Below are 115,343 nucleotides of genomic sequence, written 5' to 3'. Positions count from 1 at the left end.
GGCAGTACGGCTTCTGGAGCACCGACAGTCCGCCGATCCACATCTTAGAGGGCGAAAACGTGTGCATCCAGACGATCACGCCCGCGCAGCGGCTGTCGGCGTTTGCCGCCCGCATTACCTCCGTGATTTCATCCGGAGTCTTTGCTACCGGCTTCAATACCAGCGAGCAGGGAAGCCTGCCCGACCGGTTCATTCCCTCCGTCATGATCTGCGCGTGTTCCTTTACCTGACGGAGCGTTTCTTCACCGTATAAATGCTGAGAGCCTACAATCAGCCAAAATTCATAATCCTTCAGTGCCATGCGGTATCTTCCTTTCTGTTTTCCCCTGCGTTTTTCATACCGCCTGTATTGCGGTTTCTTCAACAGCCAGAAGTCCCTGATATGCGTGCATATAAGCGGTAAATCCGGCAATGTCCGCGGGAGCCGGATCCTTTTCGATGATTGGCATATCCGTAAAGACGTTCTGTTCCATGTACTGCGCCAGTGTCATTCCCTCTCCGCTCAGCATATATTCCGCCAGCAGCGCGATACCCCACGCGCCTCCCTCGCCGGCGTTTTCCATAACCGATACAGGAACACCTATCGCAGCAGCCATGATTTTCTGCCCTGCCTCCGGTGTCTTGAACAGACCGCCGTGGCCCATCAGCCGATCCAGCTTGACGGATTCTCCTTCGGTCAGCAGCTCCATTCCTATTTTAAGGGTTGCCACAGCAGAATACAACTGTGCGCGCATAAAGTTTCCGAGCGTCAGGCGGCTTTCCGGACGGCGTACCAGAAGAGGCCGTCCCTCCTCCATGTCAACGACCGGCTCACCCGACAGATAGTTGCAGCACAGAAGGCCGCCGCCGTCTTTTTCTCCCTCCGCCGCTTTGGAATATAGCAGCGAATAAAGTCTGTCATCACTCAGATCGCTTCCGATGCAGTGTGCGAACTCCTGAAGCATGCCTGCCCATGCGTTGATCTCCGAGGTGCAGTTGTTGCAGTGCACCATGGCAACCGGCTTGCCATCCGGCGTCGTCACCATGTCGATCTCCGGATATACCTGACTGAGCGGGCGCTCCAGCACGACCATTGCGAAAATGGAGGTGCCTGCCGATACATTGCCGGTGCGCTCGGCGACCGAGTTTGTCGCGACCATGCCGGTTCCGGCGTCGCCTTCCGGCGGACAGAACGGCGTACCGGGCTGCAACTCGCCGGTCGGATCCAGCAGCTGTGCACCCTCCGGTGTCAGCCGGCCGGCCTGTACGCCCGCGGGCAGAACCCGTGGAAGAATGTCCAGCAGCTTCCATCTGAAATGATGCCCGGCAACCAGCCGGTCAAAGCGGTCCGCCATATCGGCGTCGTAGGTCATCGCGGCGCTGTCGATCGGGAACATACCAGACGCCTCGCCGACGCCAAGAACGCGTTCTCCGGTCAGCTGCCAATGTACGTATCCTGCCAGCGTTGTCAGGTAATCTATGGAGGAAACATGCGCTTCCTCGTTCAGAATCGCCTGATACAGGTGCGCGATGCTCCAGCGCTGCGGAATATTAAACGAAAACTGTTTGGTCAGCAGGTCGGCCGCCCGGTCGGTAATGGTGTTTCTCCATGTACGGAATGGAACCAACTGATTGCCGTCGCGGTCAAATGCCAGATAGCCGTGCATCATGCCGCTGAAGCCGATTGCATCCAGAACGGTGATCGAACTGCCGTACCGCATCCGGTACCGGTCCGCCATATCGCGGTAGCACGCCTGCAGGCCGTTCCATACCTGCTCCAGCGGATAGGTCCAGATGCCATTGACCAGCTGATTTTCCCATGTATGACTTCCTGTTGCAAGGACCGCACCATGTCCGTCGGTCAAGACGGCCTTGATTCGTGTAGAACCGAATTCAATGCCCAGCACCTTGCGCTGCGGCGCAGGCTGTACATTGAATTGTTCCGTCATGCTCATTTGTACGCACCTTCTTTTTGCTGCACTCACCTATATGTAAGTATCTTTTGTATTTTTATTGTAACAATTGTACGTACAAAAAGCAAGACGGGAAAATGCACTGAATTTTCCCGTCTTTTTTATTCATATTATCCAAAAAGGTATTATTTCAGGCAGCGTACAGAACCGCGTTCAACAATATTAGGCTTGATTTTAATATGTTCTCTATGCTCCGGATCTTCCAGACAGCGCATCAATACATTTGCGGCAGTTTCTCCGATATCCGCTGCCGGATAGGTCACAGTCGTCAGATTGTACAGCTGCGAGCCGGCGAACGGCGAATTATCGAAGCCGACAACCGACAGATCGTCCGGAACGCGCTTTCCGGCGCACCGCAGCACATCGATCAGCTTTGCGGCGATTTCGTCATTATAACATACCACCGCTGTGCTGTCCGCCAGACGCTTGAGGATCATTTCATCCATAGAGCCCTCGAACAGATAGCGGACATCCTCTGTCGTGTACCACAGAATGCAGTCATCCTTGATGTGCCCGTTATTCTTCTGCATTCCCTTTACAACGCCCTCGTAGCGTTTTACGCCCTGAATATCATCGGATTTGAAAATCCCGCCGATCTGCGTATGCCCCTGGTCAATCAGATGCTGCGTGAGCAGCTCGCCCGACTGTACATCATCCATCAGTACGTAGCTGTCGTTTGCGCCGTCATAGCAGCCGTTGATAAACACCATGGGGATGCCTGCATCGCGAAAACTTTGCAGAATACCTTCGTTCGGCGTAGGGAGAGCCGTTTTGGTGCCCTCGATGATCAGTCCGTCCACACCGTCCGCCAGCAGCTTCTGCAACGCCGTCGCTTCGTCCAGCGTTTTATTGTGCGTAAGTCCCAGCGTAAACAGATAGTCATGACGGCTCAGCACCCGCTCGATGCCGTTGATGATGCCGGGAAAAATATAATCGTCCAGATACGTGGTCAGCACACCGACTCTGCGGGTGCGGGATTCGCTGCGGTTCACCCGGCCGGCATTCTGCTGACATACGAACGTGCCGCGCCCCGGCGTCCGCTTCAGCAGCCCCTCCTGCTCCAGGCCGCTGATCGCCTGCCGTATCGTCTGCCGGCTGTATCCAAACTGCTCAGCAAGCTCCAGTTCCGTTGGAATCTGCTGATTCGCAGTGTATTCTCTGCTATTTATCTGGTCCCTCAGCCATTGCTGTAACAGCTGATATTTGGGCTGTGCCATATCTCATTCTCCTTGATTTGCCATGATCATTATTACATCTCCTATTATAACGTATGTTTTCATTTTTGTAAACAAAATGTACGTACAATTTTGCATATCTATTTTCTGTCAGGGTCGCCGCTCAGCCGGAGCCGGTTCTGCAGCCGCCACGTTCTGGGCGGCACCTGCATTCTGTTCTTAAACGCTTTATTGAATTGCAGCGCGCCTTCATAGCCAACCTGCTGCGCAATCTGATAAATCGGCAGATTGGTGTTGACCAGCAGCTCTTTGGCCTTATCCATTCGATAATTGATCAAATATTCCTGCAATGTGACATGTAGCGTGCTGCGAAACAGCCTTGCCAGATGGCTTCGGGTGACATTGCAGAAACCGGCAATTTCATCCAGCGAGCGAATATCCGCATAGCGCGATTCGATATAGCGCATCGCCTCCGCAATGTAGACATTGGCGATATTGATATCCGTCGTAACATTTTTTGACTGTACTGCGGTATTTTCCATCAGTCCGTCAAAGAAAAGATGCAGTTGCCCGATAATGAACGCTTTTGAGGCATCGGGGTGGCCGAGTATCTGACGAAGCGGCTCCCGGACGCGGGAAGATACCGCATGCGCATAGCTTTGGGGGTAAAAAACCGGATTATTCCGCGTCAGGCCGCACGCACGGAGATACGACGGTACGCTCAGGCCGGTGAATACGATCCAGATATAATGCCATGGGTCGTTCTCATCAGCACGGTACATATGCGCGGTATGCGGCTCTATCAGAAAACCTTCTCCCGCCTTGACTTCAATCGTTTCGGAGAGAATATTCTGTCCTTTTTCGCCGGAGGGCTGAAGCATAACCACACCTTTTCCCGATACAACGTAATGAAAAATGTATTCATTACGAATATTCGGGCCAAAGGCATACAGCGGCGAACACTGCTGATCGCCGATTTCCAGCAGCGCTAGATCCTGGCAGGTGTTGAAATTAAAAAGATATACTACCATGTCGGTCCGTCCCTTCCGAGCTGACTTTATCAAACATATCTAATAAAATTTTATAAATTTTATCGCAGAAAAATATTTTTTGCTTTTTTAAGTCATTTGATACTTTTTATAATAGTGCTATAATCCAATTTGTCAAGACAAACCAGTCGGATTTGATCATACAATTTCAGATTTACATGATTTATGAAAGAAGGGTAATTATGGACAAGAACTTGTTTGCTGTCAATCCGCCGATGGGCTGGAACAGCTGGGACTGCTACGGTGCCTCCGTTACGGAAGAGGACCTCATCCGTAACGCGGATTATATGGCAGAGCATCTGAAGCCCTATGGCTGGGAATACGTTGTATGCGATATTCAGTGGTCGGAGCCGACCGCAGATTCTACCGCCTATCACGCCTTTGCTGAGCTCTGCATGGACGAATACGGCCGTCTGATGCCCTCCCCAAATCGTTTTCCCTCCGCCGCAGACGGAAAAGGCTTCAAACCGATTGCTGACTACATTCACAGCAAGGGACTGAAATTTGGCATTCATATCATGCGCGGCATTCCGCGTCAGGCGGTTGCAAAGAACGTACCCATCAAGGGTACCGATGTTCATGCGCGTGATATTGCTCACACGGCTTCTATCTGCGCCTGGAACTCGGATATGTACGGTCTTAATCCCGTTGCCGTCGGCGCACAGGCCTATTACGACTCTCTGTTCGAGCTGTACGCTTCGTGGGGCGTCGATTTCGTCAAGGTAGATGACATCTGCGTGGTTTACCGCCGTATCAATCAGGATTACGACTATTCCGGCAGAGAAGAAATCGAAATGATCGCCGCAGCAATTCAGCATTGCGGCCGCGATATTGTGCTGAGTCTTTCTCCCGGACCGGCCATGGTGGAACAGGCGGACCACCTGCGCAAATACGCCAATATGTGGCGCATTACCAACGATTTCTGGGACCGCTGGGAAGATATTACTGAAATGTTCATGCGCTGCCGCAACTGGAGTCCTTACGTATCGAACGGCTGCTTCCCTGATTGCGATATGCTTCCGGTCGGCCATATCTCCATTCGCGGCTGCGAGCACGGCGTTTTCGAGCGCAACACGCTTCTGACCCGCCCTGAGCAGCGCACCATGCTGACGCTGTGGTCGATTTTCCGTTCGCCGCTTATGCTTGGCTGCGAGCTGACCGATCTGGATGAATGGACGCTCGGCCTGATTACCAACCCGGAAGTGCTGGCACTGCTGAAGGACAGCCGGAACGCCCGCGAAATTCTGAATGTCTGCGACACGATTGCATGGCAGGCTGAAGATGAGCAGGGTAACACCTACCTTGCCGTATTCAATCTCGGCAATCTTCCGGCAAAGCGCGAGATCACGCTGGACAAGCTCGGTCTGTCCGGTGAATACACGGTTCACGACCTCTGGGGCGACCAGCCCGATGCTGTCGTTTCCTCCGGCATTGTATGCTCGATCGATACGCACGGCGCTGTTCTGTTTAAGCTCACGACAAAATCCTAATTCTCCTTTTCTTCAAAAACACCACCCGCAAGGGTGGTGTTTTTTTGTTCTGATCAAAATCGTCTTATTCCAATTCGCTCAGCAGCATATTCAGTTCGGATATGACATCATCCGCCGCACGGTCTGCCAGTCGAAGAACGCACGGATTGCCTGTTTTCATCGCATAGGACAGTCCCGCCTGCCGAAGCAGCTCCACATCATTTTCGTTATCCCCGAAAGCCATCGTTTCTTCTCGATTTATATGAAGATGGCGCTGCAAAACCGCAAGCGCTGTGCCTTTATCGCAGTCCTGCGGCAGCAGGTCCACCCACGCCATACCGGAAACCACAGGCCGCATCGTCCCTCCCGCAGCCTGCGCGATACGCAGACGGTATTCTTCGGTGGCGCCGTCCGGGAAATACGCCGCAATTTTCAGAAACGGCTCCGGCACCGCTGTCAGATCCTCTACAACCGCTACATCATTCCCCACAAAATATCGCATATGGTCCGCGTAAGCCGGGTCCTTTGGCTGAACATAGCACTGCATGACTCCGCTCAGCAGCGGTTCGCAGCCCTCCATCTCCAGCATGCAGCGCAGAATCTTCGTGCCGAGCGCCCGGTCGATCACCTGCTTATACAGCACACTGCCGTCGCTGATGACCAGACTGCCGTTTTCGCAGATATAGTCGATTTTGTCCGCGACAGGGGCAAACAGCCGCCGCAGATTGGTATACTGTCTGCCGCTCGCCGCCGCAAAACGAATTCCGTGCTGTTCCAGCCGTTCAATAACGTCAAACAGCGCCGGGTCTAATCGGGTCTGTCCGCCTTGCAGCAGCGTCCCGTCAATATCACTTGCGATTAAATGAATCATATGACTAAATCCCCTTATATTATAAAAGAGCTCGAGATTGCGAACGCCATAGTAGTTTTAGACTTCCGCGTGACAGCGTACTTCCAACGCTCGTAATCAATTCACAATACAACCTATCTCAAATCAAAACGCCTAGACCATTACAGCTATGTGCATATCCAATTGATCCTCTATCCCATGCAGATACAGCATATCATAATAAGAAACAAAAGTCACTTATCTATATTCAAAATTCAAATTTTGACTGTAGATATTACTCTTGAACAGCAGAGCTTGTACTGTCCGTTTTTCCAATCAGATAAAATATATATTATATTCATGAGGGCCACAGGGTAATTCCCTGTGGCCTATTTTGTTTGAAAGGAGAAGAAACATGTTCGAAAATCAAAAATTCCTGACACGTGGCGTGGAGAATGAAATCCCATCGTGGCTGATCAACCTCATGTGGCACATGGTTTTGACGATGGAAGTGCCGAGAAAGGATTACCTGCAAGTGTTTATCCTTACCAAAACGCCAACCGGTCAGCACATCGTCCATAAGCAGGAGCAGCCGCCGTACCGCTACGAGCTTGATGTGCCGTGTGATGATGCCGTAAACGCGAAGGTGTTCGTCATCGACGATTTGACGCATTCTACTATGCTGCTTGCCGAAGAGTATTAAGTTTTACCAAACGAAATGGAGGAACAGACAATGAGCGAAACGAGAATTTGTGCAAACTGCGGTGCAGAATACCCAATTGAAGACATGTATCAAGCGGAAGGCGACTGGCTCTGCGAGGATTGTGCCGACCGCCTGACCGTAATCTGTGACCACTGTGCCGAGCGGGTCTACGAGGAAAACGCCGTCGAGGACGATACCCACACACTCTGCGACCACTGCTTTGATGAATACTACGTCCGCTGCGAAGACTGCAACCGCATTATTCATCGTGACCGCGCGTATTGGGATAATGACGACAACGCCTACTGCGCATCCTGCTGGGATGAGCATTGTAACATTATACACGAGTACAATTACACACCGGATCTTGTGTTTCATGGCAAGGGCCTGCGGCATTTCGGCGTGGAGCTCGAAATCGATGACGGCGGCACGGTAAACAGCAACGCGCAGAAGCTGCTTGATATTGCGAACAAGGATGCCGAGAACCTGTACATCAAGACAGACGGTAGTCTGGATGAAGGACTTGAGTTAGTCACTCACCCGATGACGCTCGAATATCAGCTGAACGAAATGCCGTGGGCGGAAGTCCTCCGTAAAGCGCAGAGCATGGGGTACCTCAGCCACGCGGCGGGCACCTGCGGACTGCACGTTCACATTTCCCGTCTGGCATTCGGCTGTACTTATGAGCAGCAGGAGGCCGCGATTGCCCGTTTACTGTATTTCGTCGAAAAATTCTGGGCGGAGCTGCTTCGCTTTAGCCGCCGCACCCAGTCCCAGATGAATCGCTGGGCGGCTCGGTACGGTATCCGGCTCACCCCGTCCGAACAAATGAGCCACGCAAAGAATTCCTGCGCCGGACGTTATACGGCGGTCAACCTCACAAACTCGGATACGGTTGAAATCCGGATGTTCCGCGGCACGCTCAAACTGAATACTCTCAAAGCCACCTTGCAGATGGTCAACCATCTTGTCGAGGTGGCTGTTTCTCTGTCCGACAGTCAGGTGCAGGACATGAGCTGGTTTGATTTTCTGGACAACATCACCGAGCCGGAACTTATTCAGTATTTGAAAGAGCGTCGCTTGTATGTCAACGAACCTGTAAACGCTTCGGAGGAGGAGTAATATGTGCAGTTTATTCGGTTTAATCGATTTTAAGGAGTGCCTGAGTGCCCATACGAAAAACAAAATTCTGAATACGCTGGCTCGCGAATGTCAGGTGCGCGGCACGGATGCGACCGGTATCGCGTACAATTTCAACGACCGCCTGCGTATCTACAAGCGTCCGCTTCCCGCTCGAAAAATGAAGATTCACATTCCACACGGTGTGAACGCGGTGATGGGGCACACCCGTATGACCACACAGGGCAATGCGCAGTTTAACCAGAACAATCATCCGTTTCTCGGTAAAATTGACGGAAACTGCTTTGCGCTCGCGCATAATGGCGTTCTCTGGAATGACAAAGAGTTACGCACAGAGGAAAATTTGCCGCTGACGAGTGTCGAGACCGACAGCTACGTCGCCGTTCAGCTTTTAGAGAAAAATAAAACCCTCGACTTCGACAGCCTGAAATTTATGGCCGAAGCAGTCGAGGGTTCATTTGTGTTTACCGTTCTGGATAGGGATGATTCCATCTGGTTCGTCGTTGGGGACAATCCGTTGTGCGTAATGCTCTATGATGGCTTTCTGATTTACGCCTCGACGCAGGAAATCCTCTGCAAGGCGCTGAAAAAGCTGCGGCTGAAAGCGCCCACCGACATTCTAGAACCGCAGGAGGGCGAGATATTGAAGATTGACCGCAATGGCCGTATCACTACCGGGGCATTTGCACCGAGAACCAGCTATGAGCATTGGTGGCGGCGTTATTCTCCATATTACCGCGACTTCTGCGTAGATACGCCTCCGAACTATGACGACTTGTTTAACGTGGCGAAGGCATTCGGCGTAACCGCCGATGAGGTGCAAGCACTTCTCGACTACGGCTGTTCGGAGGAGGAGATCGAAGAAATGCTCTACGATCCTACTCTGCTCCATGAGATGACCGGCGAATTGCTCTATGCGTACTAATAGAAAGGAGGCGATTCGCATGATTGCACTCGGCCCAATCTTTCAGGCCGTCGGCGCAGTGGTTGACCTCATCATCGAGGCCGTTGAAAATTTCTCGGACAGTTGAGAAGGTGAAAAAGTGAACGCAGGAAAAGTCATTCTCGGTGCGCTGACTATTATCGGTCTGCTGGCCGACATCATCGACGATGATTGAACACAAAAATACCGACTCATCAAGAGTCGGTATTTTTTGAGCGTGTCATTAGGCTATACCCATCTGAAACAACGGAAAACTATGTCAATAGGGTTGTTTTCGAAATTTTGAAATATGTCAAAACGTGCGGTGAACCTATTGCAATGAATGGAGGAACAGATTTGAAGATTGGATACATCCGCGTCAGCACCGAGGAGCAGAATACCGCTCGACAGGAAGCCCTGCTGCGCGAACTCGATGTTGACGAGGTTTTCATCGACAAGGCGAGCGGCAAAAACACGGACCGCCCGGAGCTCACTCGGATGATGGAATATGTCCGGCACGGCGATACGGTAATCGTGGAGTCGATCAGCCGCTTTGCGAGGAACACGCGCGACCTGCTCGATCTCGTGGAACAGCTGACCGAGAAACAAGTAGAATTTGTCAGCCGCAAGGAGGCCATCGACACAACCACGCCAACAGGAAAATTTATGCTCACCGTGTTTGCAGCAGTCGCAGAGTTGGAACGCGAGTATATTCTCCAGCGCCAGCGCGAAGGTATCGCCATCGCCAAAGAGCAGGGCAAGTACACCGGCCGTAAGCCGATGCCTCTGCCGGACAACTTCGAGCGGGTGGTAGCTCGTTGGCGGGCAGGAGAGATTACCGCCGCGGAAGCCATGCGGCAGACCGGACTAAGGGCAAACACATTTTACCGAAGATGCAATCAACACTCATAAAATATTGGTGGGAATGGTGGGAACTCCCACGGTTCCCACCAATTCAAGGATACTATAAGTGGTTTTGCAGCGTTTGGATGCGTGCGTCTGCCAACAGTGAAACTGTATAATGAGCGATAATATTTAGCGCTGCTTTTAGCATCAGCTGATATACGGCTATCATTTCATTAGTGTCCCGGAACAGCATACCGATATCTTTCGAAAGCGGATACTTCTTAAGATACTCATTAATACATTGCTGTAAAGCCGACTTATTCTTAGGCGGATGCTCAAGGTGTCTCATGAGAAAATGGACGGCACTGTAAGGCGTAAAAGTACGAATAAGCTCCGTTCGAATACTAGGTCGAAGTTCTTTGACTCCTATTAAATATGTATTGGTTCCTGCAAAGGGAAACAATTGAGGCTGAACGTCCGTGTCAGTAAAGTAACATTCGCTATACGTCTTAAAATCTCGGAATATACCTTTACAGCCTGGCGGAAGCATTTTCGACGAGCCGTACAACGGTCGGAATGGTGCGGAATAGTAAAGCACATATCTTGATAAAGAGACATATGTAAAGTACTTGCGGATAAATTGATACAGATTGAAAGGAAGGTTATTCGAATTATCATACGGATCAACAAAGAAAAATTTAGCAGAAGCCGACAGCTTGCCCCACACGCAGGTTTTGTAAATATTAATAAAAGAGTCTTGTTTATAATACGTTCCAGGATTAGCCAAAGTTCGGAACCCTTTAATTATCTCGGTTACTTGATCTCCGTATATCTCACGCAGATGCTTCTCATTATACGATTTATCCAGCAGATGTTCGGATATATGAGTATTCAATTCCAACGCCTGCTCCATTGTTAAGGAACAAGCCGTTGCAATATCAGTTGCTAAACACTGCGTTTTGCAGAGCGGAAAGGCAAAATTTATATGCTGATTAAAACAAACCTTTTCAGAGGGCGGTTGTTGATCGTCAAATTTCAATGCGCTTATACTTGGTGGACAGTTGATATGCTTGCTAGGAAAGACAACTGTGTTATATTTGTTTAAATTATCGATTAATGTATTCTCGATTTTATTGAGCAGCCGGTAAGCTAATTTGCTCAAAACCTTCGTTTTGTATGCATTGTCGGTGAAGCACGAATCTGTCAAAGAAGGTTGAATGATGAATTCCAACAGCGCTGCTTTACCAGGACTTTTATCAAGTGCAGCCTGATAAACTGCACTTAATGTAAAGAGAGCAGGCAGCACAGGATATATCCTGGAATCCATTATAACCATTTTACACAGAGTGTCGCTACAAGTTGGCAAGCGCTTAACTGGGAACTCCGTATCCCGTAAATCTGTATAAAATTTTAGATAAATTTTATCTACTTCGTCTCTTAGCTTGCTGATGAACTCCGGTTGATTATCAGGTTCATATCCCCACTCGCGACTAGGATCCGACCGCTCCAATAGCTGGCGAACAATATTCAATGCTCGATAAATATATTCATCGCTGCGATATGCTTTTAAGTTCTTTTTAAAAATCTTTATATCTTCTGCTGCGTTATCCTTTTTCGAATATACTATGCTGGGGAACTGATCGAACGGTGGCGAAAGCAGCTTCATGTACAGAAGCTGCTTTTTATCCGGTCCCAGTTCCTCCAGCCGTGTAGGATTATCCAGGATCGACAATAGCGTATATAAAAACTGGTGGGATGCGCGCGAGCTGTTACAAGAGTTTTCCACGAAATTCTCAAGGGATTGCATATGCCGTTTTGCATGCATTTTTATAATTTTATCTGACAAAAATGCATACGAAGGATCGAAAAAGTCGTCAGTAAACAACTTATTTGACATAACTGTCATTTTATCACCTGCTTCTTGAAATTAATAAACGTTGTGGAAAATCCGTGCTAATTACGTTATTTTCACGAGGATTTGCACAGGACTTTCCACAGAAAATGCCTTACAATAGTTCTTGTCAAGACAAAGACTTAACGAATGGCGTTAAATCTTTCGCTGAGATTCATGATGGCCACATGGATCTCCTGCATAGGAGGATCTTACCATGATTCAAGGTTCTAATTTCCCGACCGCATCCACCCCCGACACCGAAAGCACGGCGGAGTTCATCAGCTCCCCTGCCTCGTTCGGCCCCTCCTTCACGACCGGCTTCCCCTTCGAGGACGAGCCTCGCAAGGGCAAGAAAGGCAAGAAGGGCAAAAAGGCTCGCAAGAAGGCAGCAAAGCGTGCACGCAAGCGTGCGAAGGAGCGCCAGATTGCGCAGGCTAATTACAAGTGCGGCTACCTGGCCGCCGAGAATGACATGCTGCGTAAAATGATCGCGCTCTCCGTAGGTGTCAAGCGTGGCACCTTCAATGACAGACTGGCCGAGAATGGCCTCAAGCTGCTGCCGAGAGGTGATCACTGATGAATTTCGCTATTGCAGGTAATAGCTTGCTGAACGATGGCGAAGTCATCGCCAACTTTGTCCCGCGAATCCGCGGACTGTATTCTGCTAACCCCGAGGAGCCGCTCCAGCTGCTCCTCGAGGTGACGCGGGAAGGTGCACCGCCGCAGACTATTGTCTGGCCTGCGGAGCAGTTGGACCAGTTGAACTTCGAAAAGTTAATTGTCGGTTGCATTTCGCGCGATGCACGTGGTCGGAGCACTAGAAATCTCGTGGCAACCTACCTGCGGATGCAGCTGTCACAATGCGACCTTCCGCGCGGTCAATACTTTGACCAGACCGGCTGGCAGCAGATTGATGGGCAACACCGCTACTTCCCTGACCTGGCCCCAGAAAACCGACTGGCTGAACCGCCTTTAGACGGTTCACCGCCGTACCTGATTGCCAAGGAAACCTCAAGCTACCATCTGTCTGTCGATCCAACGATGTCGGCAGAAACCGCAGTCGAACAGCTGCTCGAGACGTTTTTGCCGCATCTCAATGTATACCTGCCGGTGTGGGCGTATGCGTTGTTCTCGGTTTGCCGTTCGTTCTTACAGGACAGCGGCTTACCGACAGCCTGCATTCTATACTTGATTGCAACGCAAGGTTTCGGCAAGACAGCAACAGCCAAAGCGCTTTGCCAGCTGTTCGACGATGCGGGCGGGTGCATGGCTGATGTCTACGACGCTGGCAGCACAATGTCTGCGATGGAGCGTGCGTTGATGACCACACGCGATCGTTCGGTGTTACTGGATGACATTTACATCGGCACCAATAAGGCAAAGCAGCGCGAGCGTCTTGCGAGCGCGGCCGCATTACTGCGGTTTGCAGCGAACGAAACCAAGCGCACCAAAACCCGAGGTTCTAAGAATATTTCGGTTAGTTGTGCTGCTGGACTGGTCGTCACGGGCGAAATCCCGATGGAGGCATCCTCGGACGTAACGCGGTGCATGATCGTGCGAATTCATGAGAAACTAGCCGATTCAAGTAATCCGGTCGATTTGGAGGCGCTTCGTCATACCGCGGCTACGGCAATGCAAGGATTTCTTTCATGGTTTGGAGAACGCTATGAGGAATTCCGTTCTCGCATTAAGTGCGAGATGGAGTCGCAGCTTGCCACTGTGAAAAACGCACCGAACGAGCGCGTGAAGATGTCGTTGTTCGAATTATACTGGCTGCTCTGCCGGTTCGCTGACTACGCGGAGGAAGTCAAAGCAATCTCGGCAGTCGCCAAAAGCAAATTTCTCCAAGCAACAGCGTACTCATTGACCCAAGTCTGGCACAACATCACCGAGGAGCTGCGCCGCATCGAAAACCTCCCGGAAACCCTTCGAGAGGCAATCGTAAGCGGAGTACAGCAACAGGAATTTTACGCATTCCGGCACAATGGCTGCCTTTGCGTTAGGCTTTCTGTGCTGACCGACTATCTGCAAAAGCTGTACCGCCGAAGTGATCTCAGCGAGCAATATGTTGCAGAGTGGCTCAATCAATGCAAGCTGCTGTCCATCGATGCCAGCAAGAAGTCCACCAAAAAAATCAAAGGCAAACGTTACCTGTGCATTCCGATTTCAAGCCTGAACCTGGGTTCACTTTAAGTGTAACGCTGCCGCGCAAATTATGCAAGAAAAAGGAGATTATTATCATGAAAACCCAAATCACTATTACCAATTCCACCACTCTTAACGATCTTCCCGACGTTCTGACCGTTGCAACGCTTGCAGCGTATCTGCATACGACCCGTCAGAATATCTGCAAGATGCTGATCGCCGGAGAAATCCGCTCCGTCAAGGTTGGCCGCTCGTACCGCGTACCCAAGGTATTCCTGCAGGAGTTTTTGAAGGGTTCCTCGCAGCAGCCGGCCTGATCGACCGGGGTCCCCACCATGATCGAACATATTTCCGCAACAATTCGTGCAAAGGGCAGGATGTGGCACACCGTCCTGTCCTATGTGGAGGACGGAAAACGGATTGAAAAGTGGAAGACTACCGGCCTTCCGCTGGCAAACACAAGCGTCGGGCACAGGAGATTGCAAATGAGCGTGCCTGCAAGTTCCGCAAGCTGGCTGAGGAGAAGAACCGCATGGAGAGCTGGGGCCTCGACACCTCAGTGCCGGACATGCTGTTCTCCGACCTGATGCAGCAATGGAAACTCCGCAAGGCACCGGCTATCTCCAAGTCTACGCTTGAGGGGTACGAACATATCCTGCGCTACGCAGACCCGTTCTTCCGCTCGCGAAATATCACCGTACAGCAGGTTACACCTGCGCTCATTCAGCGTTATCTCGATTCCCTGCAGGAGGGGCGCACTAAGCCCCTCTCCGGGAATACGATCAAAAAGCACATCGTGCTGCTGAAAAGTGTGTTCAACGAGTCCATCAAGGACGGCACTCTGGTGTATAATCCGGTACGCCGAATTGCTCCGCCTAAAATCGTTCCGTATCAGGCGCAAACCTATTCGGCAAGCGAGCTGAACGAGCTGTTTGAGGCACTCCAGGGTTCCTCTATCGAGGATATTGTTCGCGTAACGGCGTTTTACGGATTGCGCCGCAGCGAGGTATGCGGACTGCGCTGGCAAGACGTTGATTTTGAGCAGAACACGATCTATATTCGTCATAAAGTGCTCGAAACCCGTATCAACGGCCAAAGCGAAGTCATGCAGACAAACGAACTGAAAACCGAATCCAGCCGACGTGCATTCGCACTTGTGCCGACCATTCGAGAGCTGCTGCTCAAGCGTCGGCAATGGACGGAGGAAAACCGCAAGCTCTGGGGCGATTGCTACGACCATACCTACGATGAATACATCTTTACACTGGCAGACGGCAGTTTGCTCACTCCCGAACGGGTCAGCGATCGTTTTCGCGGCTTTATCGAGAGGCACGGTTTCAAGAAAATCCGTTTTCACGATCTGCGCCACTCCTGTGCAACGCTGCTGCTGCATGAGGGCTATACCCTGCAGGAAATTCAAGTGTATCTCGGTCACGCGACCTTTCAGACGACACTGCGTTATGCGCATCTGGATGCTGCCTCGAAAATCGCGGCATCGAACTGCATGGAGCATTTGCTTGGAAATGGTAAAAATAATGCGAACCTCCACGCTGCACTCCCAGACAGAAAACGCTCGAGTTCTTAATGGCTCGAGCGTTTATTCCATAAAATGTTATCGGTTGATGCTGCAAAATTTGACCGATTGTAATTGTAAAATATGACCGATTAGCATATAATAATAGCAAGATGTTGAGGTGAGTCAAATGAACCATTTAAACTATAAACCCCGCATTATCGATGCAAAAGTAGAGGAATATCTATCCGCTTTCGGTGCTGTCTGCATTGAGGGACCGAAATGGTGCGGCAAGACCTGGACTTCTGCGCAGCACAGCAAAAGCGAAATCTATATCGGCGATCCGGCTAACAACTTTCAAAACCGCCAGCTGGCAGAATTGTCTCCCGAACTGGTGCTAACCGGCGAGGCTCCGCGCTTGATCGACGAATGGCAGGAGGTTCCGCCGCTCTGGGACGCGGTGCGCTACAAGGTAGATCAGACCGCCGAAAAGGGCCAGTTTATTCTGACCGGCTCTGCCACCCCTAACCACAAGGGTGTCCTGCACAGCGGTGCAGGCCGCATTGCCAAGCTGCGTATGCGTCCAATGTCGCTCTACGAGTCGGGCGACTCCAGCGGACAGGTTTCGCTGGAAAAGCTGTGTCATGGCGAAGTTACTACAGCCATGACCGGCGAAGTAGATCTTACCAAGCTGATTGAACTGATTATCCGCGGTGGCTGGCCGGGCAGTCTGGGCTTGCCGCTCAAACAGGCTATGCTGCTGCCTGCCGAGTATCTGAATGCGGTCATTGACGATGATGTGTACCGTATCGACGGCATCAGACGCGATACACAGAAAATGCGCCTGCTGCTGCGTTCTCTGGCTCGAAATGAGAGCACAACCGTCACAAATCGAACGTTAATGCGCGATATCAAGGCGGTTGATGATGAGGATATTGACGGCGAAACGGTATCCGCCTATCTGGATATTTTCAAGCGGCTGTTCATCACGGATAATCAGCCACCGTTCGCTGCCGGTATCCGCTCCTCTGTTCGGATAAAGCAGGCGGAAAAGCGGCATTTCTCCGATCCGTCACTGGCGTGTGCCTTGCTCCGCGCAACGCCTGCCGGTTTGATTGGTGATCTGGAAACGCTTGGATTTCTATTTGAGGCACTGTGCGAGCGCGATCTGTGTATCTATGCGGAGTCGTTTGGTGCGAACCTGTATCACTATCAGGATTACCAAAATCAAGAGATCGATGCGGTAATTGAGCTGGCAGACGGTCAGTGGTGCGCTTTTGAGATCAAGCTCGGTGCAAATCAGATCGATACTGCCGCAGAAAATCTGCTTAAGATTAAGCGTCAGATTGAAGAAGATCCTCGCGGCAAGCCGCCTGCGGTGCTCTGCGTTCTGTGCGGTATGTCGAATGCCGCCTATCGGCGCGCCGATGGTGTTTTTGTTGTTCCAATCACGGCGCTGAAACCTTAACTAACCTCTCGAATAAGCACAAAATAAGCACCATTCTTGGTGCAAGCCTGCGAGAAATCTGCGAGAAGTCGGTCAAACCGACTGATTTCACAGTTATTCCCTATTTTCAAACATCTCTGAAAAGTTCAGAAAAATACCGATAATACAGCAAAAGCTCCTGTAATCCATCAACAGATTACAGGAGCTTTCTGGTGCCGCCAGCCGGAATCGAACCGGCACGGTTTTAAGGCCGGGGGATTTTAAGTCCCCTGCGTCTACCAGTTCCGCCATGGCGGCGTGTATTTATTATAACAGAATGGGCACGGTCTGTCAAACCGTGCCCACTGCAAAAAAACGATTTCACGCGGCGCCGCACGAACTCCGCAAAGTGCCGGAGCTTTTCCTGTGCGGTGCTGTCTCAGTTTTTATTGAATACAGATTTATCGAGCGCGCCGTCCTGATGTGCAACGATCGTGGTGCAGACCGCGTCGCCGGTAATGTTGACCGCAGTTCGCGCCATATCAAGAATACGGTCGATACCCATGATCAGGCCGATGCCGGCAACCGGCAGACCGACCGAATCGAATACCATCGCGAGCGTGATCAGGCCGACAGACGGAACGCCTGCGGTGCCGATGGATGCGAGAGTCGCCGTCGCGATAACGGTCAGATAATCCGCCGGAGTCAGCGTAATGCCGAACGCCTGCGCGACGAATACGACCGCAACGCCCTGCATGATGGACGTGCCGTCCATATTGATGGTCGCGCCGAGCGGAATGGTAAAGGACGAAATACGGCGGTTAACGCCGATCTTTTCCTCCAGCGTGTCGATATTCATCGGGATCGTCGCATTGGAGGTAGCCGTCGAGAAGGCGAAGCCCATAACCGGAGCAAACTTCTTGAGGAAGCGCAGCGGATTGAGGCGCGTAAACAGCGCAAGCAGGACCTGGTATACGCCGCAGCACTGGATGAACAGCGCGAGCAGAACCGCGCCCATATACTTGAACATCGGGACCATCGCAGAGAAACCGAGACCGGCGAACGTCTTTGCGATCAGGCAGAATACACCGATCGGCGCCAGACGCATGACCATCATGGTCATCTCCATCATGATGTCGTTGCCCTGCTGGAAGAAGTTCGTGACGAGCTGGGTCTTATCCTGCAGTTTCGCAAGGATGATGCCGATGATCAGCGCAAAAACGATGACCTGGAGCATTTCGCCGTTCGCGAGCGCACCGATCGGGTTCTTCGGGATTATATTGAGGATGGTCTCCGCGAAGCTGACCGACTGGCCGCCCTCAATGCCGGTCTCGACCTGCTGCACCTGCGACATATCCAGACCGATGCCCGGCCTGATGAGCAGGCCAATGCCGAGAGCGACTGCGACTGCCATCATGGTCGTCAGGATATAGAAGCCGATGATCTTGATGCCGACCTTGCCGAGGGTCTTGCTGTCACCGATCGCGGTCGCGCCGCAGATCAGCGAGCAGAAAACCAGCGGTACGACAAGCATCTGCATCAAACGGATGAAGCCCTGACCGATGACATAGAAAACACCGTTTATCAATACATTCTGCACAAATTCCACGTCAGACGCGGCGACATGCAGCACAATACCCAGAATGGCGCCCACAATCAGCGCAATAAAGATCTGCGTTGTCAGACCGATTTTCTTTTTCTCTTTCGCTCCGCTCACTTGTGCGCACCTCCCTTTTTCGTGCTGAAATAGTCCGCAAGCGCGGTCTTCCAGTCCGGCATCTGATACAGACCGGTGATGCGCAGCATCATGTTGTCGAGCAGCGTAAAGCGCGGACGCAGCTCGGTGTTCTCCGCCGCGGAGATGACCGGGATACTGTCCATGCCGTTCAGACGCAGGATTTCGCGCGCCCACTCCGCGCGCGAGCACGAGCCGTCGCAGGAGGCATGATACAGGCCGAACTCACGGGTGTGCATCAGGCACTCGATAAAGCCTGCCAGCGCGTCCGCAGAGGTCGGAGAGGAGATCTCGTCCTCCGGCAGCACGACCTTGCCGTCCTTTTTCGCGTTGTCGAGCACGCGGTCGACAAAATCATACGAACCGACGCCGTACAGCCACGAGGAGCGCACGATAACGTGCTTGTCGGTCAGCTCGCGAACGAGCTTCTCGCCGGCATACTTGCTCTTGCCGTACATAGTGGTCGGATGCGCGTCGTCGAACTCGCACAGCGCCGCGTCATCGTCGCCGTCGAATACGTCATCGGTCGAGATCTGGATGAGCTTCGCATCGATACGGCGCGCTGCGACCGCAAGGTTTCTCGCACCGATGGCGTTGATCTTGTACGCTTCCTCAGGCTTTTCCTCGCAGGCGCGCACATCGGTCAGACCGGCGCAGTTGATGATAACATCCGGGTGGTTGAGGTCGGCAAAGCGGCCGGCCTCGCGTGCGTCCTCGATCGGGACGTCGCGGTCGCTCGTGACGAGCTTATAGTCGGTGTTGCCGCTGAACCGGTGATAAAGCGCAGAACCGAGCCGTCCGCCCGCACCCGCGATCCATACTCGCGTGATACTCATAGTGCATCTCTCACTCTCATAGTTTTGTAAATACTGCTGCTTTCCGCACGCCGTATATTCGCATATATCAGCAATATTTTATTTATTATAGCATAATTTGAATGGAATTCCAACATCCACAATAAAAATACATTGCTCTGCCGATAAAGTTTTGTCTCACGAGGCAAACGCAGCCGCGCGGCAGCGCGCATGGAATAGCGTTTGCTGCGCAAACGCAAGAAAACCGAGGACATGCGCCTCGGTTTTCTTACTTTAAGAAGGAGAAAGTTTCCGCATGGGAACTTTCGGACGACTCGTGTTCTGCGAAGTCAGAACACAGCTTGTCGGCGAAACGTCAGTTTCGCGGCAGCTTCTTACATCATGTCGAGCAGCTTGTAGCAGCGCGCCTTGGTATAGCTCTGCTTGAAGCTGTACGACGCGAGCTGCTTCTGCGTGCTGTCCTCGGTCGCGCTCGCGGCATTTTCCGCGCCGCTGTCGCGCTCCGCGACCCACTGCTTGTAGTTTTCCTCTTCGGACGCATACTGGTCTGCGTTGAGCACGCCCGCCAGATAATCGTACATTTCGCTCAGCAGCTCATCCCACTGCTCGAACGAGCTTGCCGTCATGGCCAGCTCATCCTCTGCGTTCGCTGCCGAAGAGATCTTGAGATCGTCGCTCTCCAGCTCGTCCATCTCGCTCGAGAACTCCTGCCTGCGCTCGGATTTCTTCTGCTCGTTCTCCTGCTGCTGCTGTGCGCTGTCTTTTGCGGACTGGAGCTTGTTCTTCATGTCCTCGACCTGCTTCCTCTGCTCGTCGGTCAGCGAGGAGTCCTGCTCGAGCGAATCGAGCTTGCCGGAGGCCGCATCCAGCTTGTCATCCTCCAGATAGCCCTGCGCCTCCTCCAGATCGGAAGCAAAAGTGCTGTCCGACTGTGCGCTCTGCGCCTTGCTGAGCAGATCCTCGATGGACTTGGACATGGTGGAGTCCTTGTCGGTCACGCGGTCGCGCAGCTGCTTAAGCGCCGCGATGGCCTCGGTGTACTGCTCGTTATCTACATAATCCTCCGCATTCTGGTAGTCGCGGATAAGCTGCATCGCCGCATTGATCGCGGTCGGGTCCTTGGCCTCCTCCGCCGCCTTTTCATAGTACGAAAGCGCCTTGTCGAAGTCGCCGCGGTCCATATACTTCTCCGCAAGCGTCAGATTTTCGTCGTTTTTGTGATGGTTCATGAAGAACCACACGCCGCCGCCGATGAGTGCCGCGACGAGCAGCACGACGAGCGTCACGACCGCTGCGCGCCTGCCCCTGGACGGCTTGCGGTATACGCGGTCATCCGGGTCGGGACGGCCGCCGTAATAGGTCGTGCGCGGTGCGTCCTGCGTCGGACGGGCTTCCGGGCGCTGCTGCGGCACGCGGGGCGCTGCCGCCGGCTGTTCGGATGTATCTGCGAGCGGATCGATGGCCATGGTCTCCTCGGCATCCTCGAGCGCCTGCCGGCTCTGTCTGCGCGCCGCATCGAACGCCGAAAGGTCGATGCTGCCGTCCGCCGGGGCGCCGCCTGCGTTCCGCAGCTCCTCGGGCAGCGTGGTGAACACCTCGGTCTCGTCGCTCACGCCGGTCTGCTCAACGGGCGCGCCGCAGAACGGGCAGAACTTGCCCCCTGCATAGGGCAGCTCCCTGCCGCATTTCTTGCAAAGCATGGATATTTCCTCCTGTGAAATAAAAATTCGTGTGTATATTCTAATCCAATGATATAGTATAGCACAGCACGCGCCGGTTGTAAACCGGCAGGAGACGGCCGGAACGCCATTTATGCGAACATCAGTTTGCTTTGTCCCGGGAAATGTGGTAGAATAAGTTCATACTATGTATGAAGGAGCCTTTACATGCCGACCGCACAGGAAATTCTCAAACAGTACTTCGGCTACGACAGCTTCCGTCCGGGACAGGACGAGCTCGTGCAGGCCATTCTTTCCGGGCGCGACACGCTCGGCATCATGCCGACCGGCGCCGGCAAGTCCATCTGCTATCAGGTCCCGGCGCTCGCGCTGCCCGGACTGACGCTCGTCATCTCGCCGCTCATCTCGCTGATGAAGGATCAGGTCGGCGCGCTGAATGAGGCCGGCGTCCCGGCCGCCTGCATCAACAGCGCCCTGTCGTTCGAGGAGATGCGCGACGCGCTGTATTTCGCCGGACGCGGGGAATACAAGCTGCTCTATGTCGCGCCCGAGCGGCTGACCGCGCCGTTCTTCCTCGATTTCGCACGCCGCGTGCCGATTTCCATGGTGACGGTGGACGAGGCGCACTGCATCTCGCAGTGGGGACAGGATTTCCGCCCGAGCTATCTGAAGATCCTCGACTTTCTTGCCTCCCTGCCCCAGCGCCCGCTCGTTTCCGCCTTCACCGCGACCGCGACCGCCGAGGTCCGCGACGACATCATCCGTGCGCTCGGTCTCGAGGACCCGTTCGTCATCACGACCGGCTTCGACCGCCCCAATCTGTACTTCGCGGTCGAAAAACCGTCCTCCAAGCCCTCCGCCCTGCTTGCGCACCTGCTCCAGCGGCGCGACAAGAGCGGTATCGTCTACTGCTCGACGCGCAAGACAGTCGAGGAGGTGTGCGACATGCTGCTGAGCCGCGGTCTGCCCGCGACGCGCTACCACGCCGGTCTCGACCCCGAGGAGCGCCTCGCCAATCAGGACGACTTCCTGTACGACCGCAAGACCATCATGGTCGCGACCAACGCCTTCGGCATGGGCATCGACAAGTCCAACGTCTCGTTCGTCATTCACTATAATATGCCGAAGAACATGGAGAGCTATTATCAGGAGGCCGGACGCGCCGGACGCGACGGCGAAGCGGCGGACTGCATCCTGCTGTACAACGGGCAGGATGTGCGTACTGCGGAATTTCTCATCGAGCACAGCCACGAGAATGACGACGACTCCATCGACGAGAAAACGCGCCGTGCGCTCATTGAGCGCGATATGGAGCGCCTCCGTCAGATGACGTCCTACGCAACGACGACCGACTGTCTGCGCCGGTATATCCTGAACTATTTCGGTGAAAAGGCGCCCGTCTGCTGCGGTCACTGCGGAAACTGCGACACGAATTTTGAAGAAGTAGACGCGACGATGGACGCGCGCAAGATCCTGTCCTGCGTCTACCGTCTCGACGAGCGGCGGCTGCATTTCGGCAAAACCGTCGTCGCCGCCGTGCTCACAGGCAGCAAGATCGAGCAGATCGGCCGTTTCAGCCTCCACACGCTCTCGACCTACGGCATCATGAGCGAGCAGACCGCCGTGCGCGTGCGGCAGCTCATCGACGTCCTGCTCGAGCGCGGCCTGCTGACCGCCGACCCCGAGCGTTACAACGCGCTTTTCCTCACGAAGACCGGCAACGCCCTCATGCGCGGCCGGGGTGAGCTGCATATCCGCCTGCCGCGCGAGAAAAAGCCCGAGACCGTCCGCCGCACCGAGGAGCTGTCCGCCGATGTGGATGAAAAGCTGTTCGAAAAGCTGCGCGCACTGCGCACAAAGGTCGCACAGCGCGCCGGTGTGCCGCCGTATGTCGTGTTCTCGAACGCGACGCTCGCGGACATGGCCGCGCGGCAGCCGAAGAGCGAATACGAGCTGCTCGGCGTGCGCGGCGTAGGCGAGGCCAAGGCGCGCCGTTACGGCGCGGAATTCGTCGATTGCATCCGCGACTATCTGGAGGAAAACTGATTATTTTTCTGCTTTTCGCCGCTCGATCATGCCGTAAAGCTCCTCGAGCGCGTCCGACAGCGTGCCGACCCGGTCGATCAGGCCGATCTCCTGCGCCTCGCGGCCGGAAATGACCGTACCGACGTCGGCAGTCAGCTGTCCGGTCTCGCGCATCAGACCGGCCAGCCGTTCCGGCTGGATATGCGAATGCCCCGTGATGAAATCGCTGATGCGCTCCTGTATCTTCGCGAGATATTCAAACGCCTGCGGCACCGCGATGATCGTCCCGTTGATGCGCACGGGATGAATGGTCATGGCGGCGGAAGCCGCGATAAAGCTGCGCCGTGCCGCTACCGCGAGCGGCACGCCGATCGAATGCCCGCCGCCGAGCACGAGCGAAACGGTGGGCTTTGTCATACCCGCGATCAGCTCCGCGATGGCGAGTCCGGCCTCGACGTCGCCGCCTACCGTGTTCAGCAGCACGAGCAGACCATCAATGTCCTCTGCCTGCTCGACCGCCGCGATCTGCGGGATGAGATGCTCGTACTTGGTGGTCTTGTTCTGCGCCGGCAGCTCCATATGTCCCTCGATCTGGCCGACGATGGTGATGCAGTGCACGGTCCCCCGCGCGGTATGCGCGGTGATGGAGCCGGTCTCGGCGATGCTGCTGCGCTCGGGCGCCGGGACGGCGGTGATCTCTTCTGCCATGGATACGCTCCTCTCCGTCTGTGGATAATTCTCTCGTCTGTGTGAGTTTTCCACAGACGCGCCGGTTTTATGTACACCGCCCGCTCGACAAAATATTACAGACGGTAAATGCCAAATCGGCCACTGGTCAGAAGATTGACCGCCCTATACAAAAAGTTATCCACTTTATCCACAACGTTATCCCCAGCACACCTGTGGAAACCCCTGTGGATAAAGTGGATTACTCGCCGGGAACGCCGCCCCTCTCCCCTGTTTTTCCGCGCAGGCCGCTTATTCCCCAAACACCACTTGCCGTATATCGGGAAATTTGCTACAATACTAATACAGAATGCGACTACACGCAAAATTTTTATGGAGTTGATAAATAATGAGCAATCCTATCGTTACCATCGAAATGGAAAACGGCGGCATCATCCGCGCCGAGCTGTACCCCGAAGTTGCGCCGAACACCGTCCGCAACTTTGTCTCCCTGGCGAGCAAGGGCTTCTATGACGGCACCATCTTCCACCGCGTCATCCCGGGCTTCATGATCCAGGGCGGCGACCCGGACGGCACCGGCATGGGCGGCCCGGGCTACGAGATCCGCGGCGAGTTCACCCACAACGGCTTCCAGAACGACCTGCTGCACACCCGCGGCGTACTGTCCATGGCGCGCACCGCAGACCCGAACTCCGCAGGCAGCCAGTTCTTCATCATGACCGACGACGCGCCGCATCTGGACAACGAGTACGCTTCCTTCGGCATGGTCATCGAGGGCATGGACGTTGTTGACGCCATCGTGAACACCAAGCGCGACTGGCACGACCGTCCGCGCGAGACCCAGCGTATGAAGACCGTTACCGTCGACACGCAGGGCGTCGAGTACGACGAGCCGGAGAAGGTCTGATCCTTCGGACGATGACTGCGGACAGACTGTTTGAGAAAGAAGGAACCGGTATTGCCATATACCACAGCTGATATCTTTATCCTGTCCGCCGCAGGCTGCATGGGTACGGACCGCGACGGACTGGACTCCATCCTCGCCGGAAATGAGGAGGGCGCAAAGGGCTGCTGTCTCTCGGTCGACATGACCTCGGACGGCATCGCCGTGCTCTCGTCGGACGGATATGTTCTCGCGCCGAACGGCGGCGCGGTGGCCGTCTGCGACCACACTTATACCGAGCTGCGCAAGGTCGCGCCCCGTCTGCTCCCTGTGGGACAGGCGCTCGACCTCGCGCGCGCCTGCCGGTCGAAGATCGCCATCACGCTGCGCGACCCGAGCCTGCTGCCGCAGATGCGCATGACCCTGCGTCAGACCGATTATCTGGACGACGCGGTCTTTGTCGGTCTGGGACTGGTGGAGGCGGCACGCCTCGCGGCGGCCAACCCCGACCTGCACATCATGGGCGAAATGCCCGCGGTTCCCGACAACATCGCAGCGCTCGTGAACGCCTCACAGACGACCGGCCTGTTCGGCCTGCGCGCCGCGCCGGCTCATCTTACGCCGCCTCTGCTCCGCGCCTGCCGCGCCGCAGGGCTGTTTACCATGAGTCTGCCGACGAACGACCCGCGCACGCTCGACACGCTCATTCGCGGCGGCGTCAACTTCATCGAGACCTCCCGTCCCGACCTCGCCGCAGCGCTCCTGCCCGAAGGCAAAAAGGCCCGGCCGCAGCGCTTCCCGATGCGCGGCATTGACTGAATCGAGGAAAAGGCACCTTATGCACCAGCGTGCACGAGGTGCCTTTTTTCTGCCCTTATGCGTTTTTTCGTTATTTATATTGAATTTTTCGCAGTCATTGTTTTACATTTTCTCTTTTTCTCCGCCGTTTCCTGTGTTATACTATGATAAGGTGGCACAGCGAAAGCTGCGGCGGTATCGCCATAAAGGTCAAATTATCCCTTTCCTCGCTGTAATACCATTTCTTCGAAGGGTTGTTCACTATGGAAAAAATCAAGCGGCTTCTCCTCTACGCCGGAGCAACTCCGGAAGAATTCGCCCAGGTCCAGCAGGAGATGCATCTCTACAATTACAACCGGCTTGTCGCGTTTCTCGCGATCAGCATCGTCTTTCTTCTGATTTCCGCCGTCTATGCGGTTTTCAGCGCTGTGCTCGCGCCCAACCTCCCGGCCTATCTCATCGTGCTCGGCATTTCCTGCCTTCTGCTTCCGATCACGCTTTATGTCGGACGGCGCAGCAGAGCCGGTCTGCAGATCTGTCTTTCTCTGTTTCTGAGCTCGCTGTATTCGCTCAGCATCTATCTCAGCACCGTGACCAGTCCGGGCGGACCGGCAACCGCATTCATCGCCTTTCTGCTCACACTTCCCACGCTGTTCATCATGCCGCCGCTCGAAAACATGTGCAGCGTCGTCATCTGGGATATGCTGTTTTTTCTCTTTGTATCCGCCAGCAAGGACGCGAGGATCATCCAGATCGATATGCTCAACGGTATCATATACGGCTGCATCTCGATCATCGCTTCGACCTATGTCATGCACATGATGATGCAGAATTTCATCACCCGCGCCAGGCTCCGCTACGTTGCGGAAAACGACCAGACCACCGGTCTGCGCAATCGAAACGCCTTCGAACGCGAGCAGAACGATATTCCCGGCCGCTGTCGGCGCACGCTCAGCTGCGTTTACATGGACATCAACGGCCTGCACGAGCTGAACAACGCCATGGGGCATCAGGCCGGCGACATCATGCTGCGCGAGGTGGCGGACGAGCTGAAAAAGCAGTTCGGTGATGAGCTGACCTACCGCATGGGCGGCGACGAATATGTCGCGTTCGCGCCCGACCTGTCCGAGGACAGGCTGCACGAAAAGGTGCGCACCTTCTCCCTCGCCATCGAGCAGAAGGATTATCACGCCGCTCTCGGCTGGGCAACCTGCGAGACTGCGTCGCTGCGCATGGAAAATCTGCTCCGCATCGCGGAGACCCGTATGTATCAGGCAAAGAGCGCCTACTATCAGGATAAAAATATCCTGCCCCGCGGCCGCTGACCTGCCGCTTTTCCCCTGTTTTCTGCCTTCGTTTTTGTTATAATAAGGCTGAACGAAAGCAAAAGAAGGAGTTTTCATGAAAATATTCAAAAACCGGCGCGGCTTTACGCTCGTCGAGCTGATCGTTGTGCTCGTCATTCTCGCGATACTCGCCTCGCTCCTCATCCCCGCCCTCACCGGCTATATCGACAGGGCCAGACGCGACCAGGTCGTCGCGGAGACCCGTATGCTGCACGAGGCCGTCCAGACCGCCGCAGGCGAAGCGTATGCGTCGAATGAGTGGGGCACGATCGATGGTTCCGGCAATCCACTGACCTCTCTTTTCACCGTAGCGAATAAGGACGGCACCTATCATACGGGTAAATATAAAGGCCAACAGTCCTCTACTCTGAAAAGCCGCTATGATGAGATCGTCAAGCTTGCTGAGGTTCCGAGCCTGACCGACGGCAAGGGCAGCTTTTTCGCTATTACAGATACCAAAGGCGCTGTTCACTGCATTCTTTACAACACCGGCCGCGGCCTGCTCGGCGCGTATTTCCGGGAGACCGGAGAATACAAGGTCTATGATGAACAGAAGAATATCGACAACTATCTCAAGTCCTATGCATCCTGTATTGACTCTGTGATCTCCACCGTGATCGGCAGCGCTGAGGAGAGTCCCTGGTCTCAGCAGACAATTGACCGCACCCTGACCGAATAACTTCAAAAAACCGCCTGTTTTCCCATGAAACGAGCGGTTTTTTACTTATTCTTTACACAGTATTCGCACATATATCATATCCTTGCGGTATACTAACGTCAGTCAAAAATTATTATGCCGCTCTGCGGCCTTCTGAAAGGGGGATTCGACCATGACAGACGCGATCTGGAATCAGGGATATACACAGAACCGAGAGCTGTCCTGGCTTGAATTTAATGCGCGCGTACTGGCCGAGGCGGAGGATGAGACCGTTCCTCTGCTCGAACGATTCAAATTTCTTGCGATTTTCACCAGCAATCTGGATGAATTTTTCATGATCCGTGTCGGCAGCCTGACCGATATGGCGGCGCTCGAGCCGAACCGCCGCGACACCAAGTCCGGTCTCACCGCCGGAGAACAGCTCAGCCGCATCTATGCGGCGGTAGAGCCGCTGTACGCGCGGCGCGACGCAGCGTTCCGCGATGTTGACGCCCGCCTCGCGCAGGAGGATCTGTGCCGCACCTCCATGGACGAGCTCGACAGCAGCGAGCGGAAATATATCAAACAGTATTTCAACACCATGATCGCGCCGGTGCTGTCGCCGCAGGTCGTGGACTCGCACCACCCCTTCCCTCACCTCGAGGGCAAGGTGCTGCACATCGCCGTGCTGCTCAGCCACAAGAAGAACGAGCGGCTCGGCCTGATCCCCGTGCCGGCCTCCCTGCCGCCGATCACCTTCCTGCCGAACGACAAGCGCCGCTATCTTATGACCGAGGACATACTTCTCGCCTTCGCGGACAGTATTTTCGAAATGTACGATGTGCTCGAAAAGACGGTCTTCTGCGTCACGCGAAACGCAGATGTGCCGCTCGATGATGAGCCGTTCGGCTCGGAGCAGGTCGATCTGCGCAAGAAAATGGAGCGCATGCTGCGCCAGCGCCGCCGCATGGCGATCGTCCGCGTCGAGCTCAGCCGCCCGGTGTCCTCTCACTTCAAGGAGTGCCTCCACAAGCGTTTCGAAGTCACCGACGAGCAGATCTTCCTCTCCCGCAGTGCGCCGCTGCGCATGAGCTACGCCTTTTCTCTGGGCGATTATCTGAGCGACGGCCGACGCTCCCGCCTGAGTGATCCTCCGTTCATTCCGCAGCAGCCTGCCATGCTCCCGGCCGGACAGAGCCTGCTCAAGACCGCGCTTCAGCGCGATGTGCTGCTTTCCTATCCGTATGAGAGCATGGAGCCCTTTCTCCAGATGATCCGCGAGGCGGCAAACGACCCGTCCGTCCTCTCCGTCCGCATCACGATCTACCGTCTCGCGAGCAAGGCGAAGCTGGTCGAATATCTGTGCGCGGCGGCGGAAAACGGCAAAGATGTGACCGTTCTGATCGAGCTGCGCGCCCGTTTTGACGAGCAGAACAACATCGACTGGTCCGAGCGTCTGGAGGAAGCCGGATGCAAGATCATCTACGGCTTTGAGGACTATAAGGTGCATTCCAAGATCTGCCTCATCACGCGCCGGGAGCGCGGCGGCGTGCGCTATATCACGCAGGTCGGCACCGGCAACTACAACGAAAAAACCGCCCGTCAGTATACCGATGTTTCGCTCGTCACCTCGAGCGAGTCCATCGGCATAGATGCCGCGCAGTTCTTCAACAATATGGCCATGAGCAACCTCAACGGACGTTATAACCGGCTGCTCGTCGCGCCGACCAGCCTCAAAAACAATATCCTGTCGCTCATGGACAGCGAGATCGCCAAGGGCAGCGACGGCTACATCCTGCTCAAATTCAACTCGCTGACCGACATCGACATGATCGAGAAGCTGCACGAGGCATCCTGCGCCGGCGTTACCGTGGAAATGATCATCCGCGGCATCTGCTGCCTGCTTCCCGGCGTTCCCGGAAAGACCGAAAACATCACCGTTACCAGCATTGTCGGCCGTTTTCTCGAGCATTCGCGTATCTATGTGTTCGGCCGCGGCGAAAATGAGAAAATGTACATTTCCTCGGCCGATCTGATGACGCGAAACACCGAGCGCCGCGTTGAAATCGCCTGCCCGATCGACAGTCCGGCGGTCCGCGCACGGCTGCATGATATTCTGTTCGCCATGCAGCACGATACGGTCAAGGCGCGCGTGCTTCAGCCCGACGGCAGCTACCAGAAAAAGCCTGCCGTCCCCGAACCGATCTGTGCGCAGGATCTGCTGATGCAGCAGGCCGTCAGCATGGCGCGCGAGCAGGCGCAGCACGCCTCCGAGGAGGAGCGCGGCCTGCTGCACTGGCTGCGCCGGCTGTTTGTAAAAGACTGATCTTATCCCCCATATACGTCAAAACCGAGGACTCTGTCCTCGGTTCAGTCTGTCGATAAAGTCTGTTTTCACGCCAAAACAGCAGTCGCGCGGCAGCGCGCATTCAAAAGCGTTTGCTGCGCAAACGCATGAAAACCGGGGGCGTGTACCTCGGTTTTCATACTTTAAGAGGGAGAAAGTTTCCGTATGGGAACTTTCGGACGTCCGTGTTTTGCGAAGTCAAAACACAGATTGTCGGAAAAACGATAGTTTTTCGACAGTCTCAACCGAGGACTCTGTCCTCGGTTCTGCTTTTATATTCTCTTGCCGTTGAAATTCTGCGCGGCGGCGGCACAGCCGCTCTCGATAATGCACGCAGCGGCGCTTACCGCATCCTCGCAGGCCTTGTCGATCGCCTTCTGATCCTCTTCGGGGAACCTGCCGAGCACCCACGCGGCAAGATCATAGTCCGGGCGCGGCTTTTTGCCGACACCGATCTTCACGCGAGGGAAATCCTCGCTGCCAAGGTGGTAAATGATGTTCTTCAGACCGTTCTGGCCGCCGGCGGAGCCCTTCGGGCGCACGCGCAGCGTGCCGACATCGAGCGACACATCGTCCGACAGCACGATCACGCGCTCGGGCGGTATCTTGTAGAACGATGCCGCGTCGCGCACCGCCTCGCCGGACAGGTTCATGAACGTCTGCGGCTTGAGGAACAGCACGCGCTTGCCGCCGAGCATGCCCTCCCCTGCGAGCGCCTTGAACTTCATGCGGTCGATCTTCTGGCCGCTGCGCGCGCAGTAGCTCTCCAGCGCACGGAAACCGGCGTTGTGGCGCGTGTTGTCGTACTTGCTGCCCGGGTTTCCCAGACCGACAACGAGCCACTCGATCGGCTGCGCCGCTTTTGCGGTCTTTTCTTCCTCTAATTTCTTGAAAATATCGAATACTGACATGGTTTACTCCGAAAAAATTGACATTCTCTGTCGTTTCTGATATATTATTGACGGACATCGCTTCGCGGTTGGCACTCCTTGTGAAAGGAGTGATGCTTTATGAAAAAATTCGTGAGAATTTTAGTCTGTATCGCCCTTGTGCTTTACATTCTTGTCATAAAAGCGTACTAACCGCTCGGCTGGTCCCCAAGCGGTTAGTATCTAAATAATTCAACTGCAAAAGGCCAACCGCACAGCGGTGTCCTTCTATCTGTATTATACCCACTCGCCTCCCGTCTGTCAAGGCGCGGAAGCGGGTGTTTTTTACTCTACGGACAGGATATAATAGTACACCGGCTGACCGCCGTTGATGACCGAGATCTCCATATCCTTGTTTGCCTTGTGAAGCAGGTTTTCGACCTCTGCGGCCTGCTCCTCCGTCACGCCTTCGCCGAAGATCACGGTCGCAAAGGCGCTGTCATCGGAAACCATCTCGCGCACGAGCTTTTTCAGCACGCTCGTCTCGCGGCCGCTGGCGCACAGCCTGCCCTCGCTGAGCGAAAGATACTCGCCCTGCTTGATCTTTTTGCCGTCGAACTCGCTGTCGCGCGCCGCATACGTCACTTGACCGCTGCGAACATGAGACGCGGCCTCGGTCATCGCGGTCGCAAGCTCGGTATCCTGCTCGGCGTCCGGATCGACCGCGAGCATCGCGGAAATGCCCTGCGGAATGGTTTTGGTCGGAACGACGACCAGCTTTTTCTCCTCAGACAGATGAACCGCCTGCTCGGCCGCCATGATGATGTTTTTGTTGTTCGGCAGCACGAAAACGACCTCTGCCGGAACCGAATCGACCGCGCGGATGATATCATCAGTCGAGGGGTTCATGGTCTGACCGCCCTGAACGACGGCATCTGCGCCGAGATCGGTGAACAGGCTCTTGAGGCCCCCGCCTGCTGCGACGGCAACAAAGCCGTACTTTTTCTCTGCCGGCACGATCACGCGCTCCTTCGGCGTGTCCGCCGTGCCCTCGATGACCTTCGCGGTGTGCTGCTCGCGCATATTCTCGATCTTTACCGTGAGGAGCGGGCCGAATTTCAGACCCTCCTCCAGCGCCTTGTTCGGCTGGTCGGTGTGCACGTGCACCTTTACGATGTCATCATCCTCGACCACAACGAGCGAGTCGCCGATATCGTTCAAGATCGCACGCAGACGGCCGACATTGCGCGCCTTGTCCTTGCGTTCTGCGATAAATTCGGTGCAGTATGTGAACGTGATGTCCTCGTCGCGGATCGCCTCGAAGTTCGCCGCCGCCCTGGCCGGCTGCTCGACCGTGCGCTCCTTATGGATGCCGCGCATCGCATCGAGCATTCCCTCTAAGATCGTGATAAAGCCAAAGCCGCCGGCGTCCACGACGCCCGCCTTTTCGAGCACCGGGTTCTGATGCACGGTCTCCGCGAGCGCAGCTCTGCCGTGCTCGACGATCGCCGCGAGCACCTGCTCGGCGGAAAGCGAGTCATCTGCCTGACACTGCTCTACCGTTTTCTGCGCCGCAACGCGCGATACGGTCAGGATCGTACCCTCTGCCGGCTTCATGACCGCCTTGTACGCCGTATCTACGCCCTCGCGCAGCGCAAGCGCCAGATCGCGGCCGTTCGCCGCCTCGGTCTCGCGTAATTTTTTCGCCATGCCGCGGAACAGCAGCGACAGGATAACGCCGGAGTTGCCGCGCGCGCCGCGCAGCAGTGCCGAAGCCGTCGTATCCGCCGCCTTTGCAAGCGTCGGCTCGCTCAGCTTCGCCAGCTCGTTCATCGCCGCCGTCATGGTCATCGACATGTTCGTGCCCGTATCGCCGTCCGGCACCGGGAAAACGTTCAGCTCGTTGATCTGTTCCTTCTGTTCGGTAATGGCGAGTGCGCCCTCGGTCACCATGAACTGAAACAGCGCACCGTTGATTTTCGTATCTGCCATCTAAAAAACTCTCCTAAATTCCCCTTCCGGGTCTTTTACCGCGCCAGAGCGCGGTCATTCCGTACCGTTTTACTCTTTTCTGCCTGTCTCAGGCACGGATGCTCTCGACGTAAACGTCTACATTCTTTACGTCCACGCCGGTCAGGCGCTCGACATGGTAGCGAACCTCGCTGATGATCGAGCGGCAGACGGTCGCAATATTTACGCCGTGATCGACCGCAATATGCAGGTCGATATTGACCCCGCCGTCAGGCGCTTCGGTCACCTTTACGCCGCGCGACTGGTTTTCGCGTCCGAGCAGATGCGCCAGTCCGTCCGTCATCGAGCGGATGGTCATGCCCTTTACGCCGAAGCAGAGCGAAGCTGCGTAGCCTGCAATGCCGGCGAGAACCTCGGTCGTGATTTCGATATATCCGAGATCGGTCTTGATCGTCATAAAAAAACCTCCCTGCGTCTGCTTTCGCATCAAATGATCTTCCGCCTTTTCGGAACCCATTCGTAGTTTACTATATCATATACTAAATTCACAGAAAATACAAGTACATGCACTGATATTGAACATCCCGCCGGCGGAATGCAGGACAAAACCGTGCGGCAAACGTGCAGTTTTTCTGTTTTTCTTCAAACAAATGTTTGCATTCACTCGCGAAACACGATATAATAAGGTATAATTCCGAACACATGTTCCAACGGTATTGAGAGGGAGACCGCAGCATGAAAAAAATATCTGATAAACAGCAGAATATTCTTGATTTTATAAACTCATTTTCCATGGAGCACGGCTATCCGCCATCCGTGCGCGAGATCTGCGCAGAGGTCGGTCTGCGCTCGACCTCCACCGTGCATGCCCATCTGAAGAAATTACAGGAGGCCGGCTATCTTGAGGCGAGCGACCACAAATCCCGCGCGCTCGCGCCGGTCAGCGGCGCCTCCATGGTGCCGCGCGTGCCCATTCTCGGCCGCGTCACCGCCGGCATGCCGATCCTCGCGGTCGAGGAGCACATCGGCTATGTGCCGTTCGAGCCGGCGGCGAGCGGCGGCAAATACTACGCGCTGCGCATCCGCGGCGACTCGATGATCGGCGTCGGCATCATGAACGACGACCTCGTCATCATCCGTCAGGACGTCGAGGCGCGCGACGGCGACATCGTGATCGCGCTGCTCGAGGACGAGGCGACCTGCAAAACGCTCTGCCTGACGCCGGACGGCGTGTGGCTGCGCCCGGAGAACCCGGCGTACCCGCTCATCGACGGCACCGGCTGCCAAATCCTCGGCGTTGTCAAAGCAGTTTACAGAGAATACTAATTAGACTGTCGCGAAACTAACGTTTCGCCGACAATCTGTGTTCTGACTACGCAGAACACGAGTCGTCCGAAAGTTCCCATACGGAAACTTTCTCCCTCCAGGGGTATAAAAACCGAGGTACACGCCCCCGGTTTGCTCTCATTGCATAGCTTTCAAGGTTAGAGGCCTACGGGCTATGCGTTTGCCTTGCAAACGCTTTTTCATACGCGCTCTCGCGCGATTCGCGATTACTATTTTGCGTAAAGAATAGACTGTATCCGCAGATTTCAGCAGGGGAGACATCATGCCAGCCATCACAGACAGCGTACAGTTCGTCAAGGGCATCGGCCCGAAAAAGGTGAAGCTGTTCGAAAAACTGCATATTTCGACCTTGCAGGACGCGCTGGAGACCTATCCGCGCGACTATGAGGACCGCACGCAGATCACGCGCATCGCGGACATCGCAGATGAGGACCGATATGCCGTGCGCGCAATTCTCGGCACCGAGCCGAAGGTCAGCCGCATCCGCAAGGGCATGACGCTCGTCAAATGCACGATCTTTGACGAAAGCGGCTCTCTCGGCGTCACCTGGTTCAATCAGCCCTATATCACGGCGCAGCTGCGCGTCGGGCAGGAATACCTGTTTTACGGCAGGGTGCAGGGCTTCGGCCGGGCGCGGCAGATGATCTCTCCGCAGGCGGAAAAAGTCGCGGAAAACGACCAGAATCCCGGCCGTATCGTGCCGGTCTATCCGCTGACCGCCGGTCTGACGCAGCGCGACATGGCGCGCGTGACCGAAGCTGCGCTCGACGCAGTGCCGGGGGACTGGCCCGACCCGCTGCCCGAGGTCCTGCGCGTCAAATACCGCCTTCCGGACGCCGCCGACGCGCTCGCCGCCATCCATCGCCCGAAAAACAGGGAAGATGTGAACGAAGCGCGTCGCCGCATGGTGTTCGAGGAGCTTTTCCTGCTCTGCTGCGGCCTCCAGCAGCTCAGGGAGCGCCGCCGCGCAGACAGCGGCATTCTGTTCCGCGGCGACCGTCTGGAGGAATTTTTCGCAGCTCTGCCGTTCGCTCCGACGGGCGCACAGCGCCGCGCCATCATGGAAATTGCGGCAGACTGCGCCTCAGGCCGTCCGATGAACCGCCTCGTGCAGGGCGATGTCGGTTCGGGCAAGACCGTCGTTGCTGCCGCGCTTTGCGCGCTCGCGGCACAGAACGGCTGGCAAGCCGCCTTTATGGCGCCGACCGAGATCCTCGCCGCGCAGCATGCGGAAACCCTCTCGCCCATGCTCGGCAAACTCGGTCTGACCTGCACGCTGCTGACCGGCTCGATGACCGCCGCGCAGAAACGTGCGGCGCTCGCCGCCATCGAAAGCGGAGCCGCGAACGTCGTGGTCGGCACGCACGCCCTCATCCAGCAGAGCGTCGTTTTTCACCGTCTCGGTGCAGTAATTGCGGACGAGCAGCACCGTTTCGGCGTCGCACAGCGCGCAGCGCTGTCTGCCAAGGGCGAGATGCCGCACGTGCTCGTCATGTCCGCGACACCCATCCCGCGCACGCTCGCGCTGATCATGTACGGCGACCTCGACGTATCCATTCTGGACGAGACGCCGCCCGGCAGAAGTCCGGTCGAGACCTACGCGGTAGGGGAGAATATGCGCCGCCGCATCACCGCCTTCATCGAGAAGCAGCTCGCCGCAGGCGGACAGGTTTATGTAGTCTGTCCTCTCGTTGAGGACGGGGAAGGGGACAGCAGGCTCAAAAGCGCCGAGCAGCACGCGAAGGATCTTCAGGCGCAGCTGCCGCACCGCCGCGTAGCAGTGCTGCACGGACGTATGAAAAACGCCGAAAAAGACGCAGTAATGCGTGATTTTGCGGCGCAAAAGTATGATATTCTGGTTGCGACGACGGTGATCGAGGTCGGCGTGGACGTACCGAACGCGAATCTCATGGTCGTCGAGGATGCAGATCGTTTCGGTCTGTCGCAGCTGCATCAGCTGCGCGGCCGCGTCGGCCGCGGTACGCGGCAGTCCTACTGCGTCTTTTTCGGTGCAGACAAGGGCGCGACCGCCCGGGAACGGCTGAAAATCCTCTGTAAGACGAATGATGGCTTTGAAATCGCGCGCGCCGACCTCTCTCAGCGCGGCCCCGGCGACTTTTTCGGCCGCCGTCAGCACGGTCTCCCGGCGCTGCATGTGGCGGACCTCTCCGCAGACCTCGCGCTCATGCAGAACGCACGCGAAGAAGCAGAGGCGCTGCTCGCAGCCGACCCATCCCTCAGCGGCTGGCCTCTGCTGAAGGAGCGCGTTCACCGCATGTTTGCCGAGCGCGACGACGAAGCGTTTAACTGAAACAGGAGGAAGAAGTTTCCGCACGAGAATTTTCGGACAACTCGTGTTCTGCGAAGTCAGAATACAGCCTGTCGGAAAAACGGAGTTTTTCGACAGTAAAAAAAGCCCTCGTTTGCATTGCATCAAACGAGGGCTTTTACTGGATGATTTCCATAGATCCTCTTTTCTCAACGGGATACGCGCCGTTGTTTTGTATCAGAATTTCTATAGCATTATTATTTTTTTCGCATGGCCTTCAGTTTTTTCTTTCAACGTTCTGCGAAAGCTGTTGCCTTTGCCGGTGAGAGATCAAACTGCGGTTTTGGTTTTCTCCTGAAATAAGGGGAATAATCATCGTGACTTACGGCATTGGAGTTCGTCCTTTACATTTCATTTGACAGATGGTGCAATTATCCTGCTTTTTACGAGTCTCACCCGACTTGATGAATATCAATTCGAGTCTTACACTTTCAAACTTTATATAAATGGGAAAATGTGCGGCCGCATCAGTGTTGTTGTCTGCCTGCCGCCGAAAAAACGTATTGTTCTGCCGCTTTGATATCATCTCCGCGTGCTGCGTTCTTCCTGCTCCACCATGCTCATCAGCATGCCCATCGGCCATTGGGTGCGCAGTTATTCGGCATCTTGCAGGTATCAATCGGATACTGTTTTCTACCATTCGGCGCATCATTTGAGGTTTATGGCCTTTGTTCTTGTTTACGAACCTTACTTTCCCGCTGCCTCGATCCGTGTTCACCGTCAGTCGTCATTCCGGATATTTCATAAAGGGGATCGCTTCCCCAAAGCTGCCGTGCGAACTTTGGTCAGAAACCGATCGCGCTTTTCAGGCGGTTCGTCCGTGTAGTCTGGAACCCGCGTTCTTTTTTAATAGCTATCACCTTGATCGTTTCGGTCACAGCGTCCTGGCGAGCCTCGTAAGCTTGCAGGATATTTCTTCTGTTACCATTGGACTCACCTCTTTCAAAAGATTTGGCTTTCGCCATCTGTTCAGAAAAGTTTCTGGTGGGTGTCGCCCGGGCCTGTGAGATAGGACTTTCGGCTTTGGGTGTTTGCCCTTTCCTTTTCTGTGACCTAATAATATCATCAATTCTGCACAACGTCAAGCGTTTTTTGCATAGTTTTTCTTTGCACAATGCACTAAATATTCCGACCATTTTCGTTGTATTTTACTCTTTTCTTTGAAGCCGCAGTTTGCTATAATGATATTGTTGGGCGCTGTATAGACAGACGCCTGCATATCAAATATCCACGAAGTGCAGGGGAGCCGCTCGGCTCCCTTTTTTAAGGAGGCTGCAACATGAGTGTTTTCAGTTTTTACATGCCGACCCGGCTGTTTTTCGGCAGCGGCGCGGTGGGCAAGCTCTCGCGTGCGCGTCTGCCCGAGGGCCGCGGCCTGATCATCACGGGCGGCTCGTCCACGACAAAGCTCGGCTATGTGGCGAAGGTCGCCGGCATTCTCAAGGAAGCCGGTCATGAAACGCTCGTTTACGACAAGGTAAAGCCCAATCCGACCATCGAAGGCGTGCGCGAATGCGCGGCGCTCTGCCGCAGCGAGAAGATCGCGTTCATCGTCGGTCTGGGCGGCGGCTCGTCCATCGACACCGCGAAGGCCGTCGCGATCATGGCGACCAACGACGGCGACTGGTGGGACTACATCCACGGCGGCACGGGCGGCGGCAAACGCATGGCGAAGGACGGTCTGCCCCTTGTCGCGATCCCGACCACGGCCGGCACCGGCACCGAGGCCGACCCGTTCACCGTCATCACCAACGGCGAGGAAAAGATCGGCGGCGGCGGCGAAAAATGCTTCCCGGCGGTTTCGATCGTCGATCCGGACTTCATGATGACCGTTCCGCCGCATCTGACCGCATATCAGGGCTTCGACGCCTTTTTCCATGCCGCAGAGGGTTATCTCGCGTCGACTTCGACGCCCATGAGCGATATGTTCGCGCTCCAGGCCATCGAGCTGATCGGCAGGTCGCTCGCAGCCGCCGTCAGGGACGGCTCGAACGCCGAGGCGCGCGCGGACGTTGCGCTCGCCAACACGCTTGCCGGTTTTGTCGAAACGCTGTCCAGCTGCACGGGCGAGCACGCCATCGAGCACGCGCTCAGCGCGTTCCATCCCGACCTGCCGCACGGCGCGGGCCTTATCATGATCTCGAACGCCTACTGGAAGCGCTTTGCCGAGGTCGCGGGCGCACGCATGGCGGCCATCGCGCGCGCGATGGGCAAGGCTGACGCGACCCGTCCCGAGGACTTCCTTGCGGCGCTCACAGAGATGCAGCAGGCCTGCGGCGTTGATACGCTGCGTCTCGCAGACTACGGCGTCAGGGAAGAGGACTGCGGAAAGATCGCGGAAAACGCCGTCGTTACGATGGGCGGTCTGTTCCGCGCCGACCCGCGCAGGCTCGAATCCGGCGAGATTGAGGACATCATCCGCGAATCCATCTGATCGTTATCGAAACCGCAGAGGGAATTCTCGTCCTTCTGCGGTTTCCTTCTGTCCGCTCAGCGGTGCAGCGCACTTTTTCGCGTTAGAAACCGCTAATCCCGTTAGCTTTTGCTACTTTTTCGTTAGCATATGCTACTTTTCGCCGTTCTGACTTTCTTTGAGCGGACGGTTGTGCTAAAATTGGGAGAAATCCCGGAAACGGAGGTTCTGTCTCCATGCAGAACGTGTTATACTACTTCATCGCAGTCAGCGTGATCGGCGCTGTCGTCTGTATTTACGACAAGCTCGCCGCGGCGCGAGGCTGGAAGCGCGTGCCCGAGCGCACGCTGTTTTTCTGGGCGCTCGTCGGCGGCGGCCCGGGCGTCTTCGCCTGCATGCTGCTCATCCGCCACAAAACCCTGCACCGCATTTTCATGCTCGGCATTCCCGCCGTTATGGTGCTCCAGGCTGCGATCCTCCTCGGGATACACCATATTTTACTTGCGAGGGGATTTTTATGACAAAGGCACTCATTCGCCTTTTTATCAAAAACGCGGAGGACACCCGCTCGGCCGCCGTGCGTGAACAGTACGGCATTCTTTCCGGCGCGGTGGGGCTTGCGTGCAATCTGTTCCTGTTCGCGCTCAAGCTGACCATCGGTCTGGTGACGGGCGCGATTTCCATTGCGGCGGACGCCTTTAACAACCTGTCCGACGGACTTTCCTGCATGATCTCCATCGTCGGCTTCAAGGTCGCAAACCGCGAACCGGACGAAAAGCATCCGTTCGGCTACGGCCGCACGGAGTACATTGCCGGCCTGATCGTTTCGTTCATCATCCTGCTGGTCGGCTTCGAATTCTTCAAAACGTCGCTCGACCGCATCATTCATCCGTCCGCTGTCGCGTTTTCCGCGCTTTTGACCGGCATTCTGGCGGTCTCCATGCTCGTCAAGCTGTGGATGGGGCTGTTCAACACCACGCTCGGCCGCCGCATCGACTCGCCGGTTCTCATCGCGGCCGGTCAGGACAGCCGCAACGACGTAATCACGACCTCGGTCGTCGTACTCGGCATGGTCGCGGGCCGCTTCACCCCGCTGCCGGTTGACGGCTATGTGGGCATTCTGGTCGCGGCGTTCATCATCTGGTCGGGCATCGGCATCGCGCGCGATACGGTAGCACCTCTGCTCGGCGAGGCCGCCGATCCGGTCATGGCGAAGAATATCGAGCATATCGTGCTCGACTCCGAGCACATCGTCGGCGTTCACGACCTGATCGTTCACAACTACGGTGCAGGCCGCGCCCTTGCCTCTCTGCACGCCGAGGTACCGAGTGACAGCAATTTTGTCGCCGTACACGAGGAGATCGACGAGGCGGAGAAGCGCGTCTGGCAGCAGACCGGCGTTTATCTCGTCATCCATATGGACCCGATCGACGTCAACGACGAGCACATCAACGCGCTGCGCGAGCAGGTGGACGGCGTGCTGCGCGGCATCGACGAAAAGCTCTCCATGCACGATTTCCGCGTTGTGGACGGCGAGCGGCAGATCAATCTGATCTTTGATGTTGTCGTGCCGTTCAGCTACGACGATGAGGGTAAACGCAGGCTGCTCATGACGATTTACGACGATCTCAAGGCGATCGACCAGCGGTTTAACCCGGTGGTGACGCTCGATCACGCGATGTGAGTTTTTCCGCCCCCTCGGGGCAGGGAAGTGATGGCCGCCGTCTGGTGGCAGAGACTGCCGGTGCCCACCGGCAGGGGCAAAAGGGGAAAGGACACCAATGGTTTCGGCCGTAGCCCACTATCCTCTTTCCCGCGTCTTGCGCGGATTAGATGAGTACTTTCCCCTCTTGACTCCCCTGACCTTCCTTTGGCCGTCGCATCGGAGATGCTTGGCTAAAAACGAAGGAGAGCACGGATTTTTGTCTGTGCTCTCCTTTTGCTTTATGCCGGGGAATTTTGCTGCCGTGATTTCAGCGCTATCAGTGCGCGGCCAGCCGGTGCAGATTGGATAATTTAGCGCTGCGAGTAGTTTGGGCTAGCAGCTCAAATAGCACAATGCGCAGCGTCTTTTATCTTCTTTAGTCCTTATAGAATGCGCCGAAGCCCTTGTAGGCCATATAGAGGTCGAGCTTGGCGATGCACTCGAACGGAGCGTGCATGGACAGAACCGGAACGCCTGCGTCTACGGTATCGATGTTGCGGTTGGCGAGGTACATCGCGACCGTGCCGCCGCCGCCCTGATCGACGCGGCCGAGCTGGCCGGTCTGCCAGATGATGCCGGCCTTGTCGAAGATGCAGCGGATGCGCGCCATCAGCTCCGCCGTCGCGTCCGACGTGCCGGATTTGCCGCGTGCGCCGGTGTACTTGACGAGGGCAAAGCCGCAGTTTGCGCGCGCGTCGTTGCGCTTTTCGGAGACCTCCGGATAATTCGGGTCGAAGGCGTTGCACACATCGGCGGACAGGCAGACCGAGTTCTCAAAGCACTCGTCGAGCAGCACATCCTGTGCGCGGCACAGATCGCCCATAAAGGTCTCGAACGCGCGGGACTGCATGCCGGTCACGCCGTCCGAGCCGATCTCCTCCTTGTCCACGAGCAGGCAGACGCCGGTATGCGCGGGCGTTTCGGTCAGGTCGAACAGGGAAGTGGCCGCCGGATAGGAGCAGACGCGGTCATCATGGCCGTAGGCGCCGACAAACGAGCGGTCGAAACCGATGTCGCAAGCGCCAAACGCCGGCACGCAGCACAGCTCTGCGGACAGGAAATCCGCCTCGGTCATGCCGTATTCGCGATTGAGATGCTCCATTACGGCGAGCTTGATTTTTTCGCTGCACTTTTCGTCCACAGTCTCGCTCGGGACCGAGCCGACGAGGATATTGAGGCCCTCGCCCTTGACGATCTCGGTCGCCTTCCTGCTCATCTGATTTGCGGCGAGATGGGGGAGGAGGTCGGTGATGACGAATTTCGGGTCGCCCGGCTTGTCGCCCACGCGGACCGCGACGCGCTTGACCTCGCCCTTGTCGCAGACGCAGACAACACCGCGCAGCTCGAGCGGAATGGTAGTCCACTGATACTTTTTAATGCCGCCGTAGTAATGGGTCTTGAAAAAGGCCATGCCGTTGTCCTCGTAGAGCGGCACGGTGCGGATGTCGACGCGCGGCGCATCCAGATGCGCGGCGGTCAGGCGGACGCCCTCAGCGAGGCTCTTCTCGCCGATCACGGCGAGCATGATGCCCTTGTGACGGTTGATGCGGTAGATCTTGTCGCCAGTCTTGAGGGTATCGTCGCGCGTCCATGCGCGGAAGCCCTTTGCCTCCGCCATGCGTGCGATCTCCTTTACGGCGTCGCGCTCGGTCTTGGCCTCGTCGAGGAAGGTCTTGTAGCCCTCGGCGTAGGTCTGAATGCCCTGCCTGTCCGCCTCGGTCAGGCGGTCAAAGCCGGTCTTTTTGTCATAAAAAAGCTGTTCGGAAGTCATAGTTCATTCTCCTTTGCGAAAATCCGAATTACTTCATGAGAATTTGATATAAAGCATCGGTATCCCGGTACAGTGTATCGAGATCGCCGTTGTTTTCGATGATATAGCCGCATTTTGCGCGGTAGAAGCTGTCCGGCGGCTGCGCGTCGATGCGCGCGCGGGCGGCCTCCTCCGGGAGATGGTCGCGCTCGATGATGCGCGAAACGCGCGTGTCATGCGGCGCGAGCACAGCGATGACCGCATCGCAGAAATCGTCCGCGCCCGCCTCGAACAGCGTCGGCGCGTCGTACAGCACGACAGGGCAGGCGCTCTGCGCACGGATGGCCGCGAGCGACGCCGCACGGATATAAGGCGTAGTGATACGGTTGAGCTCCGCGAGCTTTTCCGGGTCGGAAAACACGATCTTCGCAAGCTTCGGCCGGTCGAGCGCACCGTTTTCGTCAGTCACGCCGCCGAACGCCGCGTCCAGTGCGTCCAGCATTGCGCGGTTTTCCGCGCAGAGTCCGCGATAGACGGCATCCGCGTCCACCCAGCCTGCACCGAGCGAGCGCATCCGCGCCGCAACCGTGCCCTTTCCCGTGCCGCTGCCGCCGGTCAAGCCGATGATTTTCATTTGTTTCACTTCCTATTCATCGCGAAAAAAATCAGAATCGAGCCGTTTAACAACGTACTGTGTTTCAACAGAAACGCCGACATTATGTTCGATCATCAGTTTTGCCAAACGAATACCATCTACCAAAACAATATTATTCCGGCTTTGCGCATATTCTATCGCATCGTCCGAAAAACGTGCCGTAGTAATGAACAGACCATGCACGGTTCCATTCGGTAATGCACCATAAAATTTCTGCAATTCCGGACGTCCAACGGCGGTATTTAAATCCCATCGTTTCGCCTGGATGTAAATTTTATCAAATCCCAATTTATCCTGACGAATGACACCGTCTATCCCGCCATCGCGTGATTGATGGTTCGTTTTACTTAATTCCAGCTCCGAAACGCCGTAGCCCATTTTTTCCAGAAGATGAGATACCAGCCATTCAAAAACTCGGCATACATCTCATCATACTTCGGAACGGCCATCGTTACACCTCAACAACCGAGAACCCCGCTGCTTTCTTAATCCGGTTTGCGACGGCGAGGCCGAGTCCTTCGTCCGAGGGGCACTGCGCCCAGATCTGCCGCACGTCGGTATCGTCGAACGCGCGCAGACGGTCGAACACCTCGCGCGCCTGTGTGCCGAGGTCGTTCTCCGAGCCGAAGCATTCGACCACGCAGCCAGGGAAGCAGTCCCGGTATTCGTCGAAGCACATCACGCCGGTCTTTTCGCCAATATGCTGCGCGATATACGCTGCGGTCTGTGCCGGGTCGCCGCGCACGACCGTTACCGGCGCTTTCGGCGCGTAATGGCGGTATTTCATGCCCGGAGCGGACACCTTTACGTCGTCTCCGATCTTCTCGTACAGTGCGCGGTCCACATCGACCTCGCCGAGCACCGAGCGCAGCTGTTCGAGCGTGATGCCGCCCGGACGCAGCAGGCGCGGCCGCTCGAGCGCGAGCGTGATGACCGTGCTCTCCACGCCGACGCCGCACGCGCCGCCGTCCAGCACCGCCGCGATCTTGCCGTCCATGTCGCGCATGACGTGCGCGGCCGTCGTGGTCGAGGGGCGGCCCGAGGTATTCGCGGAGGGCGCGGCGAGCGGTACGCCGCTCTCGCGGATGAGTGCGCGCGCCATCGGGTGCGACGGCAGGCGGATGCCGACCGTATCAAGGCCGCACGAGACCTCGTCCGGGATGCAGTCGCCCTTGGGTACGATCATGGTCATCGGGCCGGGCCAGAACGCCTCGGCGAGCTGTTTTGCCTGCGGCGGCACGCTCGGGCACAGGTCATAGATCTGGTCGAAATCCGCGATGTGCACGATGAGCGGATTGTCCTGCGGGCGGCCCTTGGCAAGGAATATCTTCTTCACCGCCTCGCCGTTCAGCGCGTTCGCCGCAAGGCCGTACACGGTCTCGGTCGGCATGCCGACCACCTCGCCCTGACGAATGAGCTCCGCCGCGGTCTTTATCGCGTTTTCGTCGGTTTCCGGGGTCAAAAGAGTTGTTTTCATGTATTTCCACTTCCATTTATGGTAGTATTTCAGTCTGTCGATAAAGTCCATTTGCCCGCGCCAAACAGCACTCGCGCGGCAGCGCGCATGAACACAGATCGTCGGCGAAACGTCAGTTTCGCAACAGTCTCACGCTTCGCTCTGCTGCCGCAGCTTTTCCGCCGTGTCCGCCGCGATGAGTGCGTCAAGGATCTCGTCCATGTCGCCGTTCAGGAACTGGTCGAGCTTGTAGATGGTCAGCTTGATGCGGTGGTCGGACACACGGTTTTCCGGGAAATTATAGGTGCGTATGCGCTCAGAACGGTCGCCCGTGCCGACCTGACTTTTGCGGTCGGCCGCGATGGCGGCGCGCTGCTTTTCTACCTCGGCCTCATACAGGCGGCTTCTCAGCACGGACAGCGCCTTTTCCTTGTTTTTGTGCTGGCTGCGCTCGTCCTGACACTCGACAACGGTATTGGTCGGGATGTGCGTGACGCGGATAGCGGACGAGGTCTTGTTGATGTGCTGGCCGCCGGCGCCGGACGCACGGAACGTGTCGATGCGCAGATCCTTCGGGTCGATATAGAAATCAAGCTCCTCCGCTTCGGGCAGCACGGCCACCGTTGTGGTCGAGGTATGCACGCGGCCCTGACTCTCGGTCTCCGGCACGCGCTGGACGCGGTGTACGCCGCTCTCGAACTTGAGCCGCGAATACACGCGGTCACCTGCGACGCGGAACACGATCTCTTTATAGCCGCCCAGCTCGGTCTCGGAACGGCTCATCACCTCGGTCTGCCAGCCGCGCCTGTCCGCGTACATCGTGTACATGCGGTACAGGTCGGCCGCAAACAGTGCGCTTTCCTCGCCGCCTGCGCCGCCGCGAATTTCGACATAGATGTTCTTCTCGTCGTTCGGGTCCTTGGGCAGAAGCAGGAGCTTGAGCTCTCCCTCAAGCCGCGCGATGTCGCTCTTGGCCTGCTGGAGCTCCTCCTGCGCAAGCTCCTTCATATCCGGGTCGGACAGCATTTCCGTCGCGTCAGCGAGCTGCTGCTGCGCCCGCTCGTATGCACGGTATGCTTCGACGATCGGCTCAAGCTCGTTCCTTTCACGCAGCAGCCGCGCCGCGCGGGCAGGATCATCGTACAGATCCGGCGCGGACAGGCGCATTTCCAGCTCGTCGAGCCGCGCGGACAGCATTTTCAGTTTCTCAAACATAATCTATCTCCAAATCGTGCAATTCACCAGCGCCCGGTGAGCATCAGTCCCATAATGGAGCAGTACTCCCGGCAGCGCACCGCCGCCCACTGACTGGGGTGCGGTGTTTTCGCCGGTACGCCTGCATCGCCCAGACCGGCGTGTGCGAGCAGACGGCGCGCCCGGGCGAGATGGTAGTCATTCGTGATGACCGCGACCGCCGCGCCTTCGGGCAGCAGCTTTTTCGCGTTCGCGATATTCTCGATGGTCGTACTCGATGTATCCTCCAGAATCAGCCGCGCCGGGTCGGCGCCGTGCGCCGTCATGTAGTCCCGCATAGCCTCCGCCTCGGTGCGCGGCTCGTCGCCGCCCTGTCCGCCGCACAGGATGGCGCGGCTCTCCTGATTGGCATTCAGCACGCTGATCGCCGCGTCACAGCGCGCGGCAAGCGCCGCTGACGGCTGTCCGTCCGGATTGACGAGTGCGCCGAGCGTCAGGTAATAGTCCGCCTTTGGCGCGGCTGCCGGGTCGTTTTCCTCGAAATGTACCCCGATGATGCAGATCTGCACGAGCGCAAATGAGAGCACGAACAGGCTGAAAAGCACCTGTCCCACGCGCGCCAGCACGCGGCAGACCCTGTATTTCTCGCGTCCGCGCACCATCAGCCACTCCCCCGTGCAGCCGGCCGCGAGCGCGATCAGAAAGATGCCGCCGAACCGCGACGGCTTCCAGAACAGCTGCGGCGCGCCGATGACGGCGAACAGCACCGCAAGCCCTATCCATCCCTTTGCGTTTTTCACTGCATAGCCTCCAGTTCTGCCGCGACCGCTTCCCACTCGTCCATCTTCGCGGCGAGCTTTTCGTCGCAGGTCTCCTTTTCGGTCATCAGCTCGAGCAGGCGCGACGAGTCGGACGCCGCGTCCACCATCTGCTGCTCCAGTTCGCCCGACTGGGTCTCGAGCTGCGAGATCTCGCGCTCGAGCGTGCTCAGCTGCTTCTGAAGGTTTTTCGTACCGCCCGTGCGCTTCGGCTTTTCAGGCGGCTTCGGCACATCATCCAGCGTCGGGACAGCTGCCTTTTTCTTCTTCGGGACGGGTGCAGCCTCCGCCGCAGGCAGAGCGCCGCCGCCCTTGGCGCGCCAGTCGAGGAACGCGCTGTACGAGCCGATAAAGTCGATGAGACGGCCGTTTTCGAGGTACAGCACGCGCGTTGCAAAGCGCTCGACAAAGTAGCGGTCATGCGAGACGAACAGCAGCGTGCCGTCGAACGCCTCGACGGCCTCCTCGATCCATTCGCGCGAGGCGAGATCAAGGTGGTTGGTCGGCTCGTCGAGGATGAGCAGGTTGAGCGGATCGTACATCAGCTCGCACAGGCGCAGGCGGCTTTTCTCACCGCCGGACAGCATATCCACTGTTTTCATCTGCGTTTCGCCGATAAACTGGAACGAACCGAGACGGTTACGCGCCACCTGCATGGAGACGTTCTTGTCGTAGATGAGCGTGTCGATGAGGTTGCGGTGCGGATTGGCGAAATGCACCTGCTGCGGCAGATAGGCCGGCTTGAGGCCGACGCCCTTGCGGATGACGCCGCTGTCCGGCGTCTCCTCGCCGAGCAGGATCTTGAGCATGGTGGTTTTGCCGGCGCCGTTCGCACCGAGCAGCGCGACGCGCTCGCGGTTGCGGATGTTGAACGATACGTCATGTAATATTTCTCGTCCATCATAACTTTTTGTAATATCCCGTACCTTGAGCACTTCCTCGGTCTCGTAGTTCGGATCACCGAAGGTAACGGTCATTTTCTTGTCGGTTTTCGGCCGGTCTGTGACCTTCATGCGCGCAATGCGCTTTTCGATAGACGCCGCGCGCTTGGCCAGATGCTCGGTGCCGTGCTCATGCATGGAACGCGCGGTCGCTTCCAGACGTTTTTTCTCGGCCAGCTCGTGCTCGTGGTGCTTGAGCTGCTCCTCGCGGCGGCGTTCCCGCTCGACCGCATAGTACGAGTAGTTGCCGTTGTAGAAATCGCAGGTGCAGTCGTGGATTTCGATGACGCGGTCGCAGCACTGGTCGATGAACCAGCGGTCATGCGAAATGATCATGACCGTGCCGCGGTAGCTCTCCAGATAGCTGCCGAGCCAGTCCACCGCATCCATGTCGAGGTGGTTGGTCGGCTCGTCGAGCAGCAGCACGTCGGTCTGCTCGAGAATGATGCGCGCGAGGTTGATGCGCGTTTTTTCGCCGCCGGAAAGCAGACTGAACTTCTGCGAGCGCATCTCCTGCGGAATTTCCAGACCGTTGCACACGCGGTTGATCTCGTAATCGCGATTGTAGCCGCCGAGGATCTCGAGGCGGGTCTCGAGCTGCGCGTAGCGCTTGAGCAGAGAGGCATCGTCCGGCTTGCGCGTCATTTCGTCGGTCAGCTCGTCCATTGCTGCCGCGACCTCGTCGGATTCCTTGAACGCGAGCCGGAGGATGTCCTCCACCGTGCATTCAGGCGGGAAATCCGGCATCTGGTCGATGACGCCCGCCGTGCGGCCCTGTCCGAAGCCGACGTGGCCGCCGTCATACGGCAGACGTCCGGTCAGGATGTTGAGGAGCGTGGTTTTTCCGGCGCCGTTCGCGCCCAGAATGGCGACCTTCTCGCCCGGCTGTATGTCAAAGGAAATATCCTTCAAAATCAGGCGGTCGCCGTAGTATTTGGTCAGGTTCTGTACGGTAATATCAGCCACAGAGGGAAACCCCTTTCATTGCATTCTTATTCAGAATATATTATAGCACAGGATGCACGCAAATAGGAGATAAAAAGCAGGCAAAAAGCAAAAAAGACAGCCGCAATCAAGCAGCTGTCTTTCTCTTTTCGGTTTCAGGCGGAACTCAGCCCTCGTAATCGGCCTCGTTCTCCCAGTTGTGCCAGACGGCCTGAACGTCGTCGTTATCCTCGAGACCATCGAGCAGCTTGCGCATCTGGGCCATATCCTCTTCCTTCTCGAGGGTGATGTAGTTCTGCGGAACCATCTCGACCTGCGCCTCAACGAACTCGTAGCCGAGTTTCTCGAGCGCCTCGCGGACAGCAGAGAAGTCATCCGGCGCGGTGTAGATCTCGAAGGTCTCCTCGTCAGCGAGGAAGTCCTCTGCGCCTGCATCGAGCGCCTGCATCATGACGGTGTCCTCGTCGAGGTCGCCCTTCTCCATGATGATAACGCCCTTCTTGTCGAACTGCCAGGATACGCAGCCGGAAGCGCCCAGACCTGCACCGTACTTGTCGAACAGGTGGCGAACGTCTGCTACCGTGCGGTTCTTGTTGTCGGTCAGCGTCTCGACAACGACTGCAACGCCGCCTACGCCGTAGCCCTCGTAGTTGTTTGCCTCGTAATCGACCTGACCGTTCGCACCGGAGTACTTGTCGAGCGTGCGCTTGATGTTGTCGTTCGGCATGTTGTTTGCCTTTGCCTTTGCGATGCAGTCGCGCAGACGGGAGTTGAAGTCCGGGTTGGCCGAGCCGCCCTCCTTGATCGCGATCGCCATCTCACGGCCGATCTTGGTGAAGATTTTAGCCTTCTTTGCATCGTTTGCGCCCTTGCGCTTGGCGATGTTGTTCCATTTCGAATGTCCCGACATGTTAAATGTCCCTCTTTCTATCAGCAAATAATATTAAACAATAGTGCTGCGTCATAACACGCACAACAATTTTATCAGCTTTTGCGCATTTTCGCAACCCCTTGCCGTATATTTTTCGTCTCTTCCGTGCAGACTATGAGCGAAAACTCAAAGAAGAGGTGAAACACCGCTATGAAACAGAACCGTTATCAGGATAAGCAGAACCAGTCCCAGCAGAATCAGCAGGACCAGTCTCAGCAGAATTCCCAGAACAGAAAGAACGGCCAGCAGCAGGGCTGACCGCTCCGGCGGGTGAACGCAGCAGGCTGCGTTCACCCGCCTACTTATTTTTTATCGTTTTACCGCATGATGAGGTAGGCCGTGTACGCGACATACATCGCAGCCATCACCGCGCCCGGCAGGCGGCCGAGCTTGCCCTTGCGCGCCGGGAGGTAGAACACGACGCTGATGGCGATGAGGAACAGGCAGTCGATGATCGACGTCGCCTGCACCGGGATAGGCGTAATAACCGCAGAAACGCCGAGAATAAGCAGAATATTGAACAGATTGGAGCCGATTACATTGCCCATGGCGATCTCGTTCTGTCCCTTGCGCGCCGCGACGATCGAGGTGACCAGCTCGGGCAGGCTCGTGCCGATGGCGACGATGGTCAGACCGATGAGCGTTTCGCTCAGACCGAACATGCGCGCGATGCCGGTCGCGCCGTTTACCGCGAGCTGACCGCCGAGCACGATGCAGGCGAGGCCGAGCACGATATTGACCCAGATCATGACGGGCGATTTGGTCATTTCCGCCGCCTCTTCCGCCGCTTCCGCCTCCGCCGCTGCGAGCTGAGCGCGGTCGTTCAGCGCCGCCTTGATCTGGCGGCTGAGAATGACGGCAAAGATGACCAGCAGCACCGCGCCTTCCCAGCGCGCGATGACATGATCCGGCGCGATGGCGACGAGCAGCAGCACCGCCGCAAAAATGGACAGCGGCCAGTCGCGGCGCAGCAGCATCTTATCCATCACGAGCGGACAGATGACGGCAGAAAGGCCGGCGACAACGAGCAGATTGAACATGTTCGAGCCGACGACGTTGCCGACCGCGATCTCGTTCGCGCCCCGGAGCGCCGCCGTGACGCTGACTGCAAGCTCCGGCATGGACGTACCGAAGGCAACGATGGTCAGACCGACGAGCAGGGGCGAGACGCCCATTTTACGCGCGAGTGCGCTCGCGCCCTCGACGAATTTGTCCGCGCCCCACACGAGAAGCACGAAACCGATGACAAGCATGACAAATGACAGCATAAACAGTTCCTCCTGCTGTTAGAATACTGCGGACAGGCCGCAGATCGGGTAGAAATCGCGCACCGCATAAAAAAAAGACCTTCATTGCACCCATGCGTGCAATAAAAGTCTCGCTGCTTGCGGTCCGGCACCGGGCGGTTTCCCGCCGGGGATGGCGTTGCCGACCACGCCGTGCGGCGTGAGCTACTCCCTCTTACCAGTCTATCATATGCGAAAAGCTGCAATTAGTCAAGCCGAACTTCTCAATATTTGCATATTCTTTACGGCGAGACCGGCGCGAAACCGCCGTTTTGCCGGCGATCTGTGTGCTGACGCGCGGAAGCCGACGCCGGTACAGAATCAATTTGACCGGCAGAGCGGGTTTTACCCCGTAATTTCAGAAAAATTCTTTACAAGGTCTCCGCAAAACGGTATACTATAAGATAGCTGAAAATACAGAAGAAGGAGCATTTATATGCTGCAGTTTGAAGAATACAAGGTGAAACTGAACAACCTCAAGCCAGAGATCGAAGGCCTCGACAAGGCGCTCGGCATCGAGCAGGCGAAGCGCGAGGTAGAGGAGCTCGAGATCAAGTCCTCCCAGCCCGGCTTCTGGGACAACCCGGAGGAGAGCCAGAAGATCGTCTCCCGCATGGGCTCGCTCAAGGGCAAGGTCGAGGCGTATGGCAGGATGTGTACGCTGTGCGACGACCTGCTGACCATCTGCGAGATGGCGATCGAGGAGGATGACGAGTCCATGCTCGAGGAGCTTGAGACCGGCTTCAAGGAGCTCGAGGATACCGTAGCGGAGCAGAAGCTCGGCACGCTGCTCACCGGTGAATACGACAGCCACAACGCCCTCGTGTCCTTCCATGCCGGCGCAGGCGGCACCGAGGCGCAGGACTGGTGCGCGATGCTGTACCGCATGTACACGCGCTGGGCAGAGCGCCACGGCTTTACCTACAAGATCATGGACTATCAGGACGGAGACACCGCCGGCATCAAGTCCGCCGACATCCTCATCGAGGGCGAGAACGCCTACGGCTTCCTCAAGGGCGAGAGCGGCGTGCATCGTCTGGTCCGCATCTCCCCGTTCGACGCATCCGGCCGCCGTCAGACTTCGTTCTCGGCTGTCGAGGTCGTGCCGGACATTCCGGATACCTCCGCGGACTTCGAAATCAAGCCGGACGACTACGAGATGCAGGTTTACCGTTCGTCCGGTGCAGGCGGTCAGCACATCAACAAGACCTCCTCTGCGGTCCGACTCATCCATAAGGCGACCGGCATTGTCGTTGCCTGCCAGACCGAGCGAAGCCAGCTCCAGAACAAGGAAAACTGTCTGCGCATGCTGCGCTCCAAGCTGGTCGAGATCAAGGAGCGCGAGCACCTCGAGAAGATCTCCGACATCAAGGGCGTTCAGCAGAAGATCGAATGGGGCAGCCAGATCCGCTCTTACGTTTTCATGCCGTACACCCTCGCGAAGGATACCCGTACCGGCTTCGAGAACGCGAACATCAACGCAGTCATGGACGGCGATCTTGACGGCTTCATCAACGCTTATCTGTCTGCTCTCGCCACCGGTGTGTGGGAAGGCAGCAAGGGCGGCAATATGTAAGAGACTGTCGCGAAACTGACGTTTCGCCGACAATCTGTGTTCTGGCTTCGCAGAACACGAGTCGTCCGAAAGTTCCCATGCGGAAACTTTCTCCCTCCAGAAGTAAAAAACCGAGGCGCATGTCCTCGGTTTTTTTCGCATTTGCACTGCAAACGCGTTTGAATACGCGCTGACGCGCGAAAAACCCCACCGCACAGCGGTGGGGTTTTGTTTTGCTTTTTAGAAGATTACGACGGTCGAGCCGATCGGAACGTTATCGTAGATCCAGTTGACGTCTTTCTTCTGCATGCGGACGCAGCCGTGCGATACGGGGTAGCCGCTGCTGAAGTCGTATTCCTTGTCCGTATTCGGCGTGCACAGACGGGAATGGAACGCATAGCCGGTATCCGGATAGAAGCCCACGACCGGACGAACGGTATACGTGCTCGTGGTCCAGCCTGCCTTGAGCTTGTAGGTGACTCTGGTGACGCCGACCGGGGTCTCGGTACCCGGTGCACCCGTGCCGACGACAAAGCTCTTTGTCAGCTTCCAGCTGCCCTTGGAGCCGGTAAAGACGTTAACGTGCTGATACGCACGGTTGATCCAGACCAGATAGTTCGAATTGCTCGAATAGCCCTTGGCGTTGACCCAGGTCTCCTTCTCGTAGGCCTTATAGTCGTTGTTGACCGCATACGAGGTCGTGTAGTTGCCGCGGTAGGTCGAGGAGACCAGATTGAGCACGCGTTTTACGTCGCGCTGCTGATACCACTCGTTCGAATAGTTCTCGATCGGAACGGTCTTTTCCGCATAGATCTCCTCCGTCTCGCCCGTGGACGGGTTGACGTAGGTCAGCTTGAGACCGGTGGTGACCGAGGTCTTCATGTTCTTCGTGAAGGTGAAGTAGGTGGTATGTTTGGAGACCTTGCCGTTCGACAGCTCAAACTTGTCGTTTGTGAGGCCGGAGAGCGGCTTGCCGTCCTGATACCACTGTGCCTTGCAGATCTTCGTGCCGTCAACGCCCGAGAAGGTCGCCTGAGAAACGAGCGAGCCGCCCGCCGTGACCTTGGTCGGCACGCCGATATTGATCGTTACGTTCTTGATGCCGGCGTCGATATTATCGACCTTGCTGTCGCAGGCAAGCGTAACGTCGCAGCCTGCCGCGCGCAGCTCGAGCGAATTTGCCTTGCCTGTGCCGCCGATGGTCGAGCCGTAGCCTGCCGCGAGCAGGGAATCTACCGTGCTGTTGACCGAAAGGCGGGTATTCTTCGCGCTGCCCTCGATGCTGACTGCACCGACCGAGCCGCCGAGGTTGATCGTATTGCCGCGGCCCGTCACGGTCAGCGAGGTCGCGTCCATGCCGGACAGGTCGATAACGCGGTTGCTCGCGGTGATCTCGATGTTGTCTGCCTTGCCGTTGAAGGAGACATAGCCGCCGTCGCCTGCGATGACGAGGTTGCTCGTGCTTACCGTGTCTCCGAAGGTGATGGACGCGCTGTCAGCCGGGTCTGCGGCGAGCGTGGACATGCCTGCCTGGCCGTCTGCGGTCAGGGTCACGTTGTCGCAGCCCTTGAGCACGATGCGGTTCGGCGTGGAAACATCGGACAGCTTGACGCTATGTACCGGAGCGGAGAAGATGACATCGCCCGTCAGATTGGAGACCGAAAGGTCGGTATCGCCCGAGACGATGCTGCCGCCGGCCGCGCCGGTGTATTCCGAGGAGATATTGCCTGCGATACGGGTGATCATGGTGACAAATTCCGCACGGGTCAGCTTTTTATTCGGTGCGAGCGTGGTCGCGGTATCGCCCTTGATGATGCCGCTCGCGACGAGAGCCGCCGCCGCCTGACGCTGTTCGTCGGTCATGGAGCCGGTATCAGTGAAAATGCTCAGCTCGTCTGCGCCCGACTCCGCGCGGTCATAGACGAAGGCGCGCGCGATGTACACGAACGCCTCGGCACGGGTAGCGGCATTGCCGAAATTGCGGCTGTCGTTCGCGTTGATGAGGTTGAGATGGATGGCCTTGCCGAGCTCAGCGGTATACCACTGGTCCTGCTGCGAAGCGGCGAGAGAGGCCGTGCTGTCCTGCTGGGACGCGCCGAGCGCACGGTTGAGGATGGTCAGCGCCTCCGAGCCGCGCACCGGGTCGTTTGGCAGCATTTTGCCGTTCGAACCCTTGAGCAGGCCAAGCTCGATGCCCTTGCGGAGCGCAGACTCCGCCCAGTGACCCTTCATGTCCGCAAATTCGGTGTCGGACGGAGCGGACGGGGTCTCGGCGCTGCCGTGATCGGTGTTGCCGGTATTGTCCGTATCTCCGTCGCCGTCAAGCGGCGTGTCGCTTGCCGCCGGAGCACTCGAAACGGTGAGCGTGACCGGAAGTGCGCCCGCGTTCAGCAGGAGCGCGTAGTTTTCCGCGACCTGCTCAGTAAAATTGTTCTCGATATTGACGCTGCTGCTGTCGATTTTGCTCGAAATGGTCGGAGAGGCGATGGTCTGTCCGTCCATTTTGATGTACAGCTTTTTGTCGCTGTCGCGGTCCGCGATCGCGGCGGTCGCCTCCTTGAGGCTCTGGCGGCCCCTTGTCGTCAGCGTCAGCACAACGCAGCCGGTGCCGTCCTTGCTGCCCTTGGTGCTCGTGACCTGCTTGAGATCCTCGTTCGTCAGCCATACCTTGCCGTCCGCGTCGGACGCGGAAAAGGCCGCCGGCTGCACGAGATAATCTGCGAGATGGGAGACCTGCACGGAGGCCGGGAACTCGACGGTGATGGTCGAGCCGTCATCCGCTACGGTCAGCGTGTAATCCTTGTAGCCGAGCGCGTCCAGACGGCTTTTGAATATCTCCTTGACCGTATCGCCGTTCGCGTCGGTGAGCGTCTTGTCGGAGGCGAACACGAGCTTGACGCTCTGCGCCTCGGCCGCCGTCGCGACGGCGGCATCCGCCGTACTGTCCGATGCGCCGCTTTCCGCCGCATAAGCAGGCGAAAGCAGCATTACAGCGGCTAAAACACCGCTTAGAATTTGCTTTTTCAATGGAACTATCCCCTTTTAATCTCCTGCCGCCGCTCTGACTCTTCCCTGACTTCGCGCCAGCATTCATACTGTTTTCTATTTTACGTTTCCGCCTTTGCATTGTCAAGCCATAGCAGGTTTCAATATCGAAACAAAAGGAGCACCTCTCAACCGAAAGGTGCTCTCGAATGCCGGAAAACAGATTTCCCGATATAATCTTATTCGCCGTCCGTCGTCTCTTCGGTGGTCTCAGCGGACTCCCCGGTGCTTTCCTCCGCCGTTTCGTCCTCTTCCTCCTTGTCCGTGCGGGCAATCGAGATGACCTTGACGTCCGCGCCGGTACGCATGACGATAACGCCCTGCGAGCCGCGTCCGCATTCACGGATCTCCTCGACGCCGGTGCGGATGATAACGCCGTCGTCGGTGATGATCATGACGTCGTTTTCGCTGTCAACGACCGCGATGCCTGCGACCAGACCGGTCTTTGCGGTCAGGCTGTGCAGCATGATGCCGCCGCCGCCGCGATGATGCACGGTGAATTCCTCGACCGGCGTGCGCTTGCCGTAGCCGTTTTCGGTGACGGAGAGCACATACGCGTCCTTGCGTGCACGCGCCGCGCCGATGACATAATCGCCGTCCGCGAGCTTGATGCCGCGCACGCCGGTTGCAGTACGGCCCATCGCGCGGACCTCGTTCTCGTCAAAGCAGATCGCCTTGCCGTTGTGGGTCGCGATGAGGATGTTTTGCTCGCCGTCGGTCAGTCGGACGTCGACCAGCGCGTCGTCCTCGTTGAGGCTCAGCGCGCGCAGACCTGCACGGCGGATATTCTGAAGATCGGAGAGCACGATGCGCTTCGCAATGCCCTGACGGGTGACGAAGAACAGGAACTTATCGTCCGCAAACTCCTGAATCGGGAACATAGCGGTGATCTTTTCGCCGTTTTCCAGCTCCAGAAGGTTGACGATGTTCATGCCCTTTGCCGAACGGCCGGTCTCCGGGATCTGATAGCCCTTGAGCTTGTAGACCTTGCCGCGGTCGGAGAAGAACAGGATGGTGTCATGCGTGGACGCGGTGAAGATGTCCTTCGCGAAGTCCTCCTCGCGGGTGCTCATCGCGGAAACGCCGCGGCCGCCGCGGCGTTGCGCACGGTAGACCGAGGTCGGCTGGCGCTTGATGTAGCCGAAGTGGGTGAGGGTGTACGCGCAGTCCTGCTGCTCGATGAGGTCCTCGATGTCGATCTCATCGGCCACATTTTCGATGCGCGTATGACGCTCGTCGCCGTACTTCTGCTTGATCTCCTGGAGCTCCTTCTTGACGACCGCGAGGATGTTCGCGTCGCACGAAAGGATGTCCTCAAAGCCTGCGATGCGGCTTTCGAGGTCCTTGTACTCGTCGTTGATCTTCTCCTGCTCCAGACCGGACAGGCGGCCCAGACGCATGTCAACGATCGCCTGCGCCTGCGGCTCGTCGAGATGGAACTCGAAGTGCTCCGAGCCGTCCACGATGCCGAGCAGCGCAATCTGGTCGATCCAGAACGGCTCCGCCATCAGGTTTTCCTTGGCCTCCGCCTCGTTCTTAGACGCGCGGATGATGGCGATGATGCGGTCGATATTGTCGGTCGCGACCTTGAGGCCCTCCAGAATGTGCGCACGGTCGCGCGCCTTCTTGAGGTCGAAGCGCGTGCGGCGCTCGACAACGTCCTTCTGGAAGCCGATATACTGGTCGAGGATCTGGCGCAGGGTCAGCACGCGCGGCTGCAATTTGCCGCCCGCACCCGGTACGAGCGCGATATGGATCATCGAAATGGTGTCTTCCAGCTGAGAATAGGTGAAAAGCTGGTTGAGGATGACCTGCGCGTTCGCATCGCGGCGAACGTCCACGACGATCTGCATGCCCTCGCGGGAGGAATGGTCCTGGATGTTGGTGATGCCTTCCACGCGCTTGTCCTTGACGAGATTTGCCATGGATTCGACCAGACGGGCCTTGTTGACCATGTACGGGATCTCGGTAATGACGATCTGGCTCTTGCCGTTCGGCAGATCTACGATCTCGGTCTTTGCGCGGACCTTGATCTTGCCGCGGCCGGTCGCATAGGCGGCGCGGATGCCGCTGCGGCCCATGATGACGCCGCCGGTCGGGAAGTCCGGGCCCTTGATGAACTGGCAGATCTCGTCCAGCTCAGCCTCGGGGTGGTCGATGACATAGCAGGTGCCGTCGATGACCTCGGAGAGGTTATGCGGCGGAATGTTGGTCGCCATGCCGACCGCGATGCCGGACGAGCCGTTTACCAGCAGGTTGGGGAAGCGGGACGGGAGCACGACCGGCTCCTGACGCTCCTCGTCAAAGTTCGGCTGGAAATCGACTGTGTTCTTCTTGATGTCCGCCAGCATGTAGTTCGCCAGTTTGGCCATGCGGGCCTCGGTGTAACGGTATGCTGCCGGAGGGTCGCCGTCCACAGAACCGAAGTTGCCGTGGCCGTCGATCAGCGGATAGTGCAGCGAGAACGGCTGCGCCATACGCACCATTGCGTCATAGACCGATGCGTCGCCGTGCGGATGATAGCGGCCGAGCACGTTACCGACGGTCGTTGCCGACTTGCGGTAGGGCTTGTCCGAGGTCAGACCGTCCTCGTACATAGCGTACAGGATGCGGCGGTGTACCGGCTTGAGGCCGTCGCGCACATCGGGCAGCGCGCGGCCGACAATAACGCTCATTGCATAGTCGATATAGCTTTTCTTCATCTCGCGTTCGAGATCGACCTGCATGATTTTCTGCTGTTCGTATTCTTGACTCATTCTTTGCCTCCAGAATTGTTGGCTTTCAGCCGGAAAACGGCTGTATTTTCACGCTTAGAGCAGACGGAGCAGCTCGTCTACCTGCTCCTCGGTCGTCGCCCAGCTCGTCGCCAGACGGATGACCGTATGCTCCGCGTCATATTTCTCTATAAAGCTGTATGCGACCTTGCCGCCGAGTTCGGGCAGCCTGCTGTTTTCGACGATGATAAACTGCTGATTGGTGGGGGAGTCGATCGCGAAGCGGTATCCCTTTGCCGCGAGACCGTCGCGCAGTTTGAGCGCGAGGCGCACCGCCGGTGCGCAGATCTTTTCATACAGGCCGTCGGTGAACAGGGCGTCGAACTGAACCGCGTTCAGGCGGCCCTTTGCGACCATCGCGCCGTGGCGCTTGACCATGGTCTCGAACTGGCGCGGCATATTGCCGTGCGTGAACACGACCGCTTCGCCGCACAGCGCGCCGCACTTGGTGCCGCCGATGTAGAACACATCGGTCAGCCGTGCGATGTCCGGGAGCGTCACGTCGGTATCTGCCGTCAGGCCGTAGCCGAGGCGCGCGCCGTCGAGGAAAAGCGGCAGATCGAATGCCTTGCACACGGCGGAAATGCGCTCCAGCTCGTTTTTCGTGTAAAGCGTGCCGTATTCGGACGGATGGGAGATATAGACCATGCCCGGGAATACCATGTGGTTATGGCTTTCGTCCGCGTAGAACGTCTCGATGTACTCGCGCAGATCGTCCGCGTCCAGCTTGCCGTTCCTGTGCGGAACGGTCAGCACCTTGTGTCCGGTGCTCTCGATGGCGCCGGCCTCATGGGTGTTCACATGGCCGCAGGAGGACGCGACAACGCCCTCATACGGACGCAGCAGCGCGTCGATGACGACCATGTTGGTCTGCGTGCCGCCGGTGAGGAAGTAAACCTGTCCCTCCGGGCAGGCGCAGGCCGCCTTGATCTTCTCCGCAGCGGACGCGGTGATCTCGTCATTTCCGTAGCCGGTGAGCGGCTGCATATTGGTTTCCGTCAGATGTTCCAGAACTTTGGGGTGTGCGCCGTAACCGTAATCGTTTACAAAAAACAGCATGACTTTTCTCCCTTAAACGTCAAGATTCATGACATATTTCGCATTTCTTTCAATAAATTCGCGACGCGGCTCTACCTTTTCGCCCATCAGGAGCGCAAAGGTCTCATCGGCCGCCGCCGCATCCTCCATCGTGACCTGAAGCAGCGTGCGGTGCTCAGGGTCCATGGTGGTCTCCCACAGCTGCTGCGGGTCCATCTCGCCGAGGCCCTTGTAGCGCTGTACGCGCACGCCGTCGCCCATTTCGGCGATGCAGTCGCGCTGCTGCTCATCGGTATAGGTGTAGCGGACGTCCTTGCCCTTCTCGTTCTTGAACAGCGGCGGCTGCGCGATGAACACATGACCGTGCTCGATCAGCGGACGCATGAAGCGGAAGAAGAACGTCAGAAGCAGGGTGCGGATATGGCTGCCGTCGACATCGGCATCGGCCATGAGGATGATCTTGCCGTAGCGCAGCTTTGCGAGATCGAAATCGTCGCCGAAGCCCGCGCCGAAGGCGGTGATCATCGGGGTAAGCTTGTCGTTGCCGTAGACGCGGTCGAGACGCGCCTTTTCGACGTTCAGCATCTTGCCCCAGAGCGGCAGGATCGCCTGATGACGGCGGTCGCGGCCCTCCTTGGCGGAGCCGCCTGCGGAATCACCCTCGACGATGTAGATTTCAGTGTAGGTCGGATCCTTTTCGATGCAGTCCGCCAGCTTGCCCGGCAGGGAAGCGGAATCGAGCGCAGACTTGCGGCGCGTCATTTCGCGCGCCTTCTTCGCAGCCTCGCGGGCGCGCGCGGCGGTCTGCGCCTTCTCGATAATAGTGCGGGCCACCTGCGGATTTTCCTCGAAGAAGGTCATCAGCTTTTCGGAGACCATCGCGTCGACCAGTGCACGCATATCGCTGTTGCCGAGCTTGGTCTTGGTCTGGCCCTCGAACTGTGCCTCCTGCAGCTTGACCGAGATGATAGCGGTCAGGCCCTCGCGGGCGTCCTCGCCCTTGAAGGACTCGTCGTCCTTGAGCAGCTTGTATTTCTTGCCGTAGTCGTTCAGAACACGGGTCAGCGCGGCCTTGAAGCCGGTCTCGTGCGTGCCGCCCTCGGTGGTATTGATATTGTTGGCGAAGGACAGCATCAGCTCGCTGTAGCTGTCGGTGTACTGCATGGCGACCTCGGCCATCGAGGTGTCGCGGCTGCCCTCCATGTAGATGACCTGCTCGTGCAGAGGGGTCTTGGTGCGGTTGAGATGCTCGACGAACTGACGGATGCCGCCCTCGTAGTGCATGACCTCCTCGACCGGCTCATCGTCGCGCTCGTCGCGCAGGGTGATCTTGAGGCCCGCGTTCAGGAACGCCTGCTCGCGCAGACGCTTTTCGAGCACATCGTACTCGTAGACCGTGGTCTCGAAGATCTCCGGGTCGGCGTGGAAGCGGATGGTCGTGCCGGTCTCGCTCTCGCACGGCGTGTCGCGCATCTTGACCGTCGTAACACCGCGCTCAAAGCGCATGTAGTGCTTGGTGTGACCGTCGCGGACCTCAGCCTCGAGCCAGTCGGACAGCGCGTTTACGACCGACGAGCCGACGCCGTGCAGACCGCCGGAGACCTTGTAGCCCGAGCCGTCGAACTTGCCGCCTGCGTGCAGCACAGTCAGAACGACCTCGAGCGTCGGAATGCCCATCTGCGGATGGATGCCGCAGGGAATGCCTCGGCCGTTATCCGTGACGCGGATGATGTCGCCCTTTTCGATCGTGACCTCGATGTGCGTGCAGTAGCCCGCGAGCGCCTCGTCGATCGAGTTGTCGACGATCTCATACACCAGATGATGCAGACCGCGCGCCGAGGTAGAGCCGATGTACATGCCCGGGCGCTTGCGGACGGCTTCCAGACCCTCGAGGACCTGGATCTGGTTCTCGTCGTAGGTCTCTGTGACCTTCAGATCGAGCACTTCGTCCTTGATTTCAATCTCTTCACTCATATAAAAAAATTTCCTTTCGAAAATTGCGATAACAGAAAAATCGCGCATCAGCGCGCCATTTCATCGAAAAACGAGGTTTTTCAATATTTTTATATCGCGTATGCCTTTTCCGCTCTGCGCTGGAGCGCCTGCGGCGACAGCTGCGTCAGATACAGCGTCTCGCCGAGCGCACTTTCACACAGCACGGCCGCGCGCGGCAGATCGTCGTACAGCTCAATGATGCGCCCCTCGTCCTGAAGCCGCGAGAGCAGACGCTGCGTGCGGCCGGACACGGTTGCCGTATCCATATCAAAAACCGCTACGACATTCTGCAGCGGCACAATGTAATCCTGTCCGAGGTGTAAATACATGATATTCCTCCGGAATGATTATTTATTTTATTATACCACATTTTCGCGCGTTTGTGTACCGGAGACTTATACAATTTTGCCGTTTTTGATGTGAAACGCCGCACCGGCGCGTAATTTTTCCGAAATGCCGTCCTCGCAGCAGGTGATCATGACCTGACCGGCGGAGATCCGGTTGAGAACGAAGTCCTGTCTGCGGCGGTCGAGCTCGCTCAGAACATCGTCGAGCAGCAGCACGGGATACTCTCCGTCCTCCTCAAAAAATAGCTCGCGCTCGGCCAGCTTGAGCGACAGCGTGCAGGTGCGCACCTGTCCCTGTGAGGCGAACGCCGACGCGCTCCGCCCGTCGAGCAGCAGCTCAAGATCGTCCTTGTGCGGTCCGGAAAGGCAGCTTTTCGCCGCGATCTCGGCGTTTTTGTGCCGGAATACATGGTCGATCAGCTCGCGCTCGAGCTGCTGCGCGGACGCGAACGGATCGCTGACGCTGCTGACCGTGCGGTAGACGCCGGACAGCGCCTCATGCGGCGCGATATCGGAATAGACCGCTGCCGCCGCCGCGAGCAGCCTGCGGCAGTAATACGCGCGGTAGCGGATGATCTGCGCGCCGATGCGCGCCATGCGCAGCGAAAAGTCCTCCCACATCGACAGCAGAGACGGTTTTTCTTCGCTGTCGCGCAGGATGCGCGTCTTGTGCTCGTGCAGACGGTTGTATTCCTCCAGATAGCGCGCGTAGTTCGGCCGCAGCTGACACAGCGCCGTGTCGAGAAAGCGCCGCCGCGCCGCCGCGCCTGCGCGCACGAGCATCAGATCCTCCGGACAGAACAGCACGGTCTTGAGCAGGCCCTGCACGTCGCTCTGCCGCTTCTGGCGCACGCCGTTTTTGTAGATCTCCATCGCCCTGAGGCGCGACAGGCGCAGCTCGAGTGTGTTCTCGCGGCCCTGCGCCTCGAATTCCGAGCAGATGAATGCCGCATCCTCACCGAACCGCAGTCCTTCCTTCTTCTGCGCCGTGCGGAACAGCCGCATGGTCGAGCAGGCCGCCGCCGCCTCGAGCAGGTTGGTCTTGCCCTGCCCGTTCTCGCCGCAGATCAGATTGACCGCCGGGTCGAGGACAAAGCGTGCATCCTCATAATTGCGGAAATTCTGTAATTTCAATGTCTTGATGTGCATTCTGCCCGGTCACTCCACGTTATCCGTATATCTGTACGTTTTCGTACACGCAAAATCGCGTTCGTTATTGTACATCGTGTGCGTTTATGCGATCACAACGGTCTCGCCGCCCAACTCGATCCTGTCGCCCGGACGCAGCTTCTTGCCGCGCATGGTGCATTTTTCGCCGTTGACCAGCACCTCGCCGTCCGCGATGCGGAGCTTGGCCTCGCCGCCCGAGGATACCAGATTTGCGAACTTCAGCAGGGCGTCAAGCTTGATAAATTCGGTTTCGATCTTGATTTCAGTCATTTGCACGCAACCTCACAGGCAGGACCAGATAGGTGAACTTGTCGCCCTCGGTCGGGGAAATAACGATCGGGTTGAGCGAGCCCTTGAGCTGGAGCCGCACCTTTTCCGTGCCGGATGCGCGCAGCGCGTCGAGCATATAGCGGTTATTGAAGCCGATCTCCAGATCCTCGATGCAGCCGTCGATCGGGCATTCATCGTAGCTCTTGCCGATCGCGGTCACGCACGAAAGCTGCACATAATTGCCGTCAAAATGAAAACGGACCGGGTTTTTCAGCTTTTCCGAGACGATCAGCGACACGCGCTCGATCGAGCTGATGAGCTCGTGCGAGTCGATGTCGACAACGTGCTCAAAGTCGTTTGGGATAGCGGCGCGGTAGTTGAGAAACTCGCCTTCGATCAGACGGGTGATCAGCATCGTACCGCCGATACGGAACAGGATGTTCTTCTGGTCGGGGAAAATCTCTACCGGCTCGTCATCCTCTCCGAGAATGTGCTCGATTTCGCGCAGGGAAGCGCCCGGAACCACGAATTTCATTTCCCCGGACATCCCTTCGATGGTCTCGCGGCGTACGGAAAGACGGTAGCCGTCGACCGCTGCCACATTGAGGCGCGAGCCATCCAGCTCGAACAGGCAGCCGGTATGGATCGGCTTGGATTCGTTGTCGGAAACCGAGAAAATCGTCTGGGAAATCATGCTTTTCAGGATATTCTGGGGCAGAGAAAACCCGGTAGCGCTGGAAACCTCAGCGAGCGCCGGGAATTCGTCCGCCTCGGTCGCGGCCAGATTAAACACCGCGCGGCCGCATTTGACGGTCGTCATCAGCTTGTCGTCCGTCTCGATATAGACGACGTCGTTCGGCAGCTTGCGGACAATGTCGAGCAGCAGCCTTGCATTGATAACGATGCTGCCCGGTTCGACCACATCGGTCTCGGTCGTGGTGCGGATGCCCATCGACATGTCATAACCGGTGACGGTCAGCGTCGAAGCATCAGCACAGATAAGCAGACCTTCGAGCAGCGGCATCGAGCTTTTGCCGGTAACGGCGCGCGAAGCTGTGCCGAGAAGACCAAGAAGGATCTCTTTTTCGCAGGAAAACTTCATTTTGATTCCTTTCTCTAAAAACAATGACATTTATAAGGGCTGCTGCCGGGTTTATTCGCGTCAGCAGAGCCCGGATCAGGAATTTCCTTTTTATTACTGGAAATTCGCGTGCATAATGTGTCCGCGGGAGACGGACAGAAAAAACCTCTCAGATAAAAGGAAAGGTTTTCGCAGTAGTAATAGAGGCTGTGGAGCCTGTGGATAACTCCGAAATTGTCAGCAGCGGCGCGGGAAATGTCGTCCACAGACGATTGTGGATGGAAAATGGACTGTCCACACACGAAAACACACCCTTGATTATCCACAGACTTATCCCTGTGGATTCCACAGAAAACTGGGGATAAATAAATGCATAAATATACAGCTTGTGTACAGCGGATATGCATATATGCAGTGCCGCAGAACTCAGTCGCCGCGTATGTTATTGTGCAGCTTTTTGATGACGTCCTCGGTCTGGCGCGATTTCTTGCGCTCCTCCTCGATCTTGTTGCAGGCGTGCATGACGGTGGTATGGTCGCGCTTGAAGATCTTTGCGATGTCGGGGAAGGAGTATTCGAGCTCCTGGCGGATCATGTACATCGCCATCTGGCGCGGATACGCGACGTCCTTGGAGCGGTCCTTGGAGATCATCTGCTCGACCGGGATATAGAAGTAGTTCGCGACCGCCTCCATGATGCGCTCGGGCGTCGGGTTGAGACCCGGATTTTCCGTGCGCAGCGCGTCGATCGCGTTTTCGGCGAGCGAGACCGTGATGCGTTCGCCCATCAGCTCGTGCATCGCCTTGATCTTTTTGACCGCGCCCTCGAGCTGACGGATGTTGGACTGGATGTTCTCCGCGATGTAGTTGGATACCTCGTCGGGCAGCTCGATGCTCATCTTTACTGCTTTGTCGCGGATGATGGCGATTCGGGTTTCAAAGTCCGGCGGCTGGATGTCCGCGAGCAGACCCCATTCAAAACGGGTCTTCATGCGCTCCTCGAGCGTGTTGATCTCCTTCGGCGGACGGTCGGAGGTGAGGACGATCTGTTTTTTCGCCTCGTACAGCGCATTAAAGGTATGGAAGAATTCCTCCTGCGTGCGCTCCTTGCCGGCGATGAACTGTACGTCGTCGAGCAGCAGCAGATCGACGACGCGATACTTGTTGCGGAAGGACTGCACATCCGCCTTCTGGATCGCGGTGATCAGCTCGTTGGTGAAATCCTCGCCCTTTACATAAATGATGCGGAATTCCGGGTGCGTGCGGCGCAGAACGTTCGCGATCGCGTACATCAGATGGGTCTTGCCCAGACCGGAGTTGCCGTAGATGAACAGCGGGTTGTTTTCCGCAGCCGGGCGCTGCGCGACCGCATAGGCCGCCGCGTGAGCGAATTTGTTGGACGAGCCGACGATGAACCGTTCAAAGGTATAGTCATCGTACGGAGACGCCGACTGGGCGGGGGTGCTGTATTCCCCGGTCACCACCACAACGGTCGCTGCCTCGCCGGTCAGCTGATACAGCGCGTTCTGAAGCGGTTCGATGAATTTGTCGGTAATGTACTTTTGCTTGAAGTCTGACGGGGAATGCAGAACAAGGCGGTTGTCGGTAAACGAAACCACCGTCGCATCCCCGAACCAGGCTGACAGGGTAGACGGCAGAAACTTCTGCTCGTGTTCAAGCAGTTCGAGCGCCATCTCCAGTATGTTGTTGGCCATGAGGAGAGCCTCCTTATAGAGTGTCGCCGGGACAGGGCGAAAAAGCTGTGGACAAAGGCGCCGTCCACAGACGCGGTGGAAACGCGAAAAAAGAGGGGCGGCCCCGTTTTTTCGCAAAGCAAACAAACCATACGAAAACGCACGGTTTTTCAGAAAAATATGGGATGCGGCGCGAAAAAATCCGAAGAAAAGTCCGGAATTCCGGCACAGCAGAACAGCGGAGAACGGCGGGAGCCGACTCCTATTCTATTTTATAATAGCACACAGTATCCACAATATCAAATGGAAACTGTGGATAACTTTTATTGTGCCGGCCGGCTGGAGGCGCGAAAAGCGGCCGCGACATACAAAGCGTGGTGGAGCGGGAAAATGCAGACACAAGATGTTGAAAAGATACGAAAAAAACGAATTTTTTGCAAAAAAAGCTTGACATTTCGCGTCCGCTATACGATAATATATATCGTATCATATTATGCGGACAGGCAGCGGCATATGCCCGCGTCTCGCGCCGGACCTATGCCGGTGCCCATCCGTAAAATTCAGAACAGGGAGGTGCACGAAGTTATGAAGAGAACGTTCCAGCCGAAGAAGCGTCAGCGCTCCAAGGAGCACGGCTTCCGCAAGCGCATGTCCACCGCGAACGGCCGCAAGGTACTGGCTCGCCGTCGCGCAAAGGGTCGCGCTAAGCTGTCTGCCTGATCGGCAGCAGGACCCTTCGCAAAGGGTCATATATATTCGCGCCGCGGCGCGGAGGAAACTGTTGCGGGCCGCAGAAATGCGGCTCGTTTTTTTCGGTCTGATGGGCAGGCCTTTTTCGTCGTGCGCAGAAAACGGCGGAAACCGTCCCCCAAACGGCCGGAAACCTGCAAAAAGGGCGATCGCCGCGCTTTGACCGCGCGGTGCGGCCCGCAGTCCACTGGGCGGCGCAGGCAGGGCAGAGAAAAGAGCGCCGTCAGCTTTGCAGTCATGAAAACAACCGCGCAAAGAAGAATTTGTCGATAATTTCGTTTTTTTCCGGGCATCGAAAGGAACGAGGAGACACAGACATGAAGAAAACCATAGCCTTAAAGGAAAACCATGAATTCCGGCGGCTGTATCATCGAGGCACCTCGTCGGCAGGCAGGCATCTTGTGCTTTACTGCCGGAAAAACCGTCTCGGACACAACCGTCTCGGACTGACGGTCAGCGCAAAACTGGCATGTGCGGTCAAGAGAAACCGCATCAAGCGTCTGTTTCGTGAGGCATACCGCCTGCACGAGGACGAATTTGCCACCGGCGTTGACCTTGTGCTCGTCGCGCGTGCGCGCGCGGTGGGTGCGACCTATCAGGACATCGAAAAATCGCTGCTGCGTGCGCTCCGCGAGAACAAAGCCGCAGCAGCTCAGCCGTGAAGCGGTTGCTTCTGGCGCTCGTGCGGTTTTACCGGAGAAATATCTCTCCGCTCAAGCCGCCCTGCTGCCGCTATACGCCGACCTGCTCGCAGTACGCCCTCGAGGCGATCGAGAAGTACGGCGCTCTGAAGGGAGGCTGGCTTGCGCTGAGGCGCATCTGCCGATGCCATCCCTTCTCTAAACGAGGCCCCTATGACCCGGTGCCGTGAGGCAGGGAAGGGCTCTCATTGCCGGGGAAATATTTTCCGGCCATAAACGCGCCCAGAGCGCGCATTTCTGGAGGTTCTTATGACCATCGATCAACTTTCCAACCTGATCAAAGACCCCAATATCTTTGGTTATCTCATCGTCAGACCGTTCGGTCTGATCCTGCTCAGCCTGTACAATTTCGTGCATAACTACGGCCTTGCCGTTATCCTGTTCGCGCTGATCGTCAAGCTGTGCTGCGTACCGCTCGCCATCAAGGGCAAGAAGAGCATGCTCGCCATGACCGCGCTCAACGCGGAGATGCAGCAGCTTCAGAAGAAGTACGCGAACAACCGAGCCAAGCTCAACGAGGAAATCCAGGCGCTCTATGAACGCCGCGGCGTCAGCCCGATGAGCGGCTGCCTGCCCCAGTTCATTCCGCTCCCCATCATGATGGGTCTGTACTATGCGGTACAGCAGCCGCTGCAGTATATCGTCGGCCTGAGCAGCGAGACGGTCATCAAGCTCGCGCAGCTGGTCGGTCTGGACAATCTGGCAGGCGCAAACTACACCGTACAGATCGTGATCGCGGAAAAGCTGAACGCATTCAAGGATGCAGCCGGCAATTTCGCGCCCGACGTTCTCAAGTGCCTCGCCGACGGCGAGAGCATCTTCCCGATGGACTTCAACTTTTTCGGCCTTAATCTGGCGGATACCCCGTCCATCAAGCACCCGGGCCTGATCTGGATCATCCCGATCCTGTCGTGCCTGACCGCATATCTCTCCAGCTACATCATGCAGAAGATGCAGAATATGCCCAAGGGCAACGATGCGGCTGCGAACCAGATGAAGATGATGACCATGCTGATGCCGCTGATGTCGCTGTACTTTGCGTTCATCCTTCCGGGCGCGATCGGCATTTACTGGATCTTCAACAACGTATTCACCTGCGTACAGGAGGTCATTCTGACCAAGCGCATCCGCGGCAGGCAGGAGGCAGAACAGGCTGCCGAAGCAGAGCGTGTGGCGGCGGAAAAAAAGGCGAAGCGTGAGGCAAACCGCGCTGCGCAGAAGTCCCATAGTGCGCAGAAGTCCCATAGTGAGAAAAAGAAGGGGGACAAGTAATCATGCAGAAGTTTTTAGAAGCAACCGGCGAGAACCGTGATGCAGCCATCGCAAACGCGCTGCGTCAGCTGGGTCTCGACCGCGATGATGTATCCGTAGAGGTACTCGACAACGGTAAAAAGGGCTTTCTCGGCATTGGTGCGACCCCGGCGCGCGTCCGCGTGACCTATGAGGCGCCCGAGATCATCGAGGAGAAGCAGCCGGCTCCGAAGGCGGAAAAGCCGGCTCCGAAGCCGGTAAAGACCGAGCCGAAGGCAGAAAAGCCGGCTGTCAAGCCGCAGAAGCTGTCCATCACCGACGAGGACGACACGCCGCGTCTGGTCAAGGCCGCTCCGGCGGATTTTGTTCCGGAAAAGCTCGAGGTCGAGCGTCCGCGCCGCGAGCGCAGCGACCGCCCGCGCCGTGAACGCAGCGACCGTCCGCGTCGTGAGCGCCGCCCGCGCGAGGAGCGCCCGATCACTCCGTCCGTTCCGAAGGAGCGCGAGCTCATCCCGGTTTCCGAGGACTGCATGAAGAAGGCAGAGGAGCTCGCGACCTCGTTCATCTCCGGTCTGATGGAGAAGATGGGCATCGAGGGTCAGGTCACGGTTCTGCCGCAGACCGAGTGCGACCAGCTGCGCCTCGAGCTGTCCGGTCCGGACATGGGTCCGATCATCGGCCGCCGCGGCGATACGCTCGACGCGATCCAGTATCTCGGCTCGCTCGTGCTGAACAACGCGCTCGACGAGCACGTTCGTCTGTCTGTTGATACCGAAAACTATCGCGAGAAGCGCGCGGAGAGCCTGGAGCGTCTGGCGCGCAAGATGGCGATGAAGGTCGTCAAGAGCCATCGCTCGATGACTCTCGAGCCGATGAATCCGTATGAGCGCCGCATCATCCATGCCGCTCTTCAGGACTTCAACGGCGTTACGACCTACTCCACCGGCACTGAGCCGAGCCGCCGCGTCGTTATCGCACCGGACAGCGGCCGCCAGCGTCATTAACGCAGAGGTATCATCTATGAATGATACGATTGCCGCTGTTGCCGCATCGGGCGGGCCGATCGGCATCATCCGTGTATCGGGTGCGCAGGCGATCGGTGCGGTCAGCGCGGTCTTTTCTCCGAAAAACGGCAGTCCGCTGGCGGAAGCAGCCTCGCAGAAGCTGGTTTACGGTACGCTTTCCGACAAGAACGGGCATCTGCTCGATGCCTGCTACGCGGTCGTGTTCCGCGCACCGCATACCTACACGGGCGAGGACATGGCGGAAATTCAGTGCCATGGCTCGACTGCGGTCCTGACCGCGGCGCTCGATGCGCTTTTCGCGCACGGCGTGCGGCAGGCCGAAGCCGGAGAGTTCACGCGCCGCGCGTTTCTGAACGATAAAATGGGACTTTCCGAGGCGGAAGCCGTACATGACCTGATCACGGCGCGCACGGTCGAAGCCGCGCAGAACGCCGCGGCGCAGATGATGGGTGCGGTCGGCTCGAGCGTGCAGCAGATGCGCGACAAGCTGCTCGGCATGGTCGCGCATTTCCACGCGATCGTCGATTTTCCGGACGAGGACATCGACCCGATCCTGTTCGATGATGCGGCGGCGCTGCTGCACCAGACAACAAGTCAGCTCTACCGCATGGCGGAGAGCTATGAACGGGGACGTATCCTGCGCGAGGGCGTGCCGTGCGTCATTCTCGGCCGGCCGAACGCCGGCAAGTCGACGCTGCTGAACACGCTGCTCGGCCGCGAACGCGCCATCGTCACGGACATTCCCGGCACGACGCGCGACCTCATCGAGGAAAACGTCAAGGTCGGCCAGATCCTGCTGCGTGTGACCGATACGGCCGGACTGCGCGATACGACCGACCCGGTCGAGCAGGCCGGTATCGACCGCGCGATGGCGGAAGCGTCTGCGTCCGCGCTCATTCTCGCCGTGTTCGACGGCTCCAAGGCGATCGGGGAAGAGGACATGCTCGTGCTCGCCCGTTCGGCCGGACACCGTGCGATCGCCGTGCTGAACAAGACCGATCTGCCGCAGCAGCTCGACGAGGAGCTGCTCAAAAAGCAGTTCGCGCACATCGTTCATCTGTCGGCAAAGACAGGGGAGGGAATGGACCGTCTGCTGTCGCTCATTCCGCGCACCATCGGCTTCGGAGAGACTGCGTTTGACGGCGCACTGATCACAAACGCCCGTCAGGCCGCCGCGCTCGCGCGCGCCGCAGAACGCTGCGAAGCGGCGCTGTACGCTGCACAGTGCGGCATGACGCCGGACGCTGTCGTGATGGATGCAGAGGGCGCGATCGCCGCGCTCGGCGAGATCACCGGCGAGACCGTGACCGAGTCGGTCGTTACCCGAATTTTCAGCGATTTCTGCGTCGGCAAGTGACGCGGAGACCGAATGTGGAAACAATGTGGATAGGGGGGCCGCCTGCCGCGCGCAGCGGCCCCTTTTTCAGGCAATAATACAACAAAACGTAATCATAATACAAAATATTACGTTCAGTAAAACGAAAATGACCACTCAAAGTAGAGTTATCCAGAGTTTCCACATAGTTATCAACAGTTTTACACAGAGAGGGACCGATGAACATTTTGCTATTTCGATATACAAAAGGAGGCGCCGCGCGATGACAGCATTTGATGCGGAAGCGTTCGATGTTGCGGTGATCGGCGCCGGTCATGCAGGCATTGAGGCCGCGCTCGCAAGTGCGCGTTTAGGTGCGAAAACCGCGTGTTTTTCGATCAATCTGGACGCTGTAGGCAATATGCCGTGCAATCCTGCCATCGGCGGCACGGCCAAGGGACACCTCGTTCGAGAGATCGATGCACTGGGCGGAGAGATGGCCCGGGCGGCGGATGCGGCCTGCATTCAGTACCGTATGCTCAACCGCGGCAAGGGCCCTGCGGTGCATTCTCTGCGTGCGCAGGCCGACCGAATTAAATACAGAGCGTATATGAAGCACGTTCTGGAGCAGCAGGAAAACCTGTTTCTCATGCAGGATGAGGTGGTCGCCATCGAGCAGAAGGACGGCGCGGTTTCGGCTATCGTGACCGCTGTCGGCGTGCGACATGCAGTCAAGGCGGTCGTTGTCGCCTCGGGCACCTTCCTCGGCGGCCGCGTCATCATCGGAGAATATACCCGTGAATCCGGCCCGGACGGTATGGCGGCGGCAAAGCCGCTCACCGAGTCGCTGCGCGGTCTGGGACTGCGTTTGCAGCGCTTCAAGACCGGCACGCCGCCGCGCATCAACCGCCGCTCGATTGACTTTGAAGGCCTTTCGGTGCAGGAGGGAGAGGATGAAATTATCCCGTTTTCCTTCGAGACCGACCATCCGCCTGATAACCGCGCGGTATGTCATCTGACCTATACGACCGCGGAAACGCATGAGATCATCCGCGCAAACCTCGACCGTTCGCCGCTCTACGGCGGCAAAATCGAGGGCGTCGGTCCGCGCTACTGCCCGTCCATCGAGGATAAGGTCGTGCGCTTCGCGGACAAGCCGCGCCATCAGTTGTTTCTTGAGCCGATGGGACTGGATACCGAGGAAATCTATGTACAGGGCTTTTCGTCCTCCATGCCGTTCGATGTACAGCGCAAAATGCTGCATTCGGTCAAGGGACTGGAGCACGCCGAGATCATGCGTCCGGCCTACGCCATCGAGTATGACTGCATCGATCCGCTCGAGCTGCGTCCGACGCTCGAAACCAAAAAGGTCTCCGGTCTGTACGGCGCAGGCCAGTTCTGCGGCTCGTCCGGCTACGAGGAGGCGGCCGCGCAGGGCCTTGTGGCAGGCATCAACGCCGCCCTCAGACTCAAGGGCGAGGAACCGCTCGTGCTCGACCGTGCAGACGGATACATCGGTACGCTGATCGACGATCTGGTGACGCGCGGAACGAACGAACCGTACCGCATGATGACCTCGCGCTCGGAATACCGCCTGCTGCTGCGGCAGGACAACGCGGACGAGCGCCTTGTTCCGATCGGTGTCCGTGTCGGACTGAATTCGCCCGAACGCGGCGAAAAAGTACGGAAAAAGTACGAAACCGTGCAGAAGGAGATCGACCGCATTGCATCGGTCGGCATCGCGCCGGGCGAGCAGCTGAACGCCTTTCTGGAGCAGCATCACTCGACGCCTCTCAAGGCCGGCTGCAAGCTGATCGACCTGCTGCGCCGTCCCGAGCTGAGCTACGCAGATCTTGCGCCGTTCGATGCAGAGCGCCCGGAGCTGCCTGCGGTCATCCGCGAGCAGGTCGAGATCCGCATCAAATATGCCGGTTATATCGAGCGCCAGGAGCGCGATGTCGAGCAGTACCGCAGGCTTCAGAGCCGTCCGCTGCCGCTTGATCTGGACTATAACGAGGTGGACTCGCTGCGTCTGGAGGCGCGGCAGAAGCTGAACGCAGTCAAGCCGCTGAATTTCGGTCAGGCGGCCCGCATTTCGGGCGTCTCGCCGGCGGATATTACTGCGCTGATGATCTATATCGAAACGCATCGAAAGGGGGAAAAGGCTTGACCGACCGCGAGCTGCTGTACACCGGGCTGAAGGAATTTCTGCCCGAGGTCAGCGAAAAAATGATTGATGATTTGTTGAAATTCTCCGCGCTGCTGCTGGAGAAGAACAAGGTGATGAACCTCACCGCAGTCACCGAACCGACCGAGGTCGTGACGCGCCATTTCCTCGACTGCGCCGCCCTCGCGCCGCATATGCCGCAGGGGGGAAGGGTGCTCGACGTGGGCACGGGCGCTGGTTTTCCGGGTATGCCCCTGGCAATACTGTGCCCGGAGACCGAATTTGTCCTGCTCGACGCGCTGCGCAAGCGCATCGACTTTCTGAATGAGGTCATCGAGACGCTGGGTCTGACCAACGTCACCGCCGTCCATGCCCGGGCGGAGGATTTCGCGAAGGACAGCCGCGCGTCGTTCGATATGGCGGTTTCGCGTGCAGTGGCAGACCTGCGCACGCTCAGCGAGCTGGCGGTGCCGATGGTCAAGGTCGGCGGCTGCTTCCTCGCCATGAAGGCGGCGGACTGCGCGGAGGAAGTGCAGGGCGCGGCGCATGCCTTCGAGGTGCTGGGCATCGGCGGGCCGGAAATGCTGAGCTATACTGTGCCGCATGACGGCATCGAGCGGGCGCTCGTTCGTCTGCCGAAGATCAGCGATACTCCCGAAAAATATCCGCGCCGTTTTAAGAAAATTCAGACTGCACCGCTCTGAGACTATACGGAAAGTTTACCCTCTGTACGGAAATTACAGAGGGTATTTTTTGTCCGAAAATAAGTATATCAGCCGCTTTTTCGTTGGAAATGACAGGAATTTGTCGTACAAGGCAGATTGCGCGGTCGATTTTGCTTGCCTGTCTGCAAAATTGTGGTAATCTATTACCAAAGGACGACCGTGCCACAGAAAACAGGGGTGCAGTACCCCTGTTCATCGGGCACAGCAGGAAAAGGAGGCTACTTATGATGAAATCGGTCCTGACGCTTGTGTCCGGGAGGGAGGATCGGGTGCTGCGGCGCATCCGTATTTCAGAGATCGTGCGCAATCCCAATCAGCCGCGGCGATATTTCGACCCGGAGGCGATCGCCACGCTCGCGGAGAGCATCCGTCAGTACGGCGTGCTCAATCCGCTGACTGTGCGGCGGACAGCGAACGGCGGCTATGAACTGGTCGCGGGGGAGAGGCGGCTGAGGGCGGCGCGCGTCGCCGGACTGACCGATGTGCCCTGCCTGCTCATCAACGCGGACGGGGAGGACTCGTCGGTAATTGCCCTCGTTGAGAATTTGCAGCGGCGCGATCTGGATTTCTTTGAGGAGGCGAACGGCTTCAAGCGGCTCATCGAGCAGTTCGGTCTGACGCAGGAGGAGGCCGCGCGCAAGGTAGGGAAGACCCAGTCGGCCGTTGCGAACAAGCTGCGGCTGCTGCGGCTGTCGCAGCAGAATATGGAGCTGATCCGATGCAACAATCTGACCGAGCGGCACGCCCGGGCACTGCTGCGCCTGAACGATGAGGCCGACCGCATCAACGTCACCAATTATATTATCGAGCATGAGCTGAATGTCAGCCGTACCGAGGAATATATTGACGAATTCCTCAAGGCAAAGGAAAATCCGCAGCCGGTCGTTGAACCGGAGAGCGGCAAGCACGTTGTGCGCCTGTTCAAGGATGTACGCTTTTTTCTGAACACACTCAACCGTGCGGTCGGGGTGATGGTCGATGCAGGGATCGGCGCGACTGTCAAGCAGCAGGAGAGCGATGACGGCCTGACGCTCACTATCTGCATTCCGCACGCGAAAGGGTAAATCGCAGCAATCACGATACTATATTATATAGGTGCCATCCGAAGGGATGGCACTTGAGACTGTCGAAAAACTATCGTTTTTCCGACAATCTGTGTTTTGACTTCGCAAAACACGGACGTCCGAAAGTTCCCATACGGAAACTTTCTCCCTCTTAAAGTATGAAAACCGAGGTACACGCCCCCGGTTTTCATGCGTTTGCGCAGCAAACGCTTTTGAATGCGCGCTGCCGCGCGACTGCTGTTTTGGCGTGAAAACAGACTTTATCGACAGACTGAGGTGCCATCCGAAGGGATGGCACCTTTGTTTCATGTGAAACAAAGGCATGGAACAAATGACGAAATTGTTCCACGTGAAACATCGGCGCGAAACAGAGAGGGACTGTTTCACGTGAAACCTTTCCCGGGCGGTCTATGTTCCACGTGAAACAACGTACACGCAGGCAAACTCATGTTTCACATGAAACATTTTCCGCAGAAGGAAACGTGCAGGCAAAAATTTTGGGATAGTGCCTTTGTTTTCTTTTAAGCATGTGCTATAATAAGGAGCATAGGAAAAAACACGAATAAAGAGGAAAGCACTATGGGTAAAATTATCGCGTTCGCTAACCAGAAGGGCGGCGTGGGAAAAACAACGACTGCGATCAACCTCGCAGCGGCACTGTCCGAGCGCGGAAAACGCGTTCTGCTGTGCGACTTTGACCCGCAGGGCAATGCGACCTCAGGCTTCGGCGTCGATCCGCGTTCTCTCGAAACATCGGTCTATGATCTGATTGTATCCGAGGACCCGGATACGAAATCGGGTATCGTCCAGACCAAATGGGTCGATATCATCGGCGCAAACGTCAATCTTGCGGGCGCAGAGCTCGATCTGATCGCAATGGATCACCGCGAGGCGCGGCTCAAGCTCGTGCTCGACAAGGTCAAGGACGAATACGATTATGTGTTCATCGACTGCCCGCCGTCGCTCGGCCTGCTGACGCTCAACTGCCTGTGCGCAGCGGACAGCTTTCTGGTTCCGCTCCAGTGTGAGTATTACGCGCTCGAGGGACTGAGCCAGCTGATGACGACCGTGCGCATGGTCAAGAAAAACATGAACCCGAAGCTGTCGCTCGAGGGCGTGCTGCTGACCATGTTCGACGGTCGAACCAACCTGTCCATTCAGGTGGTCGAGGAGGTCAAAAAGCACTTCCCGGGCGAGGTATTCTCGTCGGTCGTTCCGCGCAACGTTCGTCTGAGCGAGGCGCCGAGCCACGGCAAGCCGATCACCGAGTACGACCGCATGTGCCGCGGCGCAGAAGCGTATCTGTCGCTCGCGGATGAAATCCTTGCGAAAAACGGAAAGGGGAAGGGCTGATGGCATCCGGTAAAAAGGGACTGGGCGGCGGCCTGTCCAACCTGTTCGGAGATACGACGGTCGTTGATCTGAAAACGGAGACCTCGGCGGACAGCGTCAGCAAGATCGCGGTCAGCCGCATCGAACCGAACCCCGGCCAGCCGAGGAAGGTATTCGCGCAGGAGGCGCTCGACGAGCTTGCGGAAAGCATCCGTCTGCACGGCGTCATCACGCCGATCACGGTGCGCGCGGGCAAAAAGGAAGGCTATTATCAGATCATCGCAGGCGAGAGAAGATGGCGTGCCGCGCGGCAGGCCGGTCTGGATGAAATCCCGGCGATGGTCATCGAGGCGAGCGAGAGCGAGGTCATGGAGCTCGCCCTCATCGAAAATCTTCAGAGACAGGACCTCAACCCGATCGAGGAAGCGGAGGGCTATGAGCAGCTGATGCGCGACTATGGCCTGACGCAGGAGCAGGTCGCGCAGCGCGTCGTCAAGTCGCGCCCGGCGGTCGCCAATGCGCTGCGTCTGCTTCAGCTGCCCGGCGAGGTCCGGACCATGGTCAGCAGGGGAGAACTCTCCGGCGGCCATGCGCGTGCGGTGCTCGCCGTCGCGGAGGAGGACAAGCGCGTCGAGGCCGCAAAGCAGATGGCCGGCATGACCGTTCGTCAGGCAGAGGCGCTCGCCAAGCGCATGAACAAAAAGCCTGCGGAGCCAAAGCCGCAGGAAAGCGACTTTTCCGTGGATTATATCGCGGCGCTGGAGAAGGAGCTGGAAAGCGTCCTCGGCCGTAAGATCTGCATTCAGCAGGGCAAAAACAGCGGTCAGCTGACCCTTGAATATTACGGCGCGGACGATCTGGAACGCCTGACCGAAGCGCTGCGCGCCCTGCGCGTATAAGGAGGCAGCACATGAACGAACAGAAAAACAACGCCCCCGAACAGGCAAAACCGGAGAAAAAACTCAGCCGCACGACGCTGACGTTTTATATCGTCGGTCTGTTCTCGGTGGCGATCGCACTCATCCTCATCAGCTATGTTGCGCAGGCGCGTGCGGACAGACAGGTCGAAAACCTCAGCTCACAGCTGAACGAGCAGCAGACGGTTGCGCAGGGCGCGACTCAGAAGGTCGCAGATCTGCAGCAGCAGTTTGATTTGCAGAGCAGCGCGCTCGAGAGCGTGCGCAGCACGCTCGGCACCGAGCAGGCAAAGACCGATGTGGTCGGCGCGACGCAGAATCTGCGCGACCGCGAGCAGATGCTCGAAATGCTGGTAGCGGCGGAGCAGGCCGTCATTGACGATGACATGGAGCAGCTGAATTACCTGCTCGAGGGCATTAGAGACGCCTTTTCCGAGGATAAGCTCAAGCTCCGCGAGGACGGCGGCGTGCTTGAGGCGAACGACTACGCAGTCTATCAGAAGCTGCTCGCGCTCGCAGACAGCGCCGCGCAGAGCGAAGATAACAATGTCAATAATCAATAAGGAGAAATAAAAATGCTGGATATCAAATTTGTCCGAGCAAACCCGGACGCAGTCAAGGAAAACATCAAAAAGAAGTTCCAGGACGAGAAAATCCCGATGGTCGATGAGGTCATCGAGTTCGACGCGAAGTACCGCGCTGCAAAGACTCGCTGCGACGAGCTGCGCGCTCAGCGCAACAAGAAGTCCAAGGAGATCGGCGGTCTGATGGCCAAGGGCCAGAAGGACGAGGCCGAGAAGGTCAAGGCAGAGGTCAAGGCGATGGCCGACGAGATGACCAAGCTCGAAGAGGACGAGAAGGTCTTTGCTGAGGAAGTCAAGAACCGCATGATGGTCATCCCGAACATCATCGACCCGTCTGTCCCGATCGGCAAGGACGACTCCGAGAACGTCGAGAACGAGCGCTTCGGCGAGCCGGTCGTTCCGGATTTCGAGGTTCCGTATCATGTTGACATCATGGAGTCCTTCGACGGCATCGATCTCGACGCTGCTCGCCGCACCTCCGGCAACGGCTTCTACTACCTCAAGGGCGACATTGCCCGTCTGCACTCCTCCATCCTGTCCTACGCGCGCGACTTCATGATCGACCGCGGCTTCACCTACTACATTCCGCCGTTCATGATCCACGGTGATGTAGTAAAGGGCGTTATGTCCTTCAAGGAAATGGAGAACATGATGTACAAGATCGAGGGCGAGGATCTGTACCTGATCGGCACCTCCGAGCACTCCATGATCGGCAAGTTCATCGACACCATCAACGACGAGGAGACCCTCCCGCAGACCCTCACCAGCTACTCTCCGTGCTTCCGCAAGGAAGTCGGTGCGCACGGCATCGAGGAGCGCGGCGTTTACCGCATCCACCAGTTCGAGAAGCAGGAAATGGTCGTCGTCTGCAAGCCGGAGGACAGCAAGGCATGGTACGAGAAGCTGTGGCAGAACACGGTCGATTTCTTCCGTTCGCTCGATATTCCGGTACGCACGCTGGAGTGCTGCTCCGGCGACCTGGCTGACCTGAAGGTCAAGTCCTGCGACGTAGAGGCATGGTCTCCGCGCCAGAAGAAGTACTTCGAGGTCGGCTCCTGCTCTAACCTCGGCGACGCACAGGCGCGCCGTCTGGGCATCCGTATCCGCAGCAAGGAGAACCCGAAGGAGCTGTACTTCGCGCACACTCTGAACAACACGGTCGTAGCACCTCCGCGCATGCTGATCGCGTTCCTCGAGAACAATCTGCGTGAGGACGGCTCGGTCGCTATCCCGAAGCCGCTCCAGCCGTACATGGGCGGCATGACCGAGCTGCGCAAGAACAAGAAGTAATTTCCGTTTTTTGAAAGACAGGAGCAGAACAATGAACACTGGTATCAAGGGCGAGAAGAAGTTCACCGTAACCAAGGAGCAGCTGGCGTGCAATGTCGGCAGCGGTCTGGTATCCGTATTTGCCACCCCGATGATGATCGCAGCCATCGAGAACACCGCCGCAGGCAGTGTTGCCGGTGAGCTCGAGGAGGGCAAGACCACGGTCGGCACGCTGGTAAACGTAAGCCATGTTGCCGCAACGCCGGAGGGCATGGAGGTCCGTATCGAGACCGAGCTGACCGAGATCGCGCCGAACGGCAAAATTCTGACCTTCAAGGTCGCAGCCTACGACGAGGCAGGTCTGATCGGCGAGGGCACGCATCAGCGCGCTATTGTTGCCAAGGAGCGCTTCGAGCAGAAGGCACAGAGCAAGCTCGCAAAGTAAAAGCGAATATGCAGATATAAGGAAAGCACCGCAGTCTATGACTGCGGTGCTTTTTTGCAGGTGAAGTTCACAGAAACATCTGCGCGAAAACCGGCTCGAGCTGCTCGGCAAAGCGGCGGTGGCCCTGTTCGGAAAAGTGGACGCCGTCGAACACGACCGGAATGTCCCAGCCGGAGGCGTCACAGAACGACACGCCGCAGAGCGCGGCGAGATCGCGGTAGAGCGGGGCGAGCTGTCCGGAACTGCGGATGAGCGCGTCGCTCTCAACCCATGTTCCGCTCTGCATAAGCGGCGGCGCGACGAGCAGCAACGGCAGACCGCAGACCAGAAGATCGCTGATAAAGATGCGCATCCGTTCGGCAGCCTCGGCAGGGGAGGCGCCGCAGAGCAGGTCGTTCGTGCCGAGCATCAGACAGAGCCCGTCTGCCGGCAGCCGGGAGCGGACCTGGCTGAGCAGGACGCGCACGGCGAAGCTGCTCGACGGGATTTCCCGGCCGTTCTCGCCGAGATTCCGGATGTCCCACGCGCTTCCGAGCCGTGATGTCCACCGCACGCCCTCGGGATAGCGCGCGCCGCCAAAGGCGGCAGGGTCATAGCCATATGTGTTGGAGTCGCCGATGCAGATGATGCGCTTTGCCATTTAACCACCTCATTTGCGCTCATTATATCGCGTTCCCGAAATATTTGCAAGCTGTGCGCAGAAAAAAAGAAAAACACGCCTTTGGCGTGTTTTTCAGACGAATTTCAGCTTAGTTTGCAGCGCTTGCCGCGGCGGTCAGCAGGCGGCGCAGCTCGGTGCAGTCGCTCAGCAGGGAAGCGCCTGTGCGGACGTCAACATCGTCGGTCAGCGTCAGCAGCCGCAGCCAGTATTCGGTCTGCGCCGTTTCGCGCAGCGCCTCGTTCAGGCTCTCAGCAAGGACCCGTCGGCTGAGGGCGCAATCCGCGCATGATACTGCGGAGCCGATCGCCGCTGCGTGCTTCAGCAGCTCGGCGGACAGGTCGTCCTCGTGCCGGTGCAGCAGGCGGTGCAGCTTTACGATGCGGACGGAAAAATGCAGCGACTTTTCCAGAAGAATGCTGTTCTGAGACATAAGTAAAACCTCGTGTGTGTGTGATGATGGTGCGGGTAACAGGACTTGAACCTGCACGTCTGAGACACCAGAACCTAAATCTGGCGCGTCTGCCATTCCGCCATACCCGCAGAAAAAATCGAAGGCCGCGCAAAACGCGCTCCGGCGCTCGGCGGCATGGTCTCAGTATAACCGCTCCGTCCTCTTTTGTCAATTTGCAGAGCGCTTTTTCTGTACTGTAATCAAAAAATCGGGAAAAAGGAATACCGGATATGTGGAATTTGTGCTATACTTAATCTGTATAGGCATCCGCAAGGGGAGTGCCTGTGCGATCGACAGAACGCGCGCGTTTCCACGCGCGAATTTGGACTTCCGAACAAGGACTGGGAGCAAGCAATGAAATCTGTTCGTATACTGCCCGTGCTGATGAGCCTTCTGCTGCTTGCAGGCTGCACGATGCCGTCCGGCGACGAGCTGCTGGCGGCGCCCAAGCCGCCCGGCAATTATCAGACGCTGCAGACCAAGCTCGAAGAGCTTCTGGCATCGGGTGTTTCCTATACCACCCCGACCACAGGGGAGAACCGTTCGTCCGTACAGCTCGTCGATCTGGACGGTGACGGCGCGGAGGAGGCCATAGTGTTCTTCCGCGGCGCGACCTCGGCGACGAGCAACGACTTCAAGGTATATATCTACAAGAAAAACGGGGATGACTATCGGTGCACCGGCTCGATCGAGGCCAAGGGAGCCGCGATCCAGTCGGTCGAATATCCGACCATCACTCCGGACGGCGGCCGCGGCATCGTGGTCACATGGCAGCTGGCCGGCAACGGAACGGGCGCGCTGACGATGTGCGACTTTGACGACAGCTGCGCGCCGCGCGTGCTGCTCGAGACCGATTACAGTGCGCTTGAGCTGACCGACATGGACGGCGACGGCGCGAAGGATCTGCTGCTGCTGACCGGCGCCTCCGGAAAGCGCGCCGCGCGGCTGTACCGCTATAAGAACGGCCGCATGAACCTGGCCGGTGAGGCGGCGATGAGCGCCGGCATCGCATCGGTCGAGCGCATGGAGGCCGGACATATCACCGACGGCCTGCCGGCGGTGTTCGCGGAAGAGAAAATGGCCTCCGGCATCGGCCTGACGACCGATATCTTCGTCTACAGCGACGGAATGCTGGTCAATCTTGCGCTCGACGGCGAGGACATCGCGAGCCGCAGCACCTACCGTCCCGTGCAGGTCTATGCGGCCGACATCAACAGCGACGGCGTGATCGAGCTGCCGCGCGCGGTGCTCATGGCGGGCTACAAGGACGCGGCGGCGCACGACGCGCTGTATATGCTCGACTGGTACGCCTACGGTCTGGGCACAACGCCCGTACAGGTCAGCACGACTTATCAGTGCATCTCGGATGCGTGGAGTCTGCGCATCGACCGGAGCTGGCACGACCGCATCACGGCGGTCAAGTCCACGGACGGCGGCCTGAGTATGGTTTCGTTCTACGAATACCGCGGAGCGGGGCAGAACTCGATTCCGCTGTTCAATATCTACTGCGTCACGGGTTCCTCGCGCGAGTATTACGCGGGCCGGACCGACCTCATCCAGCTTGGCCAGACATCGCAGGCGGTCTATTTCGCGAAGATCCCGGAGGGCGCGCAGAGCGGCACGCTGAAGATCGGCGCGGAGGAGATCAGCTCGCGCTTCTCGATCGTCAAGCAGGCATGGAACAACTGAAGATAAAAGGAGGATGGCATCTATGAAACGTAAGGTACTGGTTCTGGAGGATGAAGAAAGCATCCGCTCCTTTCTGGTGCTGAATATGAAACGGGGCGGCTACGAGGTCATCGAGGCTGAAACCGGCGAGCAGGCGCTCGAAAAATATCATGAAAATCCGGATATCGCGGTCGCGATACTCGACGTTATGCTGCCGGGCATCGACGGCTACGAGGTCTGCCGCACGATGCGTGCAGAGGGCTATCAGGCCGGCGTGATCATGCTGACCGCGCGCACGCAGGAGGCGGACAAGGTAAACGGTCTGATGAACGGCGCGGACGACTATGTGACCAAGCCGTTTTCGAGCATCGAGCTGGTCGCGCGCGTGGACGCGCTGTACCGCCGCGTATCCGGCTCGCCGTTCTCGGAGGAGAACGTCATCAAGTCCGGCCCGTTCAAGCTCAACCTGCGCGCGCGCGAGGTGCTCAAGAACGGACGCAAGATCGAGCTGACGCAGATCGAGTACGGTCTGCTCAAGGCGTTCATGCAGAACATCGGCAAGGCGCTTTCGCGCGACGAGCTGCTGGAGATGGTGTGGGGCCATCACTATGTGGGCGAGCTGAAGATCGTAGACGTCAACATCCGCCGCCTGCGCATCAAGATCGAGGATGACCCGGCCGAGCCGAGCCATATCGTTACCGTGCGCGGATACGGGTATATGTGGGAAGGATAAAGCGCTGGCGCTTTCTAAGGGGGACGCTGTCCCCCTTAGATACGTTCCCGGTTCCGCAGAAACCGGGAACGATAACCCCCTCGCCCCTGCACGGCAGGGACGGCCGCGCCGCCACGGCGCGGGCAGCGGGAAAGAAGTCCGGCAGAGCCGGACTTCTTTGGGGATTTGCATCGGCGCACTGCGGTGCGCCGCGAAAAGGCGCTGACGCTGCCTTTTCGATTATTCCGCAGTTGTTTTCGGAGAAAACAGGAAAGGTCATTTTCTTTATGACAGATCGCAAAAAAAGTAAACAATCCGCACCGCGGCCGCAGTCGGAAACACCAAAAGTGCTGCACTCGCCGGGCGGTATCCGCGGACGCTGGATGATGAACTCGCTCTCATTCGTGCTTGTCATTCTGGCGGCCGTGATGATTTTGATCTCGGTCGGCGTGTCGGGCTATTACTACGCCACCGTGCGCGACAATCTGGTCTCGCGCGCGGTCACGGCCTCGGACACCTTCCGCAAATACTTCACCGATACCTATGATCAGTTCTACACGCAGGCGGAGTCCACTGTGACGACGTTCAGCGAGCAGGACAAGCTCGAGCAGCAGTTTCTCGACGCGAACGGGCGTATTCTGCTCTCGACATCCGGTCTGTCCGGCGGCGGTCTGGCGTCCACAGAGGACGCCACGCAGGCGCTCGCCACGCAGAAGACCTCGGTGTTCACCGGACGCGATCCGCTCTCTGACGAGCGCGTGATGAGCGTCACCGCGCCGCTGCTGTCCTCGCGCGGCGATTTGGTCGGCGGCGTGCGCTTCATCAGCTCGCTGCGTGTGGTCGAGCGCCAGATCTGGATCATCATCGGCGTGTCGCTGCTCGCGTGTCTGGTGTTCCTGATCTTCGTCGTCGCGTCCAACAGCTACTTTATCCGGTCGATCGTAGACCCGGTGCTCAAGATCAACAACATCGCCAAGGAGATCGCGGCAGGACGCTACGGCGTGCGCCTGCAAAAGACCTATGACGACGAGATCGGCGAGCTGTGCGACACGATCAACTATATGTCCGACGAGATCAACCGCGCCGAGCGCATGAAGAACGACTTCATTTCCTCGGTCTCGCACGAGCTGCGCACGCCGCTGACCGCCATCGGCGGCTGGAGCGAAACGCTGCTCGCGGGCGGCGGCGAGGACCCCGAGGAGGTCATGCAGGGCCTGACCATCATCCAGAAGGAGGCGGGCCGTCTGACGCGCATGGTCGAGGAGCTTTTGGACTTCGCGCGCATCGAATCGGGCCGCATGAAGCTCGAGGTCGAGAACTTCGACCTGTCGATCGAGCTGTATGAGGCGGTATACATGTATGAAAACCTACTCCAGAAGAGCGGCATCCGGCTGAACTACGATGAGGATGTCGAGGCGAACTACTTCGTCAACGGCGACCGCCACCGCATGAAGCAGGTATTCCTCAACATTCTGGACAACGCCGCGAAGTACGGCGGCGACGGCAAGCGCATCGACATCCGTCTGGTGCGCGACGGGGGAAATCTCGTCGCGACCGTGCGCGACTACGGTCAGGGCATTCCCGAAGCCGAGCTGCCGTTCGTCAAGGAGAAATTCTATAAAGGCTCGTCCAAACAGCGCGGCAGCGGCATCGGCCTTGCCGTGACCGAGGAGATCGTCGTGCTGCACGGCGGCACGCTCGACATCGCGTCCGCTGTCGGCGAGGGAACGACCGTGACGGTCACGCTGCCGTCAGCGAAGGCGGAGGAGGCGCTCGGCATCACCGGCGCACCGTCCAGGACCGAGGAAGAGCCGTAACCGCACTTAAGAAGGAGAACCATATGTCAACCAAGAAAACAACCATCGGCGGTCAGGCCATCATCGAGGGCATCGTCATGAAGGGGCCGAAAAAGACCTGCACCGTCGTGCGCAAGCCGGGCGGCGAGCTGGTCACCAAGACCGAGCCCGCGCATCATCAGCCGGCGTTCTGGCGCCTGCCCATCCTGCGCGGCGCGTACACGCTGTTCACCGCCATGAAGGACGGCATCGTGGCCATCAACTATTCGGCGGAGTTTTTCGACGATGAGAGCATCGATGAGGAGCCGTCTAAATTCGAAAAGTGGCTCGAGGCAAAGTTTGGCTCGGAAAAGCTGAACAGGATGATCCTCGGCCTGTCCACGGTCATCGGCATCGCGCTGCCGGTCGGCCTGTTCCTGCTGCTGCCGAGCTTTCTCGGCGGCTTTGTTCCGAAGGACTGGGGCGTGCTGGCGCGAAACGTGCTCGAGGGCATCGTGCGCATCGCGATCTTTCTGATGTTCATGTGGTCGGTGTCGCATATGAAGGACATCCGCCGCACGTTCGAATACCACGGCGCGGAGCACAAGACCATCTTCTGCTATGAGGCAGGGGAGGAGCTGACCGTGGAGAACGTCCGGAAGCAGGGCAGGTTCCATCCGCGCTGCGGTACGAGCTTCATGTTCGTACTCATCATCATCGCGACGATCGTTTCGTCCATCGTCTTTTCGATCATCGACATCACCAATCCGTTCCTGCGCATGCTCGCGCATCTCATCCTGCTGCCGCTCGTCGTCGGCATCAGCTACGAGTTCAACCGCTATGCCGGACGCTCGGAGAGCGTCATTTCGCGTGCGCTGCGCTGGCCGGGCCTCATGATCCAGCATCTGACCGTATTCGAGCCGGATGACTCGATGATCGAGGTCGCGATCACGGCCATGAAGGAAGTCATTCCGGACGACGGTTCGGACGAATGGTAAGGAGGAAAACCATGCACCCGTCTATGCACCGCAACGAGCGCGGCTCGTTCGTTTACTATACCTGTGACCGGCTGCCGGTCCGCCATGCCTTTACCACCAAGTTCGGCGGCGTGAGCCGCGGCGACTGCGAGAGCCTCAACCTCGGCTTCAACCGGGGCGACGAGCGGGAGAACGTGCTGGAAAACTACCGCATTCTGGCGGAGCAGCTCGGCATGGACGAGGGCCGCATCACCATGACAAAGCAGATCCACGACACGCAGATCTCGGTCGTGACCGAGGGCGAGGCCGGCATGGGTCTGCATCAGCCGATGGCGTGGGAGTCGGACGCGATCGTGACCGCCCTGCCCGAAACGCCGCTGTGCGGCTTTTATGCGGACTGCGTGGTGACGCTGTTCTACGATCCTGCGACCCGGACCGCAGGCGTGGCGCACGCCGGCTGGCGCGGCATGGCGGCAGGCATCCTGCCGAAGACCGTGGAGGTCATGGCGGAAAAGCTCGGCGCAAAGCGCGAGAGCCTGATCGCCGTGCTCGGCCCGTCCATCCGTCAGGAGTGCTTCGAGACCGACGCGGACGTTCCCGAGGCGATGGAGCGCCTGATGGGCGAGCGCGTGCATCCGTTTATCGCGGAAAAGGGCGTCAAGTTTCATGTAGACCTGCAGGGCATCGGCGTCAGACTGCTGACCGACGCCGGACTTTCGCCGGAAAACGTCATCGACAGCGGCATCTGCACGAAATGCTGTGCGGATGAATTCTGGTCGCACCGCGCGACCCACGGCCATCGCGGCGTGCAGGGCGGCATCATATGCCTGTGAGGGAACGCTGTATGAGCTGGAAAAAACGTGCGCTCGCGGCGGCGCTCGCCGGGCTGTGCCTGCTGTCGGGCTGTTCGCTGCCCGGCAGACAGCAGGACGAGGGGCCGAAGGATACGGTCGACGTATCGGACGCCTATTTCGGCCTTGCGTGGTACAAAAACGGCACGCTCAACCCGGTCACGGATACGGACAGCATCAACGCCATGCTGCGCGAGGCGCTGTACGAGGGTCTGTTCGAGCTGACGGACGACTTTACGCCGCAGAATGTGCTGTGCGAGGGCTACAGCGGCGACGGCACGACCTTCACCTTCACCCTCAGGCAGGGCGTGAAGTTCTGGTCGGGGCAGACGCTGACCGCAGACGATGTGGTCGCGAGCTACCGCGCGGCGATGGACAACGCCTCCTCGCCCTATCACAGTCGCCTTGCCGACGTGACGACGCTGGAATCGGCGGGCACCTATAAGGTGCGCATCGTGCTCTCCTCGCCCAATGCGGACTTTCCGCGCCTGCTGAACATTCCGGTTTACCGCAGGGGGAGCGCGGACAGCGGCAGCTTCGCCGACGGCACCGGCCCGTATGTGCCGGTCGAGAACGGCAGTGCGTACACGCTCGAAAAAAATGAAAACTGGCACGGCGGCTTTCTCGGCACCATCCGCCATATCGAGCTGGTCGGCATCACCCGGGCGGACGCGGCGGAGTCCAGCTTCCGGACGGGCGACGTGTCGGTCATGCGCAGCTCGCGCATCGCAGCCGACGACGAAACGACGGTCATCGGCGGTGCGGTCGACACGCTGCAAACACCGAGCACGGCGCTGCACTATATCGGCATCAACTACGCAAACGAACAGCTGAAGGACGCGAAGGTGCGCCGGGCGCTCTCCGCAGCCATCGGCCGCCGGGCGCTGTGCGAAACGCAGCTTCAAACGTTCGCGGACCCGGCCGTTCTGCCGGTCAATCCGCAGCAGCAGGTCTCGGGCGTGACGCTCTCGACCGAGGCGGACACCGCAGGCGCGTATGAGCTGCTGCACAGCGAAACGGACGACAAAAAAGCGGACGATACGGCCTCTCAGGACAGTGCCGCGCAGACCGCGGCAGACGGGGACGTCACCATCTATTACGCGGAGGACGGCACGCCGCTGACCGACGATGAGGGCTATTACATCGACGAGGAAGGCGACCGCGTGCTGAACGCCGAGGGCGAGCCGGTGAAAGACCCGTCTGCGCCGGCGCAGAGCGGCGAGGACACGCCCGCGACCGACGCGGCCGGGGAGCAGATCGTGCTGTCGCTGCATCTGCTCGTCAACGCGGACAACGCCTTCAAAGTTGCCGCCGCCGAGCAGCTCGCCGCCTCGTGGAACGCCGTCGAGGGCGTGAGCGTCACGGTGGACGCGGTAGACTACGAAACCTTTACCGCGCGCATCAGAGAAGGCTCGTTCGACCTGTATTACGGCGAAACGCGCCTTACGCCGGACTTTGATCTGCGGCCGCTGCTGACGCAGGGCGGCAGCCTGAATTTCGGCGGCTATCATGACCCGGACATGGAGAGTACGCTCGCCGCGGCGCGGAAAAGCGGCGACCGGAGCGCGCTCTGCAAGCAGTTTGCGGAGCAGATGCCGTTTATCCCGATCGCGTTCGAGCGGGAGCAGGTCATCATCCGCAAAAATCTCATCAACGGCTTCTCGCCTGTGCCGTACAGCGTATTCTTCGGCCAGGAAAACTGGACGCGCGTCTATGCTGCCGAGAGCGGCAGTGATGCGCAGACGGACGAGGCCGCGCAGTAACCCGAAAGAAAAAGGAAATTCGAAATGCAGGATACACAGAACAATCATCGCCTGCAGGGACACCTGCTCGGTGCATTCAGCGTGCTCGTCTGGGGCACGACGTTCGTCGCGACCAAGGTGTTGCTGCGCACCTTTTCGCCCATCGAGATCATGATCGCGCGGTTTGCGCTCGGCTTTCTCGCGCTGCTCATCGTCGGACGCGGTCTGATGCGTCCGCAGAAAAAATGGCATGAAGCGCTGTTCGCGGCGGCCGGACTGACCGGTGTAACGCTGTATTTTCTCATGGAAAATATCGCGCTGACCTATATCTCCGCCTCGCTCGTGGGCGTGATCGTGGCGGCGGCGCCGCTGTTCACGGCGCTCATCGCAGCCGTCTTTCTCAAGGAAAAGCTGTCGATCTGGTTTTTCTGCGGCTTTGTCTGCGCGATGACCGGCATCACGCTCGTGTCGCTCGCCGGTGTGAGCGAGCTGCACTTCAGTCCGGTCGGCGCGCTACTGACCGTGGGCGCGGCCCTTGTCTGGGGCGTTTACTCGGTGCTCATCCGTGTGCTTGGTCACATGGGCTACCAGACCGTGCCGCTGACCTGCCGCATTTTCGGCTACGGCTTTCTGTTCCTGCTCATCCCGACGGCTTTCGAGGGTCTCCCGGCCGGCATCGCGGCATGGGGCACGCCGGTGCATCTGGCGAACCTGCTGTTTCTCGGCCTGCTCGCGTCCGCGACCTGCTTTGTGACATGGAACCGCGCGGTCTTTCTGCTCGGTCCGGTGCGCACGAGCGTGTACATTTACGCTTCGCCCGTCATCACCATCATCGCCTCCGCGCTCATCCTGCACGAGACCATGACGCCGGTGATGTGGGTCGGCACGGCGCTCGCCCTCGGCGGGCTGATGCTGAGCGAGAAGAAAACAAAGAAATCATGATTTCTTACTCCGGTTGCGCGATAGTTGGTGGCGCAACCGGGGTTTTTCTATTATACTGAGCGCAGAAAAGGAGGAATTGCCATGGTAATGACGCTGTATACGATCGTTCCGGTGCTCGCCGTCATGGGCGTATCCGTCTATGTGCTCGTGCTGCTGATCCGGGCGCTGCGGAAATATCTGCGCACCGCGCCCGTCCGGGCGGAAAAGGCCGAGACCGCGAAAACGCTCGGCGCTGTGCTGAAGCAGCACCGCACGGCGTGCAAAATGACGCAGGAGTTCGTCGCGGAGTCGATCGGCGTGAGCCGGCAGGCGGTATCCAAGTGGGAAAGCGGCGCGTCCGACCCGAGCACATCCAATCTGCTCGCGCTGGCGAAGCTGTTCGGCATCGACGCGAAGGAGCTGCTCGACGAGACGAAAAACGCAGAACAATAAAACGAAGGCACCGGTAAAAACCGGTGCCTTCATTTTTCTCACTTATTTCTTCTCGTCCTTTTCGGGCGGAACGAGGGGCTGTGCGGCCTGCGCCGCCCACTCGGCCTCGCGCTTTTTCCGGCGCTTTTTCGTAATCACGACGGCTGCGCCGCCGCCTGCCGCGAGCAGCAGAACGACCGGCCAGAACATGACGATGCCGAGAATGAGCGCGCGGACCGAGTCGACCAGACCGCGCGTGCCCGTCTTTGCCGCCTGCGTCAGCTGCGCGCCGAAGCCGCTGCCCTCGGGGGTGGCGGTCAGAGTCTGCACCTCATCGAGCGTGACGGAAAAGGTCGAGAAGCCGACCAGATCGTCATAATGGCGCTTGGAGCCGGTCAGCGAGTCGATCTCATATTCGCAGTCCGCGAGCGCGTTTTCGAGCGAAATGATGTCCTCCATTTTGCCCGCCTGATCGAGCAGGGCGAGCAGACGCTCGTGCTTGGTCTGGAGCGTGGCGAGCCGGGTCTCGATGTCGGTATACTGCTCGGTGATGTCCTCGCTCGAACGGGAGGAGTAGACCACGTGTGCGCGGTCGCCGAGCTGCGCGTAAAACGTCTCGAATTTTTCCTGCGGAATGCGCAGGGTGTAGTAGGCCGAGCGGCTGCCCTTGTCGCCGGAAAGGCTGCTCGACTCGATGTAGCCGCCGGTCTCGGCGGTCAGCTTTTCCAGATCGGCGGAGGCCGCGTCGAAATCCTGCGTCTCAAGCGTCAGATCGGCGCGCAGGATGAGCTTGGCGTTCTGCCGCACGGCGGAAAAATCCGCAGAGCCGCCGTCGGCGGTATCGGCGCTCTCCGCCCAGCCGTTCGTATCCATGGACATATCTCCGGCCGCCGCCGAGGCAGACGAAGCATCGCCGGAGCCTGCGCCGCCGCAGGCGGAAAGCGTGAACAGCAGAGCGAGAAGCAGGGGAAACAGTCGTTTTTTCATAACAGACACCTCGTTTCACGGGTTGCGCGGCGGAGAGCCGCCATGGTTTTCTCTTGTTACCCGGTTAGACGAGGAAGGCTTCGGGTCGGTTCCCGGATTTTTCCGTTTTGTAAACAATTCTTTTGCGCCGATATAGAGCAGCAGCACGCCGAACAGCCGCCGGAGCAGGGAGGTGTCCGTCCCGGCGGCGGCAAACGAGGCGAGGAGCGAGGTCATCGCGCCGAACGGCACGCAGAATTTGACCGCGCCGCGGTCGATGAGATGGTTTTTCAGGTGAGAGACGAGCGCGGCCGGGGCGCAGGCGAGGAAATACAGCAGATTGATGCCCCCGGCGGTAAACTGCGGCATATCCTGCACGAGCGTCAGCCAGAGCAGCAGCAGCGAGCCGCCGCCGATGCCGCAGCCGCTCAGCACGCCGGTCAGCAGACCGATTACGAACGCGCTCACAGCAGCAGCACAGCCCGGATGCCGCCGTACAGGATGAGCAGAGCGAAGGCACGGCGCAGCCACAGCGTGCGCAGCCGCCCGAAGATGCGTCCGGCGAGCACGCCGCCTGCCGCGCCGCCCAGAAGATAGCCGAGCGAGGACGAAACCGGCAGGCCGCCCCGGACATAATACACCGCCGCCGACAGGGCGCACAGCGGAAAAATCACCGCGACCGAGGTCGCGAAGGCCTGCTTTTCCTCCATGCCGCACCATTTCGTGAAGAGCGGCACGAGAAACAGGCCGCCGCCTGCCCCGAAAAAGCCGTTCGCCGCTCCGGCGAGCGCTCCTGTCACAGCAAGTCTTGCATTTCTGCGCAAAAAATCACCCCTTCCGCACAAAAGTGTGCGCGGAGGGGGTGAAGATTATTCGTCGATGTCGAGAGATGCGCCGTATTCCTCGAGAGCGTTTTTGATGTCGCTCCACGAAAAGCCGCGCCGCTGCAGGGCGGCGACCGCCTTGTCGACCTCCTTCCGGTCGGAAAGGTCGCCGTGCAGCCGCTTTTCGAGCAAGGAAAGCATCTGCGGCAGGGCAGGGGAGAAAAGCTCCATCGCGGCGTCCGCGTCCTCGCGTGAAATGCCGCGCCGGGAAAGCTCCTGACGGATGCGCACCGCGCCGTAGCCGCGCCGGGCGTAGCTGCGCACGACGCTCTCCGCGAACTGCCCGTCCGAGAGCAGGCTGCGCTCGGTCAGCCACGCGAGCGCGTAATCCGTGGCCTCCTCGTCGTGACCCTTGGCGAGCAGCTTGCCGCGCAGCATTTTCGTGCTCAGCGCACGGCAGGAGAGCTGCTTTGCGGCGGCGTCCAGCGCCGCGCGGTATTTATCCTCGCTCATTCTTCGTCGTCGAGGTCGTCAAAATCGTCTGCGTCGATCGAAACCGCCTTGGCGGACGACGGCTTGGGTGCGGCAGGCTTCTCTGCCGGTGCGGTCGCGACGCTCTCGGACAGCTTGACAGCCGCGCCTGCGGAATTTTTGGAGCGCTCCTCCTCGACCTTGAGCATGATCTCGCGCTGTACCTCGTCCGCGATGTCCGGATGCTCCTTGAAGTACTGCTTGGCGGCGTCGCGGCCCTGACCCAGACGGGTATCGCCCATCGAGAACCAGGCGCCCGACTTGTTGACCAGACCGTACTTGACGCCGAGATCGACCAGCTCGCTCGTGCGCGAGATGCCCTCGCCGTACATAATGTCGAACTCGGCCTCCTTGAAGGGGGGCGCGACCTTGTTCTTGACGACCTTGACACGGGTATGGCTGCCGATCAGCTCGGTGCCGTTTTTGAGGTGCTCCATGCGGCGGACCTCCATGCGGACCGAGGCGTAGAACTTGAGGGCGCGGCCGCCGGTCGTGACCTCCGGGTTGCCGTAGATGACGCCGACCTTTTCGCGCAGCTGGTTGATGAAGATCGCGACGCACTGGCTCTTTGCGATCGAACCGGCGAGCTTGCGCATCGCCTGGCTCATCATGCGGGCGTGCAGGCCGACGAAGGAGTCGCCCATTTCGCCCTCGATCTCGGCACGGGGGGTCAGCGCCGCGACCGAGTCGATAACGACGATGTCGACTGCGCCCGAGCGCACGAGCGCCTCCGCGATGTCGAGGCCCTGCTCGCCGGTGTCCGGCTGCGAAACCAGAAGGCTGTCGATGTCAACGCCGAGCGCCTTGGCGTAGACCGGGTCGAGCGCGTGCTCTGCGTCGATGAACGCCGCCGTGCCGCCGAGTTTCTGCGCCTCTGCCACGCTGTGCAGAGCGACCGTGGTCTTGCCGGAGGACTCGGGTCCGTAGATCTCGATGATACGGCCGCGCGGCAGGCCGCCGATGCCGAGCGCGAGATCGAGGCCGATCGAGCCGGTCGGGATATGCTCGACCGTCATGCCGGTGTTTTCGCCCAGACACATGACCGAGCCCTTGCCGAACTGCTTTTCGATCTGGCTGAGCGCTGCGGCGAGCGCCTTCTTTTTGTCCGCTGCCGGTGCGACCGGCTCAAGCTGCTTTTTCGTAGCCATAAATTAGCCTCCTCTATGGTTAAACAGGGGCGCGCACCCCTCTCGGTTTTCGATAAGACCATTATAGCAGGATGCCGAACGGAACGCAAGAAAAAATCGAACATTTGTCCGATAAAATAAAATGGTAAAAATTACACTCCCTCTGGTGAGGGAGTGTTAAGAGGTTATTTTGTCAGATCGTCGTCCTCGCGCGGTGAGCGGCCGATGACGATACGCGGCACGCCGGCGTCATCTTTTTCGATGCAGACGTCGGAGAAACCGTACTTTTGCAGGATCTCAGCGACCGCATCAGCCTGCTTCCAGCCGCATTCGAACAGAAGGATGCCGCCGTGGGCGAGGGTATCGCCCCAGTTTTCGCAGATGGCGCGGTAGAAGTCCAGACCGTCCACGCCGCCGTACAGCGCTTCGTGCGGCTCGAAATCCGCGACGCTGTGGTCGAGCTGCGCCATTTCGCTGCGCGTGATGTAGGGCGGATTGGAAACGATGATGTCGAACGGGCCGACGCCGCCCGGGGGCGGCATGGTCGCGTCCGCCTTCATGGCGAGCAGACGGCCGCTCACGCCGAGCCGGTGTGCGTTCTCGCGCGTCAGGCGCAGCGCGCCGTCCGACAGGTCGACCGCGAGCACGCGCGCGTCCTCGACCTCGTGCGCCGCCGCGATGCCGATGCAGCCGGAGCCGCAGCACAGGTCGAGGATACGCGGGGAAATGCGCGGCTTCGCCTGCTGGATGGTCAGCTCGCACAGCTTTTCCGTATCCGCGCGCGGGATGAGCACGGACTTGTCCACGCGGAAGGTCAGTCCGTAAAAGTCCCATTCGCCGAGGATGTAGGCGAGCGGCTCGCCGCCGAGCACACGGTCGCACAGGATGTTCGCGTAGTCCACCGTCGCGTTGTCCAGATAGGAATGCGCCCAGGCGGCGGTATGGGCGCGGTCGGCATGACACGCCACGGCCGTCAGCTCGCGCGCGGTCATCGAAGGCTGCGGGTCGCCGCCGTCGCGCAGCCGATGAAACAGCTGAAGATATACGTCATTGATCGTCTTTGCCACAGGAGCACCCCCGAAAACCAGTTTTTCTTTCCGCAGGAGCAGGAGCCGATGACTTTTACTGCTCTTTGAGCCATTATTATAGCAGACTTCACAGCTATTCTCAAGGCAGGAAGAGCCGTGTTTTCAAAAAACGACAAAATCCGCAGGGGGAAGGCCGTGTTTTTCTTGACAGTTTGACGAACAGGCTTTACAATTAGATGTATAATAATACTCATATGATATGGCACTGCGCCGGAGGCGTCCGGTGCGGCGCCTACGGGCTGCACAGTGCCAGCGTGCAGCTTTTTTCAGGGGGCATTATTGCAGCGTGTCCGCATAGGTTGATACTGCGGTGCACGCTCGTTTCGGTGTCCGGAGACACCACACGCATTTTCTCGACAGCACCGGTCCGCTGTGGTCGGCATTTTTGCTGAACAATATAAGCTTGCGCTTCCCGTTCCCCCCGGTACAGCCGATACCGTGTGGAAGAGAGCGTATTTTATATAAATTTATCAAAAACGTCGCTGCGACAGGCAGGAGCTGTCCTATCTTATCAACAGGAGGACACACCTTAACATGACCGAAATCATCATACCGATCATCACCGGTATCGTATGTCTCGCTGTGGGCGTTGTCATTGGTTTTCTTTATCGCAAGAGCGTTGCCGAAAAAGCGATCGGCGATGCTGAAACCGAGGCGACCCGCATCATCAACGAGGCGATCAAGGCCGGTGAGACCAAAAAGCGCGAGTCCGTGCTCGAGGCGAAGGACGAGATCCATCGTCAGCGCGTCGAGGCAGACCGCGAGCTGAAGGAGCGCCGCAACGAGACGCAGCAGCTCGAGCGCCGTCTCATTCAGCGCGAGGAAGCGCTCGACAAGAAGAGCGACACCCTCGACCGCAAGAACGAAGAGCTGAGCCGTCATCTGGAATCCGTACAGAAGAAGGAGAACGAGCTCCAGCGCATCAAGGACGAGCAGGTAGAAAAGCTCGAACAGATCGCGAGCATGACGCGCGATGAAGCACGCGAAATGCTCGTCAACTCGATCGAGGCCGAGGCGCAGCATGACGCTGCCGTCAAGGTCCGCGAGATCAACCAGCGGCTCAAGGATGAGAGCGAGCAGACCGCCCGCGAGATCATCTCCACTGCCATCCAGCGCTGCGCGGCAGACCACGTTTCCGAGGCGACCGTCTCGGTCGTTCCGCTGCCCAATGATGAGATGAAGGGCCGCATCATCGGCCGCGAGGGCCGCAATATCCGCACGCTCGAGACGCTGACCGGCGTAGACCTCATCATCGACGACACACCTGAGGCGATCACCCTGTCCTCGTTCGACCCGGTACGCCGCGAGATTGCGCGTCTGGCGCTCGAAAAGCTGATCGTGGACGGACGCATCCATCCGGCACGCATCGAGGAAATGGTCGAAAAGTCCCGCCGCGAGGTCGAGCAGATCATCAAGAGCGAGGGCGAACGCGCTACCTTCGAGACCGGCATCCACGGCATCCACCCCGAGCTGATCAAGATCCTCGGCCGCCTGCGCTACCGCACGAGCTACGGCCAGAATGTCCTTCAGCACTCCATCGAGGTCGCGCACATCGCCGGCATGATGGCGAGCGAGCTGGGTCTCGACCCGGTTCAGGCGCGCCGCGCAGGCCTGCTGCATGACATCGGCAAGGCGATCGACCACGAGGTCGAGGGCAGCCATGTCCAGATCGGCGTAGACCTTGCCAAGAAGTACAAGGAATCCCCGGCGATCGTTCACGCCATCGAGGCGCATCACGGCGACGTCGAGGCAAAGACCGTTGTTGCCTGCCTGGTTCAGGCGGCTGACGCGATCTCCGCCGCCCGTCCGGGCGCACGCCGCGAGAACGTCGAGAACTACATCAAGCGTCTGGAAAAGCTGGAAAGCATCGCAAACGAAACGCCGGGCGTTTCGAGCTCGTATGCGATCCAGGCAGGCCGCGAGATCCGCATCATCGTCAACCCGGACAAGGTATCCGACGATGCAATGGTTCTGCTCGCGCGCGACATCGCCAAGAAGATCGAGAACGAGCTGGATTACCCCGGCCAGATCAAGGTCAACATGGTCCGCGAGACCCGCGCCATCGACTACGCAAAGTAAGATCTTATCCCCTCGTCCATGACGAGGGGATTTTAGACTGTCGAAAAACTTCGTTTTTCCGACAATCTGTGTTCTGACTGCGCAGAACACGAGTCGTCCGAAAGTTCCCATACGGAAACTTTCTCCCTCCAGAAGTATAAAAACCGAGGTACACGCCCCCGGTTTTTATGCGTTTTCACGGCAAACGCTGTTTTATGCGCGCTGCCGCGCGGCTGCGGCCGCGTGAAAACAAGTTCTATCGGCGAACTGTTATCCCTTCGTCCATGACGAGGGGATTTTTTCGGTCGAAAAGAGGGGATTTCGAGGAGATTTCAACCGTTCACAAAAAATTTATTTGTTTATCCTTTATAATGTGGTATAATAAACCCGTATGAACGAATGGGGCAGCTATGCCCTTTTGAAAGGCTGAATACAAGTAATGGCAAACTTTTTTACCAAGATCTTCGGCACGCATTCCTCGCATGAGCTGAAGAAGATCTACCCCATTGCGGATAAGGTCGAGGCGCTGGAGGAGCAGTTCAAGAAGCTCTCCGATGAGGAGCTGCGCGCAAAGACCGATGAATTTAAGAAACGCTATCAGGACGGCGAGACGCTCGACCAGCTGCTGCCCGAGGCTTTTGCGACCTGCCGCGAGGCTTCGTGGCGCGTGCTCGGCATGCGTCACTACCGCGTCCAGATCATCGGCGGCATCGTCCTGCATCAGGGCCGTATCGCGGAGATGAAGACCGGCGAGGGCAAGACCCTCATGGCGACGCTGCCGGCCTATCTGAACGCGCTGACCGGCAAGGGCGTCCATATCGTAACCGTCAACGACTACCTCGCAAAGCGCGACAGCGAGTGGATGGGCAAGGTCTACCGCTTCCTCGGTCTGAACGTCGGTCTGGTCATCCATGAGGTTCCGCCGCAGGCGCGCAAGGCGATGTACGCTGCGGACATCACCTACGGCACGAACAACGAGTTCGGCTTCGACTACCTGCGCGACAACATGGCGATCTACAAGCAGGCGATGGTGCAGCGCGGCCATGCGTTCGCGATCGTCGACGAGGTCGACTCCATTCTGATCGACGAGGCGCGCACGCCGCTGATCATTTCCGGTCAGGGCGAGAAGTCCTCGCAGATGTACGAGATCGCGGACCGCTTCGCCGTCGGCCTCAAGTGCCTGCGTGTCAAGGAGGTTGACGCGAAGGAGGAGCAGGACGACATCGAGGCGGATTACATCGTCGACGAGAAGGCAAAGACCGCGACCCTTACGCCGCACGGTCAGAAGCGCGCCGAGGCGTACTTCAAGGTCGAGAACCTGTCCGACCCGGAGAACACCACGCTCCAGCACTATATCAATCAGGCCATCAAGGCGCGCGGCGTCATGCAGCGCGATGTGGACTATGTTGTCCGTGACGGCCAGATCATCATTGTCGATGAGTTCACCGGCCGTCTGATGTTCGGCCGCCGCTACAACGAGGGTCTGCATCAGGCCATCGAGGCGAAGGAGGGCGTCAAAGTCCAGCACGAGAGCAAGACCCTCGCGACCATCACCTTCCAGAACTACTTCCGCCTGTACGGCAAGCTGTCCGGCATGACCGGTACCGCGCTGACCGAGGAGGAGGAGTTCCGCCACACCTATCAGCTCGATGTCATCGAGATCCCGACCAACAAGCCGGTCATCCGCAAGGACAACCCGGATGCCGTATACAAGAACGAGCGCGGCAAGATCAACGCGATCATTTCGCGCATCGAGGAATGCCACGCCAAGGGCCAGCCGATCCTGGTCGGTACGATCTCGATCGAGAAGTCCGAGGAGCTGTCCAAGATCCTCAAGGCAAAGGGCATCAAGCACACCGTGCTGAACGCGAAGCATCATGAGCGCGAGGCGGATATCGTCGCGCAGGCCGGCAAGTACGGCGCCGTCACCATCGCCACCAACATGGCAGGCCGTGGTACCGATATCATGCTCGGCGGCAACGCCGAGACGCTGGCGCTCGACGACCTCAAGCGCGGCCTCATCAAGCTGGCCGAGAGCAAGGTGCAGGAGGGCGAGCTGGACGAGCGTACGGCGAAGATGTTCGTAGACAAGATGGTCTACGAGGCAAACGGCCATGCGGAGACCGACAACCCGGGCATTCTTGCGGTACGCAAGAAGTTCGACGAGCTGTACAAGCTGCACAAGGCGCAGACCGACGCAGACGCGGAAAAGGTGCGCGCGGCCGGCGGTCTGTATATCCTCGGCACGGAACGCCATGAATCCCGCCGTATCGACAACCAGCTGCGCGGCCGTGCCGGCCGTCAGGGCGACCCCGGCGAGTCCAGCTTCTATATTTCGCTCGAGGACGATCTGATGCGTCTGTTCGGCTCGGAGCGCATTCAGAACATGATGGATACGCTCGGCATCGACGAGAATGAGCCGATCGACCAGAAGATCCTGTCCGGCGCGATCGAGAGCGCCCAGAAAAAGATCGAGTCCCGCAACTTTGCGGCGCGCAAGCACGTTCTGGAATACGACGACGTTCTCAATACGCAGCGCAAGATCATCTATGCGCAGCGTCTTCAGGTTCTCGAGGGCAAGGACGTCAAGGACAGCATCATGAAGATGATCGATGACACCATCGCGCACGCAGTACACGCCGCGATCGGCGAAAATCATCTGATCTCGCTCGAAATGGTCGAGCAGGCGCGCCGTCCGTTCATCGGCATCTTCCTGCGCCCGGATGACTGCACGTTTACCGCCGAGGAGTGCGACGATCTGACCGCCGAGCAGCTCACCGCCGAGCTTGCCGAGCAGGCGCACAAGGTCTACGACGCCAAGGAGCAGGCGCTCACCTCTCCGATCATGCGCGAGCTTGAGCGCGTCATTCTGCTCAAGAACGTAGACAGCAAGTGGATGGATCACATCGACGCCATGACCGAGCTGCGAAACGGCATCGGCCTGCGCGCCTACGGCCAGCATGACCCGGTCGTCGAGTACAAGCGTGAGGGCTTCGATATGTTCGATGCGATGATCGATTCCATCCGCGAGGACACCGTCCGCATGATCTTCCTTGCGCAGGTGCGCACCCGTGAGGAGCCCAAGCGCGAGCAGGTCGCAAAGGAGACCGGCGCCGCAGGCGCGTCCGACGGTTCGGTCGCACCGGCCCCGAAGCGTGCCGGCAACAGGCCCGGCCCGAACGATCCGTGCCCGTGCGGCAGCGGCAAGAAGTACAAAAAGTGCTGCTACCTCAAGCCGGATGACCCGTACAAGTAAAAAAATCACCGCCGCACAGCGAAAAAACTGTGCGGCGGTTTTTTGTGCTCCTGCGCCGGGTTATCCCGAAAGTTTTACACAGGTCTGGGGATAAAACTGTGCGAGAACAGATTGCAATACGGCAAAAGAAAAGCACTCACAAAAGTGAGTGCTTTCTGGTGGGGTAGCACACTCCATATCCGAACCGGCCAAATCCGAAAAATTAATAGTTTTTTCACCATCTTTGTAATTGAATACGATCAATATTCTATCCTCGTATAAGATTACAGAATTAACAAAGCTGTTAATCAAAAGACGGCGTGCTTTCATACTCCGCATATTCAACTCTCGGAATTTGTAAATCCAGTGCGTTATATCTTCGCGCGGAATAACCGGATTTTGAAGCTGCTCCTGCAAAATACGCAGTTCTGTTTGCTTTTTTGCATCTTCTAATTCCTGCAAGCGTCGTTGCGTGGACTCCGTAATAATACCTTGCTGAATTGCGTTCAGCATATTGTCAATGCCGCGTTCTGTTTCAGCAAGCTGTTGACGCAAAACCGGCAGTATCGCACTTTCCTCGGTTTGAACCAGCATGATACGATCTGTGACGTGCTGCACAAAGCTGTCATTTGTGATATGCGCCATTACGGCTTGAACGACGAAATCTTCTATTGGCTGCTTACGGATAGTTTTTCGCGTACTCGTGCAGGTTTTCCGCTTCTTACTGTTTGAACAACGATAATAATGATATGCTTGTTTATTATGTCCGCCCGTTCCGGTTTCGCCTACCATCATGCCGCCGCATGAGCCGCAAAACAGCTTGGTTGAGAGCAGATATTCCTCAGTAGCTTTATAACGCGCGGTAGCTTTGCGATTTTTAGCAAGCATAGTCTGTACGCGATTGAACAATTCCTCTGACACGATAGCAGGTATGCCGCCCGGAATGGCAACATCACAATAGCGGTACTCACCAATATAACGACGGTTATGCAGCAGATTGGGAATAAAGTTCGGGTCAATCGGCTTGCCGCGTGCGTTAGTGAAGCCGCGCCGGATAAGATCGTCACGGATGGCCCGCATGGTTTCCCCATTAGCATATCGACCGAAAATCTCCTGCACGACAGCAGCAGTAACCGGCTCAATCTGATAATGACGGTCTGCATCTATGGTATATCCATATGTCAGCGTACCGCCGTTATATTTGCATTTCAGCGCATTTTCAGTTAAACCTCTCCGTACTTTTACCGCCAGTTCGGCACTATAATATTCTGCCATGCCCTCCAGCAGCGACTCAAGAATAATACCCTCTGGACTATTGGATATTTGTTCGGTCGCTGAAACAACCTTAATGCCATTCTTGGACAAGATATGTTTATATCTCGCACTGTCATAGCGATTACGCGAAAAACGATCAAGTTTCCAGACGACAACCAGTTCAAACGCGCCCTTTGCGCTATCTTTTATCATCCGCTGAAATTCCGGTCGGTTGTCCGTCTTGGCAGATAACGCACGATCAATGTAGCTGCTGACGATTGCTATATCGTTCTTTTCGCAATACGCTTTGCATTCTCGAAGTTGTCCCTCGATACTTTCTTCGCGCTGGTTGTCGCTCGAATATCGGGCATAGATCACCGCGTTCATTCAGATTGCTCCTTCCAAAGTTTGAGCAAGGTTTCTTTCATACGCTTGCTGACCGGTGATTTCGGGTCGAAGCACATTTCTACAAACTCACGCATATCTCTGTTCTTGATGGACTGTTCCGCTGTGATACGCGGCTGAAAGTCGTACAGTTTGCCCTGCGGCTTGTCCGTTCGGCAATACAGGTAGTCCATTGATACGTCAAATAAATCCGCGTATTTGACGAAAACCTCCGGGGACGGCGTGGATTTTCCTGTTTCGTACCGGTTGATGCGCGATTGCTGCACGCCGACGATTTCGGCTACTTGGGTCTGTGTCAAGCGCGAACCCTCGCGCAGTTCTCTCAGGCGTTTTCCGATTTGTTCCATATAAAGACCTCCTTGTTGATACGATCATATCACAAACAGGTATCGTTGTAAATATATCAAATAAATATTTGCAGATATTCATTTTTTGAAAGTGCACTTTCAAAAACATATACATAGCATCGTATATGATCGTTGAAAAATATCAGAAATTCTGATATAATTTATTGGTTATAACCATCGTAATATGGGATATATTATATTTTTGCAAGAAATGAAGAATAGCAAAGGTGTTTGAATGTATAAAACAATAGAGTTATTTGCAGGAGCTGGAGGTCTGGCATTAGGTGTCGAACAAGCAGGTTTTGATACGATCGGCCTAATAGAATTAGACAAAGATGCTTGCGCCACCTTAAAACAGAACCGACCATATTGGAATGTTATATGTGATGATATTTCACATATATCGTGTATGAATTTAGAGGATTTGTTCTCGCTGAAAAAGGGTGAACTGGATTTGTTATCTGGTGGTGCTCCATGTCAGGCATTTTCCTATGCCGGAAAAAGATTGGGATTAGAGGATGCGCGTGGCACTCTGTTTTACCATTACGCGATTTTCCTTGAAAAATTGCAGCCGAAAATGTTCCTCTTTGAAAATGTGCGTGGACTGTTGACGCATGATAAGGGAAAAACATATCAAACAATGCTGAAAATCTTTGCTGACGCTGGATATACTATTCAAAAAGCTGTATTGAACGCATGGAACTATGGTGTGCCTCAGAAGCGTGAACGCCTGATTACAGTCGGTATTAGAAATGATTTACTCGGCAAAACCGTTTTCGAGTTTCCCAAACCCCATGACTATAAGCCTGTCTTGCGCGATATTCTCTTAGATTGCCCTAAAGGCCCAGGGGTTCCCTACGGTGAAAACAAACGCAAGATTTTTGAGTTAGTGCCTCCCGGCGGTTACTGGCGAGATATTGACCCAGATATTGCGAAGGCTTACATGAAGAGCTGCTGGCATATGGAAGGTGGACGAACCGGTATATTGCGACGCATGAGCTTAGACGAGCCATCCTTGACCGTTTTAACATCTCCGTCCCAGAAGCAGACAGAACGCTGCCATCCCTTAGAGGCGCGGCCATTCACTGTGCGCGAAAATGCACGCTGCCAGACTTTCCCGGATGATTGGGAATTCTGTGGCAAGATTTCTTCCCAGTACAAACAAGTAGGCAATGCCGTGCCGGTCAATCTGGCGTATGAGATTGCAAAAAAGATCAAGGAGGCATTGGACTTATTATGAGTTGGACTCTATCGTTTATAAGTGAGGATGATTTTACCAATCATGTACGAGCCACTATTCAGAAATATGGTGATAAACTGAAATCGTTTGACTTGAAGCGTTTCAATAAGAATATCGTTGACCCGGTTAAACTGATATTTGATAAGTCAGTGTATCGGGCATCATGGGACGAGATTATCAGCAATGAAATTTTCCGTCAGCGCGATAAATCGAACAATAACGATATTGGCTATTTTCATCAACGAATTTTTCAGTATATGCCTTTCTGCCATGTCCCGCCGAATGGGGAAGAAGGCGGTTGGGATGTCATTTATAAAAACCCTAACGGCATTGTGTTACCCGATAACAGCATCGTACATACTGTTTATGTGGAAATGAAAAATAAGCATAACACAATGAACTCAGCATCGGCAGGAAAAACATTTATCAAAATGCAAAATCAACTGCTCAAAGATGACGATTGTGCGTGTTTCTTAGTTGAAGCAATCGCAAAGCAATCACAGAACATTAAATGGGAAACTACTGTTGATGGTCAGCGCGTAGGACATAGGTTGATTAGGCGCGTTAGCATGGATCAGTTTTATGCGTTAGTCACCGGGCAGAACGATGCCTTTTATCAGATGTGCATGGTTCTACCACAAAAGATACAAGAAGTGGTTGCCACAGCAGATAGCACGCTGATCCCCGAAGACTCTGTTATGCGCGAGTTGAAAGCGATTGCTGCGAAAAATAGCCTTGCAAACGAGGATTTGTCTATTGCGATGGCAATTTATATGTTGGGCTTTCCCTCGTATAATGGTTTTGCACGATAACCAAGAGAGGGGTATCTATGCAAATTCCAAAGTTATATAAATATCGGTATTTCGACGAACCATCAGACAATCAGCCTGCCCGATGGGAAACTGTATTATTTGAAGGCAAGGTCTTTCCTGCGCCCCCCACAACTTTCAATGATCCTTTCGACTGTGATTTATTGATTGATGACTCATTTCTTAAAAGCAATTATTTCAAAGATATGCTACAAGATAGTCTGATTGAAAAGTATCCTTCCGGTCGAATAGGAGATAATGCAATGGGATTTGATGAATGGCAGTCAAACTTCTTAGAATCTGATACTTTATCGCCGTTCAGAGAAAAGATGCTCGATATTTTCCGAGATTTTTTACCTACTATCAAGGAAGAAATGCTAATAGCTTGTTTTTCCGAGCTGAATAACTCTGTTTTAATGTGGAGTCACTACGCTCAGTACCATACCGGGTTTTGTATCGAATATGATCTGAATGATTGGCCGGGGTGTGACAACTTATACCAAGTACAGTATTCAATCAATGCACCTGTATACGGGCAGACTTATTTGGACAGAAATACTCCAGCTTTTGGTAGTGCTGTCGTAGATGCAGCTTTGCATAAATCTAACGAATGGTGTTATGAAAAAGAGTGGCGTATAGTCATTCCAAAACAAAATTATGCTCCTATATATGCAGCCGGCCTCAGACCCGCATTTGATTTTAGCAGGTTTATCACGGCTATCTATATTGGAGCCAAAGCTAAAGAGGAGCACATACAAAAAATATGCCAACACTTCCATCTGCAACCTATTAAAATATATCAAATGTCATTACAACCCATGACTTATAAGTTAAATGCTAATAGACTACAATAGTAGATGTAAAAGTGCACCTTCGTTTGAAAGTGCACTTTCAATTTTATACACGAACCATTTTCAATCCGCAGTCGCCGCAGATGATGTTTACCTCGCGGGTTGCCCGGACGGACATTTTGCAACCGGGGCAAATATACTTTCTGGTGCTGGACTTTTTCGGTGTTGTGGGCGTGGTAGGCGTTCGGTCAGGCGAACCGCGTCCCGGGGTGCGCGAGATGCAGCCGTCCTCACGGCTCATGCGGATGTCCTCCCACCCATTGGAGATAATGAAGTCGATTAAGGCTTCGGTGGGCGAGGTGACCGACCAGCCGATGCGTGGGTCATACTCGATGCGAAGGTCGCACGCCTCGGCGGTGGTCTTGAAGCGTTTGTTGTGATAAGTGCCGCTTCGGCTGCAATCCCGCACGCCTGCCTGTAAGTTTGCGAGATGTACCATTTCATGTAGCACCGTGGCAACGATCTCCTCTATCGGCCTGTCGAGCGTTCCGGCTGCAATGTTGAGTTCGTGGCGGAGATCGCCGTTTCCTTTGCGCCACGCCTTTGCAACAGTTATATGGCCGTATGCGCGTGGTGTGGACTGAATTGTTATGATCGGTTCTTCGATCGAGTTGTCAAAATAGCGTTCGTTGAGCGTGCGGAACAGCTTTTCAAGGTAGCCCGCCGTGCGGCTCGTTTTTATGGTCTGCTTCATCTTCGTTCCCTCCATCGTTGTTTTGTCGGCGTTCGCCGGACTCGTTCGAGTTCGGCATAATCACACCTTTTGCGCGACGGGAGCTGTGTCAAGGCTGACCGTAGGTCACTCGCGGAAAATACGGAGTATTTTACTGGTCTTGACTCAGGTCGCGGTGGGCGGCACGCGCGGAGGCAGAAGTTGAGAAAAAAGTGTTGACTTTGGTGTGAGAAGTGCTATACTTAAGGTAAGCTATAAGAGGATTTTCGAGGGGCGAAGTATGCCTTTTATTAAATAAGTAAACCAACGACTGAATGACTGACGTTATTCAGTCGTTTTTGTTTTTAAGTTAAAAAATTTAAGTTTTTGAAACGAAATCTAAGGCGGTGTTTCAAAAATCGGAAAGGAAGTGATGGTTTGACTTGCAAATCCCTGCCAGAGGAGGTGAAATTGTGAAAATTACCCTCGTTGTACAAAAAATGCAAGTTATCAACCCGATAATCAACCCCTCGAAATTAACCGCCGTCCAGAGTCAGCCTGGCAACTGACTTTAATAAAATTGACTGACGCCGAAATTAAACGTCAAGTCAATCGAATCAAGGAGAACAAGGCTAAAGCCGATGCCAACCAGCAGAGTTGGCGTGACATTCTGCGCGGCTACATCTATCGCGCTGAGTGGGGTCAAAAAGATTTCATTGAACAAACTTCTTTATCGAAAACCGTATATCGTAGGTTGATGGGCAAAGAAGAAAAAAAGATAGACTTAAAAAGTCTGGTTGCGATTAGTTTGGCGCTAAAAATTCCGTCAGACAAAGCACAGGAAATTATTTATGGTTGCGGCTATTCATTCGACAATTCCATGATTCACTTTTATTATCACACCTTTATTGAGGAATGTTGGGATTTCGATGACGCCAATGTTGTTTTATACGCCGGAACCGGTGAGAGTTTTGGCAAAAAATAAGATTAGTCAAAAGAGAGGGTGCACTGCCCTCTCTTTTTTTGCACACAACTTTTGCATCAAAAGCTAATTTTTCATTGTACACCTCCAGCAGAAATTTGTAGGGACACATGGTGTCCCCACTTTTGATAACTGGCATGGTAAACTTGTTCCAAGAAATCCGGATTTCCCCTAAAAATATTCAGACGCTGCGCAGCGTCAAAACCTATCCAAATCACAAAAGGAGAGAACGAAAATGGCACTCTTGCGTAATCTCAAGATCGACCCGAAGTCGCTCGGCAAGCACCTGTGGCTCGTGGATGCGACGCCGGTGGTCGAGTACACTAAGAGCGGTGAGCGCACCGACAAGATCGTCGGCTACCGTTATGTAGTCACGCTCCCGGCGCACGGCTTCGAGAAGCTCGGCATCAAGATTGCTGGCGACCAGCAGATCGAGATTCCCGACGGCGAGGAGTATATTCCGGTTGTGTTCGACGGCCTCGACATTCGCGTCTATGAGGCGGGTGGTCATGCACAGTTGACTGCATCTGCGACCGGTATCCACGCCGTCAAGGAGGCTCAGCAGCCGCCGGGTTCAGGTAGCCGTTAAAGCATCCGACAGGGCGATGCTTGCCAACAAGGTGAGCATTCCCTGTCGGTGTGTTGGCTGACTGCTGCGTCTCGCCCTAAGGTAAGTATTACCTTAGGGCGAGACATGTAGCAGTAGCAAAAAAATTGAATAAGGAGTAAACTGCAATGGCAAAAAAAGATCCTCAAAGCCGCAAGTTTCTGCTGACGATCAATAATCCAGACAAACATGGTCTTGACCGTGAAAGGGTATTGGAGTTGTGCAAGCAGCTCCAGCCGGACTATTGCTGCATCAGCGAAGAAGTTGGCGAGTCTGGCACACCGCACATTCATGTGTTCCTGTATCGTCGGTCTCCCATGCGTTTCAGCTCGTTGAAGAAAAAGTTTGAAACGGCACACATTGACCAAGCCTATGGTCTGTGTTCGGAAAACCGCGATTATGTCGCCAAAAGCGGTAAATGGGAAACATCCGAAAAGGCTGAAACCTCTGTTCCGGGCAGTTTTGCCGAGTTTGGCGACTTGCCGGAGGAAACAAAGGCTTCCGCAAAGACCAAAGCAACGATGGAAGACCTGCTGGAAGAAGTCAAGGACGGCAAGAGCACGGCACGCATCATCACGCAAAACCCCGCGTATGCGTTCCGCATCAAAGACATCGACGCAGTTCGTCAAACATTACTGTCGGAAAAATTCATGGTAGAGAACCGTGAAATCGAGGTCGCCTACATCTACGGTGCTCCCGGCACAGGCAAGACACGCAGCATTTTTGAAGCACATGGTGCAGAAAACATTTGCCGAGTGACGAATTACCGCATGGGCAAAGGCGTTTCGTTTGATGCTTACCACGGCCAGAATGTCCTCGTGTTCGAGGAGTTCAACAGTCAAATCCCAATCGAGGAAATGCTCAATTACCTCGATGTATATCCGATAATGTTACCGGCACGTTATAGTGACCGCGTCGCTTGCTTCACTAAGGTATATCTCACCAGCAATGTCCCACTCGAAGATCAGTACGAAGATATTCAAATCGTTCATCCTGCGACATGGAAAGCCTTCCTGCGTCGTATTCACAGGGTTGTTTACTTCGACGGTGAACAAGTGCAGGAAATGAGCATGGATGAATGGAAGGAGGAACGGAAGAACTATGTTGACCTGTAAGAAAAATGAGCTGTATAGCGAAACCGCGCATCATGGTGCTATGCTGCGCTTTGGCAACGGTGTAAACAAGATTATCTGCACTCCGGCGGAGTGGGTAGGCATTATCGCCTACCTGCTCAGTATTGCCGTTGTCGGCCACGTAGTGCTGCGGCGCATGAATAATACGGGCGCATTTGCAACGCCCCTCGTGACAACAATGACGGCTCTCTACATTGCTGCGGCGATCCTCGGTTTGGTAGCGTTTATCATTAGCCGTGGAACACCGCATCATGCGCGGAAGATCGAAAACAACCTTGCTCGCATTGGTTTTACCAATGCTGCGGGTGAAGTGCCTATCCTGTTGCAAAGCTATTGGCATCGAACGGAAAGCGGACGAACAGTACAAGTTCTGGAATTTCTGGCGTGTGGTCTTGCGAAATCAGTCTGGGAGAACAAGCAAGTCGAGATTGCCGCTGCGCTGAATGTTCAGGTCGCAAGGATAGAGGAGTGCGACGGCAAACGCCGTATACGCCTTTATGTGGTCCCGGCGGACAACGGTCTGCCAGACAGATTAGACTGGCATGATGATCTGATGAACCATGAATATCCTGTTTGCAAGGTGATTTTGGGCGAAAGCCTGTTAGAGCCGGTTGTGGTTGATTTCAATGTCATTCCGCATATGCTGGTGGGCGGAGGAACAGGCTCAGGCAAAACTGTTCTGCTCCGGTGCATCCTCATGCAGTTGCTGCGGAAGTCTGGCGTTGAGGTTGTAATCGCCGACTTGAAAGGTGGGGCAGATTTTTCTTCGGTCTGGCGCAATCATCCGCATTGCAAGATGATTTTCGACCGCGCAGAGTTGGCTGAATATCTGGACAAGCTGGTCGAAGAACTGAACCGTCGCAAGGAAATTATCGCGCAGACGGATGGCTGCTGTAATATTTATGACTACAATAATCGCTGCGCACTGTATCTTGACCGAATTTTCTTCGCAGTCGATGAAGTGGCAGAAATTCTTGATAAAACCGGTCTGGATAAAGCAGAAAAGGAACAGGTCGCACGGATTGAACGCAGTCTGTCCACCATTGCTCGTTTAGGACGCGCGTTCGGCATCCACCTGCTTCTGGCAACGCAGCGGCCGGATGCAAATATTTTGAGCGGTCAGATAAAAAATAACATCGCGTATCGCGTGTGCGGCCGTGCTGACAATGTTTTATCCATGATTATTCTTGACAACACTGATGCGGCCAATCAAATCCCCTCGGATGCGCGGGGGCGCTTCATCAACGGTGACGGTACGGTGTTTCAAGGCTACTGGTTTAACGAAAGCATTTTAGAGGACTAACCATGCAGCAGACGAACAATGACTGGTCAGAAGTCCCCAACGATGTCTGGGATGCTCTGGCGCGTGCTATCTTAGAGGAAATTCAGGCGCTTGCGGCAACCGACGAGGGGCAGGGTGAATTTGCGGAATGGAAGAAAAACCGCGTTCACAAAACCGACACATAAATAACAAAAGTGCAGGATGCAAAATCCTGCACTTTTTTCATGCCTTAAAGGATATTTTCGATAGAAACAAAAAATCCGAACGCTTTACCAACTCGGATAATGCGGTTCGGATTTATTTGTTCTGGTGGGGTTGGCGGGGCTCGAACCCACGACCTCTCGCGTGTGAGGCGAACGCTCTGACCAGCTGAGCTACAACCCCGTCCGGCTTACCTATATAGTATACCAAAACCGGACGGGAGTAGCAAGCCCTTTTTGTTCCTGTTTGTTTACTGTGCGGCCAGATGCTGCGCCCAGAGCGACTGCGCCGTGCTGTCCGCGACGCGCAGCGCCTGCTCGAACGCGGTTTTATCCTCGCGATAGCGCGCATCGAGCGTCGCCAGGATACCCTCGGTGTAGGCGCCGTCCGAGATCGGCAGATAGAACAGCAGCTCCGCCGTCGTGCGGTCGCCGTAATGTTCGGTATCCTCCATATTGCGCCGCTCATAGACCGAGGTGTCATGCGGGTCGGCATCCAGCGCCAGATCCTCGGGGGAAATGCGCTGCGCGGCCTCGAACAGCGTTTGATACTGCGCGGCGGCCTGCTCATCCGCCGGGTCGTACTGCACATCGGACGGGTAGATCAGGAAGTACGCCAGTCCGTCCCGCTCTGCGAGCGGCCGGACCGGAACCGGATAGTTTTCCGCCCAGTTTTCGCCGAAATCACGCTTGAGAACAGAGAGCAGCTGCGCGGTCAGCGTCATGAGTACACTGTCCGTATCCTTTACGAAGAAGGTCATGGTCCCGTCCGTATTGATATTGGCGGAAACCGCGTTCCGGAACTCCTGCGGCAGCTTGAGGGTGCAGCCGAGTGCGTCGCTGTAATAGCCGCCGGAAGGGAGCGGCGGGTTCTCGAGCTGCGTCATGGCGTTTGTCATGTAGGCCGCGACCGCCGTGTGGCGGATGTGCTGCGCATCTGTGTATTCGAGCGTCAGCGCATGGTAGAACGGTACGCTGAGGTCGGAGGCCAGCAGCTCGCTCACGCTCTGCGGTATGGTGTAGACGTAGCCGCTGTTCGTTCGCGTGAGCGTGGTCTCGTCGTCGGTCATGTTCTGATAACGGATGCGACCGGCCGCATCTACCAGATGGTTAACAAGGTGTACGCCGCCGACAGGCTTGCTGCCGAAGTTGAAGATGATAATGTCGCCCGTATTCAGCGTCGGCAGATTGGCGAAGGAAATGGCACCGAAGGCGTCCGCGCTGACCGGGAGCACATTTGCGCCGCTCATGGCGGAAACATCCTCCTGAATGCCGGTCGGCTTCCAGTAACCCGAACCGGTTTTCTCCATCTGGACATTGATCGGGTCGCTGCCGTCGGTGAAGGTCAGCTGAACGATATCAATATACGCGCCGCCGCGGATGTCGGAGCGCACGATGCTCTGAATCTGGGTCACATCCGCGATCCAGCTGGCTTTCGAGCCGTCGACCGGATTGCCGAAGTAGTAGAAGGCATCCTGCGCGGCGGTCAGGGAGTCGGTGCGCGGCAGACCGCTGAAGTTGCCGACCTCGTCGGGCAGGCTGGGCAGAGCCAGACCGGTGCTGTAATACAGACGGAACAGCTCACTCTGCGTCATGTCCGCGTCGGACAGCTCGGTGACGTCGGAGATCATGCGGCGGCCGCCGTCCTCACAGGTGGTCTGCACGAGATAGCCGGTGCGCACATCACTGATGCCGCCGCCGTCCATGCGGCAGATGATGCGGTATGCGCTGTCGTCGTCAGTCGGGACGAGCACATAGTCGCGCACAGAGGGGGAGGAGGAGCCGAATTTCCAGGTCCACTGCGTGCCGCCGGTCATATCGTACTGCTGCGAGATGAATTCCTGCTGCTTTTCGGGGGTGAGGATGGGGTAGATATACTGTCCGCTCTTGTGGAGCAGGCCGCGCGCGTACTGCTGCGCGAGGTCGGCCGCGGTGCGGCTGGCCTTGCCATTGCCGTCCGTCCAGTCCTGCGGCAGCCAGCCCTGACCGAACTGGTCCACCATGGTCAGGATGACCTTGCTGTTGTCGCGGAAGGTGAACGTTACCTTGGTGATGTCGGGGGCGGCGCTGTCGGTGCCGCTCAGCTGGCTGGCCGCCGGAGAGAGGCCGAGCAGGGTTTCCGCCGCCTGCGTCGGGTCGCCGCTGCCGATGGTCAGTCCGTCGGAAGCCGCGACGAAATCCGGCAGACCGAGGTCATTTGCGTACAGCAGCTTGAAGTCGTCGAGCGAGGAGACAAGATAGTTGTTGTCCGGGTCGGAGGTGAACGTATCCGAGCTGACCTCAAAGGTCATGCTGGAGATCAGCATATCGCTTCCCTCGCCGGTGAAGTGCAGCCGTATCGCTTCGCGGAACGGAACGCCGGGCGACGGCGCATGGACGTCCATTGCGGCCACGCGGTCCGCGTCCCACACGTACTCGAAAACGATGAGCGCGGTCCCGGTTTCGGGGTCATACCGGGTCACATAGCGCCTGTAGACCGCGGCGCCGGTCGAGAAATAATCATCGTATTTCGCAAGGTCGCTGTCCGGGGCGAGGTATTTCATATATGCCGCCGCATCCTCGTCCACATAGGCCTGCGCGAAGGTGTTCGCCATGAGGAGCGCGCGCGCCTCAGCTGCCGCAGGGTCTTTTTTCGTGCCGACGGCGATCGTGCCGCCGAGGGTGGCGGTGAGCAGGGCGACGAGCACGATGAGCGCTGCGCCGCGCTTTTTGACCGACTTGTCGAACAGACCCTCAAACCGCCGCATGAGCGTCTTTTTGTCGTCTCCGAAGCAGGAAACGAGCGACTGCCGCCGTCTGGACTGCGCGACAGCGGAGCGGAGGATGGTCTCGCCGTAGGCGCGGCGGTAGGCTGCGTTCTGTCCGCGAACGACCGCATCGTCGCACGCAAGCTCAATATCCTCCTGCGCGAAGCGCACGATCAGATATACGAGCGGGTTGAACCAGTGTACGCACTGCGCCGCTGTCAGCAGCAGCTTGAGCCACAGGTCGCCGTGACGGCAGTGCGTCAGCTCGTGGCGGAAGATGAAGGCGGCATCTGCGGCCGAAATGTTCTCGTCCGGCAGATAGAGCGCCGGGCGGATAAAGCCCGCGAGCATCGGGCAGTCTGCGGCAGGGGAGATCAGAAGCGGAATTTTCCGGGAAATACCGAGACCGCTGCGCTGAGAGGCCAGAACATCGAGCAGGTCGGCGCGTTTCGCCGATACTGCCGTGCGGTCCAGCCGCCTTTTCAGTATTCCGTAGCTGACAGCCTGCCGGATGGCGGAAATGACGACGCCGGCGAGCCACAGACCGAGCAGGACTGCGGTCAGGTTGAAGGTTGTCGTCCGACTTGTGCCTGCATGGCTGAGAGCGGCCGCCTGTTCGTCCGTTACCCATCGGGCCGGCGTCTGCTCGACCGGCAGACCGGCCTGCTCGAACAGCATCCGGTCGTCCTGCATCACATAATTCGTGCGCGGCGTGACCTGCACCGGCGCTTCCGGCAGCGTCAGCTGCACCGGAACGAGCAGCCGCAGCGCGAGCAGCGCCCAGACCAGACAGACCGCGCGCGCCGGATAGCGCTTTTTGAGCACGCGGCGCAGCAGCAGCGGCACGAGCGCCGCAAGCGAAACGGTCAGTCCGGTCTGCATCAGATTGTTCATAATCTGCATATACGAAATCCGCATAAGATCCCCTCCTCACTGCTCCTGCGCGTCCAGAAAGGCACGCAGCTCGTCGATGTCCTGTTCGCTCAGCGCACCGGCGTCCGACAGGCTCGCCACGAGATTTTTCACCGAGCCGCCGCACAGACGCCGGATAAAGCCGACGCTTTCGCGCTGGCGGTAGTCCTCCTCCGAGACGAGTGGTGTATATAGGTTCTGCCGTCCCTCCTTGGTACAGGACAGAAAGCCCTTGTCGGTGAGACGCGACAGGAACGTGAGCACGCTCGTCATTTTCCAGTCGCTGCTCGCGTGCTGCTGTACCTCTGCTGCCGTGACGGGCGGCGTGAGCGTCCAGATGGTCTGCATGACCTCAAGCTCCGCATCGGGAAGCCGTTTTGTCTGTGCCATAGTCAACCCTCCTTGTTCTACAAATGTAAAATACCTTTTATTGATTATATTCTACAATAGTAGAATAGGGATGTCAAGCCTGTTTTTCAATTTTCAGAAGGGGAGAAGGGCGGCGTTTTCGTTGCGGTTTTTGCGGATCTATGATAGACTATAATTAGAAAAATCCGGGCAGATGAGCTGCCGCAGGAAAAACGGAGGGCTTTTCTATGTTACTTATCCAGAATGGCCGCGTGCTCGATCCATGGACGGGAACGGACGCGCAGCTTGATGTGCTGATCGGGAACGACGGCGTGATCGCGAAGATCGCGGAAAAAATCGACGCCCCGGCGGACTGCAAGATCTTTGATGCGGCAGGACTGACCGTTTCGCCCGGTTTTGTGGACGGACATGTTCATTTCCGCGACCCCGGCCAGACGCAGAAGGAGGATGTGCTAACCGGCGCGGCTGCGGCTGCGGCAGGCGGCTACGCGACGGTGATCTGCATGGCGAACACCGTTCCGACCTGCGACACGCCCGAGATCATCCATTATGTCACGGACAAGGCGAAGGACTGTCCGGTTCAGGTTTTGCAGGCTGGCGCGGTCACGAAGGGCCTGAAGGGCGAGGAAATGACCGATTTTGACGCGCTGCTCGCGGCCGGAGCGCCCTGTCTGACCGATGACGGCATCAATCTGACGAGCGCGGGACTGTGCCGCCGCGCGATGGTCGAGGCAGCGAAGCGCGACGTTATCCTGTCGTTCCATGAGGAAGAGCCCTCGCTCGTGCCCTCTCCGGGTGTAAACTATGGCTCGGAAGCCGCGAAAAAATTCGGCGTGCCGGGTGCGATGGCGGCGGCGGAGACCTCCATGATCGCGCGCGATATTGCGCTGGCTCTCGATACCGGCGCGCGCGTGCTGTTTCAGCATGTTTCGAGCGGTCAGTCCGCCGCGCTCATTCGAGCGGGCAAGGCGCTCGGCGCGAAAATCTATGCCGAAGTCACGCCGCATCACCTCAGTCTGACCGAGGATGATGTTCCGGCGCACGGCACCTGCGCGCGTATGAATCCGCCGCTGCGCAGAGAGGCGGACCGTCAGGCGCTCATTGAAGCGCTCGCGGACGGAACGATTGATATGATCGCGACCGACCACGCGCCGCACACCGCAGAGGAAAAGGCGCGCGACTTCGCCAAGGCGCCCTCGGGCATCACGGGTCTGGAGACCGCGTTTTCCGTGTGCAACACGTATCTGGTCAAGACCGGCCGCCTGACTCGGATGCAGTTGCTCGAAAAAATGAGCAAAAATCCGGCAGAGGTGTATGGCCTGACCGGCCGCGCCGTCCGAGAGGGAAATTATGCCCGTCTGGTGCTGCTCGACTGGGACAGCGAGAAGATATACAACGAGTATAAATCAAAAGGAATTAACACGCCGTATACAGGCGAAAAGCTGACCGGTTCGCCCCGTGCGATCGTGACCGGCGAAAAAATCACCGAATAAAGTCGAAAAAGCTCCGTTTCCGCAGCAGTGCGCCGGGAAACGGAGCTTTTTATTACAGTTTTTCCAGTTGGAAGGGAGTGGTCTGGTAGACGTAGTAGTTGATCCAGTTGGTATAGAAAAGGTGGGCATGCGCTTTCCAGGTGACGAGAACGTCCGCAGACGGGTCATCGTTGCGGAAATAGTGCTTAGGCACATCAGGATTCAGGCCCTTCGCGAGGTCGCGCTCGTACTCTTTTTTCAGCGTGTCCGAGTCGTATTCGCCGTGACCGAGCACAAAAATCTGCCGGCCGTTGACGGCCTCTACGATATAAACGCCAGCCTCGTGGGACTCTGCGAGCAGGCGCAGCTCGGAATGCTTGCGGATGTCGTCGGCGTGGACTTCGGTGTGGCGCGAGTGCGGCGCACAGAACAGATCATCAAAGCCGCGCATCAGCGGTTCGTGCGGGAACAGCACATGATGCTTGAAAATACCACTCATTTTATGCGAAAGCTCATACTTTGGGATACCATAATGGTAATAAAGACCGGCCTGCGCGCCCCAGCAGATGTGCAGGGTGGAATGAACGTGCGTTTTCGTCCATTCCATGATTTCAACCAGCTCGTCCCAGTACTCGACCTCCTCAAACGGCATCAGCTCGATCGGTGCGCCGGTGATGATAAAGCCGTCGTATTTCTGGTCGCGAATGTCGTCAAAGGTCTTGTAGAACGTCAGAAGATGATCCTCGGGCGTGTTTTTGGAGTGATAGGTCTTGGTCTGGATGAGGTCGACCTCGATCTGAATGGGCGTGTTGGACAGACAGCGCAGGATCTGCGTCTCGGTCACGATCTTGAGCGGCATCAGATTGAGAATGGCGATGCGGAGCGGACGAATGCGCTGGGTCGTCGCGCGGTGTTCGGTCATAAC

Annotated in this window: 101 protein-coding genes and 3 tRNA genes (1 of these 104 running past the window's edge); 55 read left to right on the top strand and 49 right to left on the bottom strand. The window is 57.2% G+C overall.

Translation table 11 applies throughout. From position 1 onward, the window contains the following. The 4 genes from araA to H8S02_RS09570 form a co-directional block, all read right to left on the bottom strand. Window positions 1-301 carry the start of an L-arabinose isomerase gene (gene araA / locus H8S02_RS09585; protein ID WP_186970336.1) on the bottom strand. It extends 1,175 nt beyond the left edge of the window, so the window shows 301 of its 1,476 coding nt (coding positions 1-301); it begins with the start codon at window positions 299-301; its stop codon lies off the left edge, out of view. Between the two features lie 34 nt (window positions 302-335). After that, window positions 336-1,928 (bottom strand): xylulokinase, encoded by a 1,593-nt coding sequence (locus H8S02_RS09580; RefSeq protein WP_407926402.1) that lies wholly within the window; start codon window positions 1,926-1,928, stop codon window positions 336-338. 149 nt (window positions 1,929-2,077) lie between these two features. Next, on the bottom strand, window positions 2,078-3,169 hold the full coding sequence (locus H8S02_RS09575) for a GntR family transcriptional regulator (protein WP_186970334.1): 1,092 nt from the start codon (window positions 3,167-3,169) through the stop codon (window positions 2,078-2,080). 98 nt (window positions 3,170-3,267) lie between these two features. Continuing rightward, window positions 3,268-4,158: an AraC family transcriptional regulator gene (locus tag H8S02_RS09570; RefSeq protein WP_117489223.1), complete on the bottom strand. Its 891-nt coding sequence runs from the start codon at window positions 4,156-4,158 to the stop codon at window positions 3,268-3,270. 200 nt (window positions 4,159-4,358) lie between these two features. On the opposite strand from H8S02_RS09570, the gene H8S02_RS09565 reads away from it, so the two are divergent. Continuing rightward, window positions 4,359-5,666, top strand: coding sequence for a glycoside hydrolase family 27 protein (locus H8S02_RS09565; protein ID WP_117489225.1), 1,308 nt, complete (start codon window positions 4,359-4,361; stop codon window positions 5,664-5,666). Between the two features lie 64 nt (window positions 5,667-5,730). On the opposite strand, the gene H8S02_RS09560 is transcribed toward H8S02_RS09565, so the two are convergent. After that, complete coding sequence (locus tag H8S02_RS09560) at window positions 5,731-6,516, bottom strand: Cof-type HAD-IIB family hydrolase (protein WP_117489227.1); 786 nt, start codon at window positions 6,514-6,516, stop codon at window positions 5,731-5,733. A gap of 373 nt (window positions 6,517-6,889) precedes the next feature. On the opposite strand from H8S02_RS09560, the gene H8S02_RS09555 reads away from it, so the two are divergent. From H8S02_RS09555 to H8S02_RS09540, 4 genes are all read left to right on the top strand, one after another. After that, window positions 6,890-7,177, top strand: coding sequence for a DUF960 family protein (locus H8S02_RS09555; RefSeq protein WP_117489229.1), 288 nt, complete (start codon window positions 6,890-6,892; stop codon window positions 7,175-7,177). Between the two features lie 84 nt (window positions 7,178-7,261). Continuing rightward, window positions 7,262-8,299, top strand: a complete 1,038-nt coding sequence (locus H8S02_RS09550; protein WP_243166484.1) for an amidoligase family protein — start codon at window positions 7,262-7,264, stop codon at window positions 8,297-8,299. Window position 8,300: 1 nt separating this feature from the next. After that, complete coding sequence (locus tag H8S02_RS09545; RefSeq protein WP_186970332.1) at window positions 8,301-9,242, top strand: class II glutamine amidotransferase; 942 nt, start codon at window positions 8,301-8,303, stop codon at window positions 9,240-9,242. Between the two features lie 354 nt (window positions 9,243-9,596). Then, on the top strand, window positions 9,597-10,151 hold the full coding sequence (locus H8S02_RS09540) for a recombinase family protein (protein ID WP_186970331.1): 555 nt from the start codon (window positions 9,597-9,599) through the stop codon (window positions 10,149-10,151). 52 nt (window positions 10,152-10,203) lie between these two features. Here the strand turns inward: H8S02_RS09540 and H8S02_RS09535 are convergent, their stop codons facing one another. Continuing rightward, a complete protein-coding gene (locus H8S02_RS09535; protein ID WP_186970330.1) occupies window positions 10,204-11,991 on the bottom strand; it encodes a hypothetical protein in 1,788 nt (595 codons plus the stop codon). A 202-nt stretch (window positions 11,992-12,193) separates the two neighbouring features. Here H8S02_RS09535 and H8S02_RS09530 point away from each other — a divergent pair, with 202 nt between their 5' ends. The 5 genes from H8S02_RS09530 to H8S02_RS09510 all read left to right on the top strand — a co-directional run bounded on the left by H8S02_RS09530 (window position 12,194) and on the right by H8S02_RS09510 (window position 17,105). After that, entirely contained in the window at window positions 12,194-12,556 is a 363-nt protein-coding gene (locus H8S02_RS09530; protein WP_186970329.1) for a hypothetical protein, read from the top strand. Beyond that, on the top strand, window positions 12,556-14,172 hold the full coding sequence (locus tag H8S02_RS09525) for a hypothetical protein (RefSeq protein ID WP_186970328.1): 1,617 nt from the start codon (window positions 12,556-12,558) through the stop codon (window positions 14,170-14,172). The genes H8S02_RS09530 and H8S02_RS09525 overlap by 1 nt, the downstream gene beginning before the upstream one ends. Before the next feature lie 47 nt (window positions 14,173-14,219). Further along, window positions 14,220-14,441, top strand: coding sequence for an excisionase family DNA-binding protein (locus tag H8S02_RS09520; protein WP_161274767.1), 222 nt, complete (start codon window positions 14,220-14,222; stop codon window positions 14,439-14,441). A 110-nt stretch (window positions 14,442-14,551) separates the two neighbouring features. Next, window positions 14,552-15,709 (top strand): tyrosine-type recombinase/integrase, encoded by a 1,158-nt coding sequence (locus H8S02_RS09515; RefSeq protein WP_186970327.1) that lies wholly within the window; start codon window positions 14,552-14,554, stop codon window positions 15,707-15,709. 118 nt (window positions 15,710-15,827) lie between these two features. Next, on the top strand, window positions 15,828-17,105 hold the full coding sequence (locus H8S02_RS09510) for an ATP-binding protein (RefSeq protein ID WP_186970326.1): 1,278 nt from the start codon (window positions 15,828-15,830) through the stop codon (window positions 17,103-17,105). A 189-nt stretch (window positions 17,106-17,294) separates the two neighbouring features. Here H8S02_RS09510 and H8S02_RS09505 read toward each other — a convergent pair. The 4 genes from H8S02_RS09505 to H8S02_RS09490 form a co-directional block, all read right to left on the bottom strand. Further along, window positions 17,295-17,381, bottom strand: a tRNA-Leu gene (locus H8S02_RS09505). Window positions 17,382-17,502: 121 nt separating this feature from the next. Further along, window positions 17,503-18,780 (bottom strand): dicarboxylate/amino acid:cation symporter, encoded by a 1,278-nt coding sequence (locus tag H8S02_RS09500; RefSeq protein WP_186970325.1) that lies wholly within the window; start codon window positions 18,778-18,780, stop codon window positions 17,503-17,505. After that, the gene (gene rfbD, locus H8S02_RS09495; protein WP_186970324.1) at window positions 18,777-19,634 is read right to left on the bottom strand and encodes a dTDP-4-dehydrorhamnose reductase; all 858 of its coding nucleotides are present in this window, start codon (window positions 19,632-19,634) and stop codon (window positions 18,777-18,779) included. Before rfbD ends, H8S02_RS09500 begins: the two co-directional genes overlap by 4 nt. A gap of 353 nt (window positions 19,635-19,987) precedes the next feature. Next, complete coding sequence (locus H8S02_RS09490; RefSeq protein ID WP_186970323.1) at window positions 19,988-21,313, bottom strand: hypothetical protein; 1,326 nt, start codon at window positions 21,311-21,313, stop codon at window positions 19,988-19,990. Between the two features lie 186 nt (window positions 21,314-21,499). On the opposite strand from H8S02_RS09490, the gene recQ reads away from it, so the two are divergent. Beyond that, window positions 21,500-23,338, top strand: a complete 1,839-nt coding sequence (gene recQ / locus H8S02_RS09485; protein WP_186970322.1) for a DNA helicase RecQ — start codon at window positions 21,500-21,502, stop codon at window positions 23,336-23,338. Here the strand turns inward: recQ and H8S02_RS09480 are convergent, their stop codons facing one another. Continuing rightward, window positions 23,339-24,025: a ClpP family protease gene (locus H8S02_RS09480; protein ID WP_118686069.1), complete on the bottom strand. Its 687-nt coding sequence runs from the start codon at window positions 24,023-24,025 to the stop codon at window positions 23,339-23,341. It abuts the gene before it with no gap. Between the two features lie 367 nt (window positions 24,026-24,392). Between H8S02_RS09480 and H8S02_RS09475 the strand changes: the two genes are divergently transcribed. The 5 genes from H8S02_RS09475 (at window position 24,393) to ppk1 (ending at window position 29,994) form a co-directional block, all read left to right on the top strand. Continuing rightward, a complete protein-coding gene (locus H8S02_RS09475) occupies window positions 24,393-24,911 on the top strand; it encodes a peptidylprolyl isomerase (RefSeq protein ID WP_186970321.1) in 519 nt (172 codons plus the stop codon). A 51-nt stretch (window positions 24,912-24,962) separates the two neighbouring features. Further along, window positions 24,963-25,706 carry a glycerophosphodiester phosphodiesterase gene (locus tag H8S02_RS09470; protein ID WP_186970320.1) on the top strand — a complete coding sequence of 248 codons (744 nt, stop codon included), beginning with the start codon at window positions 24,963-24,965 and terminating at the stop codon, window positions 25,704-25,706. Between the two features lie 242 nt (window positions 25,707-25,948). Beyond that, complete coding sequence (locus H8S02_RS09465; RefSeq protein WP_186970319.1) at window positions 25,949-27,010, top strand: GGDEF domain-containing protein; 1,062 nt, start codon at window positions 25,949-25,951, stop codon at window positions 27,008-27,010. Between the two features lie 76 nt (window positions 27,011-27,086). Then, window positions 27,087-27,710, top strand: coding sequence for a type II secretion system protein (locus H8S02_RS09460; protein ID WP_207722102.1), 624 nt, complete (start codon window positions 27,087-27,089; stop codon window positions 27,708-27,710). Between the two features lie 151 nt (window positions 27,711-27,861). Next, window positions 27,862-29,994: a polyphosphate kinase 1 gene (ppk1, locus tag H8S02_RS09455; protein WP_186970318.1), complete on the top strand. Its 2,133-nt coding sequence runs from the start codon at window positions 27,862-27,864 to the stop codon at window positions 29,992-29,994. 293 nt (window positions 29,995-30,287) lie between these two features. Here the strand turns inward: ppk1 and pth are convergent, their stop codons facing one another. The 3 genes from pth to H8S02_RS09440 all read right to left on the bottom strand — a co-directional run bounded on the left by pth (window position 30,288) and on the right by H8S02_RS09440 (window position 33,312). Further along, window positions 30,288-30,926, bottom strand: a complete 639-nt coding sequence (gene pth / locus H8S02_RS09450; protein WP_118686076.1) for an aminoacyl-tRNA hydrolase — start codon at window positions 30,924-30,926, stop codon at window positions 30,288-30,290. A gap of 303 nt (window positions 30,927-31,229) precedes the next feature. Further along, window positions 31,230-32,876 carry a DAK2 domain-containing protein gene (locus H8S02_RS09445; RefSeq protein ID WP_186970317.1) on the bottom strand — a complete coding sequence of 549 codons (1,647 nt, stop codon included), beginning with the start codon at window positions 32,874-32,876 and terminating at the stop codon, window positions 31,230-31,232. Between the two features lie 88 nt (window positions 32,877-32,964). Next, window positions 32,965-33,312: an Asp23/Gls24 family envelope stress response protein gene (locus H8S02_RS09440; RefSeq protein ID WP_118686078.1), complete on the bottom strand. Its 348-nt coding sequence runs from the start codon at window positions 33,310-33,312 to the stop codon at window positions 32,965-32,967. Window positions 33,313-33,590: 278 nt separating this feature from the next. On the opposite strand from H8S02_RS09440, the gene lexA reads away from it, so the two are divergent. Both lexA and recG read left to right on the top strand, forming a co-directional pair. Continuing rightward, complete coding sequence (gene lexA, locus H8S02_RS09435) at window positions 33,591-34,181, top strand: transcriptional repressor LexA (RefSeq protein ID WP_186970316.1); 591 nt, start codon at window positions 33,591-33,593, stop codon at window positions 34,179-34,181. 283 nt (window positions 34,182-34,464) lie between these two features. Next, on the top strand, window positions 34,465-36,513 hold the full coding sequence (gene recG, locus H8S02_RS09430) for an ATP-dependent DNA helicase RecG (RefSeq protein WP_186970315.1): 2,049 nt from the start codon (window positions 34,465-34,467) through the stop codon (window positions 36,511-36,513). A gap of 803 nt (window positions 36,514-37,316) precedes the next feature. Here recG and H8S02_RS09425 read toward each other — a convergent pair. After that, window positions 37,317-37,667, bottom strand: coding sequence for a hypothetical protein (locus H8S02_RS09425; protein WP_186970314.1), 351 nt, complete (start codon window positions 37,665-37,667; stop codon window positions 37,317-37,319). A gap of 143 nt (window positions 37,668-37,810) precedes the next feature. Here H8S02_RS09425 and H8S02_RS09420 point away from each other — a divergent pair, with 143 nt between their 5' ends. The 3 genes from H8S02_RS09420 to H8S02_RS09410 all read left to right on the top strand — a co-directional run bounded on the left by H8S02_RS09420 (window position 37,811) and on the right by H8S02_RS09410 (window position 40,628). Beyond that, on the top strand, window positions 37,811-38,965 hold the full coding sequence (locus H8S02_RS09420) for an iron-containing alcohol dehydrogenase (protein ID WP_186970313.1): 1,155 nt from the start codon (window positions 37,811-37,813) through the stop codon (window positions 38,963-38,965). Between the two features lie 215 nt (window positions 38,966-39,180). After that, on the top strand, window positions 39,181-39,465 hold the full coding sequence (locus H8S02_RS09415) for a DUF1294 domain-containing protein (protein ID WP_186970312.1): 285 nt from the start codon (window positions 39,181-39,183) through the stop codon (window positions 39,463-39,465). Then, on the top strand, window positions 39,462-40,628 hold the full coding sequence (locus H8S02_RS09410) for a cation diffusion facilitator family transporter (protein WP_186970311.1): 1,167 nt from the start codon (window positions 39,462-39,464) through the stop codon (window positions 40,626-40,628). Before H8S02_RS09415 ends, H8S02_RS09410 begins: the two co-directional genes overlap by 4 nt. Window positions 40,629-41,025: 397 nt before the next feature. On the opposite strand, the gene H8S02_RS09405 is transcribed toward H8S02_RS09410, so the two are convergent. From H8S02_RS09405 to H8S02_RS09365, 9 genes are all read right to left on the bottom strand, one after another. Beyond that, a complete protein-coding gene (locus H8S02_RS09405; RefSeq protein WP_186970310.1) occupies window positions 41,026-42,420 on the bottom strand; it encodes an aminopeptidase in 1,395 nt (464 codons plus the stop codon). A gap of 28 nt (window positions 42,421-42,448) precedes the next feature. Further along, complete coding sequence (gene coaE, locus H8S02_RS09400) at window positions 42,449-43,033, bottom strand: dephospho-CoA kinase (RefSeq protein ID WP_186970309.1); 585 nt, start codon at window positions 43,031-43,033, stop codon at window positions 42,449-42,451. A gap of 12 nt (window positions 43,034-43,045) precedes the next feature. Continuing rightward, window positions 43,046-43,456 carry a restriction endonuclease gene (locus tag H8S02_RS09395; protein WP_279287294.1) on the bottom strand — a complete coding sequence of 137 codons (411 nt, stop codon included), beginning with the start codon at window positions 43,454-43,456 and terminating at the stop codon, window positions 43,046-43,048. A 49-nt stretch (window positions 43,457-43,505) separates the two neighbouring features. Further along, the gene (locus H8S02_RS09390; protein ID WP_186970360.1) at window positions 43,506-44,531 is read right to left on the bottom strand and encodes an L-threonylcarbamoyladenylate synthase; all 1,026 of its coding nucleotides are present in this window, start codon (window positions 44,529-44,531) and stop codon (window positions 43,506-43,508) included. Between the two features lie 129 nt (window positions 44,532-44,660). Then, entirely contained in the window at window positions 44,661-45,725 is a 1,065-nt protein-coding gene (gene prfA, locus H8S02_RS09385; protein ID WP_186970307.1) for a peptide chain release factor 1, read from the bottom strand. Window positions 45,726-45,748: 23 nt separating this feature from the next. Then, entirely contained in the window at window positions 45,749-46,504 is a 756-nt protein-coding gene (locus H8S02_RS09380; protein ID WP_186970306.1) for a YdcF family protein, read from the bottom strand. Then, entirely contained in the window at window positions 46,501-48,429 is a 1,929-nt protein-coding gene (locus H8S02_RS09375) for an ABC-F family ATP-binding cassette domain-containing protein (protein ID WP_186970305.1), read from the bottom strand. Before H8S02_RS09375 ends, H8S02_RS09380 begins: the two co-directional genes overlap by 4 nt. A 145-nt stretch (window positions 48,430-48,574) precedes the next feature. Next, the gene (locus H8S02_RS09370; protein ID WP_118686094.1) at window positions 48,575-49,318 is read right to left on the bottom strand and encodes a YebC/PmpR family DNA-binding transcriptional regulator; all 744 of its coding nucleotides are present in this window, start codon (window positions 49,316-49,318) and stop codon (window positions 48,575-48,577) included. 338 nt (window positions 49,319-49,656) lie between these two features. Next, on the bottom strand, window positions 49,657-50,607 hold the full coding sequence (locus H8S02_RS09365) for a calcium/sodium antiporter (RefSeq protein ID WP_186970304.1): 951 nt from the start codon (window positions 50,605-50,607) through the stop codon (window positions 49,657-49,659). Window positions 50,608-51,061: 454 nt separating this feature from the next. On the opposite strand from H8S02_RS09365, the gene prfB reads away from it, so the two are divergent. Beyond that, the gene (gene prfB, locus H8S02_RS09360; RefSeq protein WP_186970303.1) at window positions 51,062-52,201 is read left to right on the top strand and encodes a peptide chain release factor 2; all 1,140 of its coding nucleotides are present in this window, start codon (window positions 51,062-51,064) and stop codon (window positions 52,199-52,201) included. A 219-nt stretch (window positions 52,202-52,420) separates the two neighbouring features. On the opposite strand, the gene H8S02_RS09355 is transcribed toward prfB, so the two are convergent. The 9 genes from H8S02_RS09355 to dnaA form a co-directional block, all read right to left on the bottom strand. Next, window positions 52,421-55,168 carry a L,D-transpeptidase family protein gene (locus H8S02_RS09355; RefSeq protein ID WP_186970302.1) on the bottom strand — a complete coding sequence of 916 codons (2,748 nt, stop codon included), beginning with the start codon at window positions 55,166-55,168 and terminating at the stop codon, window positions 52,421-52,423. A gap of 236 nt (window positions 55,169-55,404) precedes the next feature. Next, window positions 55,405-57,981, bottom strand: coding sequence for a DNA gyrase subunit A (gene gyrA / locus H8S02_RS09350; protein WP_186970301.1), 2,577 nt, complete (start codon window positions 57,979-57,981; stop codon window positions 55,405-55,407). Between the two features lie 54 nt (window positions 57,982-58,035). Next, window positions 58,036-59,058, bottom strand: coding sequence for a threonine aldolase family protein (locus H8S02_RS09345; RefSeq protein WP_186970300.1), 1,023 nt, complete (start codon window positions 59,056-59,058; stop codon window positions 58,036-58,038). Between the two features lie 12 nt (window positions 59,059-59,070). Further along, window positions 59,071-61,011, bottom strand: coding sequence for a DNA topoisomerase (ATP-hydrolyzing) subunit B (gene gyrB / locus H8S02_RS09340; RefSeq protein WP_186970299.1), 1,941 nt, complete (start codon window positions 61,009-61,011; stop codon window positions 59,071-59,073). An 89-nt stretch (window positions 61,012-61,100) separates the two neighbouring features. Beyond that, window positions 61,101-61,361, bottom strand: a complete 261-nt coding sequence (gene remB / locus H8S02_RS09335) for an extracellular matrix regulator RemB (RefSeq protein ID WP_186970298.1) — start codon at window positions 61,359-61,361, stop codon at window positions 61,101-61,103. A 66-nt stretch (window positions 61,362-61,427) separates the two neighbouring features. Beyond that, window positions 61,428-62,528, bottom strand: coding sequence for a DNA replication/repair protein RecF (gene recF, locus H8S02_RS09330; protein ID WP_118686101.1), 1,101 nt, complete (start codon window positions 62,526-62,528; stop codon window positions 61,428-61,430). An 84-nt stretch (window positions 62,529-62,612) separates the two neighbouring features. Further along, window positions 62,613-62,819, bottom strand: coding sequence for a S4 domain-containing protein YaaA (gene yaaA / locus H8S02_RS09325; protein ID WP_186970297.1), 207 nt, complete (start codon window positions 62,817-62,819; stop codon window positions 62,613-62,615). Then, window positions 62,812-63,921, bottom strand: coding sequence for a DNA polymerase III subunit beta (dnaN, locus tag H8S02_RS09320; RefSeq protein WP_186970296.1), 1,110 nt, complete (start codon window positions 63,919-63,921; stop codon window positions 62,812-62,814). The genes yaaA and dnaN overlap by 8 nt, the downstream gene beginning before the upstream one ends. 405 nt (window positions 63,922-64,326) lie before the next feature. Continuing rightward, on the bottom strand, window positions 64,327-65,613 hold the full coding sequence (gene dnaA / locus H8S02_RS09315; protein ID WP_118686103.1) for a chromosomal replication initiator protein DnaA: 1,287 nt from the start codon (window positions 65,611-65,613) through the stop codon (window positions 64,327-64,329). 564 nt (window positions 65,614-66,177) lie between these two features. Between dnaA and rpmH the strand changes: the two genes are divergently transcribed. From rpmH to H8S02_RS09245, 14 genes are all read left to right on the top strand, one after another. Next, window positions 66,178-66,312 carry a 50S ribosomal protein L34 gene (gene rpmH, locus H8S02_RS09310; protein WP_118686104.1) on the top strand — a complete coding sequence of 45 codons (135 nt, stop codon included), beginning with the start codon at window positions 66,178-66,180 and terminating at the stop codon, window positions 66,310-66,312. Window positions 66,313-66,659: 347 nt separating this feature from the next. After that, a complete protein-coding gene (gene rnpA / locus H8S02_RS09305) occupies window positions 66,660-67,004 on the top strand; it encodes a ribonuclease P protein component (RefSeq protein WP_118686105.1) in 345 nt (114 codons plus the stop codon). After that, a complete protein-coding gene (gene yidD, locus H8S02_RS09300; RefSeq protein WP_253007403.1) occupies window positions 67,001-67,213 on the top strand; it encodes a membrane protein insertion efficiency factor YidD in 213 nt (70 codons plus the stop codon). The genes rnpA and yidD overlap by 4 nt, the downstream gene beginning before the upstream one ends. 79 nt (window positions 67,214-67,292) lie before the next feature. Further along, entirely contained in the window at window positions 67,293-68,315 is a 1,023-nt protein-coding gene (locus H8S02_RS09295; RefSeq protein WP_186970295.1) for a YidC/Oxa1 family membrane protein insertase, read from the top strand. Between the two features lie 2 nt (window positions 68,316-68,317). After that, window positions 68,318-69,298 (top strand): RNA-binding cell elongation regulator Jag/EloR, encoded by a 981-nt coding sequence (gene jag, locus H8S02_RS09290; protein ID WP_186970294.1) that lies wholly within the window; start codon window positions 68,318-68,320, stop codon window positions 69,296-69,298. Between the two features lie 16 nt (window positions 69,299-69,314). After that, window positions 69,315-70,676, top strand: coding sequence for a tRNA uridine-5-carboxymethylaminomethyl(34) synthesis GTPase MnmE (mnmE, locus tag H8S02_RS09285; protein WP_186970293.1), 1,362 nt, complete (start codon window positions 69,315-69,317; stop codon window positions 70,674-70,676). A 241-nt stretch (window positions 70,677-70,917) separates the two neighbouring features. Then, the gene (gene mnmG / locus H8S02_RS09280; protein WP_186970292.1) at window positions 70,918-72,804 is read left to right on the top strand and encodes a tRNA uridine-5-carboxymethylaminomethyl(34) synthesis enzyme MnmG; all 1,887 of its coding nucleotides are present in this window, start codon (window positions 70,918-70,920) and stop codon (window positions 72,802-72,804) included. Beyond that, window positions 72,801-73,505, top strand: coding sequence for a 16S rRNA (guanine(527)-N(7))-methyltransferase RsmG (gene rsmG / locus H8S02_RS09275; RefSeq protein WP_186970291.1), 705 nt, complete (start codon window positions 72,801-72,803; stop codon window positions 73,503-73,505). Before mnmG ends, rsmG begins: the two co-directional genes overlap by 4 nt. A 245-nt stretch (window positions 73,506-73,750) precedes the next feature. Then, window positions 73,751-74,590, top strand: a complete 840-nt coding sequence (locus H8S02_RS09270) for a ParB/RepB/Spo0J family partition protein (RefSeq protein WP_243166482.1) — start codon at window positions 73,751-73,753, stop codon at window positions 74,588-74,590. Between the two features lie 579 nt (window positions 74,591-75,169). Further along, complete coding sequence (locus tag H8S02_RS09265; protein WP_186970290.1) at window positions 75,170-75,943, top strand: ParA family protein; 774 nt, start codon at window positions 75,170-75,172, stop codon at window positions 75,941-75,943. Beyond that, entirely contained in the window at window positions 75,943-76,821 is an 879-nt protein-coding gene (locus H8S02_RS09260) for a ParB/RepB/Spo0J family partition protein (RefSeq protein ID WP_186970289.1), read from the top strand. Before H8S02_RS09265 ends, H8S02_RS09260 begins: the two co-directional genes overlap by 1 nt. 11 nt (window positions 76,822-76,832) lie before the next feature. Continuing rightward, a complete protein-coding gene (locus H8S02_RS09255) occupies window positions 76,833-77,402 on the top strand; it encodes a hypothetical protein (protein ID WP_186970288.1) in 570 nt (189 codons plus the stop codon). 12 nt (window positions 77,403-77,414) lie between these two features. Beyond that, a complete protein-coding gene (gene serS, locus H8S02_RS09250; RefSeq protein ID WP_186970287.1) occupies window positions 77,415-78,713 on the top strand; it encodes a serine--tRNA ligase in 1,299 nt (432 codons plus the stop codon). A gap of 31 nt (window positions 78,714-78,744) precedes the next feature. Beyond that, complete coding sequence (locus H8S02_RS09245; protein ID WP_186970286.1) at window positions 78,745-79,137, top strand: thioesterase family protein; 393 nt, start codon at window positions 78,745-78,747, stop codon at window positions 79,135-79,137. 67 nt (window positions 79,138-79,204) lie between these two features. Here H8S02_RS09245 and H8S02_RS09240 read toward each other — a convergent pair whose 3' ends face one another. The 3 genes from H8S02_RS09240 to H8S02_RS09230 form a co-directional block, all read right to left on the bottom strand. Continuing rightward, complete coding sequence (locus H8S02_RS09240) at window positions 79,205-79,777, bottom strand: GDSL-type esterase/lipase family protein (protein ID WP_186970285.1); 573 nt, start codon at window positions 79,775-79,777, stop codon at window positions 79,205-79,207. Between the two features lie 109 nt (window positions 79,778-79,886). Continuing rightward, the gene (locus H8S02_RS09235) at window positions 79,887-80,228 is read right to left on the bottom strand and encodes a four helix bundle protein (protein WP_186970284.1); all 342 of its coding nucleotides are present in this window, start codon (window positions 80,226-80,228) and stop codon (window positions 79,887-79,889) included. Between the two features lie 27 nt (window positions 80,229-80,255). Then, a tRNA-Leu gene (locus tag H8S02_RS09230) sits at window positions 80,256-80,338 on the bottom strand. Between the two features lie 265 nt (window positions 80,339-80,603). Here H8S02_RS09230 and H8S02_RS09225 point away from each other — a divergent pair. The 8 genes from H8S02_RS09225 (at window position 80,604) to H8S02_RS09190 (ending at window position 89,348) form a co-directional block, all read left to right on the top strand. Then, window positions 80,604-81,938 carry a hypothetical protein gene (locus H8S02_RS09225; protein WP_186970283.1) on the top strand — a complete coding sequence of 445 codons (1,335 nt, stop codon included), beginning with the start codon at window positions 80,604-80,606 and terminating at the stop codon, window positions 81,936-81,938. A gap of 22 nt (window positions 81,939-81,960) precedes the next feature. Further along, window positions 81,961-82,650, top strand: a complete 690-nt coding sequence (locus tag H8S02_RS09220; RefSeq protein ID WP_186970282.1) for a response regulator transcription factor — start codon at window positions 81,961-81,963, stop codon at window positions 82,648-82,650. A 266-nt stretch (window positions 82,651-82,916) separates the two neighbouring features. Beyond that, window positions 82,917-84,446 carry a sensor histidine kinase gene (locus H8S02_RS09215; RefSeq protein WP_186970281.1) on the top strand — a complete coding sequence of 510 codons (1,530 nt, stop codon included), beginning with the start codon at window positions 82,917-82,919 and terminating at the stop codon, window positions 84,444-84,446. A gap of 23 nt (window positions 84,447-84,469) precedes the next feature. Then, window positions 84,470-85,402 carry a DUF1385 domain-containing protein gene (locus H8S02_RS09210; protein ID WP_186970280.1) on the top strand — a complete coding sequence of 311 codons (933 nt, stop codon included), beginning with the start codon at window positions 84,470-84,472 and terminating at the stop codon, window positions 85,400-85,402. An 11-nt stretch (window positions 85,403-85,413) separates the two neighbouring features. Beyond that, window positions 85,414-86,214 carry a peptidoglycan editing factor PgeF gene (pgeF, locus tag H8S02_RS09205; protein ID WP_186970279.1) on the top strand — a complete coding sequence of 267 codons (801 nt, stop codon included), beginning with the start codon at window positions 85,414-85,416 and terminating at the stop codon, window positions 86,212-86,214. Window positions 86,215-86,225: 11 nt separating this feature from the next. Beyond that, a complete protein-coding gene (locus H8S02_RS09200) occupies window positions 86,226-87,995 on the top strand; it encodes an ABC transporter substrate-binding protein (protein WP_186970278.1) in 1,770 nt (589 codons plus the stop codon). Between the two features lie 24 nt (window positions 87,996-88,019). Beyond that, complete coding sequence (locus H8S02_RS09195) at window positions 88,020-88,916, top strand: DMT family transporter (RefSeq protein WP_186970277.1); 897 nt, start codon at window positions 88,020-88,022, stop codon at window positions 88,914-88,916. 81 nt (window positions 88,917-88,997) lie between these two features. After that, the gene (locus H8S02_RS09190) at window positions 88,998-89,348 is read left to right on the top strand and encodes a helix-turn-helix domain-containing protein (RefSeq protein WP_186970276.1); all 351 of its coding nucleotides are present in this window, start codon (window positions 88,998-89,000) and stop codon (window positions 89,346-89,348) included. Between the two features lie 42 nt (window positions 89,349-89,390). On the opposite strand, the gene H8S02_RS09185 is transcribed toward H8S02_RS09190, so the two are convergent. From H8S02_RS09185 to prmC, 6 genes are all read right to left on the bottom strand, one after another. Then, complete coding sequence (locus H8S02_RS09185; RefSeq protein WP_186970275.1) at window positions 89,391-90,314, bottom strand: DUF4349 domain-containing protein; 924 nt, start codon at window positions 90,312-90,314, stop codon at window positions 89,391-89,393. A gap of 15 nt (window positions 90,315-90,329) precedes the next feature. Continuing rightward, on the bottom strand, window positions 90,330-90,761 hold the full coding sequence (locus tag H8S02_RS09180) for a sulfite exporter TauE/SafE family protein (protein ID WP_407926401.1): 432 nt from the start codon (window positions 90,759-90,761) through the stop codon (window positions 90,330-90,332). After that, window positions 90,758-91,117 carry a TSUP family transporter gene (locus H8S02_RS12600; protein ID WP_243023539.1) on the bottom strand — a complete coding sequence of 120 codons (360 nt, stop codon included), beginning with the start codon at window positions 91,115-91,117 and terminating at the stop codon, window positions 90,758-90,760. The genes H8S02_RS09180 and H8S02_RS12600 overlap by 4 nt, the downstream gene beginning before the upstream one ends. A 45-nt stretch (window positions 91,118-91,162) precedes the next feature. Next, the gene (locus H8S02_RS09175; RefSeq protein ID WP_186970273.1) at window positions 91,163-91,630 is read right to left on the bottom strand and encodes a regulatory protein RecX; all 468 of its coding nucleotides are present in this window, start codon (window positions 91,628-91,630) and stop codon (window positions 91,163-91,165) included. After that, complete coding sequence (gene recA, locus H8S02_RS09170; protein WP_186970272.1) at window positions 91,627-92,796, bottom strand: recombinase RecA; 1,170 nt, start codon at window positions 92,794-92,796, stop codon at window positions 91,627-91,629. The genes H8S02_RS09175 and recA overlap by 4 nt, the downstream gene beginning before the upstream one ends. A 164-nt stretch (window positions 92,797-92,960) precedes the next feature. After that, a complete protein-coding gene (gene prmC / locus H8S02_RS09165; RefSeq protein WP_186970271.1) occupies window positions 92,961-93,842 on the bottom strand; it encodes a peptide chain release factor N(5)-glutamine methyltransferase in 882 nt (293 codons plus the stop codon). A 555-nt stretch (window positions 93,843-94,397) separates the two neighbouring features. On the opposite strand from prmC, the gene rny reads away from it, so the two are divergent. Together rny and secA are read left to right on the top strand one after the other, a co-directional pair. Next, window positions 94,398-95,942 carry a ribonuclease Y gene (gene rny, locus H8S02_RS09160; RefSeq protein ID WP_118686135.1) on the top strand — a complete coding sequence of 515 codons (1,545 nt, stop codon included), beginning with the start codon at window positions 94,398-94,400 and terminating at the stop codon, window positions 95,940-95,942. 418 nt (window positions 95,943-96,360) lie between these two features. Beyond that, on the top strand, window positions 96,361-99,177 hold the full coding sequence (secA, locus tag H8S02_RS09155; RefSeq protein ID WP_186970270.1) for a preprotein translocase subunit SecA: 2,817 nt from the start codon (window positions 96,361-96,363) through the stop codon (window positions 99,175-99,177). 60 nt (window positions 99,178-99,237) lie between these two features. Here secA and H8S02_RS09150 read toward each other — a convergent pair whose 3' ends face one another. Then, on the bottom strand, window positions 99,238-100,797 hold the full coding sequence (locus tag H8S02_RS09150) for a recombinase family protein (RefSeq protein WP_186970269.1): 1,560 nt from the start codon (window positions 100,795-100,797) through the stop codon (window positions 99,238-99,240). Next, window positions 100,794-101,162: a helix-turn-helix domain-containing protein gene (locus H8S02_RS09145; RefSeq protein WP_186970268.1), complete on the bottom strand. Its 369-nt coding sequence runs from the start codon at window positions 101,160-101,162 to the stop codon at window positions 100,794-100,796. Before H8S02_RS09145 ends, H8S02_RS09150 begins: the two co-directional genes overlap by 4 nt. 235 nt (window positions 101,163-101,397) lie before the next feature. On the opposite strand from H8S02_RS09145, the gene H8S02_RS09140 reads away from it, so the two are divergent. From H8S02_RS09140 to H8S02_RS09130, 3 genes are read left to right on the top strand one after another with little or no spacing between them, the layout of a single operon-like run. Further along, the gene (locus H8S02_RS09140) at window positions 101,398-102,402 is read left to right on the top strand and encodes a DNA cytosine methyltransferase (RefSeq protein ID WP_186970267.1); all 1,005 of its coding nucleotides are present in this window, start codon (window positions 101,398-101,400) and stop codon (window positions 102,400-102,402) included. Beyond that, on the top strand, window positions 102,399-103,214 hold the full coding sequence (locus H8S02_RS09135; RefSeq protein ID WP_186970266.1) for an Eco47II family restriction endonuclease: 816 nt from the start codon (window positions 102,399-102,401) through the stop codon (window positions 103,212-103,214). Before H8S02_RS09140 ends, H8S02_RS09135 begins: the two co-directional genes overlap by 4 nt. Window positions 103,215-103,231: 17 nt before the next feature. After that, the gene (locus tag H8S02_RS09130; protein ID WP_186970265.1) at window positions 103,232-104,065 is read left to right on the top strand and encodes a DUF2971 domain-containing protein; all 834 of its coding nucleotides are present in this window, start codon (window positions 103,232-103,234) and stop codon (window positions 104,063-104,065) included. 43 nt (window positions 104,066-104,108) lie between these two features. On the opposite strand, the gene H8S02_RS09125 is transcribed toward H8S02_RS09130, so the two are convergent. Continuing rightward, the gene (locus tag H8S02_RS09125; protein WP_243166481.1) at window positions 104,109-104,771 is read right to left on the bottom strand and encodes a SprT-like domain-containing protein; all 663 of its coding nucleotides are present in this window, start codon (window positions 104,769-104,771) and stop codon (window positions 104,109-104,111) included. A gap of 523 nt (window positions 104,772-105,294) precedes the next feature. On the opposite strand from H8S02_RS09125, the gene H8S02_RS09120 reads away from it, so the two are divergent. From H8S02_RS09120 to H8S02_RS09100, 5 genes are all read left to right on the top strand, one after another. Beyond that, window positions 105,295-105,699 carry a hypothetical protein gene (locus tag H8S02_RS09120; RefSeq protein ID WP_186970264.1) on the top strand — a complete coding sequence of 135 codons (405 nt, stop codon included), beginning with the start codon at window positions 105,295-105,297 and terminating at the stop codon, window positions 105,697-105,699. 232 nt (window positions 105,700-105,931) lie between these two features. After that, window positions 105,932-106,285: a hypothetical protein gene (locus H8S02_RS09115; protein ID WP_186970263.1), complete on the top strand. Its 354-nt coding sequence runs from the start codon at window positions 105,932-105,934 to the stop codon at window positions 106,283-106,285. A 146-nt stretch (window positions 106,286-106,431) separates the two neighbouring features. After that, a complete protein-coding gene (locus H8S02_RS09110; protein WP_186970262.1) occupies window positions 106,432-107,418 on the top strand; it encodes a viral replication protein in 987 nt (328 codons plus the stop codon). After that, the gene (locus H8S02_RS09105) at window positions 107,405-108,739 is read left to right on the top strand and encodes a helicase HerA-like domain-containing protein (RefSeq protein ID WP_186970261.1); all 1,335 of its coding nucleotides are present in this window, start codon (window positions 107,405-107,407) and stop codon (window positions 108,737-108,739) included. Before H8S02_RS09110 ends, H8S02_RS09105 begins: the two co-directional genes overlap by 14 nt. 2 nt (window positions 108,740-108,741) lie before the next feature. Further along, window positions 108,742-108,903 (top strand): hypothetical protein, encoded by a 162-nt coding sequence (locus tag H8S02_RS09100; RefSeq protein ID WP_186970260.1) that lies wholly within the window; start codon window positions 108,742-108,744, stop codon window positions 108,901-108,903. A 122-nt stretch (window positions 108,904-109,025) separates the two neighbouring features. On the opposite strand, the gene H8S02_RS09095 is transcribed toward H8S02_RS09100, so the two are convergent. The 3 genes from H8S02_RS09095 to H8S02_RS09085 all read right to left on the bottom strand — a co-directional run bounded on the left by H8S02_RS09095 (window position 109,026) and on the right by H8S02_RS09085 (window position 112,967). After that, window positions 109,026-109,102: transfer RNA gene (locus tag H8S02_RS09095), tRNA-Val, on the bottom strand. Between the two features lie 67 nt (window positions 109,103-109,169). Then, window positions 109,170-112,583, bottom strand: coding sequence for a M56 family metallopeptidase (locus H8S02_RS09090; protein ID WP_186970259.1), 3,414 nt, complete (start codon window positions 112,581-112,583; stop codon window positions 109,170-109,172). A 12-nt stretch (window positions 112,584-112,595) separates the two neighbouring features. Beyond that, window positions 112,596-112,967: a BlaI/MecI/CopY family transcriptional regulator gene (locus tag H8S02_RS09085; protein WP_186970258.1), complete on the bottom strand. Its 372-nt coding sequence runs from the start codon at window positions 112,965-112,967 to the stop codon at window positions 112,596-112,598. A 206-nt stretch (window positions 112,968-113,173) separates the two neighbouring features. On the opposite strand from H8S02_RS09085, the gene H8S02_RS09080 reads away from it, so the two are divergent. Next, window positions 113,174-114,439, top strand: coding sequence for a dihydroorotase (locus tag H8S02_RS09080; RefSeq protein WP_186970257.1), 1,266 nt, complete (start codon window positions 113,174-113,176; stop codon window positions 114,437-114,439). 52 nt (window positions 114,440-114,491) lie between these two features. On the opposite strand, the gene H8S02_RS09075 is transcribed toward H8S02_RS09080, so the two are convergent. Then, the coding region (locus H8S02_RS09075; protein WP_186970256.1) for a homoserine O-succinyltransferase at window positions 114,492-115,343 on the bottom strand (852 nt) is incomplete at its 5' end.

The organism is Agathobaculum hominis (assembly GCF_014288055.1).
Classification (GTDB): Bacteria; Bacillota; Clostridia; order Oscillospirales; family Butyricicoccaceae; genus Agathobaculum; species Agathobaculum hominis.
This window is presented reverse-complemented; position numbering and strand designations above follow the sequence as displayed.

Bases quoted from the DNA above. Each gene is read 5' to 3' on its own strand.
- H8S02_RS09140 (WP_186970267.1), top strand. From the start codon at position 101,398: ATGTATAAAACAATAGAGTTATTTGCAGGAGCTGGAGGTCTGGCATTA.
- H8S02_RS09475 (WP_186970321.1), top strand. From the start codon at position 24,393: ATGAGCAATCCTATCGTTACCATCGAAATGGAAAACGGCGGCATCATC.
- H8S02_RS09520 (WP_161274767.1), top strand. From the start codon at position 14,220: ATGAAAACCCAAATCACTATTACCAATTCCACCACTCTTAACGATCTT.
- H8S02_RS09440 (WP_118686078.1), bottom strand. From the start codon at position 33,312: ATGACGATCAAGACCGATCTCGGATATATCGAAATCACGACCGAGGTT.
- H8S02_RS09135 (WP_186970266.1), top strand. From the start codon at position 102,399: ATGAGTTGGACTCTATCGTTTATAAGTGAGGATGATTTTACCAATCAT.
- H8S02_RS09235 (WP_186970284.1), bottom strand. From the start codon at position 80,228: ATGTCTCAGAACAGCATTCTTCTGGAAAAGTCGCTGCATTTTTCCGTC.
- H8S02_RS09150 (WP_186970269.1), bottom strand. From the start codon at position 100,797: ATGAACGCGGTGATCTATGCCCGATATTCGAGCGACAACCAGCGCGAA.
- rpmH (WP_118686104.1), top strand. From the start codon at position 66,178: ATGAAGAGAACGTTCCAGCCGAAGAAGCGTCAGCGCTCCAAGGAGCAC.
- H8S02_RS09545 (WP_186970332.1), top strand. From the start codon at position 8,301: ATGTGCAGTTTATTCGGTTTAATCGATTTTAAGGAGTGCCTGAGTGCC.
- ppk1 (WP_186970318.1), top strand. From the start codon at position 27,862: ATGACAGACGCGATCTGGAATCAGGGATATACACAGAACCGAGAGCTG.
- H8S02_RS09560 (WP_117489227.1), bottom strand. From the start codon at position 6,516: ATGATTCATTTAATCGCAAGTGATATTGACGGGACGCTGCTGCAAGGC.
- pth (WP_118686076.1), bottom strand. From the start codon at position 30,926: ATGTCAGTATTCGATATTTTCAAGAAATTAGAGGAAGAAAAGACCGCA.
- H8S02_RS09410 (WP_186970311.1), top strand. From the start codon at position 39,462: ATGACAAAGGCACTCATTCGCCTTTTTATCAAAAACGCGGAGGACACC.
- H8S02_RS09245 (WP_186970286.1), top strand. From the start codon at position 78,745: ATGAACACTGGTATCAAGGGCGAGAAGAAGTTCACCGTAACCAAGGAG.
- H8S02_RS09125 (WP_243166481.1), bottom strand. From the start codon at position 104,771: ATGGAGGGAACGAAGATGAAGCAGACCATAAAAACGAGCCGCACGGCG.
- H8S02_RS09195 (WP_186970277.1), top strand. From the start codon at position 88,020: ATGCAGGATACACAGAACAATCATCGCCTGCAGGGACACCTGCTCGGT.
- H8S02_RS09555 (WP_117489229.1), top strand. From the start codon at position 6,890: ATGTTCGAAAATCAAAAATTCCTGACACGTGGCGTGGAGAATGAAATC.
- gyrA (WP_186970301.1), bottom strand. From the start codon at position 57,981: ATGAGTCAAGAATACGAACAGCAGAAAATCATGCAGGTCGATCTCGAA.
- H8S02_RS09185 (WP_186970275.1), bottom strand. From the start codon at position 90,314: ATGAAAAAACGACTGTTTCCCCTGCTTCTCGCTCTGCTGTTCACGCTT.
- H8S02_RS09405 (WP_186970310.1), bottom strand. From the start codon at position 42,420: ATGACTTCCGAACAGCTTTTTTATGACAAAAAGACCGGCTTTGACCGC.
- H8S02_RS09295 (WP_186970295.1), top strand. From the start codon at position 67,293: ATGACCATCGATCAACTTTCCAACCTGATCAAAGACCCCAATATCTTT.
- secA (WP_186970270.1), top strand. From the start codon at position 96,361: ATGGCAAACTTTTTTACCAAGATCTTCGGCACGCATTCCTCGCATGAG.
- H8S02_RS09110 (WP_186970262.1), top strand. From the start codon at position 106,432: ATGGCAAAAAAAGATCCTCAAAGCCGCAAGTTTCTGCTGACGATCAAT.
- H8S02_RS09460 (WP_207722102.1), top strand. From the start codon at position 27,087: ATGAAAATATTCAAAAACCGGCGCGGCTTTACGCTCGTCGAGCTGATC.
- rfbD (WP_186970324.1), bottom strand. From the start codon at position 19,634: ATGAGTATCACGCGAGTATGGATCGCGGGTGCGGGCGGACGGCTCGGT.
- rnpA (WP_118686105.1), top strand. From the start codon at position 66,660: ATGAAGAAAACCATAGCCTTAAAGGAAAACCATGAATTCCGGCGGCTG.
- H8S02_RS09115 (WP_186970263.1), top strand. From the start codon at position 105,932: ATGGCACTCTTGCGTAATCTCAAGATCGACCCGAAGTCGCTCGGCAAG.
- H8S02_RS09225 (WP_186970283.1), top strand. From the start codon at position 80,604: ATGAAATCTGTTCGTATACTGCCCGTGCTGATGAGCCTTCTGCTGCTT.
- H8S02_RS09190 (WP_186970276.1), top strand. From the start codon at position 88,998: ATGGTAATGACGCTGTATACGATCGTTCCGGTGCTCGCCGTCATGGGC.
- H8S02_RS09510 (WP_186970326.1), top strand. From the start codon at position 15,828: ATGAACCATTTAAACTATAAACCCCGCATTATCGATGCAAAAGTAGAG.
- H8S02_RS09145 (WP_186970268.1), bottom strand. From the start codon at position 101,162: ATGGAACAAATCGGAAAACGCCTGAGAGAACTGCGCGAGGGTTCGCGC.
- H8S02_RS09240 (WP_186970285.1), bottom strand. From the start codon at position 79,777: ATGGCAAAGCGCATCATCTGCATCGGCGACTCCAACACATATGGCTAT.
- H8S02_RS09355 (WP_186970302.1), bottom strand. From the start codon at position 55,168: ATGCTGCTTTCGCCTGCTTATGCGGCGGAAAGCGGCGCATCGGACAGT.
- H8S02_RS09575 (WP_186970334.1), bottom strand. From the start codon at position 3,169: ATGGCACAGCCCAAATATCAGCTGTTACAGCAATGGCTGAGGGACCAG.
- H8S02_RS09445 (WP_186970317.1), bottom strand. From the start codon at position 32,876: ATGGCAGATACGAAAATCAACGGTGCGCTGTTTCAGTTCATGGTGACC.
- H8S02_RS09260 (WP_186970289.1), top strand. From the start codon at position 75,943: ATGGCATCCGGTAAAAAGGGACTGGGCGGCGGCCTGTCCAACCTGTTC.
- H8S02_RS09420 (WP_186970313.1), top strand. From the start codon at position 37,811: ATGAGTGTTTTCAGTTTTTACATGCCGACCCGGCTGTTTTTCGGCAGC.
- yaaA (WP_186970297.1), bottom strand. From the start codon at position 62,819: ATGACTGAAATCAAGATCGAAACCGAATTTATCAAGCTTGACGCCCTG.
- H8S02_RS09210 (WP_186970280.1), top strand. From the start codon at position 84,470: ATGTCAACCAAGAAAACAACCATCGGCGGTCAGGCCATCATCGAGGGC.
- mnmE (WP_186970293.1), top strand. From the start codon at position 69,315: ATGAATGATACGATTGCCGCTGTTGCCGCATCGGGCGGGCCGATCGGC.
- jag (WP_186970294.1), top strand. From the start codon at position 68,318: ATGCAGAAGTTTTTAGAAGCAACCGGCGAGAACCGTGATGCAGCCATC.
- H8S02_RS09100 (WP_186970260.1), top strand. From the start codon at position 108,742: ATGCAGCAGACGAACAATGACTGGTCAGAAGTCCCCAACGATGTCTGG.
- gyrB (WP_186970299.1), bottom strand. From the start codon at position 61,011: ATGAGTGAAGAGATTGAAATCAAGGACGAAGTGCTCGATCTGAAGGTC.
- H8S02_RS09535 (WP_186970330.1), bottom strand. From the start codon at position 11,991: ATGACAGTTATGTCAAATAAGTTGTTTACTGACGACTTTTTCGATCCT.
- recQ (WP_186970322.1), top strand. From the start codon at position 21,500: ATGCCGACCGCACAGGAAATTCTCAAACAGTACTTCGGCTACGACAGC.
- H8S02_RS09080 (WP_186970257.1), top strand. From the start codon at position 113,174: ATGTTACTTATCCAGAATGGCCGCGTGCTCGATCCATGGACGGGAACG.
- H8S02_RS09390 (WP_186970360.1), bottom strand. From the start codon at position 44,531: ATGAAAACAACTCTTTTGACCCCGGAAACCGACGAAAACGCGATAAAG.
- H8S02_RS09370 (WP_118686094.1), bottom strand. From the start codon at position 49,318: ATGTCGGGACATTCGAAATGGAACAACATCGCCAAGCGCAAGGGCGCA.
- mnmG (WP_186970292.1), top strand. From the start codon at position 70,918: ATGACAGCATTTGATGCGGAAGCGTTCGATGTTGCGGTGATCGGCGCC.
- dnaN (WP_186970296.1), bottom strand. From the start codon at position 63,921: ATGAAGTTTTCCTGCGAAAAAGAGATCCTTCTTGGTCTTCTCGGCACA.
- H8S02_RS09465 (WP_186970319.1), top strand. From the start codon at position 25,949: ATGGAAAAAATCAAGCGGCTTCTCCTCTACGCCGGAGCAACTCCGGAA.
- H8S02_RS09175 (WP_186970273.1), bottom strand. From the start codon at position 91,630: ATGAGCGAGGATAAATACCGCGCGGCGCTGGACGCCGCCGCAAAGCAG.
- serS (WP_186970287.1), top strand. From the start codon at position 77,415: ATGCTGGATATCAAATTTGTCCGAGCAAACCCGGACGCAGTCAAGGAA.
- H8S02_RS09105 (WP_186970261.1), top strand. From the start codon at position 107,405: ATGTTGACCTGTAAGAAAAATGAGCTGTATAGCGAAACCGCGCATCAT.
- H8S02_RS09090 (WP_186970259.1), bottom strand. From the start codon at position 112,583: ATGCGGATTTCGTATATGCAGATTATGAACAATCTGATGCAGACCGGA.
- H8S02_RS09565 (WP_117489225.1), top strand. From the start codon at position 4,359: ATGGACAAGAACTTGTTTGCTGTCAATCCGCCGATGGGCTGGAACAGC.
- H8S02_RS09580 (WP_407926402.1), bottom strand. From the start codon at position 1,928: ATGACGGAACAATTCAATGTACAGCCTGCGCCGCAGCGCAAGGTGCTG.
- prfB (WP_186970303.1), top strand. From the start codon at position 51,062: ATGCTGCAGTTTGAAGAATACAAGGTGAAACTGAACAACCTCAAGCCA.
- H8S02_RS09255 (WP_186970288.1), top strand. From the start codon at position 76,833: ATGAACGAACAGAAAAACAACGCCCCCGAACAGGCAAAACCGGAGAAA.
- H8S02_RS09365 (WP_186970304.1), bottom strand. From the start codon at position 50,607: ATGCTGTCATTTGTCATGCTTGTCATCGGTTTCGTGCTTCTCGTGTGG.
- H8S02_RS09345 (WP_186970300.1), bottom strand. From the start codon at position 59,058: ATGCTGTTTTTTGTAAACGATTACGGTTACGGCGCACACCCCAAAGTT.
- H8S02_RS09570 (WP_117489223.1), bottom strand. From the start codon at position 4,158: ATGGTAGTATATCTTTTTAATTTCAACACCTGCCAGGATCTAGCGCTG.
- H8S02_RS09425 (WP_186970314.1), bottom strand. From the start codon at position 37,667: ATGGTCGGAATATTTAGTGCATTGTGCAAAGAAAAACTATGCAAAAAA.
- recF (WP_118686101.1), bottom strand. From the start codon at position 62,528: ATGCACATCAAGACATTGAAATTACAGAATTTCCGCAATTATGAGGAT.
- H8S02_RS09550 (WP_243166484.1), top strand. From the start codon at position 7,262: ATGTATCAAGCGGAAGGCGACTGGCTCTGCGAGGATTGTGCCGACCGC.
- H8S02_RS09270 (WP_243166482.1), top strand. From the start codon at position 73,751: ATGATGAAATCGGTCCTGACGCTTGTGTCCGGGAGGGAGGATCGGGTG.
- coaE (WP_186970309.1), bottom strand. From the start codon at position 43,033: ATGAAAATCATCGGCTTGACCGGCGGCAGCGGCACGGGAAAGGGCACG.
- H8S02_RS09490 (WP_186970323.1), bottom strand. From the start codon at position 21,313: ATGCTTTGCAAGAAATGCGGCAGGGAGCTGCCCTATGCAGGGGGCAAG.
- H8S02_RS09265 (WP_186970290.1), top strand. From the start codon at position 75,170: ATGGGTAAAATTATCGCGTTCGCTAACCAGAAGGGCGGCGTGGGAAAA.
- dnaA (WP_118686103.1), bottom strand. From the start codon at position 65,613: ATGGCCAACAACATACTGGAGATGGCGCTCGAACTGCTTGAACACGAG.
- prfA (WP_186970307.1), bottom strand. From the start codon at position 45,725: ATGTTTGAGAAACTGAAAATGCTGTCCGCGCGGCTCGACGAGCTGGAA.
- H8S02_RS09085 (WP_186970258.1), bottom strand. From the start codon at position 112,967: ATGGCACAGACAAAACGGCTTCCCGATGCGGAGCTTGAGGTCATGCAG.
- rny (WP_118686135.1), top strand. From the start codon at position 94,398: ATGACCGAAATCATCATACCGATCATCACCGGTATCGTATGTCTCGCT.
- H8S02_RS09200 (WP_186970278.1), top strand. From the start codon at position 86,226: ATGAGCTGGAAAAAACGTGCGCTCGCGGCGGCGCTCGCCGGGCTGTGC.
- H8S02_RS09130 (WP_186970265.1), top strand. From the start codon at position 103,232: ATGCAAATTCCAAAGTTATATAAATATCGGTATTTCGACGAACCATCA.
- remB (WP_186970298.1), bottom strand. From the start codon at position 61,361: ATGTATTTACACCTCGGACAGGATTACATTGTGCCGCTGCAGAATGTC.
- H8S02_RS09530 (WP_186970329.1), top strand. From the start codon at position 12,194: ATGATTCAAGGTTCTAATTTCCCGACCGCATCCACCCCCGACACCGAA.
- pgeF (WP_186970279.1), top strand. From the start codon at position 85,414: ATGCACCCGTCTATGCACCGCAACGAGCGCGGCTCGTTCGTTTACTAT.
- recG (WP_186970315.1), top strand. From the start codon at position 34,465: ATGCCAGCCATCACAGACAGCGTACAGTTCGTCAAGGGCATCGGCCCG.
- H8S02_RS09415 (WP_186970312.1), top strand. From the start codon at position 39,181: ATGCAGAACGTGTTATACTACTTCATCGCAGTCAGCGTGATCGGCGCT.
- H8S02_RS09215 (WP_186970281.1), top strand. From the start codon at position 82,917: ATGACAGATCGCAAAAAAAGTAAACAATCCGCACCGCGGCCGCAGTCG.
- H8S02_RS09525 (WP_186970328.1), top strand. From the start codon at position 12,556: ATGAATTTCGCTATTGCAGGTAATAGCTTGCTGAACGATGGCGAAGTC.
- H8S02_RS09220 (WP_186970282.1), top strand. From the start codon at position 81,961: ATGAAACGTAAGGTACTGGTTCTGGAGGATGAAGAAAGCATCCGCTCC.
- H8S02_RS09480 (WP_118686069.1), bottom strand. From the start codon at position 24,025: ATGGCAGAAGAGATCACCGCCGTCCCGGCGCCCGAGCGCAGCAGCATC.
- recA (WP_186970272.1), bottom strand. From the start codon at position 92,796: ATGGCTACGAAAAAGCAGCTTGAGCCGGTCGCACCGGCAGCGGACAAA.
- lexA (WP_186970316.1), top strand. From the start codon at position 33,591: ATGAAAAAAATATCTGATAAACAGCAGAATATTCTTGATTTTATAAAC.